General features: G+C 64.6%; 84 protein-coding genes, 1 tRNA gene and 24 pseudogenes (2 of these 109 only partly in view). 71 read left to right on the plus strand and 38 right to left on the minus strand.

Annotation, left to right across the window (positions count from 1 at the left end):
• From A2G06_04425 to A2G06_04435, 3 genes and pseudogenes are all read left to right on the plus strand, one after another.
• Window positions 1-208 (plus strand): annotated as a pseudogene (locus A2G06_04425) (8-amino-7-oxononanoate synthase) (it extends 967 nt beyond the left edge of the window).
• Between the two features lie 11 nt (window positions 209-219).
• A complete protein-coding gene (locus tag A2G06_04430; protein ANA39729.1) occupies window positions 220-1,041 on the plus strand; it encodes an O-methylpimelyl-ACP methylesterase in 822 nt (273 codons plus the stop codon).
• Entirely contained in the window at window positions 1,034-1,837 is an 804-nt protein-coding gene (locus tag A2G06_04435) for a malonyl-[acyl-carrier protein] O-methyltransferase BioC (protein ANA39730.1), read from the plus strand. Before A2G06_04430 ends, A2G06_04435 begins: the two co-directional genes overlap by 8 nt.
• Before the next feature lie 158 nt (window positions 1,838-1,995).
• Here the strand turns inward: A2G06_04435 and A2G06_04440 are convergent, their stop codons facing one another.
• The 4 genes and pseudogenes from A2G06_04440 to A2G06_04455 form a co-directional block, all read right to left on the minus strand.
• The gene (locus tag A2G06_04440) at window positions 1,996-2,280 is read right to left on the minus strand and encodes a transcriptional regulator (GenBank protein ANA39731.1); all 285 of its coding nucleotides are present in this window, start codon (window positions 2,278-2,280) and stop codon (window positions 1,996-1,998) included.
• A 108-nt stretch (window positions 2,281-2,388) separates the two neighbouring features.
• The gene (locus A2G06_04445; GenBank protein ANA39732.1) at window positions 2,389-3,387 is read right to left on the minus strand and encodes a peptide ABC transporter ATP-binding protein; all 999 of its coding nucleotides are present in this window, start codon (window positions 3,385-3,387) and stop codon (window positions 2,389-2,391) included.
• The gene (locus A2G06_04450) at window positions 3,384-4,346 is read right to left on the minus strand and encodes a dipeptide/oligopeptide/nickel ABC transporter ATP-binding protein (GenBank protein ANA39733.1); all 963 of its coding nucleotides are present in this window, start codon (window positions 4,344-4,346) and stop codon (window positions 3,384-3,386) included. Before A2G06_04450 ends, A2G06_04445 begins: the two co-directional genes overlap by 4 nt.
• Window positions 4,347-4,448: 102 nt before the next feature.
• Window positions 4,449-6,586 (minus strand): annotated as a pseudogene (locus A2G06_04455) (hypothetical protein).
• A 424-nt stretch (window positions 6,587-7,010) separates the two neighbouring features.
• Here A2G06_04455 and A2G06_04460 point away from each other — a divergent pair.
• From A2G06_04460 to A2G06_04575, 24 genes and pseudogenes are all read left to right on the plus strand, one after another.
• Complete coding sequence (locus A2G06_04460) at window positions 7,011-8,147, plus strand: cell division protein (GenBank protein ID ANA39734.1); 1,137 nt, start codon at window positions 7,011-7,013, stop codon at window positions 8,145-8,147.
• Complete coding sequence (locus tag A2G06_04465; GenBank protein ID ANA39735.1) at window positions 8,134-9,165, plus strand: S-adenosylmethionine:tRNA ribosyltransferase-isomerase; 1,032 nt, start codon at window positions 8,134-8,136, stop codon at window positions 9,163-9,165. The genes A2G06_04460 and A2G06_04465 overlap by 14 nt, the downstream gene beginning before the upstream one ends.
• Before the next feature lie 84 nt (window positions 9,166-9,249).
• Window positions 9,250-10,358, plus strand: a pseudogene (locus A2G06_04470) (tRNA-guanine(34) transglycosylase).
• Between the two features lie 64 nt (window positions 10,359-10,422).
• Complete coding sequence (locus A2G06_04475; protein ID ANA39736.1) at window positions 10,423-10,743, plus strand: preprotein translocase subunit YajC; 321 nt, start codon at window positions 10,423-10,425, stop codon at window positions 10,741-10,743.
• 25 nt (window positions 10,744-10,768) lie between these two features.
• Window positions 10,769-12,370 carry a preprotein translocase subunit SecD gene (locus A2G06_04480; GenBank protein ID ANA39737.1) on the plus strand — a complete coding sequence of 534 codons (1,602 nt, stop codon included), beginning with the start codon at window positions 10,769-10,771 and terminating at the stop codon, window positions 12,368-12,370.
• 9 nt (window positions 12,371-12,379) lie between these two features.
• Entirely contained in the window at window positions 12,380-13,288 is a 909-nt protein-coding gene (locus A2G06_04485) for a preprotein translocase subunit SecF (GenBank protein ANA39738.1), read from the plus strand.
• A 13-nt stretch (window positions 13,289-13,301) separates the two neighbouring features.
• Entirely contained in the window at window positions 13,302-13,892 is a 591-nt protein-coding gene (locus tag A2G06_04490; GenBank protein ID ANA39739.1) for a hypothetical protein, read from the plus strand.
• Window positions 13,893-13,953: 61 nt separating this feature from the next.
• Window positions 13,954-15,671: pseudogene (locus A2G06_04495) on the plus strand (single-stranded-DNA-specific exonuclease RecJ).
• Window positions 15,661-16,559, plus strand: a pseudogene (locus A2G06_04500) (cation transporter). Before A2G06_04495 ends, A2G06_04500 begins: the two co-directional pseudogenes overlap by 11 nt.
• A 58-nt stretch (window positions 16,560-16,617) precedes the next feature.
• The gene (locus tag A2G06_04505; protein ANA39740.1) at window positions 16,618-17,124 is read left to right on the plus strand and encodes a rubrerythrin; all 507 of its coding nucleotides are present in this window, start codon (window positions 16,618-16,620) and stop codon (window positions 17,122-17,124) included.
• A gap of 293 nt (window positions 17,125-17,417) precedes the next feature.
• Entirely contained in the window at window positions 17,418-18,809 is a 1,392-nt protein-coding gene (locus A2G06_04510) for a hypothetical protein (GenBank protein ANA39741.1), read from the plus strand.
• 74 nt (window positions 18,810-18,883) lie between these two features.
• Window positions 18,884-20,419, plus strand: a pseudogene (locus tag A2G06_04515) (peptidoglycan-binding protein LysM).
• Window positions 20,420-20,450: 31 nt separating this feature from the next.
• Window positions 20,451-22,388, plus strand: a complete 1,938-nt coding sequence (locus A2G06_04520; GenBank protein ANA39742.1) for a pilus assembly protein PilB — start codon at window positions 20,451-20,453, stop codon at window positions 22,386-22,388.
• Between the two features lie 103 nt (window positions 22,389-22,491).
• Window positions 22,492-23,568, plus strand: coding sequence for a prephenate dehydratase (locus A2G06_04525; protein ANA39743.1), 1,077 nt, complete (start codon window positions 22,492-22,494; stop codon window positions 23,566-23,568).
• A pseudogene (locus tag A2G06_04530) lies at window positions 23,565-24,436 on the plus strand (prephenate dehydrogenase). The gene A2G06_04525 and the pseudogene A2G06_04530 overlap by 4 nt, the downstream one beginning before the upstream one ends.
• Before the next feature lie 16 nt (window positions 24,437-24,452).
• Window positions 24,453-25,742: a 3-phosphoshikimate 1-carboxyvinyltransferase gene (locus A2G06_04535; GenBank protein ANA39744.1), complete on the plus strand. Its 1,290-nt coding sequence runs from the start codon at window positions 24,453-24,455 to the stop codon at window positions 25,740-25,742.
• Window positions 25,739-26,440 (plus strand): cytidylate kinase, encoded by a 702-nt coding sequence (locus A2G06_04540; protein ID ANA39745.1) that lies wholly within the window; start codon window positions 25,739-25,741, stop codon window positions 26,438-26,440. The genes A2G06_04535 and A2G06_04540 overlap by 4 nt, the downstream gene beginning before the upstream one ends.
• A gap of 40 nt (window positions 26,441-26,480) precedes the next feature.
• The gene (locus tag A2G06_04545; GenBank protein ID ANA39746.1) at window positions 26,481-27,329 is read left to right on the plus strand and encodes a 4-hydroxy-3-methylbut-2-enyl diphosphate reductase; all 849 of its coding nucleotides are present in this window, start codon (window positions 26,481-26,483) and stop codon (window positions 27,327-27,329) included.
• Window positions 27,330-27,395: 66 nt separating this feature from the next.
• Window positions 27,396-29,155: pseudogene (locus A2G06_04550) on the plus strand (30S ribosomal protein S1).
• 85 nt (window positions 29,156-29,240) lie between these two features.
• Window positions 29,241-29,531, plus strand: a complete 291-nt coding sequence (locus A2G06_04555) for an integration host factor subunit beta (GenBank protein ID ANA39747.1) — start codon at window positions 29,241-29,243, stop codon at window positions 29,529-29,531.
• Between the two features lie 10 nt (window positions 29,532-29,541).
• Window positions 29,542-29,628, plus strand: a tRNA-Leu gene (locus A2G06_04560).
• A 308-nt stretch (window positions 29,629-29,936) separates the two neighbouring features.
• A complete protein-coding gene (locus A2G06_04565) occupies window positions 29,937-30,185 on the plus strand; it encodes a transcriptional regulator (GenBank protein ANA39748.1) in 249 nt (82 codons plus the stop codon).
• Window positions 30,182-31,378 (plus strand): phosphatidylinositol kinase, encoded by a 1,197-nt coding sequence (locus A2G06_04570; GenBank protein ID ANA39749.1) that lies wholly within the window; start codon window positions 30,182-30,184, stop codon window positions 31,376-31,378. The genes A2G06_04565 and A2G06_04570 overlap by 4 nt, the downstream gene beginning before the upstream one ends.
• 75 nt (window positions 31,379-31,453) lie before the next feature.
• Entirely contained in the window at window positions 31,454-33,211 is a 1,758-nt protein-coding gene (locus A2G06_04575) for a hypothetical protein (GenBank protein ID ANA39750.1), read from the plus strand.
• A gap of 834 nt (window positions 33,212-34,045) precedes the next feature.
• Here the strand turns inward: A2G06_04575 and A2G06_04580 are convergent.
• Complete coding sequence (locus A2G06_04580; GenBank protein ID ANA39751.1) at window positions 34,046-35,404, minus strand: dihydrolipoamide dehydrogenase; 1,359 nt, start codon at window positions 35,402-35,404, stop codon at window positions 34,046-34,048.
• A 17-nt stretch (window positions 35,405-35,421) separates the two neighbouring features.
• Entirely contained in the window at window positions 35,422-35,850 is a 429-nt protein-coding gene (locus A2G06_04585; protein ID ANA39752.1) for a MarR family transcriptional regulator, read from the minus strand.
• 515 nt (window positions 35,851-36,365) lie between these two features.
• Here A2G06_04585 and A2G06_04590 point away from each other — a divergent pair.
• Window positions 36,366-38,112 (plus strand): annotated as a pseudogene (locus A2G06_04590) (hypothetical protein).
• Between the two features lie 277 nt (window positions 38,113-38,389).
• The gene (locus tag A2G06_04595) at window positions 38,390-39,745 is read left to right on the plus strand and encodes a flavoprotein oxidoreductase (GenBank protein ANA39753.1); all 1,356 of its coding nucleotides are present in this window, start codon (window positions 38,390-38,392) and stop codon (window positions 39,743-39,745) included.
• A 311-nt stretch (window positions 39,746-40,056) separates the two neighbouring features.
• On the opposite strand, the gene A2G06_04600 is transcribed toward A2G06_04595, so the two are convergent.
• Window positions 40,057-40,674 carry a hypothetical protein gene (locus tag A2G06_04600; GenBank protein ID ANA39754.1) on the minus strand — a complete coding sequence of 206 codons (618 nt, stop codon included), beginning with the start codon at window positions 40,672-40,674 and terminating at the stop codon, window positions 40,057-40,059.
• A 1,050-nt stretch (window positions 40,675-41,724) separates the two neighbouring features.
• Here A2G06_04600 and A2G06_04605 point away from each other — a divergent pair.
• The gene (locus tag A2G06_04605) at window positions 41,725-42,087 is read left to right on the plus strand and encodes a hypothetical protein (protein ANA39755.1); all 363 of its coding nucleotides are present in this window, start codon (window positions 41,725-41,727) and stop codon (window positions 42,085-42,087) included.
• Entirely contained in the window at window positions 42,084-42,974 is an 891-nt protein-coding gene (locus A2G06_04610; GenBank protein ANA39756.1) for an integrase, read from the plus strand. The genes A2G06_04605 and A2G06_04610 overlap by 4 nt, the downstream gene beginning before the upstream one ends.
• A gap of 307 nt (window positions 42,975-43,281) precedes the next feature.
• Here A2G06_04610 and A2G06_04615 read toward each other — a convergent pair whose 3' ends face one another.
• From A2G06_04615 to A2G06_04630, 4 genes and pseudogenes are all read right to left on the minus strand, one after another.
• Complete coding sequence (locus tag A2G06_04615) at window positions 43,282-43,740, minus strand: sulfate transporter (GenBank protein ANA39757.1); 459 nt, start codon at window positions 43,738-43,740, stop codon at window positions 43,282-43,284.
• A gap of 11 nt (window positions 43,741-43,751) precedes the next feature.
• A complete protein-coding gene (gene emrB / locus A2G06_04620; protein ANA41591.1) occupies window positions 43,752-45,305 on the minus strand; it encodes a multidrug resistance protein B in 1,554 nt (517 codons plus the stop codon).
• Between the two features lie 15 nt (window positions 45,306-45,320).
• Window positions 45,321-46,453, minus strand: a pseudogene (locus A2G06_04625) (efflux transporter periplasmic adaptor subunit).
• A gap of 19 nt (window positions 46,454-46,472) precedes the next feature.
• Window positions 46,473-47,893: pseudogene (locus A2G06_04630) on the minus strand (multidrug transporter).
• A 322-nt stretch (window positions 47,894-48,215) separates the two neighbouring features.
• Here A2G06_04630 and A2G06_04635 point away from each other — a divergent pair.
• From A2G06_04635 to A2G06_04655, 5 genes are all read left to right on the plus strand, one after another.
• Window positions 48,216-48,446: a hypothetical protein gene (locus A2G06_04635; protein ID ANA39758.1), complete on the plus strand. Its 231-nt coding sequence runs from the start codon at window positions 48,216-48,218 to the stop codon at window positions 48,444-48,446.
• Window positions 48,447-48,636: 190 nt separating this feature from the next.
• Complete coding sequence (locus tag A2G06_04640; GenBank protein ID ANA39759.1) at window positions 48,637-48,873, plus strand: hypothetical protein; 237 nt, start codon at window positions 48,637-48,639, stop codon at window positions 48,871-48,873.
• On the plus strand, window positions 48,864-50,357 hold the full coding sequence (locus A2G06_04645) for a hypothetical protein (protein ID ANA39760.1): 1,494 nt from the start codon (window positions 48,864-48,866) through the stop codon (window positions 50,355-50,357). Before A2G06_04640 ends, A2G06_04645 begins: the two co-directional genes overlap by 10 nt.
• A 126-nt stretch (window positions 50,358-50,483) precedes the next feature.
• The gene (locus A2G06_04650) at window positions 50,484-51,527 is read left to right on the plus strand and encodes an acyl-CoA thioesterase (GenBank protein ID ANA39761.1); all 1,044 of its coding nucleotides are present in this window, start codon (window positions 50,484-50,486) and stop codon (window positions 51,525-51,527) included.
• Between the two features lie 617 nt (window positions 51,528-52,144).
• Entirely contained in the window at window positions 52,145-53,308 is a 1,164-nt protein-coding gene (locus tag A2G06_04655) for a hypothetical protein (GenBank protein ANA41592.1), read from the plus strand.
• A 90-nt stretch (window positions 53,309-53,398) separates the two neighbouring features.
• Here the strand turns inward: A2G06_04655 and A2G06_04660 are convergent, their stop codons facing one another.
• From A2G06_04660 to A2G06_04730, 15 genes and pseudogenes are all read right to left on the minus strand, one after another.
• Entirely contained in the window at window positions 53,399-53,746 is a 348-nt protein-coding gene (locus tag A2G06_04660; GenBank protein ID ANA39762.1) for a hypothetical protein, read from the minus strand.
• On the minus strand, window positions 53,743-54,390 hold the full coding sequence (locus A2G06_04665) for an ATPase (GenBank protein ANA39763.1): 648 nt from the start codon (window positions 54,388-54,390) through the stop codon (window positions 53,743-53,745). The genes A2G06_04660 and A2G06_04665 overlap by 4 nt, the downstream gene beginning before the upstream one ends.
• A pseudogene (locus A2G06_04670) lies at window positions 54,387-55,707 on the minus strand (V-type ATP synthase subunit B). Before A2G06_04670 ends, A2G06_04665 begins: the two are co-directional and overlap by 4 nt.
• Before the next feature lie 37 nt (window positions 55,708-55,744).
• Window positions 55,745-57,329: pseudogene (locus A2G06_04675) on the minus strand (V-type ATP synthase subunit A).
• Window positions 57,326-57,646, minus strand: coding sequence for an ATPase (locus tag A2G06_04680; protein ID ANA39764.1), 321 nt, complete (start codon window positions 57,644-57,646; stop codon window positions 57,326-57,328). Before A2G06_04680 ends, A2G06_04675 begins: the two are co-directional and overlap by 4 nt.
• A complete protein-coding gene (locus A2G06_04685) occupies window positions 57,643-58,437 on the minus strand; it encodes a hypothetical protein (protein ID ANA39765.1) in 795 nt (264 codons plus the stop codon). Before A2G06_04685 ends, A2G06_04680 begins: the two co-directional genes overlap by 4 nt.
• A 124-nt stretch (window positions 58,438-58,561) precedes the next feature.
• The gene (locus A2G06_04690; GenBank protein ID ANA39766.1) at window positions 58,562-59,125 is read right to left on the minus strand and encodes a hypothetical protein; all 564 of its coding nucleotides are present in this window, start codon (window positions 59,123-59,125) and stop codon (window positions 58,562-58,564) included.
• Window positions 59,126-59,136: 11 nt separating this feature from the next.
• A complete protein-coding gene (locus A2G06_04695; protein ID ANA39767.1) occupies window positions 59,137-59,349 on the minus strand; it encodes an ATPase in 213 nt (70 codons plus the stop codon).
• Window positions 59,350-59,400: 51 nt separating this feature from the next.
• Window positions 59,401-61,284: an ATPase gene (locus A2G06_04700; protein ANA39768.1), complete on the minus strand. Its 1,884-nt coding sequence runs from the start codon at window positions 61,282-61,284 to the stop codon at window positions 59,401-59,403.
• A 132-nt stretch (window positions 61,285-61,416) separates the two neighbouring features.
• The gene (locus A2G06_04705) at window positions 61,417-61,632 is read right to left on the minus strand and encodes a hypothetical protein (GenBank protein ID ANA39769.1); all 216 of its coding nucleotides are present in this window, start codon (window positions 61,630-61,632) and stop codon (window positions 61,417-61,419) included.
• 15 nt (window positions 61,633-61,647) lie between these two features.
• Window positions 61,648-62,208: a hypothetical protein gene (locus A2G06_04710; GenBank protein ANA39770.1), complete on the minus strand. Its 561-nt coding sequence runs from the start codon at window positions 62,206-62,208 to the stop codon at window positions 61,648-61,650.
• A 35-nt stretch (window positions 62,209-62,243) separates the two neighbouring features.
• Window positions 62,244-63,338, minus strand: coding sequence for a hypothetical protein (locus tag A2G06_04715; GenBank protein ID ANA39771.1), 1,095 nt, complete (start codon window positions 63,336-63,338; stop codon window positions 62,244-62,246).
• Between the two features lie 158 nt (window positions 63,339-63,496).
• Window positions 63,497-64,668 (minus strand): annotated as a pseudogene (locus A2G06_04720) (iron hydrogenase).
• Entirely contained in the window at window positions 64,665-66,386 is a 1,722-nt protein-coding gene (locus tag A2G06_04725; protein ANA39772.1) for a hydrogenase, read from the minus strand. Before A2G06_04725 ends, A2G06_04720 begins: the two are co-directional and overlap by 4 nt.
• A gap of 65 nt (window positions 66,387-66,451) precedes the next feature.
• Window positions 66,452-67,590, minus strand: a pseudogene (locus tag A2G06_04730) (Ni/Fe hydrogenase).
• 357 nt (window positions 67,591-67,947) lie between these two features.
• On the opposite strand from A2G06_04730, the gene A2G06_04735 reads away from it, so the two are divergent.
• The 14 genes and pseudogenes from A2G06_04735 (at window position 67,948) to A2G06_04800 (ending at window position 82,133) form a co-directional block, all read left to right on the plus strand.
• Window positions 67,948-69,318 (plus strand): Fis family transcriptional regulator, encoded by a 1,371-nt coding sequence (locus A2G06_04735; GenBank protein ID ANA39773.1) that lies wholly within the window; start codon window positions 67,948-67,950, stop codon window positions 69,316-69,318.
• A gap of 206 nt (window positions 69,319-69,524) precedes the next feature.
• Window positions 69,525-69,773, plus strand: a complete 249-nt coding sequence (locus A2G06_04740; protein ID ANA39774.1) for a hypothetical protein — start codon at window positions 69,525-69,527, stop codon at window positions 69,771-69,773.
• 39 nt (window positions 69,774-69,812) lie between these two features.
• The gene (locus A2G06_04745) at window positions 69,813-71,444 is read left to right on the plus strand and encodes a chemotaxis protein (GenBank protein ID ANA39775.1); all 1,632 of its coding nucleotides are present in this window, start codon (window positions 69,813-69,815) and stop codon (window positions 71,442-71,444) included.
• Between the two features lie 32 nt (window positions 71,445-71,476).
• Window positions 71,477-71,983, plus strand: coding sequence for a chemotaxis protein CheW (locus A2G06_04750; GenBank protein ANA39776.1), 507 nt, complete (start codon window positions 71,477-71,479; stop codon window positions 71,981-71,983).
• A gap of 86 nt (window positions 71,984-72,069) precedes the next feature.
• Entirely contained in the window at window positions 72,070-72,405 is a 336-nt protein-coding gene (locus A2G06_04755; GenBank protein ANA39777.1) for a hypothetical protein, read from the plus strand.
• Complete coding sequence (locus A2G06_04760) at window positions 72,392-73,255, plus strand: HD family phosphohydrolase (protein ID ANA39778.1); 864 nt, start codon at window positions 72,392-72,394, stop codon at window positions 73,253-73,255. The genes A2G06_04755 and A2G06_04760 overlap by 14 nt, the downstream gene beginning before the upstream one ends.
• A complete protein-coding gene (locus A2G06_04765) occupies window positions 73,256-75,811 on the plus strand; it encodes a hybrid sensor histidine kinase/response regulator (GenBank protein ID ANA39779.1) in 2,556 nt (851 codons plus the stop codon). It abuts the gene before it with no gap.
• 3 nt (window positions 75,812-75,814) lie between these two features.
• Window positions 75,815-76,921: a two-component system response regulator gene (locus tag A2G06_04770; protein ANA39780.1), complete on the plus strand. Its 1,107-nt coding sequence runs from the start codon at window positions 75,815-75,817 to the stop codon at window positions 76,919-76,921.
• Window positions 76,922-76,948: 27 nt separating this feature from the next.
• A pseudogene (locus A2G06_04775) lies at window positions 76,949-77,301 on the plus strand (hypothetical protein).
• Window positions 77,302-77,450: 149 nt separating this feature from the next.
• The gene (locus tag A2G06_04780) at window positions 77,451-78,128 is read left to right on the plus strand and encodes a serine acetyltransferase (GenBank protein ID ANA39781.1); all 678 of its coding nucleotides are present in this window, start codon (window positions 77,451-77,453) and stop codon (window positions 78,126-78,128) included.
• A gap of 3 nt (window positions 78,129-78,131) precedes the next feature.
• Window positions 78,132-78,568, plus strand: a pseudogene (locus tag A2G06_04785) (transcriptional regulator).
• Window positions 78,565-79,748, plus strand: a pseudogene (locus tag A2G06_04790) (cysteine desulfurase NifS). The pseudogenes A2G06_04785 and A2G06_04790 overlap by 4 nt, the downstream one beginning before the upstream one ends.
• Window positions 79,732-80,829 carry a tRNA 2-thiouridine(34) synthase MnmA gene (locus A2G06_04795; protein ID ANA39782.1) on the plus strand — a complete coding sequence of 366 codons (1,098 nt, stop codon included), beginning with the start codon at window positions 79,732-79,734 and terminating at the stop codon, window positions 80,827-80,829. Before A2G06_04790 ends, A2G06_04795 begins: the two are co-directional and overlap by 17 nt.
• The gene (locus A2G06_04800; protein ID ANA39783.1) at window positions 80,829-82,133 is read left to right on the plus strand and encodes a tRNA (N(6)-L-threonylcarbamoyladenosine(37)-C(2))-methylthiotransferase MtaB; all 1,305 of its coding nucleotides are present in this window, start codon (window positions 80,829-80,831) and stop codon (window positions 82,131-82,133) included. Before A2G06_04795 ends, A2G06_04800 begins: the two co-directional genes overlap by 1 nt.
• A gap of 120 nt (window positions 82,134-82,253) precedes the next feature.
• Here the strand turns inward: A2G06_04800 and A2G06_04805 are convergent, their stop codons facing one another.
• Genes A2G06_04805 through A2G06_04820 form a run of 4 tightly spaced genes read right to left on the minus strand, consistent with a single transcriptional unit; the run spans window position 82,254 to window position 86,512 of the window.
• On the minus strand, window positions 82,254-84,062 hold the full coding sequence (locus tag A2G06_04805) for a histidine kinase (GenBank protein ANA39784.1): 1,809 nt from the start codon (window positions 84,060-84,062) through the stop codon (window positions 82,254-82,256).
• Window positions 84,063-84,096: 34 nt separating this feature from the next.
• Window positions 84,097-84,861, minus strand: coding sequence for a histidine kinase (locus A2G06_04810; GenBank protein ID ANA39785.1), 765 nt, complete (start codon window positions 84,859-84,861; stop codon window positions 84,097-84,099).
• Window positions 84,858-86,135, minus strand: a complete 1,278-nt coding sequence (locus A2G06_04815) for a hypothetical protein (GenBank protein ID ANA39786.1) — start codon at window positions 86,133-86,135, stop codon at window positions 84,858-84,860. The genes A2G06_04810 and A2G06_04815 overlap by 4 nt, the downstream gene beginning before the upstream one ends.
• A gap of 59 nt (window positions 86,136-86,194) precedes the next feature.
• On the minus strand, window positions 86,195-86,512 hold the full coding sequence (locus tag A2G06_04820; protein ANA39787.1) for a hypothetical protein: 318 nt from the start codon (window positions 86,510-86,512) through the stop codon (window positions 86,195-86,197).
• A gap of 187 nt (window positions 86,513-86,699) precedes the next feature.
• On the opposite strand from A2G06_04820, the gene A2G06_04825 reads away from it, so the two are divergent.
• From A2G06_04825 to A2G06_04845, 5 genes and pseudogenes are all read left to right on the plus strand, one after another.
• A complete protein-coding gene (locus A2G06_04825; GenBank protein ANA39788.1) occupies window positions 86,700-87,185 on the plus strand; it encodes a protein phosphatase in 486 nt (161 codons plus the stop codon).
• A 27-nt stretch (window positions 87,186-87,212) separates the two neighbouring features.
• A pseudogene (locus A2G06_04830) lies at window positions 87,213-87,736 on the plus strand (DNA-binding protein).
• A gap of 43 nt (window positions 87,737-87,779) precedes the next feature.
• Window positions 87,780-88,670: a metal-binding protein gene (locus A2G06_04835; protein ID ANA39789.1), complete on the plus strand. Its 891-nt coding sequence runs from the start codon at window positions 87,780-87,782 to the stop codon at window positions 88,668-88,670.
• Window positions 88,667-90,208 carry an exopolyphosphatase gene (locus A2G06_04840; GenBank protein ANA39790.1) on the plus strand — a complete coding sequence of 514 codons (1,542 nt, stop codon included), beginning with the start codon at window positions 88,667-88,669 and terminating at the stop codon, window positions 90,206-90,208. The genes A2G06_04835 and A2G06_04840 overlap by 4 nt, the downstream gene beginning before the upstream one ends.
• Before the next feature lie 99 nt (window positions 90,209-90,307).
• Window positions 90,308-90,493 (plus strand): hypothetical protein, encoded by a 186-nt coding sequence (locus A2G06_04845; protein ANA39791.1) that lies wholly within the window; start codon window positions 90,308-90,310, stop codon window positions 90,491-90,493.
• Here A2G06_04845 and A2G06_04850 read toward each other — a convergent pair.
• The 6 genes from A2G06_04850 to A2G06_04875 all read right to left on the minus strand — a co-directional run bounded on the left by A2G06_04850 (window position 90,490) and on the right by A2G06_04875 (window position 96,205).
• On the minus strand, window positions 90,490-91,305 hold the full coding sequence (locus tag A2G06_04850) for a hypothetical protein (GenBank protein ANA41593.1): 816 nt from the start codon (window positions 91,303-91,305) through the stop codon (window positions 90,490-90,492). The genes A2G06_04845 and A2G06_04850 overlap by 4 nt on opposite strands.
• Window positions 91,306-91,346: 41 nt before the next feature.
• Window positions 91,347-92,282 carry a polysaccharide deacetylase gene (locus A2G06_04855; GenBank protein ID ANA39792.1) on the minus strand — a complete coding sequence of 312 codons (936 nt, stop codon included), beginning with the start codon at window positions 92,280-92,282 and terminating at the stop codon, window positions 91,347-91,349.
• A 7-nt stretch (window positions 92,283-92,289) separates the two neighbouring features.
• On the minus strand, window positions 92,290-93,504 hold the full coding sequence (locus A2G06_04860; GenBank protein ANA39793.1) for a peptidase U32: 1,215 nt from the start codon (window positions 93,502-93,504) through the stop codon (window positions 92,290-92,292).
• A 98-nt stretch (window positions 93,505-93,602) separates the two neighbouring features.
• Window positions 93,603-95,222, minus strand: coding sequence for a glycosyl transferase (locus tag A2G06_04865; GenBank protein ID ANA39794.1), 1,620 nt, complete (start codon window positions 95,220-95,222; stop codon window positions 93,603-93,605).
• Window positions 95,206-95,499: a Lipid A biosynthesis, N-terminal gene (locus tag A2G06_04870; protein ID ANA39795.1), complete on the minus strand. Its 294-nt coding sequence runs from the start codon at window positions 95,497-95,499 to the stop codon at window positions 95,206-95,208. The genes A2G06_04865 and A2G06_04870 overlap by 17 nt, the downstream gene beginning before the upstream one ends.
• Complete coding sequence (locus A2G06_04875) at window positions 95,492-96,205, minus strand: glycosyl transferase (GenBank protein ID ANA39796.1); 714 nt, start codon at window positions 96,203-96,205, stop codon at window positions 95,492-95,494. The genes A2G06_04870 and A2G06_04875 overlap by 8 nt, the downstream gene beginning before the upstream one ends.
• A 196-nt stretch (window positions 96,206-96,401) precedes the next feature.
• On the opposite strand from A2G06_04875, the gene A2G06_04880 reads away from it, so the two are divergent.
• The 11 genes and pseudogenes from A2G06_04880 (at window position 96,402) to A2G06_04930 (ending at window position 106,090) form a co-directional block, all read left to right on the plus strand.
• Entirely contained in the window at window positions 96,402-97,130 is a 729-nt protein-coding gene (locus A2G06_04880) for a tol-pal system protein YbgF (GenBank protein ID ANA39797.1), read from the plus strand.
• Between the two features lie 73 nt (window positions 97,131-97,203).
• Window positions 97,204-98,205: a peptidoglycan-binding protein LysM gene (locus A2G06_04885; GenBank protein ID ANA41594.1), complete on the plus strand. Its 1,002-nt coding sequence runs from the start codon at window positions 97,204-97,206 to the stop codon at window positions 98,203-98,205.
• Between the two features lie 85 nt (window positions 98,206-98,290).
• Window positions 98,291-99,329, plus strand: a pseudogene (locus tag A2G06_04890) (DNA processing protein DprA).
• Between the two features lie 14 nt (window positions 99,330-99,343).
• The gene (locus tag A2G06_04895) at window positions 99,344-101,617 is read left to right on the plus strand and encodes a DNA topoisomerase I (GenBank protein ID ANA39798.1); all 2,274 of its coding nucleotides are present in this window, start codon (window positions 99,344-99,346) and stop codon (window positions 101,615-101,617) included.
• Between the two features lie 72 nt (window positions 101,618-101,689).
• Entirely contained in the window at window positions 101,690-102,100 is a 411-nt protein-coding gene (locus A2G06_04900) for a hypothetical protein (GenBank protein ID ANA39799.1), read from the plus strand.
• Window positions 102,097-103,401: a tRNA (uracil-5-)-methyltransferase gene (gene gid, locus A2G06_04905; protein ANA39800.1), complete on the plus strand. Its 1,305-nt coding sequence runs from the start codon at window positions 102,097-102,099 to the stop codon at window positions 103,399-103,401. Before A2G06_04900 ends, gid begins: the two co-directional genes overlap by 4 nt.
• A 79-nt stretch (window positions 103,402-103,480) precedes the next feature.
• On the plus strand, window positions 103,481-103,762 hold the full coding sequence (locus A2G06_04910) for a hypothetical protein (GenBank protein ID ANA39801.1): 282 nt from the start codon (window positions 103,481-103,483) through the stop codon (window positions 103,760-103,762).
• On the plus strand, window positions 103,749-104,324 hold the full coding sequence (locus A2G06_04915) for a septum formation protein Maf (GenBank protein ID ANA39802.1): 576 nt from the start codon (window positions 103,749-103,751) through the stop codon (window positions 104,322-104,324). The genes A2G06_04910 and A2G06_04915 overlap by 14 nt, the downstream gene beginning before the upstream one ends.
• Before the next feature lie 9 nt (window positions 104,325-104,333).
• Complete coding sequence (locus tag A2G06_04920; protein ID ANA39803.1) at window positions 104,334-105,029, plus strand: YggS family pyridoxal phosphate enzyme; 696 nt, start codon at window positions 104,334-104,336, stop codon at window positions 105,027-105,029.
• An 82-nt stretch (window positions 105,030-105,111) separates the two neighbouring features.
• Complete coding sequence (locus tag A2G06_04925) at window positions 105,112-105,915, plus strand: polysaccharide deacetylase (GenBank protein ID ANA39804.1); 804 nt, start codon at window positions 105,112-105,114, stop codon at window positions 105,913-105,915.
• Entirely contained in the window at window positions 105,902-106,090 is a 189-nt protein-coding gene (locus A2G06_04930; protein ID ANA39805.1) for a hypothetical protein, read from the plus strand. Before A2G06_04925 ends, A2G06_04930 begins: the two co-directional genes overlap by 14 nt.
• Before the next feature lie 92 nt (window positions 106,091-106,182).
• Here the strand turns inward: A2G06_04930 and A2G06_04935 are convergent, their stop codons facing one another.
• The gene (locus tag A2G06_04935; protein ID ANA39806.1) at window positions 106,183-106,995 is read right to left on the minus strand and encodes a pyrroline-5-carboxylate reductase; all 813 of its coding nucleotides are present in this window, start codon (window positions 106,993-106,995) and stop codon (window positions 106,183-106,185) included.
• Between the two features lie 288 nt (window positions 106,996-107,283).
• On the opposite strand from A2G06_04935, the gene A2G06_04940 reads away from it, so the two are divergent.
• The 5 genes and pseudogenes from A2G06_04940 (at window position 107,284) to A2G06_04960 (ending at window position 114,038) form a co-directional block, all read left to right on the plus strand.
• The gene (locus A2G06_04940; protein ANA39807.1) at window positions 107,284-107,829 is read left to right on the plus strand and encodes a Cro/Cl family transcriptional regulator; all 546 of its coding nucleotides are present in this window, start codon (window positions 107,284-107,286) and stop codon (window positions 107,827-107,829) included.
• 193 nt (window positions 107,830-108,022) lie between these two features.
• Window positions 108,023-109,219: a saccharopine dehydrogenase gene (locus A2G06_04945; protein ANA39808.1), complete on the plus strand. Its 1,197-nt coding sequence runs from the start codon at window positions 108,023-108,025 to the stop codon at window positions 109,217-109,219.
• Between the two features lie 188 nt (window positions 109,220-109,407).
• Window positions 109,408-110,539 (plus strand): annotated as a pseudogene (locus tag A2G06_04950) (carboxynorspermidine decarboxylase).
• A 200-nt stretch (window positions 110,540-110,739) separates the two neighbouring features.
• Window positions 110,740-112,646 (plus strand): annotated as a pseudogene (locus A2G06_04955) (arginine decarboxylase).
• A 316-nt stretch (window positions 112,647-112,962) separates the two neighbouring features.
• Window positions 112,963-114,038, plus strand: a pseudogene (locus A2G06_04960) (ribosome small subunit-dependent GTPase A).
• Window positions 114,039-114,047: 9 nt separating this feature from the next.
• On the opposite strand, the pseudogene fusA reads toward A2G06_04960, so the two are convergent.
• Window positions 114,048-115,343: pseudogene (gene fusA / locus A2G06_04965) on the minus strand (elongation factor G); it runs 773 nt beyond the window's last position.

The raw sequence follows: 115,343 nt of genomic DNA on the forward strand, positions 1-115,343 counted from the left end.
AGCTCTGGTAGGTGAGGCCGAACCGGTCATGGCCTTTACCCGGCGGCTTCTTGAGGAGGGATATTACGTCCAGGGCATTCGCCCCCCCACGGTGCCGGCCGGTACCTGCCGTCTCCGCTGCACCCTCATGGCCACCCACGACGAGTCCGACCTGGAGCGCGCCGTGGCCGCCATGACGCGGATCGGCAAAGAACTGGGCATCGTGTGAACCGAGGTGTCATGCCGTTTCTCCAAACAGACCACAACCTGACGATCCATTATGACGACCAGGGGGACGGCTTCCCCCTGGTGCTCGTCCACGGCTGGGCCATGGAGGGTGGCGTCTGGGCCTTCCAGCGGCCGCTGGCAGCCTCGTTCCGGCTCATCACCGTGGATCTCAGGGGCCACGGCCGGTCCACGGCGCCGGGTGACGGGTATTGTCTCGCCGATTTCGCGGCAGATATTGTGTCACTGTTTAACGGGCTTGGCCTGGAACGGGCCGCGATCGCCGGCTGGTCCCTCGGTGCCCAGGCGGCCCTGGAGGCGGCACCGCTGCTGGGAGACCGCCTTGCCGCACTCGTGCTCGTGGGGGCGACCCCCCGATTCTCGGCAGCGGATGGTTGGCCCCACGGCCTTCCCGCCACCGAATGCCGGGGGCTGGGGCTGCGCCTGCGGCGCTCGTTCGATGCCGCGCTTGACGGTTTTTTCCACAGCATGTTCGCGGAGGGGGAGCTCTCTGAGGAATCCGTACGGCTCATCGGGCAAGAGATCGCCGCACCGCACCGCCGTCCCGCCGCCACGGCCGCCCAGGCCGCCCTCGTCACCCTGGCGGAAAGCGACCAGCGCCACCTCCTGGCAAAAATACGCGTGCCCGCCCTGGTCATTCACGGCGACCGGGACGCCATCTGTCCCCCCGAGGCCGGCGTCCATTTGGCGGATCATCTTCCCCTGGGCCGGTTCCTGTTGTTCGCCGGAGCCGGTCATGCCCCCTTCCTTTCCCGCCCCCGGGAATTCAACAGCGAAGTGACACGCTTTCTGCGCGAGGTTGCCGGAGATGATTGACCGCCGCAAGGTCCGCAACGCCTTTCACCAAGGGGCCGCCGACTATGATGCCTACGCCGCCGTGCAGAAGCGGGTCATGGAGCGGATGCTTTCCCTCCTTTTTGCCGAGGGGGTCGAACCGGCCCGCATTCTCGACGTGGGAGCCGGCACCGGCGCCCTGGCCCTGCGCCTTGCCGACCGCTACCCGTCGGCCGCCATAACCTGCGTGGACCTGGCCCACGGCATGGCGCGGCAGGCCCGCGACAACCTGGGCCGGACCATGGAGCGCCTGGTCGCCGTAGCCGATGCGGAACATCTTCCCCTTCGCGATGGTGTCTTCGACCTGGTAGTCTCCACCTCCACCTTCCAGTGGCTCACCACGCTCGACCGGGCCTTTGCGGAGGCCCGCAGGGTTCTGGCCGATGACGGGCTGTTCGCCTTTGCCCTGTTTGGCGACGGCACCTTCCGGGAGCTCAAGGCATCCTACCGGGCCGCCCTCCATTCGGTGCCGCGCGGGGGGAGGGACCGGACCCACCGGTTTTTCACGCGGGACGAAGTGCGGACGGCACTGGCGCGGGCGGGATTCAGGTCGGTGGAGGTGTTCGATGAGGACGAGGTGGAATACCACCCGGACGTGCCGGCCTTTCTCCGCTCCGTGAAGCGGATCGGCGCCGGCAACGCCTCGCCGGTTCCCGGGCGGGGCCTCTCGGGGCGGCGGGTCATGGAGGCGATGATGCGGACGTATGCCGAGAGCTTCGGCGGTGCCGATGGAATTCCGGCCACCTATACGGTGGTCTATGGGGTGGGGAAGCGTTAGCTGAGGGCGTGAAGCGACGGAAAACAGGGGACCGTGCGGGCGACTCCCCCGACCGGAGATCAGACTGCCTGGGGCCTGCTCGTTCCGTTCATGCGCGCTCCAAAAAAAACCCCTCGCCGGGAGGGGATTTGGGGTGACGTCAGTACGGTGGGGAGAGACTAGCCGAGCACGTCGATGAGTTTTTTGGCCAAGGGGTGGACCACTGTGTAGTGGACCTCGACGCCCTCGCGCTTGCCTTCGATGATGCCCTTGTTCTTGAGCAGGGCCAGATGCTGGGAAACGGTGGCCTGGGGAAGACCGAGGCACTCCCAGATATGCTTTACGTTACATTCCCTCGTGCAGAGCCCCGCCACGATCTTGAGCCGGACCGGGTGGCCGAGCACCTTGAAGATTTCCGCTTCGTCGGTGAAATTTCTGCTCTTGTCGAATTCTTCCATTTTCATGAAAAATCCTTCCTGTTGCCCGCGGAAGCGTTGCCCCTCCGGAATCGGGAGAATGAGGTGGGGCCTAGGGAATATTTCATATAGTTATATGGTTCTAAACATGCCTTGTCAAGAAAAAGGTGCCGGCATACCAAACAGTTTTTTACTGAGGTGGCACGCTGCTAAGTGGCCGGGTTCCTTCTCTTCTAGGGGGGGGATTTCAGAACGGCAAATCGTTTCGACATAGGGGCATCTCGGATGGAAAGGGCAGGCAGGTGGCGGAGTTATCGGTGAAGGCGGATCGCCTGCCAGGATGATCCGTTTGCGGCTGGATCCCGCCTTTACTCGGGGGACCGCCGACAGGAGCGCCTCGGTGTAGGGGTGCTGAAACCGCGAAAACACCGCATCCCTCGTCCCGATCTCCACGATTTTACCCAGGTACATGACCGCCACCCTGTCGCTCAGATGCCTGACCACTGACAGGTCGTGGGCAATGAAGAGATACGAGAGCCCCAGATCGCGTTTCAGTTGCTGCAGAAGATTGATGATCTGGGCCTGGATGGAGAGGTCCAGGGCGGACACCGGCTCATCGGCCACGATGACGCGGGGCGAGACCGCAATGGCCCGGGCAATGCCGATCCTCTGCCGCTGGCCGCCGGAGAATTCGTGGGGATAGCGGTCCGCATGGCCCGCCTGGAGTCCCACCATGTCCAGCAGTTCCAGGGTCCGGGCCCGGCGTCCCCCGCGCGGGGCAAGGCCGTGGATGTCCAATGCCTCGCCCACGATGTCGGCCACCCGCATGCGCGGATTCAGGGAGGAGAACGGATCCTGGAAGATCATCTGCACATCTTTGCGGAACGACTGGCGCTCGTCGCGGGTCATGTGGGCCACGTCCCGGTCGTTGAAGCGGATGGTGCCGGCGTCGGGAGGGATCAGCCCCATGAGAAGCTTGCCCACCGTGGATTTGCCGCACCCGGACTCGCCGGCGAGTCCCAGGGTCTCGCCCGGAGCGATGCCGAAGGTTACGTCCGAGACGGCCCGCAGCTCCCGTCGGGGGGAAAAGGGGCCGGCACTGACGGAAAACGCCTTGGAAAGGTTCTCCGCGCTGAGGAGATGATCGTCGGTCATAGGGGATTCCAGCACCGGACCCGGTGGCCCGGCGAACGTTCGATGAGGGGAGGCGTTTCCCGGGCGCACTCCCGCACCTTGCGGGGGCAGCGGTTGCAGAAGCCGCAGCCGGTGAGCCCGCCGAGCAGGCTCGGCACCTGCCCGGCAATCGTGCGCAGCGGCTCGCCCGGAACGCTGCGCTGGGGGAGCGACGCCAGAAGCCCCTCGGTATAGGGATGCAGGGGGGTGGTCACCAGTTCGGCGGTGGGCCCCTCTTCCACGATCCGTCCCGCGTACATCACCATGGTCCGGTCGGCCCGCTCGGCAACCACCCCCAGGTCGTGGGTGATGAGGAGAAGGGCCATGCGGTGCTCTTCGCCGAGGCGGTCGAGGAGCTCCAGGATCTGCGCCTGGATGGTGACGTCCAGGGCGGTGGTCGGCTCGTCAGCGATCAGAAGCCGCGGGCCGCAGGCCAGCGCCATGGCGATCATGACGCGTTGCCGCATGCCGCCCGACAACTGGTGGGGATAAGCGTCGAGCCGGGATGCCGGCTCGGGAATCCCCACCAGGGCCAGCAGGCGCTCTGCCTCCTCCCGCGCCTCGCGGCGGCCGAGCCGGCGGTGGAGGATGAGCCCTTCGGCGATTTGGCTGCCGATCCGGAATACCGGGTTCAGGGATGTCATGGGTTCCTGGAAGATCATGCCGATGCGGTTCCCGCGGATGGAGCGCATCTCCGCCTCGCTTGCCGCCAGCAGGTCGACCCCGTCAAAGCGGATTTCACCCCCGGTTATTTCGCCGGGCGGCGGCACCAGCCGCAGGATGGATGCCGCGGTTACGCTTTTTCCGCAGCCGGATTCACCCACCAGGGCCAGGGTTTCTCCGGCGGCAATGGAGAGATCGACGCCGTCCACGGCATGGATGTCCCCTTCGGCAAGATGGAAAACGGTGGTGAGTCGCTTGATGTCGAGCAGATTTGCCACGGACGGTTCCTGTTGGGAAAAAATGGGCGCAGGATGTGATGAGTCAGTGGTGGTTATACCATGATCTCCATCGGCGGGCAAATGTCGGCTGTGTCTCGGGGCTCAGGTGGTGCGGTGGCCGTATTCGCTGATGGCGACCACCTTGCGTTCCGCACGCCGATGATCGCGGGCAGGTGAGAAGTCGTGCGGCTCTTCCCGTTGGAAAGCGATGCCCAGGATGCCCGATTCCAGGAGTTCGATGAACGCAGGCACCAGTTCCGGGTCGAATTGGGTGCCCACGTTGTCGATCAATTCCCGTACCGCCAGTTCCACCGGCAGGGCTTTGCGGTAGGGGCGGTCGGAGGTCATGGCGTCGAAGGCGTCGGCCACGGCGAGGATGCGGGATTCGAGCAACTGCTCCTCCCGGCCGAGGCGGTTCGGGTAGCCGCGACCGTCGTACCGCTCGTGGTGCTGGCCGATGCACTGGCGCACATCCTGGAGAAAATCGATGGGCTCCAGAATCTTCATGCCGATCTCCGGATGCTGCTGAAGGTCGCGGATCTCGTCCGACGAGAGTTTGCCTTCCTTGTGGAGCAGGCTCAGATCGATGCCGATCTTGCCGATGTCGTGCAGGATGGCGGCCCGCTCGATCACCTTGACGCGATCGGCGGGAAGCCGCAGCTTGCGCGCCAGTTCCGTGGAGTAGCGGGTGACCCGCTCCGAGTGGCCGCGGGTATAGCTGTCGCTCGCCTCGATGGCGGAAACCAGGGCCTGGATGGTGTGAAGGTAGGTGGCCTGCTGCTCGTCGTAGAGCTGGGCGTTCTTGATGGCGATGCTCGCCTGGGCGGCGATGGTGGAGAGCAGCTCCAGCTCTTCATTGGTGTAGGTGGAATGGTCGTCCTTGTTCACCACCGTAATGGTGCCGATGATTTCGTCCTTGACCTGGAGCGGGGCGCAGACGAGGGTCCTGCGCTCGTATCCCAGGGAACTGTACCGGTCGAACTGGGGCCATTCGTCCATGTCGGTGATGAGGAGCGGCCGCCGGTTTTCGATGACCCAGGTGGATACGCTCGACTGCTTCATGGGCAGCGTCGTCGACGAGCCTCCGGGATGGTGTGGCCCAGCAGCGTCGTCACCTGCAGGTTCCTTTCCCGGGGCGAATAGAGGATGACATAGCCGATCTGGGCGTGGAGCGTGTCGACCGTGGTCTTGACGATCAGGTTGAAGAGCCGCTCGGGCTCCATGGTCGAGTTGAGGGCGAGCCCCACCTTGTAGAGGGTCGAGAGCCTCGCAACGGCCTGTTCGAGGTTGGTGTTCTTGTCCTCCAGCTCGCTGGCCAGGTCCGCGATTTTGTAGTTCGCCTCCTCGATCTCCTCGATCCGCTCTTCCATGCCGACGTTCAGATTTTCGATCTCCCTGAGCTGTTCCTCCAGTTTCTGGTTCATGAGGTGCATTTCGTGGTGATGGGACAGCTTGGACTGGGCCCGGGCCAGCTCGCGCTCGTGGCTGATGGTGGTTTCCATGTAGTACTTGAGCTTGTTCACCATCATGTTGAAGTTGTCGGACAGCGCCATCATGTCATCGCTGCTGTAAATGTCGCTCCTCACATCGAAGTCGCCGTGCTCCACCCGCTGCATTGACGCGATGATGGCCTTCAGGGGCCGGTTCACGTAGGCGTGGAGAAAGAGCGATACGGTAATGAAGATCAGCAGGACCATGAACAGGGTCGAGGTCAGGGCAAAGCTTTTGCCCTTGTCCAGATCCGCCTGGAGGTAGTCGATGGGGAGCTCGATCTCGAGGGCGCCGAGAATGACTTGGCCGGCGTCATGGCATCCCTGGCAGGCCGGCCTGTTGTAAATGAGGGAGATGCTGTGGAACTGCTGGTGATTTCCCCTGTTGTGCAGGTGGATGGCGTTTCCCTGGCGGTAGGCTTCCAGCTCCTGCACATCCACCTGGCCACCGATCTCGCGCTTGTCGGAGGAGTTGAGGATGCGGCCGTTTTCGTCGAAGATTGTGAGGCTGTTGATGGCTTCGTGCGTCTTGAGGCGCGTCAGGATGCGGGTCACCTCGTCTGATTGCCCGCTCATCATGACGTTTTCGATACTGTTCTGGATGGTGGTGGCGAGGATCTGGGCGTTGCGTGCCGAAATGCGGGTGATGGTACGCTGCTGGTTGCGATATTCCAGATACCCGAACGTCGCAACGATCACCACGACGATCAGGGTTATCATGCCAAGTATTTTTACTCGAAGAGAATTCATGAAGGGATATCCATGTGCCACTATGGGGCGATTGTTCGTCAAATCGCAGAAAATGGCATCGAAGTCAAGTGATATGGCGGCTTCCCATTGTCAAATTGTCAGACGCCGGTGGCACGCGAGTGCTTCGGTCCTGTTTATCCGGCAAGCCGGTTCCCGGACTGCCGGCGGCCTGTGCTGCCGCTGCCCCGAAACGCTTGACAAGGCATCTGACTCCCCCTATGATTACGAACCTGCGTGAGGATTTGACTGCCCGCGCCAGGATTTAAAAGCAATTCATTTGCCAAGTGTCGGCCAATGATTTTTGCACTCCCATTAATCCGGATTTCATCCAGGAAAGCACACGCAGGCGCAGGGGCAATCCCCTCCCTCTTTTTATGCATCGGCCGGTGAAACCAAACTCAGAGCGCACCATAGGCGGACAGCAGTGGTGAGAGCGTTATTCGTCCTTCTGGCCGTTGTCTTTTCCGCAGCGACAGCCGGCGGCGGAGCCGCTCCGTTCCGCCAGGAAACCGTGCGGGTCGCCATCGTCAAGGGTGATGACGAGGTCCGCGTCGACGGCGACGGCCTCCTTGCCACGGACCAGAGCGGAGAGCCGGTGCGATTCGCGCTGCCTGCCCCCGTCCGCCGCGCCGGCGACGCCCTTTCCGTGGGCGGCAGGGTTCTGCGCCGCCTGACCGTTGCCTCCCCTTCGACCGTCACGGTCAATGGCAAGCGGTATCGGGGCGTTATCGAACTGGTCCCGGCGGACAAGGGGGTTCTCGTCATAAACGAACTTCCCCTTGAAGATTACCTGGTGGGACTCATCAACTGCGAGATATCGTCCCAGTGGCCCATGGAGTCGGTCAAGGCCCAGGCCGTGGTAGCCCGCACCTATGCAGTCTACCAGAAGAGGGCCCGTGCCGGCGCAGTTTATCACCTGGAGTCCACGGTCCTCGATCAGGTTTACGGCGGGTGCGAGATCGAAGACAGCCGGGCCGCCCGCGGGGTGCGCGAAACCGCCGGAGAGATTCTCACCTGGGGGGGGCAGCCGATCCAGGCCTTCTATCATTCCAACTGCGGCGGCCGGACCGAGGTGTCGGAGAACGTCTGGGGCTTCAGGCTTCCCTATCTCAAGAGCGTTGACTGCACCTATTGCTCGGATACACCCCCGATCCGCTGGGAACAGACCCTGTCCCTGAAGAAGCTCGAACCGCTCCTCCGGGGGGCAGGGATTGCCGTGTCCGGGCTCAGGGATATCAGGGAGGGCGCGCGTAACAACAGCGGCCGTCTCACCGAGCTGGTCCTGGTGTCGTCCCGGGGGAACACCGCTGTTCCGGCGGTCACGTTCCGCAAGATCGTCGGCTACACCGTTATCAAGAGCACCAATTTCCTGGTCCGGGTACGGGGCGACGAAGCCGTGTTCACGGGCATGGGGTACGGCCACGGGGTCGGCCTCTGCCAGTGGGGAGCCAAGCAGCGGGCCGCGAGCGGATTCAGCTACCGCGAGATCCTGTCCTACTATTTCCCGGAAGCGGTGCTCACGCGCATGGACGATGGACAGGGGAGCGATGCTCGTCACTGAGTTCGACTACCATCTCCCCCCGGAACTGATTGCCCAGGAACCCCTCGGCCAGCGGGACGCCACCCGGCTCATGACCGTTGAGCGGGACGGCGGCCGCATCGGGGAGATCCCGTTCCGCGGCATCGCGGGCCTGTTGCGGCCCGGCGATCTGCTGGTGATCAACGATACGCGCGTCATCCCGGCGCGGCTCCACGGCCGCAAGGAAAGCGGCGGCAAGACGGAGATCTTTCTCGTGCAGCGCCGGCCGGGGGACGACGAGACCTGGCACTGCCTGATCCGCTCCTCAAAACCGCCCCGGCCGGGCGTGACGGTGCTCCTCCCGGAAGGGGTCCGCGCCGTTGTCCGCGAGCCCGGAGAAGGGGAAACCTGGCTCGTGTCCTTCACTCCCGGTGAAGGGTTTCAGGAATGGCTGGATCGCAACGGCGCCATGCCCCTTCCTCCCTACATCAGGCGCGGGGCGGATGCGGCGGACCGGGACCGGTATCAGACGGTATTCGCCCGCAACCGCGGGGCGGTAGCCGCGCCCACGGCCGGCCTCCACATGACCGCCGGGCTTCTGGACGAGATCGCCGGCCGCGGAGTCCGGGTGGTGCCCGTGACGCTGCACGTGGGCCTCGGCACGTTCATGCCGATCCGGGTCGAACGGCTTGAGGACCACCGGATGCACCGGGAGCGGTATCATATTTCCCCGGCCACTGCCGAAGCGGTCAACGGGTGCCGACGGGCCGGGGGCCGGGTCATCGCCCTGGGCACCACCGTCTGCCGGACCCTGGAACAGGCCGCGGCGGCCGACGGGACCATCGCAGCCGGCGAGGGCGAGGCCGACATCTTCATCTATCCGGGCTACCGCTTCAAGGCGGTGGACGCCCTGATAACAAACTTTCACCTGCCCAAGTCGACCCTGCTCATGCTCGTGTCGGCGTTCGCCGGCAGGGACCTTCTCTTCCGGGCCTACGGCGAGGCGGTGGCCGGGCGTTTCCGTTTCTTCAGCTACGGAGACGCGATGTTCATCTTCTGAAAGGCGGGCACGAGGCCGCGCAGGGGCGGACGGGACGATTTCCCGGCCCCGGGCTGCGGTGTCCGGCCCTGCGTGCAGGCATCCTTGGCAGCTATCCAGTTCCGATTACTGAAGCAGGACGGCGCGGCCCGTCTCGGCTCTTTGACAACTCCCCACGGCTCATCGAGACCCCGATCTTCATGCCGGTGGGAACCCAGGCCACGGTCAAGGCCATGACCCCCGAGGAACTCGATGCCATCGGTGCGCGGATCATCCTCGCCAACACCTATCACCTCTATATCCGCCCGGGCCATGAACTGATCCGGCGGCTGGGGGGGCTTCACCGCTTCATGCACTGGGACCGGCCGATTCTCACCGACAGCGGCGGGTTCCAGGTGTTCAGCCTCAACGAGCTCAGAAAGATTACGGAGGAGGGGGTGCGCTTCCAGTCCCACCTGGACGGTTCGTACCACACCATCCGGCCCGAGGACGCCGTGGCCATCCAGGAGGCCCTGGGCAGCGACATCGCCATGTGCTTCGACGAGTGCACCCCCTATCCCGCGACGCACGACTATGCCCGGCGCTCCATGGAATTGACCACCCGCTGGGCCCGCCGCTGCAAGGATGCCCACAGCCGTGGGGATCAGGCCCTGTTCGGCATCGTCCAGGGGGGCATGTACCGGGACCTGCGCGAGCGGAGCGCCGCAGAGCTGGTGGAGATCGGATTCGACGGGTACGCCGTGGGCGGGCTCTCGGTGGGTGAGGAGAAGGAGCACATGTATGGCGTCATGGAGTGGACGGCGCCGCTGCTCCCTGCGGACCAGCCCCGTTACGTTATGGGGATCGGCACCCCGGAGGACCTGGTGGAGGCGGTCTGGCGCGGCTTCGACATGTTCGACTGCGTCATGCCCACCCGCAATGCCCGCAACGGCATGCTCTTCACCTCCTTCGGCCGCCTGAACATCAAGGGGGCCGCCTATGCGGAGGACCAGGGTCCCGTGGACCCCGCATGCGGCTGTTATGTCTGCCGGAACTACAGCAGGGCTTACCTGAGGCACCTCTACCGTTCCGGCGAGATCCTGGCGTCGCGCCTCAATACGTACCACAACCTTGCCTACTACCTGGATCTGATGGCGCAGATCCGGGCAGCCATTGCCGAGGGGAAGTTCGACTCCTTCCGACGGGAGTTTCACGGCCGCCGGGAAACGCAGTAGCAGTCTTTTCGCAGTTGTTTAACCAAGGGCTCTGCCCTACACAATACACGTGGAGGTACACACAATGCTCGGAATCGCGTTTGCAATGGCGGCACCCCCGGGAGGCGCCCAGACCGGCGGTGCCATGGGAGCCTTCCAGGCAATTCTCCCCCTTCTCTTCATGTTCGCCATCTTCTATTTCCTGCTGATCCGCCCCCAGCAGAAGAAGGCCAAGGAGCACCGGGCCCTGCTCGAATCCCTCAAGCGGGGCGATCAGGTGGTCACCGCCGGCGGCATGCACGGCAAGGTGAGCGGCATCGACGGCGATATCGTGAACCTTGAGATCGCACCGGGCGTCGTCATCAGGATCACCAAGGGATACGTCGCCAGCCTGAAGAAGGACTAAGGATCCATCGAAAGGAGCTTCGCTCATGTCCAAAGGGCTTTTCTGGCGTTTCAGCCTCATTGCGTTATTCATTACTCTGTCGCTTCTCTACCTGACCCCGACCCTGGTGTCGCCGCTGCCGTCCTGGTGGAAGGGACTCCTTCCCAAGGACAGGATACACCTGGGGCTCGATCTGCAGGGCGGGACGCATTTGGTCATGGAGGTGGAAACCCAGAAGGCCGTCGAGGGGACCCTGGACCTCATCGCCACCGATCTGGAGGATGCGCTCTCAGCCAAGGCGCTGCGGTACAAGCAGATCGCCCGTCAGGGTGGCGACCGGGTCGCCATGACCTTCTACGACCGCGGCACCGCTGACGAGGCCCAGAAGCTTCTCAAGGGCAAATACCCGACCATGACCCTCGTCCCCCCCTATGACGAAGGGGGCTTCGTGCACCTGCAGCTCCGGGTGAACGAGAAGGAGGCCCAGGAGCGCAAAGACCGGGCCGTGGCCCAGGCCCTGGAGACCATCCGTAACCGGATCGACCAGTTCGGGGTTTCCGAACCGGTCATCGCCCGCGAAGGACTCACCAATATCGTGGTCCAGTTGCCGGGCATCAGCGACCCGAAGCGGGCCATCGAGCTCATCGGCCGCACGGCCCGGCTCGAGTTCAAGCTGGTGGACGAGACGGTCAATCCGGCCATTGCCACGCCGGGTACCGTTCCCGAAGACACGGAAATCCTGGTGGAGAAGCGGACCGATCCCACCACCGGCGCGGTCTCCGAGACTCCCCTGGCGGTGAAGAAGAAGGCGATCATCACCGGTGACCTTCTCACCGACGCCCAGATCAGGATCGACTCCCAGTTCAACCAGCCCTACGTGGCCATCGAGTTCAACTCGACCGGGGCCCGGCTCTTCGACCAGGTGACCGCAGCCAACGTGGGCAAGCGCTTCGCCATCGTCCTCGACAACACCATCTACTCCGCCCCGGTCATCCGCGAGCGGATCTCCGGCGGGAGCGCCCAGATCTCCGGCTCGTTCACCGAGAAGGAAGCGGCCGACCTGGCCATCGTGCTCCGGGCAGGCTCCCTGCCCGCCCCGGTCAAGATCATCCAGAACATGACGGTGGGGCCGTCCCTGGGTGAGGACTCCATCCACAAGGGGCTCATGGCCGGCGCCATCGGCGTCGCGCTCGTGATCATCTTCATGGGGATCTACTACAAGCTGTCGGGCATGGTGGCCAATTTCGGGATGGTTCTCAACGTTCTCTACCTCATGGGGGCGCTGGCCGCCCTGGGGGCGACCCTCACCCTGCCCGGCATCGCCGCCATCGTGCTGCTGATCGGCATGTCGGTGGACGCCAACGTTCTGATCTTCGAACGGATACGGGAGGAACTGCGGCTCGGCAAAACGCCGCGGGCGGCCCTGGACGCAGGCTACGACAAGGCGTTCCTCACCATCATGGACTCCCACGTGACCACCCTCATCACCGCCGCGGTCCTCTTCCAGTTCGGCACCGGCCCGGTCAAGGGATTTGCCGTGTCGCTCAGCCTGGGGGTCATCATCAACCTCTTCACCGCCCTCGTCGGAACCAAGGCGATCTTCGATTTCGCCCTGAACCGTCTGCGGGTGAAGCGTCTGAGCGTCTAGGGGGCCATCATGCAAATAATCGGCAAAACAAATTTCGATTTCATGGGCAAAAAGAAGATCACGTTCGTGATCTCCGCCATTGTCGCGCTGCTCGGCTTCTTGGGCATCGGCCAGATAGCCATGGGAACCGCCAACATGGGGATCGACTTCTCCGGCGGCACCGCGGTCCAGCTCAATTTCAGCCAGCCGGTCCCCATCGACCAGGCCCGGCAGGCCCTGGCCAAGCACGGCTTCAGGGATGCCAACCTCCAGGAGATCACCGGCGGGAACAAGCTCCTCGTCAAGGTCGGCAAGGCCACCCACGTCCAGGGCCCGGTCGCTGACGCGATCCAGGATGCCTTCCACAAAGAGCTTACCGGCAACCGGTTCGTGGTGGAGAGCTCCACGGAGATCGGCCCGGCCATCGGCGACAAGCTCCGCAGGGATACGCTGGTGGCCATCGCCGTCTCCATGGTGGGAATCCTCATCTACATCGCCTGGCGCTTCGACTTCGCCTTCGGCATGGGCGCCCTGGCTGCGACCCTCCACGACGTGCTGGCCATGTTCGCCATCTTCTTCGTCATGCAGAAGGAGATCAACCTGCTCTTCATCACGGCGGTGCTCACCATTGCCGGCTACTCGCTGACCGATACGGTGGTCGTCTTCGATCGGATCAGGGAAAACCTGCACAAGAACGTCAAGGACTCCCTGACGGCCATCTGCAACTTCAGCATCAACGAGGTCCTTTCCCGGACGATCATTACCGCCCTGACCACGTTCCTGGCAACCGCAGCCCTCTTCTTTTTCGGCGGCGACGTGATCCACGACTTCGCCTTTGCGCTGCTGATGGGCATCATCGTAGGCGTGTACTCATCCGTGTTCGTGGCGAGCCCCATTGTCGTGCTCTGGGGGGAGCGGAACAAGGAAACCAAGGCCTAGGGGGAGACAGAACATGAACAAGGAAACCTTGCTTGCCGCAGTTGTGGCTCTCGTCGTGGGACTTCTGGGCGGTTACCTGGTGTTCAGCATCAGCGGGTCCAAGAATCCGGCGCCGGTTGGCGGGATGCCGGGGGGCGGCGCTCCCATGGTGAACTATGATGAGCGGATCGCCCAGGCCCTCAAGGTCGTGGCCCAGGACCCGAAAAATCTCCAGGCCTGGGTCCAGTTGGGCAATGACTACTTTGACACCAATCAGCCCCAGAAATCCATTGAGGCCTACGGCAAGGCCCTGGAGATCAAGCCGAACGACCCCAACATCCTCACCGACCAGGCAATCATGTACCGGGCCGTGGGCTGGTTCGACAAGGCGATCGCCAACCTGGAGGCATCCGTCAAGGTTGATCCGAAGCATGTCCAGAGCCTGTTCAACCTGGGCATCATCTACATGGAAGACCTGAAACAGCCCGCCAAGGCAATCCAGTACTGGACGCGCTACCTTGAGCTGGACCCCGCGAGCCCCAATGCCCAGCGGGTCAGGATGATGCTGGAACAGGCGAAACAGGTCCAGCCCAGTTCTTCGGCGCCGGGTCCCATGTTCCGGTAGGTCGCACACCTCATCCCCGCTCCGGCGGGGATTTTTTTCGCACAGCCGGTCACGAGGAGCCATGCACGCGACCAACGACAAAATCTGGACCATGCGGGAGCCCGGCCAGGAGGTGGTGGCCCGGCTCGTCCGGGATCTCTCCGTTGATCCCCTCCTGGCCCGGCTGCTGGCCAACCGGGGGGTGACCGACGGTGCCGGCGGGCGGCGCTTTGTCGGTGCCACCCTGGCCGACATCCGAGACCCGCTGCTGTTGCGCGGCATGGATGCCGCGGTGGAGCGCCTCTGCACCGCCCTGCGCAACGGTGAGCAGGTCTGCGTGTACGGCGACTACGACGTGGACGGCGTGACCGGCACCGCCCTCCTGGTGAGCTTTTTCCGTGAGGTGGGGTTTTCCTGCGGCTATCACATTCCCAAACGGCTCAGCGACGGCTACGGCCTTTCCGAAGACGGCATCCGCACCATTGCGGACAGGGGGGCGCGGGTGGTCGTCACGGTCGATTGCGGCATCGGCTCCCTGGCGGAGGCCGAGCTGTGCGCCTCCCTCGGCGTGGACCTCATCATCACCGACCACCACACCCCCGGTCCCGAGTTGCCCCGGTCCCTGGCGGTCATCAATCCCCGGCAACCCGGCTGCTCCTACCCCTTCAAGTCCCTGGCCGGCGTCGGCGTTGCCTTCAACCTCCTGATCGCCCTGCGGGGCCGGTTGCGGGAGGAGGGGCGTTTCGCCGGCGGTCCCGGCCCCAATCTCCGCCAGTATCTGGACCTGGTGGCCGTGGTGCCACTGGTGGAAGAGAACCGCATCTTTGTTACCTATGGGTTGAAGGAGATGACCGCCACGGGCCGCGTGGGGCTGAGCGCCTCAAGGAGGTGGCAGGAGTTGCCGGCCGGGTCGGCTGCGGCGCCGTGGGCTTCCGCCTGGCCCCGCGCCTGAACGCTGCCGGCCGCCTGGAGGATGCCTCCCTCGGCGTGGAACTCCTCCTCACCGGTGATCGGAGCAGGGCGGCCGTCCTTGCGGCAGAACTCGACCGGAGCAACGGGGAGCGCCAGGCCCTGGAGCGCTCCATCCTCGACGAGGCGACCGCCATGGTGCGGGCAAACCCCGCCATGCCCCGCAAGAGGAGCATCGTCCTCGCCTCGGACTCCTGGCATCCCGGGGTGGTCGGCATCGTGGCCTCCCGCCTGGTAGACAGGTTCCATCGGCCCACCATCCTCATCGCCCTGCAGGACGGGATGGGGCGGGGCTCCGGGCGGAGCGTGCCCGCGCTCCATCTCCTGGATGCCCTGTCGGCGTGCGGCGAACACCTGGAGAAGTTCGGCGGACACCGGCAGGCGGCGGGCCTCACGATTGACGAGGAAACTCTCCAGATTTTTGTGGAGCGGTTCGAGGACGTCTGTGCCGGGCTGCTGGACCCCGAGGATCTGAAACCGGTGGTGGCCGTTGACGCCGAACTCACCGCCGGCGAGGTGATCCCGGAGCTCGTGGATCTGATCGAGGACCTGGAACCCTTCGGCATGGGGAATCCGGAGCCGCTGTTCCTGCTGCGCGGCGTCACGGTCTGCGGCAGGCGGGTCGCCGGCGGGCATCACCTGCAACTGCGGCTGGACCTGGGAGGACGCCAGGTCGATGCCGTCGGCTTCAATCTCGCCGCCAGGGATGGCGCGCCCGGCGACCGGGTGGACATCCTCTTCTCGGCGGGCTGGAACAACTGGAACGGCCGGCGGAAGTTCCAGCTTACCCTGAAGGATCTGAGACGATCGGGAGACGGCCGTGCTTCGTGAGGAACGGTTCGAGCGGGCGGAACAAGTCATTCACCTGGGATTCTGGGTCAACGCCGTTCTGATGGTCGTGAAACTGGCGGCAGGACACTTCGGCGGCTCGGAAGCGGTCTTTGCCGACGGCGTGGAGAGCGGCTGCGACTTTGTGGCGCTCCTCTTCACCTTGGCGGCGCTGCGGGTGGGGCGCAAGCCCTTCGACGCCAGGCACCCCTACGGCCACGGCAGGGCGGAGAACGTGGCGGCATTCGTCATCGCGCTGGTCATCGTCGGCGCCGGCATGTTCATTCTGGTGCAGTCGGTGCGCACCATCATGTTCCGGGCCTGGCAGACCCCCGATCTCATGGCCGTGGGGGTCGCTTCCTGACCATCATCATCAAGGAAGGGCTCTACCGGTACAGCGCCGCGGCGGGACGGAAGCTCGACAGTCCGGCAGTCCAGGCCGTTGCCATGGACCATCGCAAGGACGCCCTTACCTCCATCGGGACCCTGGTGGGGGTTGCCGGCGCCTATGCCGGGTTCGGGGTCATGGACCCGCTGGCAGCGGGGCTCACGTCCCTCTTCATCTTCCGGATCGGGTACGAGACCTTCCGAACCGCCCTCCACGACCTCATGGACGGTCAGCCGCCCGATAACTTCATCCGGGCGGTCACGGAACTGGCCGAGGGGGTGGAGGGGGTGGAGCACGTCCACGAAATCCGGGGCCGCCGGTCGGGCCAGTACATCATCATTGATCTCAAGCTCGACATGGATCCGGAGATGACGGTCAAGCAGTCCCACGACATCGCCACCCGTGTCAAAAAATTGATTTTCGAGCGGTTCCCCAACGTGGGGGATGTCATGATCCACATCAACCCCCACGACGAGGAGCACGAGGACCTGATACGGCTTTAGCGGAGAGGCGTTCGGGCGCTGATGCACGCGGACCCCATACCACCACAAGGAGGCAGCCATGGCAGAGACCCCCAAGAGTATCGCTGATCTGAAGGAAGCATTCGCCGGTGAGTCCCAGGCGAACCGCAAATACCTCGCCTTTGCGAAGCAGGCGGACAAGGAAGGGTTCGCCCAGGTGGCCAAGCTCTTCCGTGCCGCTGCGGAAGCCGAAACCATCCATGCCCACAACCACCTGCGCGCCCTCGGCGCCATCGGCGGAACCCGGGAGAACCTGGTGGAGGCCGTAGCCGGCGAAACCCACGAGTTCAAGAACATGTATCCCCAGATGATCGCCGACGCGGAACTGGAGGGAGCCACCGAGGCCCGCCGTTCCTTCACCTTTGCCAATGCCGTGGAAAAAGTCCATGCCGCCCTTTACCAGAAGGCCCTCGACACCCTCGGCCAGCCGGCGGAGGAATTCGACTACTACCTCTGCCCCGTCTGCGGCCACACGGTGGAGCGCGAGGCTCCGGAAAAGTGCGAAGTCTGCGGAGCCAAGGGGAGTGTGTTCTTCAAAACAGCCTAGACACATCAATGTCCCGATCGGTTGGTTTTTGCACGTAATTCCCCCAAGGACCAACCAGTCGGGACATCAGCGTTTTCGCGCGGGTTGGCCGAAAAGTGCCGGGCAGCCCGCGCGTTGGCACACCGGCTGTACTCAACGCCTGTTCCCGGCAGATATGAGGTGTGTGGACATTACGAGGATTCTTTTATTGGATGGCCCTTATTTTGCATCCAAAGCGAGATGGCAGAACCATCAGGAAAAAGATTGACATTAAATTCCGCCTCATGTGAGTATCCGGTATCCATGGAACGATTATGAATACCATTCTTTTTATTTCAGACGACTTCAGGACAGGTGAACTGCTCGCTTCCCTTCGCTCCCACTGTAAAGGCAGGGTGAAGCTCGCCCCGGATTTCGACCAGGGGCTCAAGGACGTGTTCGACAACCGTCCCGCGGGCGTGTTCATCCAGAGCGAGATTTCCGGCATCTCGGGAGAAACGGTCGCCCGACACATCAAGACGCTCCTCCGGACCGAGGCACCCCGCATCATTCTCGTCCATACCGCTCCCCTCAAGCCCCAGGGGGGGAAGAAGTGGTTCGACGATTCCCTCGACTTCAACCAGCCGGCCCATGAGCTTGCCCGTGCGCTCAAGGAGTGCGTGCTGGCGATCTCGCCCGATCTCTGGGGCGATGATGCCGCCGAGTCTTCCGCCGTTGCTGCGGCTGTGGTCGGCCATGCTGACGCCGCTGCCTTCGATGCTGAGCAACCGGTCGGGGAAGAGGCTGCGGAGGGACCCGGCGCTTCGGGGGATGCTGCCCCGGAATTCGAGTTCAACAGTTGGGATGTGCCCGCACTGTTGACAGAGATGCCCGCTCCTGCCGGAGGGACCGGCTCCTCTCCGGGAGGCGGCGTGGCTCCGGTGGAGGAGCCGGCGCCCGTTCCCGTGGCTGCCGCACCCGGCGTTGCCGAAGTCGTGCCCGTTGCCGTGGACGTCAGTGCACCCGCTACGGCTGCCCAGGCCAAACCTGCTCCGGCGGCGGAGCCGGCCCCCATGTACCCACGGCCCGCGCCTTCTGTGGCGGATTTCAGCGCCCTGTCCGCAGCCGCGAAGCAGAAGCCGCGGTCAATGGTTTCTCCCCGTGCGGCAGCCGGGCCCTCGCCCGCCACGGCCGCACGGAGATCCCTCTGGTTGCCCCTGCTCGCGGTTCTGCTGGTGATGGCGACTGCGGCGGCAGCCTATGTCCTGCTTCATCAGGGAAAACCGTCCCAACCCGCGGCCGCTGTTGCGCCGTCCGCTCTTCCGGCCGATGCGCCGGCGTCGACTGCCGGCCCGGCCCCGGCGCGGCCCGCTCCAGCGGCGCAACTCCCCCCGTTCATTCCCGCCGGGGAGCGCGACGAGGCGTTTTCCCGCGCCAATCCCGGCTGGGAACGCTATTTGGGCAAGGGCATGGAGTTCAGGCTCTACCGGGAGTCGGGCGCGGTAAAGGCCGTCCAGGTCATCGCGGCAAGGAGGGAGGGCATTGCCGAGTCCTACGTGGCCACGGTCCTGCGTGAGCTGACGGGCAGCGAGGACCGCACCGGCCCTGTGCGCCGGAACAAGGACGGCTACCTGGTCGAGAGCGCCAGGACCTCGGGCAATGGCGAGATTGTCGTGTATCGGGACAAGGGCGGCACGATTCGGGGCATCGTCCTCTCGCTCTCCTGATGCCAGGGACCGGACCGCGGACGAAACATGATGGTTTCATGACGCGGGATATTCATGTAGTGACGGGAGAAGGAATGTCATCATTGGCACCCAGGTTGTGGGTCGGCACCGTGTTCGCAGCCGTGGCGCTTGCCGGCATGTCAGGGGGGGCACATGCCCTTGACCGCCGGTTCGAGCTCTCGCCCAGCCTGCTTTCCCAGGGGGGCGAGGCACCCGCGGCCCCCCGCAGCGAAGGGCGTTCCGTCCGCAAGAGCGAACGGGCCCCGGCAGGCCTCACCGACTATACGGTCCGTCCGGGCGACCACATCTTCAAGATCCTCATGAGGGAATACGGGCTTTCCAACCGGGAGGCCGAGGCGCTCATTCCCGAGGTCCGCCGGATCAACGGCATCGCGACATCCGCCGGCTGCGGGTGGGCCAGACCATTCGCCTCCCCCTGGGCGCTGCCGCCGGCAACGACGACCGGGGCCGCAGCCGCCCCATTGCCCGGGAAGCAACTGTTGCCCCCGGCTCCAGGGGACCCACGGCAAAGGAGACGGGCCACCTGCTCCGGATGACCGGCTACGCCGGCGAGCGCGAGACCCACGATCTCGACGCGGCCCGCCGCCTGTGGGACGGGCTCGTTGCCGCCGAGGTGCGTGATGCGCGTCCCATCAGGATCGAAGACCGGAATTTTTCCCTCTCCCTCGATCCGGAGAACTTTCCCACGTTTCCTGCCGCCGACGGCGGCCGCATCCTGGTCGATGCCGAGGGCAGGATTCCGCCCCTGGTGCGGGCGCTCATCGAGGAGAAGGAACCCTCGGTCAGGATCGTGTCGGAGAATCCCCGCAACCGGAGGCGTTTCCTGTCGTCCCTGCTGGAGGGCGCGGGGTTCTATTCGGTGGAGGAGAACGTCTCCCTGGAGTTCGGCGCCGATCCCAGGCTGACCGTCACAGCCGACTTCAAGGTGGAGAAAAGCCCTGACAGCCTGCTGCGCAACGACGTGATCCTCCTGAACGTGGACGAGTACCGGCGCGGGGTGCCCCCCGCCCTGACCGGCTTCCTGAGGCGCGAGGGATTCCAGTTGGTGGAGCCGTTCCCGGCCCGGGGCGAATCGACTCCTCCCGCGAGCCAGACCCTGTACCAGATTACTGCCAGCGAGCCGCGCGACATTGCCGACTCGATCCTCAGGCGCTCAACCTCCGCTACGACGTGGACCGCAGCGTGGAGCTCTTCGGGTCCGGCGACGGCGGGGTCACGCTGTTCGTCCGGACAGACCGCTATTTCGAGAACGGCGGCGACCGGTTCGTGGTGAGCCATTTTGACGGGGATCCGGTGAGCTACACCCTCACTCGCTTGCTGGAGACCAGGGGCTACCGGGTGATCATGCTCGGCGACCATGACGATTTCCGCGTGGTGGCGGAAAAAATCTTCGGCCGCCTGCGGATGCCGGGGGCCTTTGCCCGGTACGATCTGGTCCCTACCGGGAGGCCCCCTACGGGATCCAGATGTCGGGCTTCCGGGTCCCCCGTTCAGGCAGTGCGACCGGGGGATTTTTCACCAATGCGGCATTGAATCCCCTGTTCCGCGATCTGCTCGATTTCAACGGCTACTCGATCGTTTCCTACTGAACGGCGGCCGTTCCCGAGGTCCGTTGCCCCCATGTCCCAGAAAAAGGTTGGCGAGATACTTATCGAGCACCGGCTGATCTCCGAGGATCAGCTCCGCGAGGCCCTGGAACTGCAGAAGGTCTTCCCCGACCAGCCCGTGGGGCAGTTGCTCTGCAAGCTCGGGTTTCTGAACGAGGGCGAGCTGTCCTACATCCTGGAGCAGACCGGCAAGCGCCAGAAACTGGGCGACCTCCTCATCAGGGAGCGCTTGATCGACGAGGAGCGCCTGGGGCAGGCCCGGGCTGCCGCCAAGCGGGACGGCTCCACCCTGGAGCGCGCCCTCCGCAAACTGCGTCTCGTCGAAGAGGAGCCCCTGGCCAAGACCATTGCCACCCAGTACGACCTCTCCTTCGTCCATATCAACACCCTGGAGATCGACCCCGATCTCGTCCGCTGCATCAACCCCAACTATGCCCAGCGCCAGCGGATCGTCCCCATCTCCCGCATCGGCAACACCATAACCCTGGCCATGGCTTATCCCATCAAGCTCCATGAGCTGAAGGAGCTCGAGCAGAGCATCAAGTCCCGGATCATCCCGGTCATCGCCATGGAGAGCGAGATCATCCAGGCCCAGCAGCGCCTCTACAAGACCGCTGCAGGCTCTGCCCAGGCCTTTTCCCTCGACGAGGCCGATCTGGAGATCGCGCCGGGGAGCATCGTCGACATCCTGAGCTCCGGCGCCGTGGAGGACGAGCCGGACATCGACGACGAGGTGCGCACGATCACCGAGCGCGACAGCGTTATCGTGAAGCTCGTCAACAAGATCATCTTCGACGCCCACCAGAACCGGGCCTCTGACATCCATATCGAGCCCTATCCCGGCAAGAACGACGTGATCGTCAGGATGCGGGTCGACGGCAGTTGCAAGGTGTATCAGAGGATTCCATACAAGTACAAGTACGCCATCCCCTCGCGCCTGAAGATCATGGCCGAGCTGGACATCGCCGAGAAGCGCAAGCCCCAGGACGGCAAGATCAATTTCAAGAAATTCGGCCCCCTGGACCTGGAACTGCGGATCGCCACCATGCCCACGGCCGGCGGGCTTGAGGACGTGGTCATCCGGCTCCTGAACACGGGCCAGGCCTATTCCTTCGACAGTCTCAGCCTCACCGACCGCAACATGCGCATCTTCGGGGAATCCATAGCCAAGCCCTACGGCCTTGTCTTGGTGGTGGGCCCCACCGGAAGCGGCAAGACCACCACCCTCCACGCGGCCATCGCCCGCATCAACCGGCCGGAGGTGAAGATCTGGACCGCCGAGGACCCGGTGGAGATCACCCAGAAGGGGCTCCGGCAGGTTCAGGTCAACCAGCGCATCGGGCTCACCTTTGCCGCGGCCCTGCGCTCGTTCCTGCGGCTCGATCCTGACGTGATCATGGTGGGCGAGATGCGGGACGAGGAAACCGCCTCCATCGCGGTGGAGGCCTCCCTCACCGGGCACCTGGTCCTGTCGACCCTGCACACCAACTCGGCCCCGGAGACGGTCACCCGCCTCCTGGAAATGGGGCTCGACCCCTTCAGCTTCTCCGATTCGCTCATCTGCGTCGTGGCCCAGCGCCTGGCCCGCCGCCTCTGCGAAGATTGCCGGGAGCTCTACCGCCCGGACCGGAAGGAACTCTCCGAGATCATCGAGGAGTACGGCGAGGAGCAGTTCGCCGCCACCGGCCTGCTGGGCAACGAGGTGGTTCTGGGGCGGCCGGTGGGGTGCACCACCTGCAATCAGAGCGGCTACCGGGGGCGCCTCGGCATCCACGAGGTGCTCGAGGGCACCGACACCATGAAGAGCCTCATCAAGAAGAAGTCCGACACCGAGATCATCCGGCGGCAGGCCATGGCCGACGGCATGACCACCCTGCGGCAGGACGGCATCCTCAAGGTCTTCCAGGGGCTCACCGACATCCACGAGGTACGCAAGGTCTGCCTCAAGTAGCGATGGTGTAAACCATAAAATGTTTGCATTTTAGCCCCCTTTGCTATACAGTACCTCCCTCCGCGGAACTGCCGCACCATATTTCTCCCCCCAGGTGACCCCCTTGAGCGCGACACGCAATCTCGACGCACTTCGGCGCGAGATCGACGCCATTGACGATGCCATCCTCGATCTGCTCAACCGCCGTGCCGGACTGGTCATGGAGGTGGGACAGGTCAAGACCGCGGAGAAGCGCGATTTTCACGTGCCCAACCGGGAACGGGAGATTTACGAGCGGCTGCTCGCCCGCAACGCCGGTCCCTTCCCGGCCGAGGCGGTCAAGAGCGTGTTCCGGGAGATCATCTCCGCGTCCCTGGCCCTTGAGGCGCCCATGAAAGTGGCGTTCCTGGGGCCCCGGGCGACCTTCACCCATCTGGCCACCATGCAGCACTTCGGCCTGGCCGCGGAGCTGGTGGCCCAGAAATCGATCCCTGCCGTGTTCGAGGAGGTGGAGAAGGGGCGGGCCCTCTACGGGGTCGTGCCGGTGGAGAATTCCACCGAGGGGATGGTGTCCCACACCCTCGACATGTTCATGGAGAGCGACCTCAAGATCAACGCAGAGATCCTGCTGGAGGTGTCCCACGACCTCCTCTCCCGCACCGGGAGGCTGGACGACGTGAAAAAGGTCTACTCCCATCCCCAGGCCATTGCCCAGTGCCGCAAGTGGCTCGACAACAACCTGCCGGGGGTGCCGGTGGTGGACGTGGCGTCCACCGCCCTGGCCGCCCAGATCGTGAGCGAGGATTACGCAGCCGCGGCCATTGCCAGCGAGTTCGCCGCGGCCCAGTACGACCTGAAGGTGGTGCGCACGAGGATCGAGGACCAGGTCAACAACTTCACCCGCTTCCTCGTTGTCGGCCGAAAGATGGCGGAGCGGAGCGGCGACGACAAGACCTCGCTCATGTTTTCCGTCAAGGACGAGCCGGGCATCCTCTACCGGATGCTGGAGCCCTTCGCCTCCCGCGGCGTCAACCTGTCCAAGATCGAATCCCGCCCCCTCAAGAAGAAGGCGTGGGAATACATCTTTTTTCTGGACTTGGTTGGCCACATCACCGATCCGGTGGTTGCCGAGGCGGTTCAGGACCTGGGGCACTATTGCCAGTTCGTGAAGATTCTCGGCTCCTATCCCAGGGCGAAATGAGCGGTTCCGCCCCCCTTGTCCGGCGACTGGCCGTCATCGGTGTCGGCCTCATCGGCGGTTCCCTGGCGCGGGCCCTGCGGGCGGCAGGTGCCGTGGGCGAGGTCGTGGGTATCGACCTGGACCGGGCCAACCTGCGGCAGGCCGCCGAGCTGGGGGTTGTCGACCGGGCCGCGGCCACGGCTGCCGAAGGGGTTGCCGGCGCGACATGGTTTTCCTTGCCGTGCCGGTCCGCGCCATGGCGGGGGTAGTGAGGGAGATCGGCCCCCATCTGACCGCCGGGTGCATCGTGACCGACGGCGGCAGCGTCAAGGCAGAGGTGGTGGCCGCGTGCGATCCCCTCATGCCGGCTGGCACCTGTTTCGTGGGGGGACACCCCATTGCCGGCACCGAGCATTCGGGGGTCGGGGCGTCCTTCGCCACCCTCTACCAGGGTAAGCGCTGTATCCTGACCCCGGCCGCAACCACTGACCGCGACGCGCTCGCCACGGTGGCCCGCATGTGGGAGGCGGCCGGTTCCGAAGTGGTGCTGATGGCCCCGGAGATGCACGACCGGCTGGTTGCCGCCATCTCCCATCTCCCCCACATGGTCGCCTATGCCCTGGTGAACGCCGTGGAGGGGTACGACCGGTTCGAGGAGAGCATTCTCCGCTACTCGGCCGGCGGCTTCCGGGACTTTACCCGCATTGCCTCGTCTGACCCGGCCATGTGGCGCGACATCGCCCTCATGAACCGGGAGGGGATCCTGGAGGTGATGGATCACTTCGCCGCGTACTTCAGCCGGCTCCGCTCCCTGGTGGCCGCGGGGGACGCGGAAGGTCTCGAACGGTTCTTCCGGGATTCCAAGGAATCCCGTGACGCCATACTCTAGCTGCAAAGGAGTGTCCGTGGTACGCCTGAGTTCACACCCCGCCCGCGCGCTGCGCGGCGAGATCGCGGTACCGGGGGATAAATCCATCTCCCACCGCTCCATCATGCTCGGCTCCATCGCCCGCGGCGTGACCACGGTGAGCGGCTTTCTCCGGGGCGAAGACAATATCGCCACCCTCGACGCCTTCCGGGCCATGGGGGTGCAGATCCACGACGACGGCGAGACCCTGCGCATCGAGGGGAACGGGCTCCACGGCCTGACCGAGGCCGAGGACGTCATCGACTGCGGCAACTCCGGCACGTCCATCCGGCTTTTGACGGGCCTCATGGCTGCCCAGCGCTTCTACACGGTCCTCACCGGCGACCGCTACCTGCGGCGCAGGCCCATGCGGCGGGTGGTGGAGCCCCTTTCACGCATGGGGGCCTGCATCCACGGCCGCGACAACGGCGAAAAGGCGCCCCTGGCCATCGTGGGCCGGCCCCTGACCGGCATTACCCACGATTCGCCGGTGGCCAGCGCCCAGGTGAAGTCGGCCCTCATGCTGGCCGGTCTCTACGCCGACGGTGCCACCCGCATCACCGAGCCCCATCTCTCGCGGGATCACTCGGAGCGGATGTTCCGCCACTTCGGCGCCCGGCTGGAAACCGACGCCGCCGGGGTCACCGTGTACGGCGGTCACGAACTGGACGGCCGCGACATCGTGGTGCCGGGGGACATCTCCTCGGCGGCCTTCTTCCTGGTAGCCGCCCTGATCGTCCCCGGCTCCGAGCTGCTCATCCGGGGGGTGGGCGTAAACCCGACCCGCACGGGCATCCTCGACATCCTCGCCGCCATGGGGGGCTCGATTGAGCTGCTCGACCAGCGCGAGGTTTCCGGCGAGCCGGTGGCCGACCTGCTGGTTCGGTCGTCGGCCCTCAAGGGGATCGAGATCGGGGGCGACGTGGTCCCCCGGGCCATCGACGAATTCCCGGTCATCTGCGTGGCCGCCGCCCTGGCCGAAGGGACCACCGTCATCCGCGACGCCCGGGAACTGCGGGTCAAGGAAACGGACCGCATCGCGGCCATGGCCGCCAACCTGCGCGCAGCCGGGGCCGCTATCACCGAGACGGCGGACGGCATGATCGTCGAGGGGACCGGCCGGCTGAACGGCGTCACCGTGGAGAGCTTCGGCGACCACCGGATCGCCATGTCCATGCTCGTGGCGGGGCTTGCCGCCTCGGGGGCCGTCACCGTCAGCGACACCGAGTGCATCGCCACCTCGTTCCCCACCTTCACTACGCTCCTGGACAGGGTGGCGGTACGGTGAGCGCGGCGGGGCGCAGGGGGCTCATCGTCGCCATCGACGGACCGTCGGGCGCCGGGAAGAGCACCATAACCAAGCTGCTGGCGGACCGGCTCGGCTACATCCACATCGACACCGGCGCCATGTTCCGGACCGTGGCCCTGGCCGCCAGCCGCGCCGGCATCGCGCCCGACAACGATGCCTCCCTGGCCGGGCTCTGCGCCGGCCTGGAGATCGCCTTTGTCAGGACTAACGGCTGCTGTCGGGTGACCGCCAACGGCGAGGACGTGACCGACGCCATCCGGACCCCGGCCATCAGCACCCTCACCTCGGCCATCTCGGCACGCAAGGTGGTGCGCGACGTCCTGTTGCGCCTCCAGCGCCACATGGCCCGGGAAGGGGGGGTCATCCTGGAGGGGCGGGACATCGGCACCGTGGTCTTCCCGGACGCCGACGTGAAGTTTTTCCTCTCCGCGTCAGTGGAGGAGCGGGGCCGTCGGCGCTACCTGGAACTGAAGGCCAAGGGGCAGGAGGTGTCCCTTGAGGAGACCATCGCGGCCGTGGCCCGGCGGGACGAGCAGGACTCGGGCCGGGAGCACGCCCCCCTGCGACGGGCCGATGACGCCGTGGACATCGATTCGACCGGTCTTTCCATCGAGGAAGTCCTGGACCGCATGGAATCCATCGTGCGGGAGCGGGAACGGGCCTTTCCGGGAGGGTAACCCGGGACGGCAACAGAGCAGCAGCATCGGGAGCAACGCAATGGAGATTCTACTGGCAAAGCGGGCCGGCTTCTGCTTCGGCGTGAAGCGGGCAACCCAGATGGCCTTCGAGGCCGCCGAAAAGGACGGGGAAACCTTCACCCTCGGCCCCATCATTCATTCGCCCCAGGTCGTGCAGCGCCTGGAGGGGATGGGGGTGAAGGTGCTGAGCGACCTGGAAGGGATCGGCAACGGCACCGTCATCATCCGGTCCCACGGGGTGACCTCCGCGGAACTGGAAGACGCGGTCCGCCGGCAGTTGGAGGTGGTCGACGCCACCTGCCCCTTTGTCAAGAAGGCCCAGGAGCACGTGAAGCGCCTGTCCCACGACGGCTATACCGTGGTGGTGGTGGGCGATGCCGACCACCCGGAGGTGCAGGGCATCGTATCCTATGCCGAGGGGCCGGTCCACGTGGTCGGTTCCGGCGAGGAGGCCGCCAGGCTTCCCAACATGAAGAAGGTCGGCGTTGTGGCCCAGACCACCCAATCCTTCGAAACCCTCAAGAACGTGGTGAAGGAATGCCTCCTCAAGGGGGGGGAGATCCGGGTCTTCAAGACCATCTGCGACGCCACCGCCGTCCGCCAGGACGAAGCCAAGGCCCTGGCCCGGGAGGTGGACTGCATGATCGTCATCGGCGGCTTCAACAGCGCCAACACCAAGCGGCTCGCCGAGGTCTGCTCCGAGCTGCAGCCGCGCACTCACCACATAGAGACGGCCCAGGAGCTGGATGCATCATGGTTTCAAGGGGTTGAGCGGGTAGGGGTCACTGCGGGCGCATCCACGCCCAAGTGGCTTATCGATAAGGTAATAGAACGGATACAAGAGCTTGACAATAAGAAAAAAGGTTGAGTTTTTCGATAGATATTGCTACGTTTACTCATCCTAATCCACGACGTGTAGGGAGGCCAGCTTTAAATGAGTGATGACAAGGACTACAACAGCCGCACCGCAATGACGATCAAAAGGTTCGCCGATGCGGAGGACGAGGCGGATCAGGGGGGCTCCGGCGAGTTCGCCGAGCTTTTCCAGGAAAGTATCAGGCATCACCATGTGGGGGAAGTCGTCAAGGGCAAGGTGGTGCACATCAGCAACGAATACGTGCTGGTCGATATCGGATACAAGTCCGAGGGGAGCATCCCCGTTGAAGAGTTCCTCGACGAGGCCGGCAACCTGACCGTCCAGGTGGGCGACGAAGTAAAGGCCCTGTTCGAGCGCAAAGAGAACCAGAAGGGGTACGCGGTCCTTTCCAAGCGCAAGGCCGACCGCCTTTCCGCCTGGGATGCCATCGACGCCGCCGGCGGCGAAGGCGGCATCGTCGAGGGCAAGATCACCGGCAAGGTCAAGGGGGGCCTCACCGTCGACATCGGCGTCCAGGCGTTCCTGCCGGCCTCCCAGGTTGACCTCCGCCCCGGCGGCAACCTGGACAAGTACATCGGCGTGACTGACCGCTTCAAGGTGCTCAAGCTCAACAAGAAGCGGGGCAACATCGTTCTGTCCCGTCGCGTCCTGCTGGAAGAGGAGCGGGCCGGCGTCCGCACCGAGACCCTCGCCAACCTGGCCGAGGGCCAGATTCGCGAAGGCGTGGTCAAGAACATCACCGATTACGGCGCATTCGTCGATATCGGCGGCGTCGACGGCCTTCTGCACGTGACCGACATGTCGTGGGGCCGGCTGGGCCACCCCTCCGAGATGCTCAAGCCGGGCGACAAGCTCAGCGTAAAGGTCCTCAAGTACGACCAGGAAAAGGGCAAGATATCCCTGGGCCTCAAGCAGATCACTCCCGATCCCTGGCTCGCGGTGGAGCAGAAGTTCCAGGTGGGCGACCGGGTCAGCGGCCGCGTGGTCAGCATGACCGATTACGGCGCATTCGTGGCCCTCGACGAAGGGATCGAAGGGCTGGTGCACGTCTCCGAGATGTCGTGGACCAAGCGGCTCCGCCATCCGTCCGACCTCCTCACCGTGGGCGACGAGGTGGTGACCGTGGTGCTCGGCATCGACACGGGCAACCGCCGCATCTCCCTTGGCCTCAAGCAGGCCCAGGCCAACCCCTGGACCCAGTTGGATGAGAGATACCCCGTGGGCACCAAGCTGGAGGGGCAGATCAAGAGCATCACCGATTTCGGCGTCTTCATCGGCGTGGAAGAGGGAATCGACGGCCTCGTGCACGTCTCCGACATCTCCTGGACCAAGCGGATCAAGCACCCCGGCGAGGTCTTTGCCAAGGGGCAGACCGTCCAGGCCGTGGTCCTCAACGTGGATGCCGAGAACGAGCGCCTCTCCCTGGGGATCAAGCAGCTCACCCCCGATCCCTGGAGCGTGATCCCCGCCACCTACCGTCCCGGCACCCGCGTGCGGGGCAAGGTGACCTCCGTGACCGACTTCGGCGTCTTCCTTGAGATCGAGGAGGGGATCGAAGGGCTGGTGCACGTCTCCGAGCTTTCCCGCGAGAAGGTTGCCTCGCCCAAGGACTTCGCCTCCGTGGGCGACGAGTTGGAAGCGGTTGTCCTGAGCGTCGACGACGTGGAGAAGAAGATCGCCCTCTCTGTCAAGGCTCTCCAGGCCGCCGCCGAAAAGGCCGAGCTGGAGTCGTACATGCAGGACCGCGGTGAAGCCACATCCAACCTGGGCGCCTGCTCCGGGAAGGGATGCGCAAGAACGGCGACAACAACGACTAACATCCGTCCACCGGACGGCGCCGTCCGGTCCGCCGGGCGGCGCCGGCACCGCGGCAGAGTCAATCAAGCAGCAAGGAGTATTGTGATGACAAAAAGTGAACTGGTAGAAATGCTGGCGGAGAAAAACTCGTGGCTCACCCGCAAGGACTCGGAAATGGTTGTCAACATCGTGTTCGACAGCATCGCCGACGCCCTCAAGAGTGGTGAGAAGGTCGAGATCCGCGGCTTCGGAAGCTTCACCGTCCGTGAGCGCGGCGCCCGCGAGGCCCGCAACCCCAAGAGCGGCGCCATAGTCAAGATTCCCGCCAAGAAGACCCCCTTCTTCAAGACCGGCAAAGAACTCCGCGAACGCGTAAATCGTGAGTACGCCGATTAGACCCGGTACCGCCCGGATGGTGGAACTGGTAGACACAAGGGACTTAAAATCCCTCGGCAGCAATGCTGTGCCGGTTCGAGCCCGGCTCCGGGCACCAAAGACAGCGTGAATTAAATCAGTAGGTTGGTTTGGAGGGGCAGGTGCGATACCTGCCCCTCTTGCCGTTCCAGGCCGGCAGTTGACGCGACAATTGACGCAGCGTTATGGCAAAACAGCTTCCAGGCCGATGGTGTCGGATACAACCTCTTCTCACGTTACTCGTTGACCCACCTTAGGTATGCCGCTGCATCAACCCCGGGGCCCTCCGGCAGAAACTGGTCGTGGGAGCTTTGCAGTGATCTGTATGTTTTGTATATAAAACAAAATCACCTTGATCTCAGGTATTGTATTGCATATAATGCAAGTATGCTATTCGCCATTGGAGAAGAAATACGAAACGGGCGCAAGCGTCGCAAGATTTCCCAGGGGGCAATGGCAAAAGATCTGGGGATGAGCCGCGCTACGATCAGCCAGATCGAGTCGGGAACCGTGCAGGACGTCGGTGTCCGAAAATTGATCCGTATTTTGGATTACCTCGGCCTGGAGCTGCGAGTTCGTCCGGCGGGCCGACCCCCAACGCTTGATGAACTGAGGGAGGAGAACGACACGCCATGAGTTCGTTGGCGGTATGGGCTGCAGAGTCCCGCGCCGGTCTTCTGGATCGCTCAGCGGACCGACGGCAGTACGTCTTTGCCTACGATCCGGCGGCCGAATCGCCCGCAACCCAGGTGTCGCTTACCATGCCGGTGCGCCTGGAGAGTTGGGTGAGCCGGGATCTCCATCCGATCTTCCAGATGAATCTGCCGGAAGGGGCGCTGTTGGAGGCGATTCGTCGAGCCATCTCAAAACTTGCCGGCGAGGATGACCTTACCATCCTCCGGGTGACCGGCGGCAATCAAATCGGTCGCAACCGCTTTTCCCTTCCCGGCGCTTCCCTTCCCGGCATTGCGGAAACACGGGAATCGCTCGATGCGTTGTTGTCATACCCCGATACCGAAGAACTGTTTCACGAGTTGGTGTCGAAGTACGCTCTCCGCTCAGGGATCTCCGGCGTGCAGCCCAAAATAATGCTGGAGGCCTCGGAGCGGGGGACGGCCACGGTGGGACGTTACATCGTGAAATCCTGGGGCACGGAGTATCCGCACCTGGGGGCCAACGAGTTTTTCTGCATGACGGCCGCGCAGCGGGCCGGGTTGACGGTGCCCGAATTCCATCTGTCCGCGAATGGCGGGCTGTTCGTCATGAAGCGCTTTGATCTGGCCGCCGACGGTTCACCGCGGGGCTTCGAGGATATGTGCGCCCTCCAGGCGCTCGGCACGGCGCAGAAGTACGGCAGCAGCTACGAACGGGTGGCGCGCAGCATCAGGGACTTCGTTTCCGGGGAGTTTCTCCAGGCCGCCCGGGAGCAGTTTTTTGCCTCGCTGGTGCTCTCCTGCATGGTGCGCAACGGCGACGCCCACCTGAAGAATTTCGGAATACTCTACGACCGGCCCGGCGCGGCCGTTCACCTGGCGCCGGTCTACGACGTGGTGACGACAGTAGCGTACCTCTCCAGGGATGTGCCTGCCCTGTCACTGGCCGGAACGAAAAAATGGTGGCCGCGCAAGGTGCTGGAAAAGTTTGCCGTGGCATACCTCTCGTTGCCGGTCGGGAAGATCGAGCATATTATTGATCAGGCGGCCGGGGCCGTGACCGATACCCGGGGTGAGCTTTCAGCGTACATGAAGGACCATCCGGCGTTCCGCCCGGTCGGCGAACGAATGCTGACCGCCTGGGACGAGGGAGTTGCCTCGCTCCGAGCCCAGTAACTACACGGGACACTGGCTGAGAACAGTGGTGCCGTCCTTGCCGGGCATGTCCATGTCTTACCCAGGGGAATCGAGATGAGCAAGATCGGGCGGAATGACCCCTGCCCCTGCGGCAGCGGGAAGAAATACAAGCAGTGCTGTTTCCACCGTGCAGCGTCCGCTGCTGCGGCTCCCAATGCCGAGCTGCTCTGGCGCGCCGGCAACGCCCACCTGGCCGGGGGCGCGCTCGACATGGCACTCTCCTGCTACCGGGAGGCCGTGCGGCTCAGGCCCGGCTTCGCCCAGGCCCACTACAACCTGGGGGTCGTCTTTCAGCAGAAAGGGCTGCTCGACGAGGCCGCCGCCAGCTTTCGGAGCGCCATTTCCTTTAATCGCGACTACGCCAAGGCCTACAACAACCTGGGCTATATCCTGGCCACCCAGGGGCGGCTCGACGAGTCGGCCGACTGCTTCAACCGGGCCATCGCAATCGAGCCCGGCTTTGCCGCGGCCTACCACAACCTGGGCACCACCCTGCGCCACCAGGGGCGGGTCGACGAAACCCTGGCCGCCTTCCGCACGGCCCACGCCATCAATCCCCACGATCCCGTCTTCCACAGCGATCTGCTCATGATGCTGCACTACAGCGACATGGACGACGAAGCCCTGTTTCGGGAGCATGTCCGTTGGGGCGAGCAGCATGCCCCGGCCGCCGCGTCCGTCCCCGCCCGCCAGTGCGACCGGGACCCCGGCCGGAAGCTGCGCATCGGCTACGTCTCCGGCGACCTGGGCAAACACCCCGTGGGCTACTTCCTGCTCCCCCTCCTGGAGAGCCACGACCGCTCGCAGTTCGAGATCTGCTGCTACTCCGAGCGGGGCCAGCGCCAGGAGGACGACGTCACCGCCCGGATCAGGGGCCATGCCGATCTCTGGCGCAGAACCATGGGCCTGGGCGACGCCGCCCTGGCCGAGATGATCCGCGCCGACGGCATCGACATCCTCGTGGACCTGGCCGGCCACACGGCCCACAACCGGCTCAAGGTCTTCGCCCTGAAACCCGCGCCGGCGCAGGTGACCTGGCTCGGCTACCCCAACACCACCGGCCTGCGCGCCATGGACTACCGCATCACCGACGCCGTGGCCGACCCCCCCGGCAGTGCCGATGCCCTGCACACCGAGCAGCTGATCCGGCTCGAACAGAGCTTTCTCTGCTATACCCCGCCCGCCGGCGCGCCCCCCGTGGGCGAGGCGCCATGCCTCACGGGCGCCGGGGTCACCTTTGGCTCCTTCAACAACCTGGCAAAGGTGAGCCCGCAGGTGATCGACGCCTGGAGCGCCATCCTGGGCCGCGTGCCCGGCTCGCGTCTCATGCTCAAGTTCAAGGGCTTTGCCGACGAAACCTGCCGCAGGCGGGTCAGCGACGCCTTCGGGGCCCGGGGCGTCTCCCCGGACCGGCTGGAGCTCGTCTCCTTCGTGGAGAACTTCAACGACCACCTGGCGCTCTACAACCGGCTCGATCTGGCCCTGGACACCTTCCCCTACAACGGCACCGCCACCACCTGCGACGCCCTCTGGATGGGGGTGCCGGTGCTCACCTGCTGCGGCACCCGCCATGTCGCCCGGGTCGGGGCCAGCATCCTCACCTGCCTGGGTTTGCCCGAGCTCATCACCCACTCGCCGGAAGAATACATCGCCGCCGCGGCCGCCCTTGCCGCCGACCCCGCCCGGCTGGCCGCCCTGCGCCGGGATATGCGCCCCCGCCTGGCCGGCTCGCCCCTGTGCGACTCCGCCGGATTCGCCCGCCGTATGGAAACGGCCCTGCGGGATATCTGGCGCCGGTGGTGCAGCGCGTAAGGCCCGCCACTCCCGCGCGATTCTCCCCCTAAAATGCGAAAGGCTGTACGGTCACGTGCCGTACAGCCTTTTCTGATTCTGTGCCTGTCCCCGCCCGAGCGGGGATCGACCGGCAGGTTGCCCTGCCTCGGTGCTACTCATTTAGGTTTTCTCCCAGCTGTTACGATATCTCGCCTCCTTTCCGGCCCGCAGGGCCAACGCAATGAAGGTGTGTAATCATACCAACTGCTTCTTCTGACCTGTTGGTATTCTTATCGGCATCCCCGGCCGAAGCTTGAGAACTATTTTTGCGATCAGCGCGGATAGTGGCGCGGCCCGTTGCCGACCGTCGAACAGTGCAATAAATCAGGAATTTCCCTAATTGATTAAATGTTAATTGCATGTTACTAACCTGAATCATTCGTTTACAGCACCAGGGGTTTCCTTATGAAACGTCGTGAAAATGCTGTGTTGCGCCTTTCCGTGCCGTTCCCTCCCCAGCCCTTCGCCAAGTATTCCCCGCGATCAGTGAAATTGATGTCCTGCTCTGGGAGCACCTCGATGCGCCCTATGCCTCCGTGGTGGTGAGCCATGCGGGGCGTGTGGCCACGGGTGTTTGCTGGGGCTTCGCGGACAGAGGGGACATGCGGGCTCCGGGTGGTGCGGGGGTAGGGGGGATGCGGGTGGTGCAGGGGGGTGAGTAGGGCTTTTGATAAGTTTTGTCAAGGGGAAAGCGGAGATTTCCCTTAACTCCCCGAATTGCCGCCGGTAGCCTTGTCTTGCTCAAACGCTTGCGATCATAACTGATGTGAGGCGGGGTATTTGATGACGATCATAACGAGATCGATCGTTGAATTAATTGAAGTGCTGGACGGCTAGCAGAACATTTTTGGAATGAGTCGGATGGGCATGGACCGTTTTCCCTATCTGCTCCAGGGTCAGACGGTTTTCGACCGCCACTGCCATCTCGTGGATCATTTCTGTTGCCCCTTCTCCGATGATGATTGCCCCGGCGATCTGAGAGGTGTCCTCCTCGATAAACAGCTTCACGAAGGCCGGCGCGACTTTGTCCACCACGGCGCGGCCATTGGGGGCCTGTGGCATGGTGAAGGCTTTAATGCCGGCCCTGGCTTCATGTGTTCCTACTGCCGCCACTTCGGGGTGACAGAACACAACTCGCGGCACAGCACGATGGTCGAGGGGGTGGCGACTGCCCTGGATAAGATTCTGGGCAAGCAGGTACCCTTCTTTTTCTGCCGCATGGGCCAGGGTCATGCCACCGATCACGTCGCCCAGCGCGTAGATGTGGGGAACGGTGGTCTGCATCATTTCGTTAACCTTGACAGCGCCCTGTTCGGTCGCTACTCCGGCAGCGTCAAGGTTCAGCCCGGCAATGTTCGCTGTGCGGCCGATGCCGACCAGTACCTTGTCGAATTCTTCGGTTGCGCTGGAGCCGTCATAATGGACATGGACCGTTCCCGCCTCGACTGAAATGCTTTTGATGGCTGCGCCTGTTTTCACCGCGATGCCCTGCTGTTCAAAGGTGGACTGCAGCGTTTTCCCGGCTTCCCTGTCTTCACGTGGCAGCAGGCTATCCATGGCTTCAACCAAGGTAACTCTGCTGCCGAAGGTGTTGTACAGGGTTGCAAACTCGCAGCCTATCGCCCCGCCTCCGATAATCAGCAGCTTGTGCGGGAGCTCCGTGTTTTTCAGAATCTGGTCACTGGAGAGGATGGAGTGCCCATCAAAGGGGGCACAGGGAAGTTCGGCGGGGACCGAACCGGTCGCAATGATGATTTTTTCGCCGCGGATTTGTTCGGAACTGCCATCTGCTTGGCAGATTTCTATCTCATGTTCGGACCGGAAAGAGCCTTTGCCGCGGAAAACGGCAATGCGCGCATCGGTCAGTTTTCCCTGGACCATATGACGCAGCATGTTCAGATCTGCGTCGGCAACGGCGCGCAGGCGTGTTAAATCGACAGGGTTCACGGATAGGTCCAGGCCGTATTTCTCGCTGTTTTGGGCATCGCGATAGACCTTGGCCGCTTTTAGCATGGATTTGGTCGGCATGCAGCCACGGTTGAGGCAGACCCCGCCGAAACTGTCGTGATTTTCCTGGATGATCGCGACCGATTTGCCCGCCTGCTTCAGCATCATCCCTGCGGTCATGCCTCCGGGACCGCCGCCGATAACAACAACATCAAACGTTTGCATTCGGATTCTCCTGTTGATTACTCTGTTTCCGGGTTCTCCAAGGCCTTTGTAGCGACATCGAGCAGTCGGGTGAACGTTGCCAGGTCCTCAGGCGACATGTGCCGCACCATCGCGGCGACAACCTCGTCCCGTTTCTCCTGTAAGGCTTCGACTGTCGGGCGGGTCCGTTCGGTTATATACACCCGTGACTGCCGTTTGTCCGTGTCGCTGGCGATCCGGAAGATCAGACCGTCCCGCTCCATGCGTCGTAACGTATTGGCCATGGTTGGTTGCTCAACCTGAATATTCTTGCACAGTTCGGCTTGAGTCTGTCCTTCCGCGTCATGCAGGCAGCAAAGAACCGGAAGTTGCCCCTGCGTTACTCCGTGCGGTTTGATTTTTTCATTTACTTTGGACAGAATCAGCCGGGCCAGGTAGTTCAGCTTGTAGCACAGGTCATCATTCATTCCGGGCCTCCTGGTGATGTCCTCTTTAGATAGCCGGCTATACTTAAGCATAGTTGGCTATCCATTGTCAAACGGATACGAGACGAATTGGTTGCCGGCACGGTGTGCCGAGGGGATTCACCCGCCTCATGGCTCACACAACGCTGAGGGGCGCTCTTTTCCATGTGGCGCGAATGTTCCGGAGCGCACCCGACCCGGCGACAGGGGAGAACACGCAGTGTCAGTGGGGCCGGGGACGTTCTTGCTTTAGTGCATTAGCCAGAAGAATTGGGGGTGTCACAGTGGGCGTTGTTGAATATTCCATGGCCGCACGATTACTACCTCGTGCTGGATCCCCGGCAGGGTTTCAATCCCCCATCACAACCACCAATAATCCCTGCAATTCCATTGACGACCAAGTTTCAGGTGATAAAGTTCATGCATAGGAAACGTAAATTCCCGTCCCTCTGAATCCCTTTCCCTCCCCTTCCGTTACCTTCCTCTCTCCATCCCTCCCGCAGAAGGAGGTATGAGATATGAAAAAGATAGCGATTTCCTGTCTGGTGCTGGTCCTGTTGTTGGGTGTGGATGGGGCCGGCGTGTGGGCCATTGATGTCGGATGGATGCAGAAAGGGGTGCGTGTCTGGTATTTCGGGGCTGTTGGCAGCACAACGGCGTCGGATGCCGAAGAAGCGTATCTGCTCAGCAACGTCAACGGCACTGATGTGCAGGTGACTAAGCATTCGGGGCTGAATCATTGGGGGACCACCAATCCGGTAGACATCGGCACCTATTCCGCCCTAGACATGGGGCCGTGCTGGATCCACCCCCAGAGGCTCCAGACCCTGCAGAGCGGCGATACCTGGAAAGGCCAGGTGATCGCCACCGTGCTGCGGGAATCCCATACCTACGCTACCTTCAAGGCGCAGTTCTCTTTTCCGTACCTCCTTCTCCCGATAAAGACGCTATTCGATCTCAAAGCCCAACGGGACGTGGTTAAGATCGTCTATTACATCAATCAGTACAGTACCGGCATTGCCTACTTTGACGCCGATACCGGCCTGATGCTGCTCTATGAAACGTCCAACGGGCTGGTGACGGTGTTCTTCCTCCTGAGCGAGATCAACTACGATTTTGCCACGCAGCAAGCCTTTGCCGAGGACAACGGGCCCCATACCGGGTTCAAGTCGTCGGTCCTGGAGCAGCAGATGATGCCCTGGCCCGATACCAGGAGCGGATATCTCTTCTTCCAGTCCTCGGTGGAGTCGCGATACGGTTCGACCGTGCAGATGTGGGTCTCCATGTCTTACAGCGGGAACAAGGGGTCTGCTCTGCCGCCCAATGAAAACTTCTGTTTTTTCGGCAGCGTCCCCATTCTGCGGCACATAGCCATGTCACAGGCAGCCGGTACCCGCCCGACCAGTGGGCACCCTATGGCAGTATCTCTGGTGGTGGGTGCCGGCAGGGGCGTTGCAGGCTACGGCCATAAATGTTTTTGATGTCCCCATGACCCGGACTGCCACGAGTCCCTATACCTTTACGGCCACCCAGCAGCCGGCAAGCCTTTACTTTCCCAAGCTCTGGTTCGACAACAACGGCTACCTGACCCAGTTTTCGGCCATGGATTCCGCCACCGGACTCGATATCGATCCGGAACGAAGTGCGGCCTATTACAATAATTCCACCTCGGTCGACGGGGTAACCTACTATGTGAGCAGCATGGGGATTGCCACGCCGTCTGTCTACCATCTCAGCATGACGGTGGTGAGCGACACGCCGGACAAGGGCGGCGGCTCCGTCCACGGCGACAGCGGCATAGCCTGCGCCGGCCAGGGATCGAACCCCTCCGGAATGAGCGGTGCCTGTCAGGCGGATTTCTCCTCAGGGACCACCGTCACCCTCTACCAGACCCCCGACTCCGACTCCACATGGGCGACATGGACTGCGGCCGGCTGCGGCACAAACCAGAGCTGCCAGGTGGTAATGAGCAGCGACCGGAACCTCACGGTCACGTTCCCCTATTCTCCCATGGCAAAGGTGAATTCCAGCGGTTACCGATGCGACTCGCTGGCCGAGGCGTACGCCGCGGCCGGCCCGATAGACACCATATACGGCAGAGCCGTGACCTTTGCGGAGGACTTCACCCTGGGCGGCAACAAGACGGTTACGCTCCTCGGCGGCCGCGACGCCTGGTATCTGCCCCTGGACGCCTGGACAACCCTGCAGGGGAAACTTTCAATTCTGAGCGGCGCACTGGTCGTGGAGAGACTTGCAATCAAATAGGCGCCGTGAGTTGAGTGCAGAGGGGAGAACAACGAGTTCTCCGTGATGATGCCGGCTGCAACGAACCGGCCGGTATCTTCCCCATCCTCCCGATACCAAACAAAGACAAGGGTTCGCCGGAACGGCCGGGGAACCTTAAGGGGACGTAGTTGATTTGTTGATTAGCGCAGGCATTAGTCAACTAATCAACTACGTCCCCCTAACCGTTCCGAGGTAGACCCTTGCGAAATGATCAAACCAAGAAAAACATCTGCTAATGCCGAACGGAGGATTTATCATGCCAGTTGAGCGCCTGGTCGTAATCGGCGGTGATGCCGCAGGTATGAGTGCCGCTGCAAAGGTACGCCGAACTGATCCGCAGCGAAGCATTACGGTGTTCGAACGCAGCCCCCATACGTCCTATGCTGCCTGCGGCATGCCGTATCTTCTCGGGGGACTGATAGATCACCACGATAAACTGATTGCCCGAACGCCGGAGACGTTTCGCGAAAAATACAATATCGAAGCTCTGACCAGCCATAATGTTCTGGAAATCGACGTGCCCGGTCAGAGTGTCCTGGTGGAAGACCTGAATAAAAAGAAGACGTTCCGGGCATACTATGATCAACTTCTGATCGCCACCGGAGCAGATCCCGTCTTTCCGCAACTGCCCGCCAGTGATGCCAACGGCATATTTGCTCTGTCTACACTTGCGAGTGGTCTTCAGGTACAGCATTTTATGGAACGTAACAACCCTCGCAAGGCGGTTGTGGTGGGGGGAGGGTATATTGGACTCGAAATGGCAGAAGCCCTGATCAGAAATGGGCTTCAGGTTTCCCTGGTCGAACGTGGCGAGCAGGTAATGGGGACGCTTGATCCGGATATGGGAGCAATGGTGTCCGATGCCTTGCGAGATATCGGTGTTACCCTCTATCTACGAGAGTCCCTGATCGGTTACGAGGCTGCAAGTGGAAAGGTGACCGCGGTGGTGACCGACCAGCGCACACTGCCTGCCGACTTGGTGATTGTCGGTCTGGGGACTCGTCCAAGCACCTCCCTGGCAGCATCAGCCGGCATCGCGCTTGGGGTCAAGGGCGCTATCAGCGTTAATCCCCGCATGCAAACTTCTGCGCCTGGAGTATGGGCTGCCGGCGACTGCGCCGAGACGTTCCATCTGGTCGGCTGCAAGCCGATTCATATTGCTCTGGGGACAGTGGCAAACAAGACGGGAACTGTGGCGGGCATTAATCTCTCGGGGGGATATGCCACGTTTCCGGGAGTTGTGGGAACGGCAGTCAGCAAGATATGTAAATACGAAGTTGCCCGCACCGGGCTTACGGAACGGGAATCGGATACGTTGGGACTTTGCTATGTGACTGCGACAATCAAAAGCAGGACCAGGGCTGGCTATTACCCCGGTGCTGGCTGGATAACCGTTAAATTGGCAGCGGAAAAAGTCAGCGGGCGGTTACTGGGAGGGCAGATCATCGGTCTTGAAGGAGCGGCCAAAAGGATCGATGTGCTAGCCACAGCTCTTACCGCTCACATGACGGTACAACAGATTGTAGATCTGGATCTCAGCTATGCACCGCCGTTTTCGCCAGTATGGGACCCGCTACAGACTGCCGCCCGTCAACTATTGGCGCAGTATTGACAACTGGAACAAAAAATGCGGCTGAACAACGTAACCCGCTATAAAGGGGTACAGATGCTGTTTCCATGCCTTCACAACCGGAACCTTCAATCGGCCTTTCCCGATCCAGTGGGAAGACCATCTGCTTAATCGGGCATGAATCGGGTCGGACCAACCCAACCTGCCGATATTTCAACAATATCACCTCAATTGAGGAGGTTTTTTACCCCTAGAAGCACATTTTTAGGGCCATAAGTGAGCACTTGACTGGGATTCAAGCTAGTTAGCTTGCTCCGACTCTCAGGAGGCCGCAGGCAGGATTGTTCTGGGATTTATCGCTTGATGCAGGGGACACCGTAGGCTGCCATGAAAACGTCTATGGCACGATCGGTAACCTGTTTGATTTCCTCCTCACTGACTTCTCCCAGGAGCTGAAACAGAAAACGCTCCATCAGTTCAGACTCAAGCAGGCTGAGCAGATGGCGTGACGCGACAACCGGATCAGCCTGCCGGAGCCTGCCAAGCCCGATTGCCGTTCTGAGGAGGTCTGCAGCAAGGTCCTGCCCGCGCAGTACTCCGCGCTCATACATGAGCCGCCCAAGATCGCTCCGGCCGGACACGGAGATGGCCAAGTGCCGATTTGCCTTAACGTTTGGCGAGTAAAGAAACGTCAGCCAACGCCTGCCGAAATCACGCAGCGATGCGGCAATATCATCCGCGGCAGGGTCTGTCGACCGGAAGACGGCCTCGAATTCGGTGTTGTTGGAGAGCGTCATTACTTCAAAAAACAATTCATCCTTGGACGGAAAATAATTGTAAAGCGTCGCCTTCGAACCGCCCACCCGGGCGCAGATTTCTGACATCGAGGTCCGCTCGAACCCATACTCCTGGAAAACCTGTGCCGCCACCGAGAGAATATGCTGTCGTTTTGTGTCTGATTTTTTTGCCATGCTCGTGTGGTTTCTCCTTGCGTTTTGGGGTGAGCGACACCAGTTCCCATAACTCCGCATCAAAAGTTCATTTTCTGCGGTGCAGAAAACAAATCGCCGCAATTATGGCCCAGCAAATCATCGTTCCGAATACGACAATTTTCAACAGGATTATTGATACCATATGATAAGTCAATGCCGGAACAGCAGATGGATGATATTCGTCGGGAAATCGTGAGATGGTTCGGCAACAAGAATGAAGTAAAAGACGAGCAGGGCGACAAGGGCAATCACGCTGTACAACAATAATCTGGAAGTTTCCATATCAGCACCTCAAGACTGACGAATGCCGAATCACAGGGCACTGGCCGTATCAATTAATATTTCTATGGAGCAAAGCCGTTCAATGGCATTAGATTGGCCGGCTTTTATGATCAGTCATTGTGCAGCCGATTTAGCCTCCAATTTCTCTGCCTCAGAGTTTAAGACTACAATATCAACCCGTCTGTTTTTGGCTCGGCCTTCTGCTGTGTCGTTTGTGTCAATGGAACGGTATTCGCTGTTGCCTACAGTAGATATTCTCTCGGGTTGCAAACCGTACGATTCTGTCATAAGGTGCATTATGTTGTTTGCCCGAGCGCTCGAAAGCTCCCAGTTAGAGCGAAACAGGGAATTTCTAATGGGAACATTGTCGGTATGTCCTTCTATCCTTAATTCATTTGCATAGATGGCAAGCGATCGAGCTATGGTTGCAATGACACTTATTGACGGTTGTTTTACTTTGTCACTACCTGAATCAAAGAAACCGGCCTCTTTCAAGCTTATTACCAAGCCGCGTCTCGTAATGTCTACGATTACCTTGTCTGATTTCCCTTCTTTGATGAGATATGCCTCAATGGATGACTTGATTTGCTTAAACTCGTTTTCTGAGGCCGTAATTTTAATGCCGGCATGATTGCCGGCGCCTTTTTTCTGTTCTGAGGTCGATGAAAGTGATGGCTTTATGTATGGCGGCCCCGGTTTTCTTGGACACGAAAATGAGGTAAATCTACGTGTTCAAGGAGGTCGTCAATGGAAAAGGATGTCAGTGTCTCCGGTGCGGCGGAAGGAGAGCGTAGCTCGACTGGAGCAGCACCGGAAGTCAAACGTTGGAGCGCCAACCGCAAAAAGGAGGTTGTCCTGCGGTTGATGCGCGGTGAACCAATCGATGCCTTGTCCCGTGAGTTGGGCATCGAAATCTATCGCCTGGAAGAGTGGCATCAGAAAGCACTCCAGGGAATAGAATCTGCTCTCAAGGCTCGTGAAGGTGATCCGTTGGCGGCAGAACTCGATGCAGCCTTCAAGCGCATCGGTGAGATCACCATGGAAAACGAGCTCCTCCGGGAGAAAGCGAGGCGTGCCCACCCTTTGGCCCAGAGGAGATCGAAGAAATGAGCGCTACGATCTCCCCTGCCACCGGTAAAGCCTACGGCGTTCAGCGCGTCTGCCGTGCCTGGGAAATGCCCCGCTCGTCGTTCTATAGCCGCCAAGGCAGAAAAACCCTGCCATCGGTATTGCTCAAGCGTGGCCCGAAAACACCGCTCACTGACGACGAGGTACTTGCTCTTATCCGAACCGATCTGGAGACATCCCCCTTTATCGGCGAGGGGCACCGTAAGGTCTGGGGACGCCTACGCTTCGTCAAAGGGATCAAAGTCGGCCGCAAGCGGGTGCTGCGTCTCATGCGGGAGAACAACCTGCTCTCTCCTCACCGGGTTGTTCAGGGACAGACCAAGAAGCACGACGGCAAGATCATCACGGCGGCTCCCAACGTCATGTGGGGTACCGATGGCACCAGGATCTTCACCCTGGAAGAAGGGTGGTGCTGGTTGTTTAGCGCCGTGGAGCACTGGAACGCCGAGTGCGTCGGTTGGCATGTGACCAAGAATGGCGATCGGTTTGCCGCATTGCAGCCGCTCTTCATGGGAATCAAGGCCCGTTTCGGCTCAGTCGGAGCTGCTGCTGCCCGTGGGCTGGTACTGAGGATGGATCACGGCAGCCAATACCTTTCGGAACATTTCCAGAACCAGATCAAGTTCTGGGGAATCGCCCCAAGTTTCTCGTTTGTTGCCGAACCGCAGACCAACGGGGTGACGGAACGGTTCAATCGGACTCTCAAAGAACAGGTCATCTATGGCCGCCACTACCGCACAATTGAAGAAGTAAGGACGGCAGTAGCTGACTTCATGGATCGTTACAACCGGCTGTGGCTGGTTGAAAAACTCGGTTTCAGAAGCCCACGACAAGCTTTCGAGGAGTATCAAGTCAAGAAGGCTGCGTGACTCTTATCTTGTGTCCAGGGTACCGGGCGCGCTACAGTGATGGCTTTATGCTCGGAATGGGATTGATCTGATCTGATGGAATCACATTGGGTTTAGAGCCCGGAGATCCGGCAACTGACATGCCGAAGGCACTTTGTATTGATTGCATCACTTCTTCTGTTTTCTTTTTGTCGGCTTGCGACATGGCATACAAAACAACAAAGACTGCAAACAAAAGGGTTAACAGGTCTCCGTAGGACACGAGCCAGCGTTCGTGGCTAGGCTGTTTTTCCGGTTCCCGCTTTCTTGCCATCGTTCCGCCCGCTCCCTAGAGTGACCTGTCTGACCTGTGCACCAGAACTGGAATTGTCGAGTACGCAAGCACCTTTTGCGTCTCGCTGCCGAGCAAAAATCCGCTGACGCCGCGGCGCCCGTGTGACGCCATGAAAATCAGATCACATTGGTTCCGACTGGCCGCTTCGATGATGGCGTTGTAGGGTTCTTCACTAACCAGTGTCACCTTGCCGTACTCAACTCCCGCCTCCTCGGCGATCTTTCCGGCTGCATCCAGAATGTCATTGGCGGTGCCGAGCATCTTTTCGCGAAACGTGGCGAAGGTATGCGTATCGAAGATGGCGCCCGTACCGTAGTACATCTTGGGAGCCGGTTGTACGGCACAGAAAAAGGTTATGCGCGATCCGATTTCCCTGGCGAATGAGACGGCGCGGTTGACTGCCTCCTGGGAGAGCGGCGAACCGTCGGTTGGAACAAGGATGTGCTTGAACATGGCGATCCTCCTTAATGCCCGCCGGCTGACGGGTCAACCACCCGGCTCGGCTTTGGTGCGATCCAGATAACTGAAGCTGCGATAAAGAAGGCGATGCCGATGGCCCACATCAATTGGTTGGTGGCCAGCATGACGCTTTGGCCGGTTATGATGTAGTCGATAACCTGATTCACCGCATCGCCGGGAGCGCCCGAGTTTTCGAGCATGGTTCTCACGCTTCGGTCACTGTCGGCGAGCCCCACCAGTTCGGCATGGTTGCGCGTAATCTGGTTGGCCCAGGTCGTGGTCACAATGGAGGTGGCAAAGGCACCGGACAGGGTACGCAGGAAGTTCATCAGACCCGCGGCGGAATCCATTTCGCGCTCTTCAACGCTCGCCAGGGCCAATCCGGTCGTCGGGATGAAAAAGAACGGGAGGCCGAATCCCAGAAACACCAGAGGGACGGCAATATTCCAGAAGGTCATGTCGGTAGTGGCCACGGTGCGCCACAGGGTGTCGATACCCAGCCAGATGACGCCGCCGAACACCAGTTTTCGGGCATCGATCCGAGTCGTCAACTGGGCCACCAGCGGAGCAACGAAAAACGCGGCAAGCCCGGTGCCGGCGGTGGCCAGGCCGGCCTGCGTGGCGGTGTACCCCATGAAATTCTGCAGCCAGAGCGGCGTAAGTACGCTGACCCCGAAGAAGGCGGCAAACGCCAGGCTGATGGTCAGCACAGAGGCGGTGAACCCGCGATGGCGGAATACCTTGAGGTCGACGACGGGATGCTCCTCATAAAGCTCCCAGATAATGAAGGCGGCAAAGGCGATGGCCGCAATAATGGCCAGGGCAACGATCTTGCCGGAGGCGAACCAGTCGAGGTTTTTCCCTTCATCAAGTATGAGCTGCAGTGCCGCGACCCAGATGACGAGCAGGACCAGGCCCACCCGGTCGATGGGGTTGCGGATCAGGGGTTCGCTGTAGCGCTTCAGCAATTGCCAGGCGAAGAATCCTCCAAGAAAAGCAATCGGCAGGTTGATGTAGAAAATCCATGACCAACTGTATTCATCGCAGAAATAACCGCCCAGAATAGGGCCGAGCACCGGTGCCACGAGGGTCGTCATCGACCATAACCCCAGGGCAGCGGCTGCTTTTTCCTTGGGGAAGATCCGCATCAGCAGGGTTTGTGACAACGGCATCAGCGGTCCGCCGGAAAAGCCTTGAAAGATGCGGGCGACCACCAGCAACCCCAGCGAGTTGGCCAGACCTGATACCAGGGAGAATATGCCGAAGAAGACCATCGCCCAGACGAAGACCCGTACCGCCCCGTAACGTGCCGACAACCAGCCGGTCAGCGGGACGGTAATGGCCTCGCCTACGGCGTATGAGGTAATGACCCAGGTGCCCTGGCTGACGGTCGCCCCCAGGCTGCCGGCGATGTTCGGCACCGCAACGTTGGCGATCGTCATGTTGAGAACAGCGATGAAGTTTGCTGCCGCGAGGATGATTGCCGCAAGCCAGAGCATGCCCCCGGAAAGCGGGGCATCATTTTCAGCGGCAGTGGTAGATGGTGAGGCTTGACTCATGCTGGCGTTCTCCACTTAGTTCCTGCCGCGGGTATCGATTTCGGCAGTCATGGACAGGCCGACCTTGAGCGGGTTCTTCAGCAGTTCTGCCGGATCGAGCTTGATGCGTACCGGCAGGCGCTGGACAACCTTGATCCAGTTGCCGGTGGCGTTCTGGGCCGGAATGGCGGAGAAGGCAGAGCCTGAGCCGCCCGAAAAGCCTTCGACGGTGCCGTGGTAGGCCACCGACTTGCCGTAAATGTCGGCATGGAGTGTGACCGGTTGGCCGATACGGACCTTTTTGAGCTGCACTTCCTTGAAGTTGGCGTCGACATGCATTTCCTGCACGGGCACCACGGAGAGCAAGGGGGTGCCGGCCTGGACACGTTGGCCGACCTGTACCTGCCGCTTGGCGATGATGCCGCCCAGCGGGGCCCGTATCACGGTCCGCTCCAGATCGACTGCCGCCTGGTCGCGGCGGGCACGGGCCAGTGCACTTCGGGGTTGGTGTCCACGGTCGTGCCGTCAATGAGTACGGCGTTGGCTTCGCGAGCGCTGATGGCGGTGCTGCGGTTTGCCCTGGCCTGGGCAATGGCGGCCCGAATGGCGTCCAGATTGGCCTTGGCAGCGGCAAAGGCATTTTGGGCACGGGTGAGTTCATCTCCGGATACCGAGCCCGATGTCGATAGTGTCGCGCGGCGTTTCAGGTCAATCTGTGCCCGTTCAAAATCCGCTTCAGCCGAACGGAGTTGGGCCGCAGCCCGTTCCTCATCGGCCTCCCGGGCCGTGATCTGGGCATGCAGGCTGCCGTCATTGGCCATAAACCCCTTGACGCGGCGAATCGCTCGCCCCAGGTCGGCGTCTGCCTGGGCAAGGGCGAGCCTGGCGTCGGTCTGGTCGATTCTGACCAGAATGTCACCTTTCCTGACCGTCTGGGTGTCGGTCACCAGCACCTCGCTGATGGTCCCGCCGACCGACGGAGTCACCTGGGCAACCTCGACCGCCGTGTAGGCGTTGTCGGTAGAGACGAAGTGCGAGCCGTACAAAAGCGCGTACGCCGTGGCACTTGCCGCCGAGATGACGACAACCGCGGCTAGGGCGATGAGCAGTTTCTTGCGGCGATTTGTTGCGGATACATCGGTGGGAATCGATTCGGCAGTTTCAGACATGTCGGCATCCTTCGCAGTGTTAGATTTTAGAGTGCTGGTATCCGCCGCCAAGGGCGCGCTGCAAGGCGACATCAAGGGCCAGTGCCCTGGATTTGAGTCCGGCGAGGATCCGTTGGCTGTTCAGCAGGACATCTTCCGCGTACAGGACTTCGATAACGTTGGCGAGTCCTCCCTCGTAGCGATTGCGAGCCACCCGATGTGCCTCGGCCGCTTCCGCCACAGCTTCGTCGCCTTTTTCCAACTGCCCGGCCAGCGCCTGATGCTGAGGGCGGCATTGGCAACGTCCTCCAGGGCGTGGGTCACCGTTGCGTTGTAATTGGCAACCATCTCGTCAGAGCGGCCGGCAGTGAAAATCGGCAGGGATACGGCAGGGCCGATCCCGCCGATATCCGATCCTGCCCTGGTCAGCATGTCCAGCCCCAACGACTGCACACCGATAAAGGCAACCAGGTTTACGTTGGGATAGAACTCGGCTTTCTTCTGATCGATACGGTGCATCTGCGCTTCGGTCACAAGACGCGCCATGGTCACGTCAGGGCGGCGTCCCACGAGGTTTGCCGCAAGTTCTGCCGGTAGTCCGAAACTGCTGTTGAGATTGACCGTTGGCGGGTGTATGGAACGTGCCCGGTCCGGACCGGCACCTGCCAGGGCAGCCAGGCGGTTACAGGTCAGGCCGATCTGCTCGTCAATGGAGAGCAGATCACCCTCTGCTCCGGCCAGCCGGGCTTTGGCCTCACTGACGCTCCCCCGGGTTTCCATGCCGTTGGTGAATCTCTCCGAGAAAAGTTCAACCGTTTTTTTGCGAATCTCCACCGTACGGACGGCGGTATCCCGTAACGCATAGAGCCCCGCCAGTTCGGAGTAATTCATGGCAATGGCCGCCGCGATGTTCAGCCGCACCAGGGCTGTCTCGGCGCGGCTCGCCTCCAGTTGCGATGTGGCCGCCGCCAACCCCGCACGGTTCTTGCCCCAGAAGTCGATCTCCCATTTCAGGTCGATCGTGCCCAGCCCGTAATCCTGCCAGCCGTCGGATGCTGCGGATCGGGGAATCAGGTGGTTGTAGCTGATCTTCTGTTCAGTCACCGACGCATTGGCGCTTACCTGCGGGATCAGGGCGGATCTGGATACCGTGACGTATGCTTCGGCCCGGCGCATGCGTGCCGCTGCTGCGGCCATGTCCGGCGAATCGCGCAGTGCCTCGTCAATCAATGTGACAAGCTGAGAATCGCCATACGACTGCCACCAGCGTTCTGCCGGCCAAGTGCCGGCGGGTGCTGAAAATGATGCTGTGGTCTCATAGTCGGAAGAAGATTTCATGCTGCCGAGCCGGCCGGTTTCCGGAAGCATGGCGCAGCCACAAAGGCTGGTCGCCACGAGGGCAGCGATTGTGATAACCAGCCGTTTTGGAGACGATGTGGACGGTAGGAATTCAGGGGTCATTCAATAAGCCCTCTCATACTCTCGATTATAAACTGTACTGTACGGTACAGTATTTTGGAGGGGAATGTCAAGCGGTGTAAACCTTCAGGCCTTCCCGACGAAATAATGGGGATAGCGAACCGCCTATCCCCATTATTTACGTGTGTCTGGCACCGATCGATCATCGATTCCGTGCCTCGAAAGGACTGCAGATGTCGGGTGCTCATGCGGATGAACCGACCAGTTTGTCATTCGATATGCGTTCGGAACTGATCGGCAGTTATCGCCATGGCCGTCTTCATGGCGGGGTGATTGCCACGGCGCGGATACGGTCGCCGGTTTTGTGCCGGCGGCGATTGCCGAAAAACATCCCCATGAGACGGTGGGGCAGATCGTGACGCGGTTCGGTCGCTTTGACACCATCGATTTGCGGGTGGATTACCTGCGTCAGGGGATCGGTCGCAGCTTCGGTGCCCGCACGACAGTCGGGCGTATCGCCTCGGTACAGATGGAGTTGAAAAACGACGCTGGCCAGTCGATACCCCCCGGCACCGGTTCTTACCTCCTGACCTGAACTGACCTTGACCATGCCGGCCGGGCTGACGGCAACCGGCTGCCGTCTTGTCCCGGGGCGAAAAATTGCCCGCGTCGCTCCCCGAGTCGTTAACCGTATGATATTATTCTAACGCTTGACGAATTCGTGCACCCCCCTGTCCGCATGATCCGCCACCTCCTTCGCACACCCGCCACGAAAGGAGATGCCCATGGAGTTCTTCGTCTGCCCCTGCCCGGAAACCGGCACCGTGATCCTCGACGGCGTAGACCAGGGCCCCAACAAGGACGACGCGGGGGTGCTGCAGGCCAAGCAGTGCAACCCGGGCCGCCACACCGTGACGCTCCGGTGCCCTGCGGGCAAGACCTGTGCCCCGCCCAAGGTGACCGTGGTGATCAGAAACACCGACCCGGTGGCGCCCCTGGAGGTGGCGTTCCAATGCGTGTGACGGGCAGAGGACTGAGGCTGTTCCTGGCCGGCGCGGCGCTCGTGGCGGGGGGCTGCGCCCATTATCCGGAGAATCCCCGGCTGACGACCGTTTCACCGGCAGCGGGCTACCGCTACAGCGTGGTCAGGCCCCAGCCCACGGCGGACAAGCCCTTTGTCCTGCTGGCGTTCTCGGGCGGCGGCACCCGCGCGGCGGCCTTTTCCTTTGGCCTGATGGAGGAGTTGAACAGGGTCGAGTACGCCGGCCGGGACGGGGCCGGGCACCGGCTCCTGGACGACGTGGAGATCATCTCGTCGGTTTCCGGCGGGAGTTTTACCTCGGCCTACTACGCGCTCTACCCGGACCGGTTCTTCGACGATTTTCCGGGTAGATTCCTCTACCGCGACATTCAGGGCGGGCTCGTGCGGCGCCTGTTCAACCCCTACAACTGGTGGCGCCTGGCCTCGCCGGATTTCAGCCGGATCGACATGGCGGAGGAGTATTACAACGACACGGTCTTCGGGGGCAAGACCTTCGCCGACTTGGCCGCCGCGCCCGGGAAGAGGGCGCCCTTCCTGGTACTGAACGCCACGGACATCAGCATCGTCCACCGGTTCGAGTTCACCCAGGACCAGTTCGACCTGCTCTGCTCGGACCTGGCCGGGGTCTCGGTCGCCCGGGCCGTGGCCGCCTCGTCCAATTTCCCGGTGGCCTTTGCCCCGCTCACCCTTACCATCCACAAGGAGCCGTGCGGCCCACTCCCCGAATGGATCGGGCTGGGCCTGGACCGGGAGAGCAACCCGAAGCGCCGCGTGGCCGACGCCATGGCCGCCCGGTCGTACCGCGAGCCCGACCGGCTCTACGCCCACCTCCTGGACGGCGGTCTGTCGGACAACCTGGGGCTCAGGGGGCCGTTCCAGGCGGTCACCACCACGGACAGCGCGTGGAGCATCCTCCGCTACGCCAACCTGAACCGGCTGGGGCGGCTCATGGTGATCGCGGCCAACGCCAAGACGACCAAGCAGCGGAGCTGGGACGCCGAGAGCGCGCCGCCGGGGATCGGCGCCGTCCTCGATGTGGCCCTGAACGGCCCCATGGACGACGTCTCCTTTGACAGCGTGGAGATGGTCGACGGCCATTTTCAGCAGATGCGCCAGCTGGCCCGGACAGTGGATTCCTGCAACCGGCGGCTGGGGCAGGAGTGCCCGTCGGCCCCGCCGATCCCGAACCCGATCGTGACCGAGTTCACCTTTGCCGAGCTGACCTTCGACGATATCCCGGACCCGCGCCTGCGCCTCTGCCTGCAGGCGCTGCCCACGTCGTTCGCACTGCCGGCCAAGACCGTGGACCTGCTCCGCGCCGCGGCCGGGTACCTGCTGATGGGCTCGGCCGAATTCGTCGGCGGCATGCAACGGCTCGATCCCACCTGGCAGCCGCGCCCCGTGGCCATCGACCCGGCGCTGGTGGACGAGGTCTGCGGGCCGGTATCGGGCGGGGGGAGCTGAAAAGGAGCCGGTTCGCCCCCTTTTACCGTGTCTTTCGGCCCCGTTCTGGTACACTCCTCTCCGGGCGCGCCGTTCTCGCTCGCACGGCCTGCGCCGACCGATCCCATCGAACCCTGGAGGCATGCCATGACCACCCCCACCGAAACCTCGCTCAACCGGAAATTGCCGCTGGGCAGCGACCTGAAGCAGCGGCGGCGCTTCATGGTGGTTGACGAGGATATCCCCGGCAACTTCCGTTTCGGCCTCCTGCTGGAAGAACTGGACATCTTTGCCGAACAGACGGCCCTGGCCTATGTCCGGCGCTTCCACCCGGAGGGCCGGGTCGTGACGGCAGCCATCGACAATATCCTGCTGCGCCACGTGGTGGACGTGAACCGCGACATCGTCATGTGCGCGCGGATCAACCACGTGGGGCGCTCCTCCATGGTGGTGGGGATCCGCCTGGAGCACGCGGGCGACCCGGCCACGCACATCGCCTCCTGCTACTTCACCATGGTTGCCCGTGGCGGGGAAGAGGCGGGCGAGAGCATTGCCCTGCCCCCCCTGGAGTACCGCGACGAGCTGGAGCAGCAGCGGGCGGACAAGGCCGTTGCCGGCCGGGAGGAGTACCGCCGGCAGCAGGCGTCGCTGAAAGAGCCCCCCAGCCGGGATGAGTACGAGATGCTGGACCGGCTCCACCGGGCCCAGGAGGAGCCCGGCTTTGGCGGCCACCGGGCCGGCAGTCTGGTGGCGGATGCCTGGGAGCGGATGTATCCCGAGCAGGAGTACGTGCCCCAGCGGATCTTCGGCGGTTACCTGATCCGCCGCGCCTACGAGCTGTCGGGCATCTGCTCCGAGCTGGTGGCGCCGGACCGCTCCATCATCGCGGCCGTGAACCGGATCAACTTCTTCCACCCGGTAAGGATCGGGGACAAGCTCCACTTCACCAGCCGGGTGGTCTTCACCAACGAGAGCTTTGTCTGCGTGGAGGCAAACATCGAGCGGATCAGCCGCGACCGGACCGTCAAGGCCCTCTCCAACTCGTGCCTCTTCACCTTTGTCAACGTGGACCGCGAGTTGAACCACCGCCCGGTGCCCCCCATCTATCCGGCCACCTACCGGGAGGATGCCGGCTATCTGGAGGCCTACCGCAGCTACCAGGCCATTGCCGGCCACTACCGGATGATCTGAGCCACTGTTGGCGGGCCGCCAGCGGTCCTGACCCGGTCGGCCCAGGATTTCCCGCCCCCCCCCCCGCACAAACCCCCGCAACCCTGGTTGCACCCTGCAACCCTGGTTGCGGGGATCCGTTGCGTTCCTCTTCATGTCATGTGCGCGCCGGATGGCTCAGGTGGCATCTCTCCTGTTTTACTCTGCAACAACAGCATGTTATCCGCATTGTCCCCACGTGTTTCCTCCAGGCGTTACAGCCGCTCCCGCCGGTTTCTTTCCGGTAACTACGGCAGAACAGCCTGAAGTCATGGCAACCAGGGTTGCCTGGCTTACGACTCAAAAAAACCATATTTATCAAAAAAATACAATAATACCGATATGTTGCGAGATGCTGTCCCGTTGGTATGCCCATTGCTGAACAGGGAACGCATGATCACTGATTACAGCCGCCTGGCATCGTGAGCCGCGCCCCGGCCCGGCGCCTGCCAGAACTGGAGAAATGGGTCGCACACCGGAAAGGAGGATGGTGGAAAGGGATGTTCCCGGAAGCAGCAGGGGGGCACGATGTCCGCTTCCCCGGGGCAAAGGAGATGCAAGAGAAGCAACCTCAACCACACGAAGAAAAGGAGAACATCATGTCGAGAAGCAAAACTGCAAAGAAGCTGTCCGCACTGCTGGGAGTATCGTTGTCTGTTGCCGCTTCGGCCGCCTGGGCCGGCACCATCACCGGGTGGGACATGAGCAACGTGACGGTGGCGCCTCCCCCTTATACCGAGTATGTGACCTACACCAGCACCCTCTTCACCAGCCCGGCCAAGACCGGCACCAACGGCGTGATCACCTGGAAGGAAACCGACGTCAAGGCGCCCGGCATGAAGGTCGTCAACAAGGATGACGTGACCGGGCTCAAGTGCATCATGACCACCGGCTACAACCCCTACGACTTCTCCGACAAGATGTGCTCGGACCCGCTCCAGTCCAGCAAGCGCTGGAAGGTGAAGGGGACCAACGGCCAGCCCATCGATGTGTATTTCAACGTGGCGACCGACACCAATACCAGCATCTACAACTCCATGCAGAAGCTGACCGACGGCGACGTGAAGAAGTGGAAAGGCTTCCGGGCCGAGCTGGGCTTCATGGTGAACGGCGTGTTCACCAAGTCCAAGTCCGGTGACGGCCTCGGCTTCACTGACAAGAAAGGGAGATTCTTCACCACCACCTCGTCCGCCGTTCAGTCCGCCGAAGTACTGTCGGCCCTCTTTGCCCAGGGGCTTGCCGGCCCCGCCGACAAGAACCACCCGACCACCGGCTACTTTGATCCGAACTACCGCTTCAGCTACCTGCTCAATGCCACGGAAGACGGGCTCGACACCGGCCTGATCTCCTCCAACTACTATGCGCTGTTCGGCGACTGGAACAACCTGTCCGGCGTGCCCTGGGCCTACTACTATGACAATGACGACAACATCAACACCGACAACCTGCTGATGGCCAACTGCGACGGCAACTTCGTGGTGACCGATCCGGTCGCGGAAACGGGCTACTGCGAAGGGACCTGGGTGACCTACCGCAGCCAGGCCGGCCTGGACGCCAACGGCCTCCCCTATCCCTCGGACGGCATCAAGAAGCCGGTTCCGGCCGATGTGCTGGCGTCCTGGCAGTCCAACCGGCTGTACCTGACCGGCCCCATCGAAGACCTGGCCAACCTGGGCGTCAACTACTACATCACGGTCAACAAGCTGAACGCCTCCTGGCCGACCCCGAACCAGTTCGTGCTCCGCTTCTATCCGAAGTACTAAGAGCGGCCTGAACGGCAGGGTGCAGTAACACAACAGCGGGAGGGGCATGGGCTCCTCCCGCTTTGTGCGTTGTCGGCCGCGCAGGCTGCATCACAATTTCCCCCGCTTGTCCGCGTCGATCGCCAGCCCGCAGTGTCTGCAGTGCCTGAGGTAGAGGGGAAATGCAAACTTGATGTGGTAGTAGTTCCGGCAACGGGGGCACCTGGTAAACGCCACCAGGATCACCGTGTTCCAGAGGAACAGGAACCAGACGTAGAAGGTGATGAGCGCGGCCCTGCCGGAATGGGTCCAGGCGAGGGTGACCCATATCTCCGGCACGTAGAGGAGGATGACTGCCCAGAGCAGGCACCGTCGCCTGCGCAGGCTCCTGAGCCCGGAGCCGATGAGGAATGGGTCGGTGACCATCTCTCCGTCCCCCGCGCGCTTCACGCCGTTCACGGGGCGGTGCGGCGTCCTCCGCCTCCGCCGGTGAGCAGCTCCTTGAACCGCTTGAGCCGGTAGTGTGATTCGCGCTCACGCTCGCCGATGTAGTGGCCGATTTCCCGGATCTCCCGGCGCAGGCCGGGGAGGATCCGCTCCTCAAGTACCCTGATCCGCCGCGTAGTGCGGACGATCTCGTCGCCGAGCCGCTTCAGCCTGCTCTCGTAGGCGGCGATCTCCAGCATTTCCCCCAGGATGGTCTCGAACAGGTGCAACGCCTCCTCCAGGTGGGGGGTGGTGAGCCGGTAGTCATAGCCCCGCTCCGAGGGCGACCGGACCGCCTCGCCCCGGAATCCCACGTCCCGGTAGTGAAGCCCCATGACGCTCCGGTCCACGATCTCCACCCCCAGGTCCCGGGGGGCGATCCGTTCGAGGGATTCCGCGAACTCGTCCCCTTCGATGCCGAGGGTCAGGTGCAGTTCCCGCAGCGCCCGGGCATAGGCCGCCCTGACTTCGTCCCGGGAGCGCATGAACGGGAGGGTGGCGGCCAGGAACTCCCGGATGAGCGCCAGGCGCCGCGCCTTGAGGATGCCGATGCTGCCGCTGACGGCGCGCCCCTTGTCCTTGAGCAGGAGCAGGTTGGTGCGGGTCGGGTGGATCATTGGGCCTCCGCCGGAAAGCGCCCGAGAAGGGCGAGCCCCCCGTCCAGGCTGGCGTTGATGTCCCGCCGCACCGCGCCTGGTGGATCAGCTCCCGCTCGAAGGCGTCGGCAAAGTCGAGCATGAGCCGGTCGCTCCCCATCATCCCCTCGCGGCCCACGATGGCCTCCAGGCGGCGCAGGTCGCGCCCCTTGGCGTACTGCTTGTAGAGGAGATCGGCGATGCGGCGGTGGTCCTGCCGGGTGCGGCCGCTGCCGATGCCCCGCTGCATGAGGCGTGACAGGCTGGGGAGGACGTCCACCGGGGGGAAGACCCCCTTCTGATGCAGCTCCCGGGAGAGGACGATCTGCCTTCGGTGATGTAGCCGGTCAGGTCCGGGATCGGGTGGGTGATGTCGTCTTCGGGCATGGTCACCACCGGCAGCATGGTGACCGAGCCGGGCATCCCCCTGATTCGTCCGGCCCGTTCGTAGAGCGAGGCCAGGTCCGAGTACATGTAGCCGGGATAGCCGCGCCGGCCGGGAAGCTCCTCCCGCGCCGTGGAGACTTCGCGCAGGGCGTCGCAGTAGTTGGTCATGTCGGTGATGACCACCAGCACGTCCATGCCGCGGGCAAAGGCCAGGTGTTCGGCCACGGCGAGGCCGAAGCGGGGCGCCAGAAGGCGCTCCATGACCGGCTCGCCGGCCCGGTTGATGAAGGCCGTGAAGTCCCCTTCCATGTCGGCGAGGACCTGCATGTAGAAGGCGTACTCGTGGTGGGGGAGCCCGAGGGCCACGAAGACCACCACAAAGGCGCCTCCCCCGGCGAGGCGCGCGTTGCGCACGATGGCGGCGGTCATCTCCTTGGCCGGCAGGCCGGCGCTGGAGAAGATGGGCAGCTTCTGCCCCTTGACCAGGGTGTTGAGGGCGTCGATGGCGGTGAGGCCGGTCTCGATGAACTCCTCGGGCCGCGCCCGGGCCGTGGGGTTGATGGGGGCGCCGGTGATGGGAGTCCACTGCTCGGGCACGAACATGGGGGCGCCGTCGATGGGGATGAAGGAGCCGTTGAAGACTCTGCCGATCACGTCAGCGGACAGGGGGGCCTGCCGGATCGCGTCGGTGAAGGCAACGTCTGCGTCCAGGCCCAGGCCGCGGGTTTCGCCGAAAACCTGGATCAGCACGGTGTCCCCGTCGATCTTCAGGATCTCCCCTTCGGCCGTTTCGCCGCCGGGGCAGGCGATGCGCACCACCTCGCCCATGCGGGCCGCGAAGACCTGTTCCACGAAGAGGAGCGGCCCCCTGATGGAGGAAATGGTGCGGTAACGATGCTCGGACAGTCGCATGGCGCCTCCTGGCTGCCGTTCCGGGCCGGTGCCGGTTCTATCCCCTGGGGAGCTCGTCCGGGAGCACCCCCTGCTTCAGCTGCTCCCCGGCCCGGTCGTGGAACGCCACGATCTCCGCGATCCGTGCCAGGGTCCGGTCCGGGGCGGAAAAGGCGTCGTCCGTGTAGGCGTTCTGGGAGAGGAACTCGTGCCTGATCCGCTCCGCCACCTTCATCAGCAGACGGTCGGCATCCTGGAGCCCTTCGATGCCGACGATCTCTGCCACCTCGCGCAGGGCCTCCTCCCGCTGGAGGATTTCCCGGCAGCGCCGCCTGACCTCGCTCCAGCGGGGCGAGACCTGGCCGTCGAAGTGGGCCACCATCTCCGGCTCATAGAGGGAGTAGCTCTGGAACCAGTTGATGGCCGGGAAGTGGCGGCGGTGGGCGAGGGCGGTGTCGAGCATGAAGAAGACCCCTGCCGTGCGCAGGCACGCCTGGGTGACCGGCTCGGTGAAATCGCCCCCGGGCGGGGAAACGGAGAGGATCATGGAGAGGGAGCCGACCGTCCCGCCCAGGGTCTCCACCACCCCGGCCCGCTCGAAGAAGGCGGCCAGCCGGGACGAGAGGTAGGTGGGGTAGCCCTCTTCGCCGGGCATCTCCTCCAGGGAGGAGGAAATCTCCCGCAGCGCCTCGGCCCAGCGGGAGATGCTGTCCGCCAGGAGGAGCACGTGGCAGCCCATGTCCCGGTAGTACTCGGCCATGCTCACGGCGGTGTAGATGGATGCCTCGCGGGCCGCCACCGGCATGTTGGAGGTGTTGACCACCACGATGGTCCGCTCCATCAGGGGGCGGCCGCTCCAGGGGTCCGCCAGGGTGACGAATTCCTCCAGCAGTTCCGCCATCTCGTTTCCCCGCTCGCCGCACCCCGCGTAGACCACGATGTCCACGTCGGCGAACTTGGCGATGGACTGCTCCAGGATGGTCTTGCCGGTGCCGAAGCCGCCGGGGAAGATGGCCGTGCCGCCCCGGGCCACGGGGAAGAGGAAGTCGATGGTGCGCTGGCCGGTCACCAGCGGCAGGGAGGGGGAGAGCTTCCTGCGGTAGGGGCGCGGCCGGCGTACGGGCCAGGGGGCGATCGCGAAGATGTCCCGGCCGTCGGCCATCCGGCCGATGGGGTCGGCCAGGCGGAATTCCCCCGCGTGCAGACGTTCGATCCGTCCCCCCCGTGGTGCCGTGACGGGGTGCCGGAATGTTCCTTCGGCCACGTGGCCCAGGAGGTCGCCGGCGGCTACCTCGTCCCCCGCGTTCCCGGCCGGGGTGAAGACCCAGGTCCGCTCCCGGTCCAGGGGGAAGACCTCCCGCCCGGCCGCGACAAAGGGGCCGGCCAGTTCCTCCAGCCGCTGGAGGGGACGCTGGAGGCCGTCGAACATCCCGCCCAGGAGCCCCGGCGCCAGTTGGACCGAGAGGGTTCACGGCCAGCCCCCGGGTGTCCTCGTAGACCTGCACCACGGCGCGCCCCCGCTCCAGGCGCACCACTTCGCCGATGAGCCCGGCGGTCCCCACGCGGACCATGTCGTAGAGCCTGAGCCCGGAGATGTCCACCGTCACCGTCGGTCCCGCTATGCCCAGGATGCGTCCGGTCATGGCATGAGCCTCACATGGTAGCCGATCACCCGGCGAATGAGGCGGGCCGCGTAATCTTCCTCCTCTTTTTTCGCCGCTTCCGGGGCGGGGAGGACGATGAGCACGCCGAACCACCGCCGCTCCATCTCCTGGAAGCGCTCCTCGCCGATGCCGGGCAGGAGCCGCTCGTCGATGACGACCAGACCGCACTCCGGATCGGCCATGGCCTGCCGGACCGCGGCCTCGGCCTCGGCCGGCGCTGCCGTGAGCTGGGTCGCGCCGGCAAGGCTGAAGCCGTGCCGGGCATCGGCCGGGGTAATGAAAACGATCCTCTTCACCGGATCAGCTCCCCGCGGAGTTCGTCCTCCGCCTCCCCGAAGCGGCAGATGAGCCCCAGGTTGCGCGCCTCAACGGCGCAGCGCCAGAGATAGTCGAGGATGGGGCCCGGCCCCAGGGGGTCTCTTCCCAGGGCCCGTATTCTCCCGGTGAGCCAGCGGAGCAGGAGCGGGCCGGGAGTGGCCGTGTCCGCCGGCAGGGGGCCCATGCCCGGCAGGGAGGCCAGCAGGGCGGTGAGCCCGGCGCCGGTTCCCTTGTCGCGCGCCCGCTCAAGGCGCTCCGGCGCGATGGTTCCCCCGCGGATGAAGGACCGGGGCTCCCGCAGGTCCCAGCGGATCTGCTTGGCAAGGGTGACCAAGTTCTGCACGTCGGTCAGGGCGCGGAAGAACGCCGCCACCAGGGGGTGCAGGGGAAGCTCCCCCATCCGCTCCAGAAAGAGGGTGGCCAGCCGTTGTTCGAGCATCCGTCCCCCCTGGTCCCGGTAGAGGGTGCCCAGATCGCGGAGCCGGGCGTCGAGGTCCGTCAGGAGCGCGCCCAGGGCAGCCGCCGCTTCCGGTGGACCCTCCCCTCCGGTCAGGGCCTGCCGCACTGCCGGGGCCAGGAGGCTGGCGGAAAGGGTGGCGTTGGCCCCGTCCCGGTCGCCCCCCCGGCGGAAGCGGAGGCAGGTGAGGATGGTCCCCAGTTCGAACCAGAGGAAGAGGGGGGCAAAGACCGCCCGCATCTCCCGGTTCATCTGGCCATAGGCCCAGCGAAACTCCTGCCGCATCCTCCGCCGGGCCCGGTCCGCCGGCATGGCCGTCTCCGTCCCGGTGCGAAGAGCCCCGGCGGCGAGGCACGCGCGGCGTCCCCTGACCCGCGCCGTCAGGTACTCGGTGGGGTACCCTTCTCCGACAGGCCGGGCAAGTAGTGCGGTCAGGTCAGGCATCGGTCGCCGCCTCCGCCAGGAGGTGGGGGAGGATGTCTGGCCAGCCCCGAGCCAGTCGCTTTTCCAGGGTGTTGACGACCCGCATCCGTCCCCCCTCCGTGATCGCCTCCATGCCACCGCTGATGGCGGGGTCGGTCTCGATGCGCGCGCCGGGAAAGAGGACGACGGCCCGCTCCCCGTCGGCCGGGTTGACCCGCACCGTCTCCCACGCCAGGGGGGGAAGCTCCGCGGCCAGGCGGGCAAAGGCGGCAGGATAGTCCCCGTCCCTGAGCCGGGGCAGAAGGCGCCGCGCCAAGTCATGGAACCGGCTCGCCATCTCTTCTTCCGCGACCAGCCGCACCCGCCGTGCCGCCCGCTCCGCCTCGGCCAGGATGGCCCGTTCCTGCGCCGCAATGAGACGTTCCTGCTCCTGCAGGTGCATTTCGCGCAGGCGGGCCAGCCCCAGGGCGGCCTCCTCCCTGAGCCGGGCCGCCTCTTCCCCGGCCCGGCGCCGGATCGCCTCCTCCTTCCGCTTCCCTTCGCTGCGCAGGGCTGCCAGCAGTTCCGCCGTACCCACCGCCGTCTCCGTCACATGGTCAGGATCGTGATGGCCACCACGAACCCGAGGATCACCATGGTTTCGGGGATGGCCACCAGGATGATGACCGTGCCGCTCAGTTCGGGCTTCTCGGCGAGCGTGCCGGCGCCGGCGCTGCCGATCTTGGACTGGGCCCAGGCCGTGGCCAGGGCGGAGAGCCCCACCGCCAGGGCCGCGGCAAGAGCCAGATAGACCTTTTCCATTGCATCCTCCTTGGCACCGGGCTGCCGGGCAGGGGCGGGTGCCGCGCCTCCCTACCCCTTGCGCAGCGGTTCGAACTTCCTTCCCCCCGGCACCATGAACTTGCTGTAGAACTCCACGTAGTGCAGGCGGAGGGCGTGGATGGTGGGCGAGAAGACGCCGAGCACGATGTTGACGGCATGAAAGATGACCGCCAGCAGCACTCCGGTCACCACGTTGCCGGTCATGCCGGCAAAACGGTTCGCCACCCGGGCCAGGAGCAGGGAGGCGAGCCCGATGGCCATGATCCTGGCGTAGGACACGATATTGCCGATGCTCTTCAGCAGTTCCAGGGGGGCCAGGACCCCCCCCGAGAAGAACAGGAACGGGATGAGAAAGATCAGGATCAGGGCCAGGGGCCTGGTCAGGAGCCGGGGGACGATCTCCATCCGGCTGAGGACCAGCACCACGAGGCAGAGGATGGCGAGGATGTTCACCAGCTTGAACATGGCCTCGCGGCCGGTTTTGCGCCTGAGGGCGGTGATGAACCCCAGCAGCAGGCCGAGCAGGATGTGCGCCAGCCCCACGGACAGGGCGAAGCAGAGCATCGGCACGATGGCCTGCCGCCGCTCCACGATGAACCCTTCCTTCATCCCCAAGAGTCCGGCCCCCACCTCGCCGAAGAATTCGCCGTACAGGATGCCGAACAGGATGGTGTAGCAGGAGGAGAACAGGAGAATTCGGGCGGCGTCCCGCGCCGTTTCCCGTTGCCTGAAGACTCGCCCCAGGATCAGCGCCAGGATCAGGAGCACGAGGCCGTAGCCGGCATCGCCCAGGATCATGCCGAAGAAGAGGGGAAAGCAGACGGCGATGAAGGGGGTCGGGTCGAAGGAGGCGTAGCGGGGCAGAGGGAGGAGCCGGGCAAAGAGCTCGAAGGGGCGGAACAGGGGAGGATTGCGCAGGGTGACCGGTACCAGGTCCAGGTCCTGCTCAAGGATCTGTTTCTCCTCAACGAGCACTGCGCCGCCGAATTTCGTCCGGATCTCGCCGGTGAGGCGCGGCACATCGGCTGCCGGGGTCCAGCCGTGGATGAAGAAGCACATGCCGGTCCGGTGAAGGTGGGCCGTGTTCCCCAGCAGCGCCAGCCGCTCGTCGAGCCAGCTCCTCACCCGCGCGTAGATGGCCCCCCAGCGCCGGGCGAACCGGGCCAGCTCTTCGTCGATGGCCGCGATACCGGCGATGACTTCGGCCGTCCGGGTGCGCAGATGGCGGATCTTCTCCGGGAACGGCATCCGGGCCAGCTCCGGCGGAAAGGTCATCTCCGGCACGTGCTGCTCCCCGAGGATGCCGCGCACCTTGGCGGCCAGGTCCTTTTCCAGGGTGATCAGGCCGATCAGGGTGCCGTCCTCGGCTTTGACCGTGAGCAGTTGGAACCGGCCGCCGGTCAGCCGGGCCAGGGTCCGCATCAGTTCTGCCACGGCCGCAGGCTCCCGAATGGTCACGCCGATGAAGTCGAGGCCGCTGTCCGGCGCGATGGTTGTCACGTGGGGCTCCAGGGCGCCGAGAAAGACGCTGTAGCCGCTCAGTTCCGCCAGTTCGGTCCGGAGCTCCTCCCGCTTCCGGCACCACTCGCGGCAGAGCGCGCTGTGCCGCTGGAGGGTTTCGTTCACCGATTCGAGCACGTCGCCGGGGTCCAGGTAGCTCTGGCGCATTTCCTCCCGCGGCAGGCAGGCAAACAGTTCGTCGATCCGTGCCCGCAGGTCCTCGCAGTAGATCCGTTCGGCCATGGTCTTCTCGTCCAACAGGAGCGGACGCACCTTGTCCCGGTCTTCCGCCGCCACGAAGCCGGTGATGTCCTGCTCGATCTGGAACAGCTCCAGGTCGCGCAGCAGGGACAGGACCTCCAGGAGCAGTTCCGAGGGACCCACGATCTCGATCTTGACCATCCTGGCGATCATGGTTCCGGCTCCGGCACGATCCGGCCAAGGCCGGCGAGGACGCGCCGCTCCAGGGTTGCCTGGTCGAGATTGCTCAGCCGCTCCGTCCGGGCGGCGGCGCGGTGCACCAGCGCTGCGGCCCGGACGCGCGCTTCACCAGAGCTGCGGCCCGCACCCGCGCATCATCCCCGCTGCCGCCACGGCCCGGCCAACCTCCGCCGCCAGCCGCTCCTCTTCCCGCGCCGCCTCGTCGTCAAGCTCGCGCCGCAGCTCTGCCAGCATCTGGGCGGCCCGCCGCTCCTCCCCGGCGATCCGTTCCCGGATCTCCGTTTCGGCGTCGATGATGGTGGCGAGAAGGTCCTGTTCCATGGCGGTCGTTGCCCCTTACCTGCCGAACAGCAGTTTCAGGATGTTCGGCAGTTTCAGTTTCAGCCCCTTGACGGGCCATTGGAGCTCATGCTTCTGGCACAGCAGGTCCATCCGGTTCAACCGGAAGATATCCTCCCGGAGTGACCCGTCGATGACGTCCGCGTTTTCGATGCGCCATTCGAGCGCCACGGCCATCCGGATGTGCGCCCTGATTTCGTCCGCTTCCTCCCCGTCCAGCAGCCCGTGGGCCGCCTTCAGCTCGATGAGGCGCAGGGCGCCGTCGTAGGTGGCCCGGACGATCTCGTCCCGGCTCATCCAGGAGGTCTCGTAGTTCAACCGTTGCTTCCAGGTGGGCATGAGCATGGCCTGCCGGTGTTCCCGGAGGGTTCGGGCGAACAGCCGGTAGCCGAAGCGCTCGGCCTCCTCGAACAGCCGGCAGCCGGGATCGACGAAGGGGGCCAGGGGAGCGATCATGGGGAGCAGCGTGCCGTTTTCCCCGAACCGGCGGAGCAGTTCGCCGCCGTACTCCACCGTGTCCATGACCGAGCGGTAGTCCTGGTACGGCAGCCCCACCATGAAGAACAGGTCGAGACGGCGGCAGGTGCTGTCGATCAGGCCGCGACGGACGCCTCCAGTTCGGCGTTGCCGTAGTTCTTGCCAAAGGCCCTCCTGACCCGCGGGTCGTGGGATTCGGGTGAGATCTCCACGTTGAAGTTGATCAGGGAGTCGGAAACCAGCCGGACGAATTCGGCAGGGGGCGGGTGGAAGAACTCGATGGCGATTTCGTTTTCGATCCGGTACCGCTTCATGGCCCGCAGGAAGCGTTCGGCATAGTCGCGCCCGGCCTGGAGCAGGTCGCCCACCACCATCACGGGTGCCCCGGTGCAGGCGGCTATGGCCCGGATATCCTTTGCCAGCAGCTCCGGGGACCTGAACGCGGGGCGGTCCCGGCCGCACAGCCTGTGGAACGCCGATGCCGAGCCGCCGCAGGAGACGCAGTCGTGGAGGCAGCCACGGCAGGAAAAGACCGCCATGACCGGGTTCGACAGCCAGTTGCGGAAGGGGAGGTAACCGGATGGGTCGTGATATTTGACGGTCATCTTCAGGGGGTGGGAGTAGTCGAAGTGGACATGGTCCAGGTTCGGGGGGCGGTAGGAGATGCCGTTGTCGACCACGCCGCCCCGGCCGTCGCGCCAGACCAGGTTGGGGACGGTGGCGAAGTCGCCGCCGTTTTTGATGGCCTCCATGAGCAGGCGCAGCGGCTCCTCGGTGGAATCCCCGCACAGGATGAAGTCCACGAAGGGATAGTCGGCCATGATCTCCCGGTGGTAGTAGGTGGCGGACAGGCCGCCGAAGATGACCGGCGTGCCGGGATGGTGCTTCTTGACCAGTTCCGCCAGGGTGAGGCTGCCGTCCACGTGGGGGAGCCAGTGGAGGTCGATGCCGAAGGCGACGGGGTCGAGCCTGGCGACGAATGCCTCCGGATCGAAGGATCGGTCCCTGAGCATCTTCAGGGCGAGATTGACCACCCTGACCGAAATGCCGTTGCGGTTCAGGTGCTCGGACAGGGTGATGAAGCCGATGGGATAGTTCTCGAACAGGGAGGATGAGGGTATGACATCGCTGATGGGGCCGTAGAAGATCGGCAGCTCGCGGAAGTTGAAAATGCTCGGCGGATGAAGAAGGATCAGATCGACACGCGTCATGACAGATGCTCCCCGGGTTGGAGACGGTCATCCGTACCCTGTGCCGGACATCAACCCGAATCCGCGGGGGAAGGCACGTCCCGGCGCCGTGCGGCCGGAAGCGGCGTCGGGAGAGGGCGCACCCGCTCCGCCCGGTTCCCCGGCTCCGCGATTCGGTATCAACCATCCTCGAAGCTGGTCCCCCTGCGGCACCAGCGCCCGCCGCTGATGATGGACGAAATGGCCCCCTCGCGCTCCACCGTGTCCGCCCTGATGGCCAGATAGACGTGGATGGGGATGAAGGCCAGGAAGATCCACATCACCAGCAGGTGGGCCAGCCTCACGTACTGGACCCCCACCAGGGTGTCGAGCCGGACCAGATGGCGGAAGAGCCAGTGGTCCGGCGCGTAGAGGGCATAGAGGGCGAAGCCGGTCAGGAGCGCGAGCATGCCCACCCCGTAGATGGCGGTGTATGCCACCTGCTGGAGCGGGTTGTGGCCGATATAGTGGGGCCCCGGTCGAAGCGGCAGAAGAGGTAGTTCCGGCCCACGGTCAGGAGGTTGCGCAGGTCCCGCGGCTTCACCGGGAAGAGGGCGTCCCAGCGCTGATAGCGGTTCGAGGCGAGGAAGAGGCCGGCAATGCGGATGAGGGCCGTGGCGAGGAGGAGCCACCCGGCCGCGAAGTGGATGAACCGCAGGTAGCCGAACAGGAAGGAGCTCTCCCGGGCTCCGGCGTAGGCGGGGCGGCCGCTTCCCATGAGGATGCCGGTGACGCTGAGCACGGCGATCAGGAGCACCGCCAGCCAGTGGAGGGAGCGGAGCTGCCAGTCCCAGACCGGCACGTAGCGGAAGGCGCCGGGCTCCTCGGCCCGCCGGCTTTGCTCGCGGGTGGCCCGCAGCGGCACGAACCCCAGGAAGGTCCACTTCTCACCTCCCTCGGGCAGCGGCTCGCCATGGGCCACGGCCAGGGGCCGGAAGCCGTGGACCATCCGCTCGCCCGCCTCCATCTCGGCCCGGTAGCGGGTCGACTCGTCGGCCCGGCAGAGGTAGAGGATCGAGTTCAGTCCGCCCCGGGCGATCAGCTCCTCCCGGGCGGTGCCGGCACGGCGGACCCGGGCGATGCTGTAGTTCAGCCCCGGGTCCAGGGGGGCATACCCCGTCTGCTCGTAGTGCCGCAGGTCCTCCTTGCGTGAGGCGGCGCCGAGCAGGGCCAGGTCGGCCGGGTCCGTGGTCCCGAAGGGGGCTCCCAGGGCCGCGGCCACCAGGAGTTCGCGCTTCTTCTCCCCGGCAAAGGGTGCCGGGTCTCCCAGCTCTATGCGGATGTCGCCTTCGGGCGTCTCGTGTTCGCTCATGACACGCTCACCGTGCCGATGGTCCCGCCTGCCGGGTCGAGCAGGTGGACCGCGCAGGACTGGCAGGGATCGAAGGAGTGGATCGTTCTCAGCACCTCCAGGGGACGGCCGGGTTCCAGGAGGGGATGGTGCCCCCGGTGGGCCAGGGCGTGCTCGAAGGGGCCGGGCTGGCCGCTCGCGTCGCGGCCCGAGCTGTTCCAGGTGCTTGGCACCACGCACTGGTAGCGGGTGATCCTGCCGTTCTCGATCTCCACCCAGTGGGACAGGGTACCCCGGGCCGCCTCGGTGAAGCCGACCCCCTGGGCGCTCTTCGGCCAGGTGGCCGGGTCCCACTTGTCGGGGTTGAAGGTGGCGGTGTCGCCGGCATGGATTCTCTCCTGGAACTGCCGGAACCATTCATCCATGCGGTTGCAGAGGAGCACCGACTCGACGGCCCGGCAGAGGGTGCGGCCGAGGGTCGAATTGAGGGCCTCCCGGCCGGCTCCCAGCCCGGCCAGGGCGTCGTCCACCAGCCGTGTTGCGTCCTTGTGGCCCTGGGCGCAGGCCACGAGCATCCTGGCATTGGGGCCCACCTGCACTGCCCGGCCATCGTAGCGGGGCGCCTTGACCCAGGTGTACTTGACGTTGTCGGAGATCTGCCCGTAGGGGGGGCGTGGCCCGGTGTAGCGGGGCACGGTCTCTCCGCGCCAGGGATGCCGCCCCGCCTTGTCCCCCTCGGGATAGGCGTACCAGGAAGAGGTGACGAACTCGGCGATCTTGGCCGGTTCGAAGGGGCGGAGCTCCTCGTAGTTGCCGTCCGCCAGGACGCCGGCCCGCACCTCTCCAGCCACCGGGGTGCCCGCGCAGGAAAAGGCGCTCTCGCCCACGGCCATGAGGGTGGGGCTGGAGATGCCGATGGCCGCATACTCCCGGTAGAAGCCGGCAATGGCCAGGACATCCGGGTAGTAGACCTCTTCCACGAAGCGGCGGGCCCGGCCGATGAGCCCGGTCAGTTCGTCGAGCCGCACGGCGTTGATGCCGAGCTGGTTGTCCAGGTTGATGGAGCAGGCCATTCCCCCCACCAGGAAGTTGGGGTGCGGGTTCTTGCCGCCGAAGATGGTGTGGAGGCGGATGACCTCCCGTTGCCACTGGAGCGCCTCCAGATAGTGGGCCAGGGCGAGGAGGTTGGCTTCCGGCGGCAGGCGGTAGGCGGGGTGCCCCCAGTAGCTGCCGGCGAAGATGCCGAGCTGGCCGCCCGACACGGACGCGCCCACCCGTTGCTGCACCTCCCGGAACCAGGCGGCCGAGTTGCTGGGCCAGGGGGAGACCGAGGCGGCCAGGCGGGCCGCGGCCTGGGGATCGGCGGCCAGGGCGCTCTTCACGTCGACCCAGTCGAGGGCGTGAAGGTGGTAGAAGTGCATGACATGGTCCTGCACGATCCCCATGGCCGTGACGAGGCTGCGGATCAGCTCCGCCTGCCTGGGGATGGGGTAGTCCAGGGCATCCTCCACCGCCCGGACGGAGGCGATGGCATGGATGCCCGTGCAGACGCCGCAGATCCGCTGGGCCAGAGCCCAGGCGTCCCGGGGGTCGCGGCCCTTGAGGATGGTCTCGATCCCCCGGAACTGGGTCGCGCTGGCCCAGGCGTCGGTGATCCTGCCGCCGCTCGTTTCCAGTTCTATGCGCAGGTGTCCTTCGATCCTGGTGATGGGGTCAATGACGACTCGCTGGGTAGCCATGATCGCTCCTCATCTCCGGCGGTCCGGTGGCCGGTCCGCCGCTTCACTCAGGGCGGCCGCACCGCTTATCCGCTCTTGTCCCGCTTCTCCGTGGGGCGCTCGGCCCCGGTTTCGCCGAGCACCGCCAGGGGCAGGGATTCGGGCGTGCTCCTCCGTTTGCGCTGCCTGGCAATCACCGTGGCCGCGGCGTGGATCGCAACCCCGCCCGTCGAGGCGGCAACGGCGGCGGCGCCAAGGACGTTGGCCGAGCTCTCAACGCCGATTCCCGGCAGGGGGATGTCCGGCACCCGCTGGTAGAAGGGGGTCATCCTGTCGAAGAACTGCTCTTCGGTGCAGCCGAGGCAGGGGTGGCCCGCCTTGATGGGGAAGCTCTGGCCCAGGTTCCATTCCAGGGTGGGGCAGGGCGCGAAGGTAGCCGGTCCCTTGCACCCGAGCTGGTAGAGGCAGTATCCCTTGCGGGCTCCCTCGTCGTCGAAGCGCTCGGCGAACTGGCCCGCGTCGAAGTTTGCCCGGCGGGGGCACTTGTCGTGGATCCGCTGGCCATAGGCGAAGAGCGGCCGGCCCTCGTCGTCGAGGCGCGGGGTGTGGCCGTAGGCCAGGTAGTAGCCGATGGTGGCGGTGATTACCTCGGCGATGGGGGGGCAGCCGCCGATGTTGACGACCGGCCGGCCGGAGATGACGTCGTCAACTCCCACGCGCCGGTGGGGTTGGGGGAGGCGGCCTGGATCGAGCCGTAGGTGGCGCAGGCCCCCACCGCGATGATGGCCGTGGCGTTCTGCGCCGCCCGCTTCAGGACCGCTTCCGCTGATTCGCCGCCGATGGTGCAGTAGGCGCCGTGGCTCTTGAGGGGCACCGAGCCGTTGACGATGAGGAGGTGGGGCTTCTGCGCCGCCTCGGCCAGGAGGGAGTTCGCCTCGCTGCCGGAGGCGGTCATCAGGAGTTCGTTGTAATCCAGGGAGATGAGCTCGAGCAGGAGTTCGTCGACGGGGGTGCTGCCGGAGCGGAGCGCGCTCTCCAGGCAGCCGGTGCACTCCTGGAGCTGCAGCCACACCACGTTCGGGCGTTGTGCGCTGCCGAGCCTGCGGGCGATCTCCCGCGCGGCCGCTGCGGGAGGACCGGTTGCCGCCAGCCCGGCCCCCACGAGGACTGCAAGCCTGCCGCAGAACCCGAGGAATTCGCGCCGGCTGACGCCGCGCCGCGTCAGGTAGTCGAAAAACGATTCGGTCCCGGTCCAAGGATCATCGAGAAGAGGTGCCATTTCCGTCTCCATCCATGGCTGGCGACCCCCGGGCGCATGCCGGAGGTCCATCCGTCACACCTGTACCCTGATTCCCCCGATTGAATTGTGAACGTCGGTATATCGGCCTGTTAGCTCACAGTGTATCACCGGGTTGGGGCCTGTAAATAAGAGTCGGTTAAAAAATGTTGTCAAAATGTTTTTGCCGGGTTGCCGGTGTGCATAGGGGCTGATACTTGCGCTGTTATCACCTCAAGTCCCGGGGTGAATTGTCCGATATGCTCTATGGTATGTCCATTTTGCCGGAATGAGGATCACCAGCCCATGACCGCTCCGAACATTCTTGCCGTCGACGATGACGGGCTTTCTCTCCTGATGCTGGAGAACCTGCTGGCCGATGGGGGATTCGCCCCCCTGACCGCGGCCAGCGGCGCGCAGGCGCTGGCGCTGCTGGAGCGGGAGCATGTGGACCTGATCATCTCCGACCTGATCATGGAGGGGATGGACGGGCTGGAGCTGCTGGCCCGGGTGAAGGAACGCTACCCGAAGGTGCCGGTCATCGTGGTCACGGCCCGGGGGAGCGTGGAGAGCGCCGTGGAGGCCATGCGACGGGGCGCCTACGACTACCTGGCAAAGCCCTTCAATCCCGAGGTGCTGCGGATCACGCTCCAGCGGGCCCTGGACTATCACCACGTGGTCCGCGAGAACGAGCAGATCACGGGGCTGCTCCGCGAGCGGTTCACCTTCCAGAGCATCGTTACGGTGAATCCGGCCATGAAGAAGCTGCTGGAGCTGGCCGCCAGGGTGGCGGCGGCGCGGCAGACCACGGTGGCCGTCTACGGCGAAAGCGGCTCGGGCAAGGAGGTGCTGGCGCGGGCCATCCACTTTGCCGGCAAGGGGCTGCCCGCCGGGTTCGTGGCGGTCAACTGCGCGGCCGTGCCCGAGCACCTGCTGGAGAGCGAGCTGTTCGGCCACGTGCGGGGGGCCTTCACCGGCGCCGACCGGGACCGGGAGGGGAAGTTCAGCCTGGCCCGCGGCGGCACGCTCCTGCTGGACGAGATCGGCGACATGCCCCTGCCGCTCCAGGCCAAGCTGCTGAGGGTCCTCCAGGAGCGGGTGTTCGAAAAGATCGGCAGCAATACCTCAATCTCAACGGATTGCCGGGTCATCGTGGCCACCAACCGTAACCTGGCCGACATGGTGGCGGCCGGCCGCTTCCGCGAAGACCTCTACCACCGGATCAACGTGTTTCCCCTGGTCATCCCGCCGCTGCGGGAGCGCACGGACGACATCCCGCTCCTGTGCGAGCATGTCCTCGACCAGTTGCGGCAGCACCTGGGCAAGCCGCTGCCCGGCATCTCCCAGAAGGCCATGGACGCCATGCTGGCCCACGGCTGGCCGGGCAATGTGCGGGAGTTGCGCAACTGCCTGGAGCGCGCCGCGATCCTGACCGACGGCGAGCTGATCCGGCCCGAACACCTGGGGTTCGGCACGGCCGGAGCCCCTGCCCGGGAAGCATCTGCCGGCCCGGCGCCCGACACGGTGCAGTACGCCCTGGCGCTGCCCGTTGACCAGTTGTCGCTCCATGCCCTCACCGAGCGGATCATGGCCATCACCCTGGAGCGCTGCGGCGGCAACAAGTCCAGGGCGGCCCAGCTCCTCAGGATCGACCGCAAGGCATTCTACCGGGGCTGATCCCGCGCAGCGCTCCCCCTGCAGCACCCCCTCATCCCCCACTGTTCCATTTTGCCCCACTCTGTCCCCCAGGGGGACGCTTCTTCTGGTGTTGCTCAGTATAACATGTTGAAATTGCATGATTGTCTGAATTGGCATCCTGTCTGCTGAATAACGGGTAACAATTGTTCCACTGTCCCCGTGAGGACAGTACGAGGAGGGTGCCCGTGACGCAAGAGGCAGTTGAAAAATTCCTTGGTCGTCTGTTGACCGACGACGGGTTCCGGCAGCGGGCAATGGTTTCGCTGGCCGATGCCTGCCGGGAAGAAGGATATCGGCTCAGCAGCGAAGAACTCCGGGCCGTGAGCCAGGATTACTTTGATCTGCTCGAACAACTGGCGGGGCAACTCGACAGGAGCATCAAGCGCTTTTCCCCCGCCGAGCCGGACAGTTCCGGTTCTGGATCGAACCAGTAATCAGTATCAAGCGCCAGAACACAAAAAGGAGACATTGTTATGAAATGGTTGGCAAATATGAGGGTAGGAACCAAACTCGTAACCGCGTTCGGCGCCGTTGCCGCGATTGCCGCCGTAGTCGGTTTCATCGGCTCCGTGGAAATCCGCAAAATCCAGAACGACGACCGGAAACTGTATGAAATGATCACCATGCCCATGCACGATCTGACGGAGATGTCGGTGGCCTTCCAGCGGGTCAGGATCAACCTGCGCGACGCGGTCGAGGCAACCGACCCGGCAGCGCGGGCCGATTATCTGGAAACGATCAGGAAATTGCGGGAGGCCATCTCAGTGCATCAGGACGGTTTCGAGAAAACCATCCTGACCGAAGACGGGCGCAAACTGTTCAACGACTACAAGGAGGCCCGCAAGGTCTATGGGGGGTACATCGACAACATCATGGAACTGAACAGCGCGAAGAAGATGACCGAGGCAAAGGCGCTGCTCCACGGTGACGCCAGGAAAGCGGCACTGCATTACCAGGAACTGCTCAGCAAGCTGGTCGACGCCAAGCAGGCGCAGGCAAAGCTGACCGCCGAGAGCAACGAGCACGTTGCCGCGACCGCCTTTACGGTGATGGCGGTGCTGTCGGCGGTGGGTGTGATTCTGGCCATCGGGCTCGGCCTGCTCATTTCCCGGATGATCACCACTCCGCTGAGCCGGGCGGTGGACGTGGCCAACCGCCTGGCGGACGGCGACCTGACGGTTGACGTTGGCGCCACCTCCACGGACGAGACGGGCCGGCTGCTGACGGCCATGCAGCACATGGTGCAGAGCCTGCGGGAGATGGTGACCCAGACCGCAACCATCTCCGCCGGCATTGCGTCCGCCTCGTCCCAGCTCCACGCCACCTCCGAGCAGATCGCCACCGGCACCGAGGAAGTGGCCTCCCAGGCAGGCACCGTGGCCACCGCCAGCGAGGAGATGTCGGCCACCAGCCAGGACATCGCGACCAACTGCCATGCCGCCGCCGGCAGCGCCGAGCAGGTGGCCGCCACCACCCGCCAGGGGTTCGACGTGGTCAGGCACACCGTGGAAGGGATTCGCTCCCGCGGGGAAGGCACGCGCCAGAACGCGCAGCTCGTGGCATCGCTGGGAGAGCGCTCCGAACAGATCGGCGACATCGTGGGCACCATCGAGGACATTGCCGACCAGACCAACCTGCTGGCCCTGAACGCCGCCATCGAGGCGGCCCGGGCCGGCGAACAGGGCCGCGGCTTCGCCGTGGTGGCCGACGAGGTGAGGGCCCTGGCCGAGCGGACCACCCGGGCCACCAAGGAGATCGGCGAGATGATCCGGGCCATCCAGCAGGAAACCAAGACGGCCATCGTCTCCATGGAGGAGGGGGTGCGCGGTACGGAACAGGGCGCCCTGGAGGCGGCCCGATTGGAAACGGCGCTCCGGCAGATACTGGACCAGGTGAACGAGGTGAGCATGCAGGTGGGGCAGATCGCCACGGCCGCCGAGGAGCAGACCGCAACCACCGGCGAGGTGACCGGCAATATCCAGCAGATCACCGAGGTGGTGCACCAGACCGCCCAGGGGGCCGAAGAGACGGCCGATGCCGCCGCACAACTGGCCCGGCAGGCCCAGGACCTGCAAACCCCTATGGGACGCTTCAGGCTGGCCTGAGCGTTCCCGCCGCGAAACGCACGGAGGAAATCATGGCACACGCACTGGCAACGAATATCTCGACCGGCTCGAGAGATGAACTGATCCAGTTGGTCAGCTTCACGGTCGATCGCGAGGAGTATGGAGTGGACGTCCTCAAGGTCCGCGAGATCATCCGGATGAGCAGCATAACCCAGGTGCCCGAGGCCCCGCCTTACGTGGACGGGATCATCAACCTGCGGGGGCGGGTGATCCCGATCATCTCCCTGCGCGACAAGTTCGGCCTGGCGGATGCGGAGAGCGACAACCGGACCCGGATCGTGGTCATGGGAGTGGGGGATGCCCTGCTGGGATTCCGGGTGGATGCCGTGTCGGAAGTGATCCGGATCGCCGGCAGCCGGATTCAGCCGTCGCCCGCGTTGCTCAGCTCAGGCGGCGAGCAGGAGTACATCGTCGGCGTAATCGACCAGGGGGAGAAACTGCTGGTGATGCTGGACCCGGAGAAGATGCTGACGCCCCGCGAGCTGGGGCAGCTCGGCGACACTTCCCGCCTGTGCTGATCAGGCCAAGCCGTGGTATGCTACGGACGGAACGCATCAATTCGCGGGCGCCGGAGAGGGGATGCCGGTGCCGGGGAGCCTGAACCGTGGGAATAGTGCCGACTGACAACCTGGAAGAGGGAATGGTCCTAGCCGCGGACGTCCACGACCGCACCGGGAGGCTGCTGCTGGGGGCGGGGGTGGAGCTGGACCGCAAGCGTATCGTCATCCTGATGACCTGGGGCGTGACCGAAGCCGACATCCTGGGGGGGGAAAGCGACAGCTTGAGCTCCACCCTGCCATCCGAGTTCCCGCCGGCTCTGATGGAGGCCGCCGAGGCAGAGCTCAGGCCCCTGTTCGGGGAAAACGACATGGAGCATCCGGTGATGCGCGAGCTGCTGCGCCTTGCCGCCCTGAGAAAGGTCATCCATGGCAACCCATGACCGCGACATAACCGTGGAGCGGCTGGTGGACCGGACGCGGACGGTCTACTCGCTCCCCTATTTCTACGAGCGGCTCAACGAGACGATCAGCCACCCCCGCAGCTCCATCGACGATGTGGCCCGGATCATCATCGACGATCAGGGGCTGACCGCGCGCATCCTGAAACTCGCCAACAGTCCCATGTTCGGCTTTTTCTCCAAGGTCGACTCCATCTCGAAGGCGGTGACGATCATCGGCACCCAGCAACTGCGGGACCTGGCCCTGGCGGCCTCGGTGATGGACGTCTTCAAGGATATCCCCCGGGAGCTGATGGACATGGTGCTGTTCTGGCGGCACAGCATCGCCTGCGGCATCGTGGCCCGCAACCTGGCGATCTACCTCCGCGAAAGCAACGTGGAGCGGTTCTTCGTGGCGGGCATCCTCCACGACGTGGGCCAGTTGGTCATGTGCACCGCCATCCCCGGGACGGTCAGTGACGTGCTGGCCCGGAACCGGTCCGAGTCCCGGTTCCTGGATGCCACCGAACGGGACGCGCTCGGCTTCGACCACGCCGCCCTGGGCGGTGCGCTGCTGCGCGCGTGGAAGATTCCGGCCACCATCAACGAGCCGGTTTCCTATCACCACGAGCCCCGCAAGGCGGAGCACTTCTCGCTGGAGGTGTCGATCATCCACCTGGCCGACATCATCTGCCAGGCCCTCGGGTACGGGGCCAGCGGCGAGGGGGGGGTGCCTCTCCTGGATCCTTCGGCCTGGGACCGCCTCGGCGTGCCGGTGTCGATCCTGCCGACAATCGTGAAGCAGTCCGAGCCCCAGGTAGAGGAAACGTTCGCCATCCTCGTGGAGGGATAAATGAGATCGAAGGCCGCCGCCCCATCCCGCGCCTTCCTGCTGGAGCGCGTCAATTACCTGGAAGAAGCCAACCATCGCTACTTGTCGATCCTCGACATGCTGGCCTCCAGCAGCATGTTCCACAGCGACCTGGGCCGCGCAAGGGACTCCCAGGAAATCTTCCGGGCCACCCTGACCCAGCTCCGCCGGGTCCTCGACTGCCGCATGACCGGATTTCTCATCTCGGGCGACGACGGCAGCTTCGAGCTTGCCTCCTGGGAGCCGGACGGGGGGCGTGACGAAATCCAGCGCATCATCGACGCCAAGATCGTGGACGGCACCTTTGCCTGGGCCCTGAACCGGAACCAGGCCATCCTCGTCCCCCTGGCCGACGACCGGTCCCTGCTGCTGCACGTGGTCGCCACCCGCTCCCGGATCCGCGGCATGTTCGCAGGCATTCTCCCGGGCAGTTCCCATTCGCCCGATGCGGCAACCCTCAACGCCGTGTCGGTCATCATGCACACCTGCGCCCACTCCCTGGAGAGCACGGAGCTGTATTCCATGGTGCGGGACACCCTGGCCTCGCTGGAGCAGCGGGTGCAGGAGCGGACCCGCGACCTGGCCGCGGCCCGGGAGCAGGCGGAAGGCGCCAGCCGTGCCAAGAGCGATTTCCTCGCCAACATGAGCCACGAGATCAGGACCCCCCTGAACGGCATCATGGGGATGACCGACCTCCTGCTCGGCGGCGGGCTGAGTCCCTCGCAGCAGCACCAGTACCTCGGCGCGATCAAGGGGTCCGCCGACTGCCTCATGGGGGTCATCGGGGATATCCTCGATTTCTCCAAGATAGAGGCGGGGAAGGTGGAACTGGACCCGGCGCCCTTTTACCTGCGCACCGTCATGGGCCAGGCGGTGCGGTCCCTGTCCGCCCGGGCGGCCGAGAAGGGGGTGGAACTCGTCTGCGACCCCCGGGAAGATGTGATTGACCCCCTCATCGGCGATTGCGGGAAGCTGCGCCAGGTCCTGGTGAACCTGGTGGGCAACGCCATCAAGTTCTCCGATGGCGGCGAGGTCGTGGTGGCGGTGGAAACGGCGGCAGCCGAGGGGGACGAAGTGCTCCTCCGGTTTTCGGTTTCGGACCAGGGGTGCGGGATCGCGCCGGAGGCGCTGGACCGGATCTTCAACGTGTTCGAGCAGGCCGATTCATCCACTGCCAAGCGCTTCGGCGGCACCGGCCTCGGCCTGGCCATCTCCCGCAGGATCGTACAGCTCATGGGGGGAGATGTCCGGGTCGAGAGCGCCCCGGGGCAGGGGAGCACGTTTTTCTTCACCTGCCGGTTCCAACTCCGGCCGCCCGAACCGGATCGCCTTGCCGATCAGGGGCTTGCCGGGCGGCCCGTGCTGGTGGTCGAGGCGCCCACGCGCAGCCGCCGGGTACTCCTCTCCTACCTGACCGGCTGGGGCATGGAGCCCCGGGTGGCGGCCACCGTGGACGAGGCCCGGGAGATCGCCGCCGGCATGCCGGCCGCTGCCGGTGAGCCCCTGGTGGCCCTGGTGGACAAGAAGTCCCTGGGCGCCGGCTGGCAGGAGGCGGTCGGTCGCCTGACCGAAGGCGTCGGCACGGAGTTGAGGCTGATTCTGATGACCGAGGTGGGCGACATGGTCGAGAAGGAGAGCCGCCTCTGGCCGGGGAGGGCGAGATGCCTGCTCAAGCCGCTCGTGCACGGCGACGTCGGGGAGGCGGTCGTCTCGGCACTGGCCGGGGAGGAACCGTCCGAGGCGCACGACCCGCCGGCGCAGCCCGGCAGCGGCCCCGGCCTCAGCATCCTGGTGGCCGACGACGTGGAGGTCAACCGGATGCTCGTCAGCGCCATTCTCGGCCGGATGGGGCACCGGGTGACGCAGGCCGCCGACGGCGAGGAGGCCCTGAGGGCCCTTGACGCCTCCCAGTTCGACCTCGTGCTGATGGACGTGCAGATGCCGGTCATGGACGGGTTCGAAACCGTTCGCCGGATTCGGGGCCGGGAGCGGGACACCGGCCGACGGACCCCCATCCTGGCGCTGACCGCCTATGCCGGGCAACAGGACCGGGAGCAGTGCCTGTCCGCCGGCATGGACGGCTATGTGACAAAGCCCTTCACGGCCGAAGAACTGGTCCGGGCGGTTCACTCCTGCTGCGGGGTCGAGGGCGCGTTCGAGACCGCGGGCGAAGGGCAGAGCCCCGCTCCAGAGAAATCCGGGGAGGATGCCACGCCGGTGTTCGACCGGCAGGGTTTGCTGGCGCGGCTCCGGGGCAAGGGCGAGCTGGTCCCGAAATTCGTGGGGATGTTCCGGGAGGGGACGGAAAAGAATCTCGGCAAGCTGCGGGATGCCGTGGAGAAACGGGATGCCGCGGGGGTCCGGCTGGGTGCCCACGCCATTGTCGGAGCTGCCGGCAATATCGGCGCGCAGCGCGTGCTCGCCCTGGCCCGGCTCATTGAGGACGCTGCCATCAACGGACGGCTGGACGAGGCGGTTGCCCTGCTTCAGCCCCTTGCCGTCGAATACGACGCGTTTGTACGCGAAGCGGAGATATAGATCATGCTGGATTCAATCTCGGTCCTTGTGGTAGATGATGAAGAGATAAACCGGGAGATGCTTTCGGTCATGCTCGACGGGCTGGCAACGTCCGTCCCGGCGCGGAACGGCCTGGAAGCTCTCCGGGTGCTGGAGGCGAACTCCGCCATCGACCTCATTCTGCTCGATCTGGAAATGCCCGAGCTGAACGGGTTCGCGACGCTCGCCACCCTCAAGAAGCACCCTCTGTGGTGCGACATCCCCGTCATCGTGCTCACGGCCAGCAAGGACGAAGTGACCCGGACCCTGCGGCTGGGGGCCAACGATTTTCTCGCCAAGCCCTACGACATGGAGGAGTTGCGCCTGCGGGTGATGAACCACGTCCGCACCAAGAAGCTGGTGGACCTGTCCCAGGACGTGAACGGCATCCTGGAGCGGGAGGTGGCCCGCAAGACCGCCGAGGTCAGGAACGCCCTGGCAATGGCCCGGGAGGCAGAGTACGAGATAACGCTGCGCCTCGGCCGGGCCGCCGAATTCCGCGACGTGGAAACCGGCATGCACACGCGCCGGATCAGCGAGATGGCCCGGGAGCTCGGCCGCTTGAGCGGGTTGCCCGCTGACCAGTGCGAGGTGCTCCGCTACGCTGCCCCCCTCCACGACGTGGGCAAGCTCGGCATCCCGGACCGGATCCTCCTCAAGCCCGGCCGGCTCACGGACGAGGAGATGGAGATCATGCGCCTCCACACGGTCATAGGCGGCAAGATCCTTGCCAACGCCGAGCGGTACTCATCCCTGGAGATGGGACGGACCGTGGCCCTCCAGCACCACGAAAAGTGGGACGGCACCGGCTACCCCAGCGGCCTGGCCGGGGAAGATATCCACATCTTCGGCCGCATCGTCATGATCGTCGATGTGTTCGACGCCCTCTGCTCGGAGCGCCCCTACAAGCCGGCACTGCCCTTCGATGAGGTCCTCTCTGTCATGGGGGACGGGCGGGCGTCGTTTTTCGACCCCCGTCTGCTGGACGTCTTCCTGGCCAACGTGGAGGCCTTTGCCGCGATCCGGACCTCGCTCATGGACCGGCCCGTGGAGGAAAAGACGGCCCTGGAGCAGGTGCTGTCCCTGGCATGACCGCGCTCTGAGCGGGAAAGGATGAGAATGGAAGAGCAGCGCCTGTCACTACTGATCCGCCGTTTTACCGCGGCGGCCACCGCCCACGGGGAGGCCCTGGAGGCCATGGACGCGGCGCGGACGGACCGCCACGCGGCGATGCTGGCCCGTCTCTACCGGGAGATTGCCGCCTTCGGCGCGGCGGGGCGCGCCGGGCTGCTGGACGCCGCAGAGCGCGGCACCGGTGCCGCGGCGGGCATGGCCGCGGTCTATTCGCTCTCCCACGATGCACCCCGCTCCCTGGCGATCCTGCGGCGGCTGGCCCGGGAGCCGGGGCTCCTGGGTTTCAGGGCGTCCGTGGCCATTGAGCGCTGGGAAAGGGAGAGTTGACCCTTTCGTGATGGGGAGGAGGAATTCGCTAGAAGTTGACAAAAATTGTAGGGTATGTTACTGGTCAAATATCCGTAATGTAAGGATGCCTGTTGCGCCGTGTCGGGCATCCTTTTTTTCCAATCCGCGTGGGGACCATGATCCCCGGAAGGAACTGCCGATGTTTGCACGACTGCGCGAGGATATTCAATCGGTGCTCGACCGCGACCCTGCCGCCCGCAGCACGCTGGAAGTGCTCTGTTGCTATGCGGGGCTGCACGCCATCTGGTTCCACCGGCTGGCGAACTGGCTCTGGCGGAGCGATTTTCATTTCCTGGGACGCCTCATTTCCCACCTGGGACGGTTTCTCACCGGCATCGAGATTCATCCGGGAGCGACCATCGGCCGGCGCCTCTTCATCGACCACGGCATGGGGGTGGTGATCGGCGAGACAGCCGAGATCGGCGACGACGTGACCATCTATCACGGGGTGACCCTCGGCGGGGTCAGCCTGGAAAAGAAGAAGCGGCACCCCACCGTGGAGAGCAACGCGGTCATCGGTTCCGGCGCCAAGGTCCTGGGTCCGTTCACCGTGGGCGAGGGGGCCAAGATCGGCTCCAATTCGGTGGTGGTGAAGGAGGTCCCGGCCAATGCCACCGTGGTGGGCATCCCCGGCCGGGTGGTCATGGCCGCGGAGAAGCCGAAGGACAAGTCCGATTTCGAGCACGGCAAGCTGCCCGACCCGGAAGCCAAGGCCATTTCCTGTCTTTTCGAACAGATCCGGGAACTGGAGCGCAAGTACGGCGAGCTGGCCGCCGAGCACGAGGCGCTGAAGCGTCGCCTGGATGGGGGGAATTAGTCCATGAGACTGTCGACGCGCGCCCAGTACGCGGTGCGGGCCATGGTCGATCTGTCGCTCCACTCGGAGGGGAAGCCCGTGGCCCTGCGGGATATCGCCCAGCGGGAGGACATTCCGCTCAACTATCTGGAGCAACTCTTCAACCGCCTGCGCCGCGGCAGCATCGTGGAGAGCGTGCGCGGGCCGGCGGGGGCTACCTGCTGGCCCGCGAGAGCTCGGCCATCCTGGTGGGCGAAATCGTGGCCACGGTGGAAGAGCCGCTGACGCCGGTCTCCTGCATGGACAAGGGGAAGGGGCGCTGTACCCGCACTGCGGCATGCACCACCCATTCGGTCTGGGAGATGCTCGGCGAGCGGATCAGGACGTTCCTGGACTCCATCACCCTGGAGGACCTGGTGCGCGACGCCCGCCGGCGATCCGGCGAGAGTGGGGATCAATGAGTGAAGCCCCTGCGGGCAGCGTCCCGCTGATCTATCTGGACCACAACGCCACGACGCCGACGCACCCCTTGGTGGTTGAGGCGTTGTTGCCGTTTCTGGGGGAGCGGTTCGGCAATCCGTCCAGCATCCACTGGGCCGGCCGGGCCGTGAAGGGGGCCGTGGAAGAGGCCCGGGAGGCGGTGGCCGAGCTGGCGGGCTGCGAGCCGGGTGAGGTGGTTTTCACCGGGTCGGGCTCCGAGGCCGACAACATGGCCGTGAAAGGGGTGGCCTCGTCCCTCCGGAAGCGGGGCAACCACATCATCGCCACCCGGGTGGAGCATCCGGCCGTGGCCAATTCCTGCCGCTACCTGGAGCACGACGGATACGAGGTGACCTGGCTCGACGTGGACCGGGACGCCTCCTGGACCCGGCGCGGGTGGAGGAGGCCATCACGGAGCGGACCATTCTCGTCACGGCCATGTACGCCAACAACGAGACCGGCGTACTGCTGCCGGTGGCGGAAATCGGCGAGATCGCCCGGCGGCACCGGATTCCCTTCCACTGCGACGCGGTCCAGGCCGCGGGCAAGGTTCCCCTGGAGTTCCGCACCACGGGCGCGTCGCTCATGGCGCTCTCGGCCCACAAGGTTTACGGCCCCAAGGGGGTGGGGGCGCTGGTGATCCGGCGCGGCACAACCTGCCATCCGCTGGTGCACGGCGGCTCCCAGGAGCGCAATCGCCGCGCCGGCACCGAGAACGTGGCCGGCATCGTGGGCTTTGGCCACGCGTGCCGGCTGGCGCGGAAATCCCTGGCCGACGGGACCGTGCGGGTCCGCCGCCTGCGGGACCGGCTGGAGGAGGGAATCCTCGGCCGGGTGCCCGGCGCGCGGGTGAACGGCCATCGACAGTTCCGGCTGCCCAATACCAGCAACATCACCTTTGAAGGTGTGACCGCGGACACGCTGCTCATGGCCCTGGACCTGGCCGGGATCGCCGTGTCGTCAGGGGCCGCGTGCAGTTCCGGCACCCTGCGGCATTCGCCGGTGCTGGCCGCCATGGGGCTGTCTCCGCAGGAGGCCGGCGGGGCCGTGCGCTTTTCATTGGGGCAGGGAAATACGGACCAGGAGATCGACCGGGTGCTGGCGGTGCTGCCGGAGATCGTCGAACGGGTGAAGCGGGGTGGAGATGGCAGAGAAGCATAGGCAGCGCATCGTCATCGCCATGAGCGGCGGGGTCGACTCGTCGGTGGCGGCGGCGCTTCTGAAGGAAGAGGGGCACGAGGTCATCGGCATCTCCATGCAGGTCTGGGACTATGCGAATTTCACCGCCGCCGAGGGGGAGAAGTTCGACACCTGCTGCTCCCTGGACGACATCCACGACGCCCGCCGGGTGGCGGAGCAGATCGGCATCCCCTTCTATGTGGTGAATTTCGAGGAGGAGTTCCGGCGGCTGGTGATCGACGATTTCGTGGACGAGTATTTCCGGGGGCGGACGCCGAACCCCTGCGTCCGGTGCAACCAGCGGGTCAAGTTCGAGCTCCTGCTCCACAAGGCCCGGGAACTGGACGCCGACTTCCTGGCCACGGGCCACTACGCCCGCCGGGTCCGGGGAGAGGACGGCCTCTACCACCTGTTGCGGGGAGTGGACCCGGCCAAGGACCAGAGCTATTTCCTCTTTACCCTGACCCAGGACCAGCTTGCCCGGACCCTGTTCCCCCTGGGGGAGATGACCAAGGAGCAGGTACGGCGCCTGGCGGCGGAGCGGGGGCTGCGGGTGGCCGAGAAGGGGGAGAGCCAGGAGATCTGCTTCGTCCCGGACGACGACTACGTCCGGTTCCTGGAGGATGAGCGGGGAGCGGGGCTCATGGCCGGCGAGATCGTGGACCGCGACGGGAATGTCCTGGGCCGCCACGGGGGAACCTACCGCTACACGGTGGGGCAGCGCCGGGGGCTGGGCATCGCCCACCCGACTCCCCTCTACGTGGTGGGGGTCGATGCGGAGCGGCGGCAGGTGATCGTCGGCCCGGCCGAAGAGCTTCTGGCCACGGGGCTCACGGCAACCGGGGTGACCTGGGTCGTGCCCCCCCAAGGTCAGACCGTGGAGGCCTCGTGCAAGATCCGCTACCGCCACCAGCCGGTGCCGTGCACGGTTGCCGTGCGTGCCGACGGCAGTGCCGACGTCCGGTTCCGGCAGCCCGAGAAGTCGGTGACCCCGGGACAGGCGGTGGTCTTTTACCTCGACGACGAGGTCCTGGGCGGCGGCTGGATCGAGGGGCGGCTGTGATGCAGCGGGTTGCCATCACCACCCTCGGTTGCAAGATCAACCAGTTCGAATCGGCTGCCATGACCGAAAGCCTCGATCGGGAGGGGTTTCAACTGGTTCCCTTCGAGGACGAGGCGGACATCTACGTCATCAACACCTGCACGGTCACGGCCCGGACCGACGCGGAGTCGCGGCGGCTCATCCGCCGGGCCATGCGCAGGAACCCGGCTGCCCGGGTGGTGGTGACCGGCTGCTATGCCCAGGTGGCGCCCGACGCGGTGGGTGAGCTGCCCGGCGTGTCGCTGGTGGTGGGGAACAGCGAGAAGAAGGGGATCGCCGGGCTGCTGCGGGATGCGGTGCCGGCGGAAAAGATCCTGGTGTCGGACATCTCCCGGCAGCGGACCGCTGAGGCCCTGGGGCTGGAGAGCTTTGCGGAGCATACCCGGGCGTTCCTCCAGGTGCAGAACGGCTGCGACGCCTTCTGCTCCTACTGCATCGTGCCCCATGCCCGGGGGCGGAGCCGCAGCGTCCCCTTCCGGGACGTGCTGGAGGGGATCGGCACCTTTGCCGGCCAGGGATTCCGTGAGGTGGTGCTGACCGGCATCCACCTGGGGGCCTACGGCGCCGACCTGGAGCCCCCCGCGAGCCTTCTCGACCTGCTGGCTGCCGCCGACGCCGAGGCGCTGGTGCCGCGTCTGCGCGTCGGGTCGGTGGAACCCCACGAGATCTCCGACGGTCTCATCGGCCTCATGGCCCGGTCGCCCGTCATCTGCCCCCATCTGCACATTCCGCTCCAGAGCGGCTCTGACAGCGTGCTGGAGCGGATGAACCGCCGCTACACGGCCGCGTTTTTCCGGGAGCGGGTGGAACGGCTGGCTGCGGCGGTGCCGGACATCTGCATTGGCTGCGACGTGATTGCCGGCTTCCCCGGCGAGACGGACGAGGAGTTCGCCGCCACCCTGGCCCTGCTGGAGGGGCTCCCCATCGCCCATCTCCACGTCTTTCCCTTTTCGCGGCGCCAGGGAACACCCGCGGCCCGCATGCCCGGCCAGGTGGACGGCAAAATTGTGCGGGAGCGTGCCGAGGTCCTGCGGGCGCTGTCCGACCGGAAGCGGGAGGCCTTTCACCGGTGCTTCATGGGGCGGGACCTGCCGGTGCTGGTGCTGAACGGCCGGGGGAAAGAGGTGACGGGGCTGTCGCGCAACTACATCACGGTGCGGATCGAGACGGCGACGCCCCCCCCTGCGGGCGAGGTCATGGTGCGGGTGACCGGCGTGGAGGCCGACGGGGTGCGGGGAGTCATCCCAGAACCTGCCCGTAACTGATCGTTCCGGTTTCGCATCCCGCCTTCACGCCGTGTTTGCCGGTCTTCAATCGTACCGTTCTCCACGGAGCCCGGCGCTACCCTCGCCATAACTCCCGATCTGCTGAAACATCAGTTACGGTCAGGTCCCCAAGGTAAAGAAGAAGGTTGCCCCTTCGCCGGGGGTTGCCTCGGCCCACACCCTCCCGCCGTGCCGGTGGACGATCCGCTGGACCGTGGCGAGCCCCACGCCGGTCCCCTCGAATTCCTCTTCCCGGTGCAACCGCTGGAAGGGGGCGAAAAGCCGGTCCGCGTAAGTCATGTCGAACCCGACGCCATTGTCGCGCACGTAGTGGACGGGCCCTTCCTCCTCCCGCCGGGTGCCGACCTCGATCAGGGCCTCATCCCGCCGCGTGCGGCTGTACTTCCAGGCGTTGCCCACCAGATTCTCCATCACCACCCGCACCAGCCGCGCATCCCCCTCAGCCTTCATCGCGTCGTGAATCTTCACCGTCACCCGCCGCTGCGGCTCGGCACCGCGCAACTCGTCCAGGATGTCGCGGGCCATGGCGCCCAGGTCGATCCGCTCCCGCTGTACCTGGCCCCTGCTGAGGCGCGAGAGTTCCAGCATGGCGTCGATCATCTGCGAGAGGCGCCGGCTGGCCCCGTTGATCCGCTCCAGGCAGTGCCGGCCGTTCCCGTCGAGCCGGTCCGCGTAGTCTTCGAGCAGGGCTTCGCTGAATCCCGCCAGATGGCGCAGGGGGGCCCGCAGGTCATGGGAAACCGAATAGCTGAACGATTCCAGTTCCCGGTTCATGACCTCCAGGTCGGCGGTGCGCTGGTGAACCCGCTCTTCCAGGTCGGCGTTGAGGGCCGTGAGGGTCTCTTCGCTGGCCCTCAGCCGCCGGGCCATGGCGTTGAACGATGAGGCGATGGTTTCCAGTTCGTCCCGGGCTGAAAAATGGAGTTTGTAGGTCAGGTTGCCCCGTTCGACCTCGCCCATGGCGGCGACCAGCTCCCGCAGGCTGCCGAGGATGGACCTGACGAGCCTGACGGCCGGAAACATGGCGATGATTCCCGCGATCAGGGCTGCGGACAGGGCCTTGCGGCTCACCAGGAGCGCGAAGCTGCGGGCCTCGGAAAGAGGCATGGAAACCAGGGCGTGCCAGCCGTGGCTTCCCACGTTGGCCACGCTGATGATCCGCTCGATTCCGTCGCTGCCCCGGCAGACCGTGGTGAAGCCGGAGGTGAGCGCCTCCTCGGGGCACTTGAGGGCGGTTTCGGCGATGTTGCGTCCGATCCGCTCCGGTGAGCGGGTGTCTATCAGGATGCCCCCCCTGCGGTCCAGCACCAGGATGTCGCTGTTGTCGGCAAGGCGGCGGGTCGAAGTGCCCAGGTAGGTCGAAATGGCGTTCAGGTCGATGGGGATGCCCACGACCCCCACCTGGCGGGAGCGATCGTCAAAGACGGGACCGGCTATCATCACTGTCGGCCGCTTGAAGAGCTTGGACGTGTGGAGGTCGCCGACGATGTACGCTCCCTCGCGCGCCCGCCGGTACCATTCCTTGTCGTTGTAGCTCAGGGCGTGCACGGTGGGGGAGAAGACAGCCGAGCCCACGTTGTTGCCGGCCATGTCTGCGGCCAGGATGTTGAGCCTCATGGGATAGGAGGGGAGCAGTTCAGCGAAGAGCCGGTCCATGGCCGCCGGCTCGTGGGCGGCGACCACGGGGTGGCGTGAAAGGACCCGCAGGACGCCGGTGGTTTCGGTGATCAGCCGGTCCACTTCCACGGCCACGTGCGTGGCAGCCGAGAAGTTGCGGCCTTTCAGGTCATCGATTTCCCGCTCGAGGATTTCGTAGTGGTTGTAGATGGAGAGGACGGCCATCGGCACCAGGAAGAACCCAATGATGAAGATGAGCTTGATCCTGATGGTGAAGAAGGGAAGGGTCATGGGGGCTGCCTCTCGCCGATGTGTCCTGAAATCCCTAATTCAGTGTGAAGTAAAACGTCGCTCCCGCGCCGGGTGCCGCCTCGGCCCATATTCTGCCGCCGTGGCGCCGGATGATCTGGTGGGCCGTGGCAAGGCCGATGCCCGTCCCTTCGAATTCTTTGCCCTGGTGCATCCGCTGGAAGGGGATGAACAGGCGGTCGGCAAAGGCCATGTCGAAGCCGGCACCATCGTCTTTCACGAAATATACCGTTTTCCCCTCCTGGGCGCAGGCACCGAAGGTGATGTGGGCGGGATCGCGGGCGACCGAGAATTTCCAGGCATTGCGCAGCAGGTTGTCCATCACCGCCCGGAGCATCCGGCGGTCTCCCTGCGCCGTAACCCCGTCCTCGATGGTGAACAGAACGTTGCGCTCGGGGTACAGGTACCTGAGTTCCATCTCGATGGTCCGCACCATCTCGCTCAGGTTGGCGGTATCGGGGCAGAGCGGTTCGCGGGCGATGCGGGAAAGGTTCAGCAGCCCGTTGATGAGGTTGCCCATCCGCTGGCTGGCGATCCGGATCCGCCTGAGATAGTCCTGCCCTTGGGAATCGAGTTGTTCGGCGCAGTCCTCCATGAGTGCCCGGGCAAAGCCGTCGATGATGGTCAGGGGGGCGCGCAGATCGTGGGAGACCGAGTAGCTGAAGGTCTGCAGTTCGCGGTTTGACGCGTCAAGGGCCTCGGTGAGCTCGGCAACCCGGTGCTCCAGTTCCTGCACGCGGCAGCGCAGGTCCTCTTCGCCGGTGTGGCTCGGACCGCTCATGCCGGGTCCCCATGGCGGGCCAGCAGTTCGTCGATCCGGCGGATGTCGTCGACTCCCCGGAATTCCCGGAAGCCGTCGATGCCGTCCGGGTCCAGGGCCCGGTAGAAGCGGGGCGGCGTGGACCGGAGCCCCTCCAGCACCCTGCCGGTGGCGTAATCGCCGACCGCCAGCGACTCGTGGCGCTTGCGCAGCTCCATGACCATGCCGAAGCCGAGCCGGAAGAGGCGGGAGAGGTATTCCCGGCCAATGATCGCGGCGGCCCGCTCCACGTCGCCCTCTGACAGGTATTCCAGGGCGATGGAGAGGTAGCCGTGAACCCGCCGGAAGATCGCCTCCATTCCCTCGCGGGAGCGGAGGGCGGTGCCGTCGGCCACCAGGGCGCTGTTGACGAGGGCGGTGAGCTCCTGGTCCACCGGACTCTCCACCAGGGCCAGGGCGCGGTTGAGGAACGACTCCTCGTATCCCGCCGGCATGGGAAGGCCGGTTATGCCCGGGGCCAGGTCCAGCCGCTTTTCGGCAGAGGGGATGAAATTGTCGGGAGAGAGCCGGGCATAGATGGTAAGGGCATCCTCCAGCTCGGGGAACCCCAGGTCGGCGAGCCGGCCCGAGCGGAAGCGGTAGGCGAGCTCTTCCAGCTCACTCTCCAGCTCCCCCTTGATCCCCTCCATGAGCCCCAGGTAGAGCTCCCGGTCGTTGCGGAAGACGATGTCGATGAAGCTTCCCACGGCGCGGGCCCGTTCGGCGTTGCGGAAGGTTATGAAGTAGACGTTGTCGAAGCTGTGGTCCCAGTCGGCCACCCGTTCTTCGTCGGACACCAGGTCGCCGATGCCGCCGCCGACGATGATCTCCTTCTTGAACATGAGAATGAGGAGTTCCGTGTCCATGTGGGGCAGTTGCTCCAGTACGGCCTCTTCGCCCGCTTCCAGCAGGTGGTTGAGCCACTGGTGCGATTTCTCCTCGGAAAAATTCCACGAGTCCCAGAGCTCCATGTCCAGGATGAACATCCGCTGCTGCGGCGACGCCAGTTCCCAGAACTCCACGGCGTCGGTCATCCCCACCTCGGTCAGTATCCGGTAAAACTGCTGCTCAGGCAACGCGCGCACCACCTCCCGGGCGCGGGGGTCGGCGAGGAGGGCGTTCATCTGCTTCCAGGCGGTGGCACCGCCGGGGACTCCAGGCGTTGCCACCGCATCGGGGCCCGTCGCTTTCCCGGCCATGGCGCGGCGGGTGCGCTCATCCTCCAGACTAACTACCTTGCTGCCGTCACGTCCCATTGCTTGAAAACTCCCTTCCCTGTTCGTTCCAACGTGCGTTGTGCGGGCGCGCCTCCGGCTCAGCCCCTGTTCCCCTTGTTCCGTCCGTTCATTCTGACCTTTGACAGCCGCACCCCCAGCGCCTTGCGGTAGGCGCAGCCGTCATGGAGCCAGGGGAGCGTCCTCACCAGCTCCTCGGTCAGCTTGACGCACTCGGGATTGATGTCGAACCGTTTGTCGTAGATGACGCACTGGCGGGTGGTCACGTCCAGATAGCGGCAAGGGGTTGCGGTGAAGAAGACGGTGCCGTTCTCATCCTCGATTTTTTCGAAGCAGCAGAGACCGCACCGCGCACAGAGGGATTCCCACCCATTGCTGGATTCGTCGCGATTTTCCATGGCATGAGGATACCTATCGGCGCGGAGTGTGTCAATGACCAAGGCTGCCGGTCCGTTGCCCCCGATTGTTACAAGCGCGTAAAATTTTTGCCTGTTCGTTGCTTTGTGCGGAAGTTCTCATTGAAAACGCTGCATGCTGTGCTTTACTCTTTTGCGGAGCCGGACTGCTCGCTGTGCCGGAGGTGATATGAAACTGCTCGTGGTGCGCCATGCCGAGGCCGTGGAACGCGCTCCGGCGATCGCCGAGGAGGACCGCTGGCTCACGCCGCGGGGCCGGGCTTCCTTTGCCGCCAGCGTCCGGGTCATTGCCCGGCGGCGCACGTCTCCCGACCTGATCGTCACCAGTCCCCTGGTCCGTGCCGTGCAGACGGCGGAACTACTCGCCGCCGGCCTGGACTACGGCGGGGAACTGGCGGTTTCCCGGGAGCTCGCCCCCGGTTTCGACCGGGAGGGGCTTGCCCGGCTGCTGGCCGACCGGCCCGGAGCCCGCCATGTGGCCATCGTGGGGCACGAGCCCGACGTGGGCCGGGTGGTGGCCGATTTGCTGGGACAGCCCGAGGCGGTGCCGCTGCGCAAGGGTATGGTCGTGGCCCTGGAACTGGATCCGGCCACGGGGACTGCGCGATTGCGCTGGGTAGTCCACAAGGGAGAGAAGACGCGCACGCTGCCCTGACAGCATGTCTTGAGGAAGGAGAGAGGAATGACGGACATCCAGAAGGAACTGCAGAAAATTCGCGGCATCGGCGAGGTGCTGGCCAAGCGGTTGGCCGAGGCGGGGCATGACACCTTCGAGAAGATCGCCGCGGCCGGCGAGGAGGGGCTCAGGGCCATCAAGGGGATGAATCCCCGTTCGGTCGCCGCCATTGTTGCCCAGGCCGCCGAACTGGCCAAGGGAAGGGCGGAGGACCGGGACCGGCGCGTGGAAGAGCTGAAGGCTGCGGCACTGACCTGCGGGATCAGGTGGAGGGAATCGCCCGCTCGGTGCGGGAGCGCTTTGCCGATGAACTGGAAAAGAAGACGGCCCGCCGGGTGGAAAAGGAGTTCCTCAAGGTGGTGACGACCCTGGAAAAAGTGGAAGGGAAGATCGGTCGCCGGGTGAAGCGGGCCGGCAAGGGGCTCGCCAAGGCCGAAAAACGCCTGGCCGGCCTGGCCGATACGGGGCTCAAAGGGGTCGAGCGGGGGCTGCGGCGGACGCGCAAGGCCCTCAAGCGGGTGCTTGCCTGACGGCGTTGCCGCGCCGTCAGGGCGCCCGAAGGTGAGCGGTCTCATGCGGATCAGCGGTCACACTCCACTCTGGATAGCGGCTCGGGCCCTTCTGGCCGGCCGGGTTGACGATTTCTTCGACCGGTGGCGCAGGGCGGCGGAAACGTTCGACCCGGAGGACATCCATGACCTTCGGGTCTCCTCGCGGCGGCTCCGGGAGGGATTCCTCCTGTTCGCCGCCGCCTACCGCCCCGAATCCGTCCGGCGCGCGGCCCGGGGCGTCAGGAAGGTTACCCGGCTCCTGGGCGCCCTGCGCAACACCGACGAGGCCCTCGTTTTTTTCCGGCGCATGGCGGTGGCGGCTGCCGGGAGCGCCGGCCGCCACCTGGCGCGGATCATCGCGCGGCACGAGGATCTGCGCCGGGAGCAACGGCGGCAGCTCCGGCGGGGACTCCGGGAGTTGGACCCCCGCCGCACCCGCGAGGCCCTGGCCCGTATTGTTGCGAGCCCGGCCCTCTTCTCGCCGCCCCCTTCGGGCATCGACCCCTTCACGACCATTGCCGCTTTTGCCGCCGATCGCCTTCGGGAGCGCCTGGACCACGTGCTTGCCCTGGTGCCCGATGCCTGCCGCGAGGCTGACGTGGAGGCCCAGCACCGCTTGAGGATTGCGGTGAAGCACTACCGCTACCGCCTGGAAATCCTCTCCTTTTTGCCGGGAGACGCTTTCGCCGCCCTCCATGCCGCGATCAAGGCCTACCAGGACGTTCTCGGCACCATGCACGACCTGGACGTCTTTGCCGGCATCGTCCGGCACGAGGGATTGCCATCGGCGGATGAGTGTGTCATCCTGACCCATATCGCGGGGGAACGGCACCGGCAGTTCGCGCTGTTTGCCGGGCTCCTGGCCGAGACCCCCTTCGAAGCCATCGGCGAACAGGTGAGGAGAGCGCTGTGACCCACAACCGGCTGGCCGCCATCGATATCGGGACCAACTCCATCCGCTGCATCGTGGTGGAGGTGACCAGGAACGGAAAATTCCGCGTTCTGGACGACGAGAAAGCCACCGTGCGCCTGGGCGAGGGGATGGCCGCCAGCGGCACCATCTCGCCGGCTGCCTGGGAGCGTGCCGTGACGGCGCTCGGCCGGATGAAGAAGATCGTGGACGGCTACGGGGTCAAGGTGGTGGAGGCGGTTGCCACCAGCGCCGTGCGCCGTGCCGCCAACGGCGAGGAGTTCATCCGGACCGTGGGGGAGGCGGTCGGGGTCAGGGTGGCGGTGATCAGCGGCGAGGAGGAGGCGGAACTGGCCGCCCTCTCGGTGCGGAACCATTTCGATATGGAAGGGGTCCGCTACGCCATGGTGGACATTGGCGGCGGCAGCCTGGAAATCGTCACGGCGCTCGGGACCCACATCGAGGATATCCACTCCCTGGAGCTGGGGGCCGTGGTCCTGACCGAGCGCTTCGTCCGGAGCGATCCCCTGCGCCAGGCTGACCTGGACAGGCTGCGCAAACACGTGCGCGCGGCGCTGAAGGAGTCGCTGGGCGCCGAGCGGGGACACCTCCAGAGCCTGGTGGGCTCCGGCGGCACCATCACGTCCATCGCCGCCATGGTCATGGCCATGCGGGGGGAGGGCTACGGATCGGTCCACCGTTACGAGGTGCTCCGGTCGGAGGTGGTGCACCTGCTGGCCATGCTCTCCCGCAAGGACCTCAAGGCCCGCCGGGAGGTGCCGGGGCTCAACCCTGACCGGGCCGACATCATCACTGCCGGCGTCACGGTGGTGGACGAGCTCATGAGGTTCTTCGACGTGAACCTCTTGCGGGTGAACGAGCGGGGAATCCGGGAGGGGCTCATCATCAGGGCCCTGCGGACCCATGGCCTGATTCCCGGCATGGAAACTACCCTCACCTGGCGCGAGTCGGTGCTGGAGTTCGCCCGCTCCTGCCACACGGACGAAGAGCATGCCCTCCAGGTGGCGCGGCTTTCCCTGGAGATATTCGATTCCCTGGAGCCGGTCTACGGCATGGGCGAGGGGGCCCGCCGGATCCTGGAAGCGGCGGCCATCCTCCACGACGTGGGCTACTTCATCAACTACTCAAGCCACCACAAGCATTCATACCATTTGATCCGCCACGCGGACCTCTTCGGCTTCACCCCCCGGGAGCGGGAACTGATCGCCTCAGCGGCCCGCTACCACCGCAAGGCCCTTCCCAAGAAGAAGCACGAGTCGTACATGCGCCTGGCGGAGCCGGACCGGCTCCTGGTGGCGCGCCTGGGCGGCATCCTGCGGCTCGCCGACGGCCTCGACCGTCGCCGCAACAGCCTGGTCTCCGGCCTTACCTGTTCCCTTTCCGACGGCACCTTCATCCTTACCCTTGCCAGCCGCGAGGAAATCTCCGTGGAGCTCTTCGGCGGCAAGATCAAGGGAGACCTCTTCGAGGAGGCCTTCAGGAAGCGCCTCCTGCTGGTGGCCGAAAGCGCCCTCGCCTGACCCTCTCCCCTCCGTATTTTCGTAATTGTGTGCGCATCGTAACGAAATCGCAGTGTTGAACGTCTATAGTGGGATCATGACACGTCAGGAGGTTCAACGATGAACATTATTCCACTCGGCGATTACTATGCCTGGTACTGCGACTGGTGCGACACCAGGAACCAGACGCTCCAGCAGAAATTCACGACGGGCACCGTCACCTGCGGTGCATGCCACAAGCCGTTTTCCCTGCCGGCCGCGGCCGGGTGCCCGCCGGAGCGGCATGCCCTGTCGGGCGGCTTTTAGCGGGCCAGCTCGAAGAGGTAGATGACGATCTCGATGAAGATCAGGATGATGATGGTCCATTCGAGGCGGGAGGCGCGGCGGGCGTGGGCGAGGCTCGTGAAGACCCCGGTGATGTCCAGGAGCGTTTCTCCCTTGTGCTTGATCTCGTTGTAGCGCTGGTTCAGTTCGAAGACGTTGGCCATGGTCAGGTAGAGGCGGTCCGCCTCGGGGTTCTCCCAGGTGAATTCCGGCTTTTCCAGGACCATGACGTGGGCGATGGACTGGTACTTGTAGGTCAGGACGTTGGCCGCCAGCTTTGCCAGGCGCCGGTCCGAGATTCCCAGCTTGCCCCGGTCGAGCATGCCGATGACGGTTTCCATTTCATCCAGGACCTGGTCGACCCGCTCCTCGATCCGCTCCAGGGCCACAGACTTGGCGATGACGAAGCAGATGGTGTCCACGTAGGCCGGGTCATACACGGGCATGGTCGCCAGGTCGTTGGTCACGGCAGGTCCGCTGCTCTCCCCCAGGGCCAGGGCGTAGTCGTCCCGGTACTTCTCGTCCGGCACGCTCTTGAACGGCTCCGCGTAGTGCGCCATACTCCAGAAAAAGGCCCTTGCCTCCTCCTCCGTGCAGTTGACGAAGACCACCCCGCCGAAGAAATAGAGGTAAACCCTCTTGGTCGTGCCCTGGTCCCCCGACAGGGGCTTGAGGCTCGCCTGGTCGAGCACCATGGGCTCTTCCCACCGGTAGCGCCGGGGGAAGCCCAGGCCGGCGGCCAGCCGGTTCAGGTCCAGTTCGCCCGGCAGCGCGAAGGCGGTAAATGACGTCATGGCTCCCTCCCCAATGCTCCTCTGGTGATCAACGCCGGAAATCACGGTTCTCCGGCCGCCGGCCCCGGTTCGCTCCATTCCTCGCCCTGAACCGCCACCCGCCCGGGACGGCCCGGGATCTCCTCCATGGTGAGCCGGCAGACGGGCACGGTTGCCCGCTTGGCCTCGTCCGCGGCTTCGCCCAGGGTGACGAAGCGGGCGCCGGTTCCCGTGAGCCGGTCCAGCAGCGACGCCAGGTGCGGCGCATAGCGCTTCCCTTCGATTTCGGCCTGCACCGTGTGGACGTTGAGCCCCGGCCCCACCAGGCCCATGAGCCGGTCCACGGCCTCCCGCTCCGCAACGATCCCCCCGCCCAGCAGTTCGTCAAGGGTCGGCAGGGTGGTGGGCACCTGGAGGGTGCCGAACCGCCGTCCGTCAACAACCGGGTAGAAGGGGGTCCGTCCCCGGCAATCGCTGCAGAAGGACAGGAGCATGGAGTCCTGGATTTCAAGGGAGTCGGCGCTCACGGTCCAGCCGGGCGCCGCGGCGGTCCGGGCCCGCCGTCCCATCACCTCCTCGAAGAGGGCGCAGGCGCGGCCCAGTTCCAGGGCGATCATTTTTTTCGGGATCCAGGGAAGAAGGTCGTGCCACTTCACATGGTCCCAGCCGTGGATGCCCACCTCATGGCCGAGGCGGGCAGTGAGCCGGATGGTGTCGGCGAGCCGGTTGCCGATGATGGGGGGCGGGATCAGCAGTCCCGAGAGAAGGGTCCGCGGCCCCAGCAGGGCCGGTGCGTTGAGCCGGAGGCTGGTCCGGAGGAATCCCCGCCGGGTGATGATGCGGCGCACCGCCTTGCCGGTGTTGTCGGGACCCAGGGAAAAGTAGAATGTCGCCTTGACCCCGAAGCGGCCGAGGATGTCGAGGATGCGCGGGATGCCGTCCCGGGTCCCCACGAAGGTGTCGGCATCGACCTTGATGGCGATGGTGGGCCGTTCCATGGCGACCTCAGTCGTCCCGTTCCCGCCGCAGCAGATCCCAGGGGGCGGCCGCACCGGGGAGTGTCGCCCGGATCCGCTGGTTCGGGTGGGCTTCGGCCAGGGGAGCCCCGTTCTGGTCGGTGAAGGTGTCGAGCGTGAAGGTGTCCGAGCGCATGCCCGGCCCCATCAGCTCCATGGTCCAGCCGGGCCGGATGCGGTTGCGGACGGCGAGGACGGCGGTGCCGTCGGTAAGGATCTCGTCCACCACGGCGAGAAAGTCATGGCTGCGCAGGTAGCGGGAGTCGTACTCCAGGTCCGCCGCCTCGGGGCGGCCCAGGAGGAAGCCGGTGGTGTATCCCCGGTGGCTCACCTTGGACAGCTCCTCCAGCCACTCGGGGCGGAACGCGTACCCGGCGGGGTCGGCGGCATAGCGGTCCAGCGCCTCCCGATAGACCCGCACCACCGACGCCACGTAGTGAATTCCCTTCATCCTCCCCTCGATCTTGAGGGAGTCGGCTCCCGCCTCCACCAGCTCGGGAATGTGGCGGATGAGGCAGAGGTCCCGGGAGTTGAAGATGAAGGTGCCGTTTTCATCCTCCGTGACCGGGTAATACTCGCCGGGTCGGCGTTCCTCCACCAGGGCGTAGCTCCAGCGGCAGGGATGGGTGCACTCCCCCCGGTTGGCATGGCGGCCGGTCATGACGGCGGAGAGGAGGCAGCGTCCCGAATAGGCCACGCAGAGGGCGCCGTGGGCAAAGACCTCCAGTTCGGCCGACACGTGGCGGCGGGTTTCGCGGATCGCCTCCAGGGACATCTCCCGGGCCAGGTTGATGCGGCTGATGCCCTGCTGCTGCCAGAAGAGAGCGCTGCGCCAGGTGGTGGTATTGGCCTGGGTCGAGAGATGGATGGTGCATTCCGGGACGATGCGGCGGATGGTGGCGATGACCCCGGGATCGGCGGCGATGAAGGCGTCGAAGGGGATCGGCGCCACCTCTTCCAGGTAGCTGTCCAGCTCCTCCAGTTCGTCGGTGTCGGGATAGCTGTTGACCGTGAGGTAGACCTTCACCCCCCGGTCGTGGGCATAGGCCACGGCCTCGGCCATGGTGGCGGGAGTGAAGTTGTCGGCCTGGCTCCGCAGGCCGAAGCGGGCACCGCCCAGGTAGACGGCGTCGGCGCCGTAGTGGATGGCCACCTTGAGTTTTTCGAGGTTCCCGGCCGGGGCCAGGAGTTCGGGGATCTGCATGACTGCTCCGCGCTGAAGGTTCGTGTGGCCGGGATGATATCACAGTCATCGTCCCCGGCAGAACACTTTGATGGAAGAACGAGAACAAAGAGGGCGGATCAGGGCACCGGTGGCGGGGGAGGCTCCCTTCGGCAGAGATAGGCCGTGTGCTTGCGCTGGACAAAGACCGGCGTGACGGAGCAGGCGTGCTTCAGCCGGAACTGATCCATCTGGCCCTGGTCGGTCACCACGAAGATTTCGCCCCGTGCGGCCAGAAACCGCTCCACGTCGGCATCGGTGGGAAGGTAGATGTCCCGGCGGGAGCCGTCCTCCTCGAAGCGGAGATCCCGGTCGGTCACGAGCCCCATGGCGGCGATCCGGTTCCGGTAGAAGGAGAGCGAGGGGATGAACGTGCCGTACATCAGGATGTCGCGCTTGTGCTCCGGGTCGATGCGGTCGATGGCGGCGACCATGTCGCCGTATCCCTTAAGGTGTGGGCCCAGATGCGTCATGGCGCTGTAGACCGTCACCGACAGGCAGAGGGTATAGAGGGCCGTGTTCCTGACGAACTGGGGCGAGAGGCGGCTCTTCCAGAGGTAGGCGCACAGGACGAGGAGCGCTGCGCCGTACAGGAGGAGCTGGAGCTTCAGGGGGGCGGCCGGCTTGTAGAAAAAGCCGGTCCCGCCGGCCGCAATGGCGGCCAGAGTGAGGATGACCAGGGTGGCGGCGCGCAGCCGGGCCGTCTCGAACCGGGCCAGCGCGTACGCCGTTATGATCGAGGCCGTGCCGTAAAAGGGGAGGATGTAGGCGGACAGCTTGCTCTTGGCCAGGGAGAACACCACCAGCGGCGCCACGATATAGACGAAGAGCGTCCTGATCCGTCCGTCGAGCTGCTTCCATCCGGCGACGCCCCGGGCCAGGAACAGCGTGTAGGGGAAAAAGGTGGCGCTGAAGATGACGAAAAAGTACCAGAACGGCTTGTCCCGGCCGAAGCGGTTGGTGGCCACCCGGTCCACGGTCTGGACTTTGAGGAAGTAGTCGGGAAGCTCCGGATTGCTGATGCTCACCGCCAGATACCAGGGGAGCGCTACCGCTGCAAAGGCGCCGGCTGCCCCGGCCACCTCGCGCCAGGTGAAAACGTTGCGGTGATCGCGGTCAAAGGTCTTGGCCACCAGAAAGGGGAGCAGGGTGAAGAGCAGGATGATCGGCCCCTTGGTGAGGAACCCGAGGCCCAGGAACAGCCCGTACAGGGGGGCGTTCCAGAAGCTGCGCTCGCCGTACATCTGGCGGAAGAGCATGAGTTGGGCCAGGGCCGTGAAGCAGGCCAGGTAGATGTCGGTGGAAACCACCCGCGACGAGGAGAGAAAGAGGAGCGATGTGCCGCAGATGAGCATGGCATTGATCGCCTCGTCCCCGTTGCCGAGGAAGATGCGGGCCGTCCCGAGCAGGGCGGCCAGGGCCGCCGTTGCGGCAACGATGCCGAAGAAGCGGACCCCGAAGCCGTTGATGCCGAAGATCTCCATGCCGGCGGCCATTCCCCACATGGACAGGGGGGGCTTGTGGAAGTGCTTGATGCCGTTCAGGTGCGGCTCGAGCCAGTTCCCGGTCACTACCATCTCCCGGGCGATTTCGCCGTAGCGGGCCTCGGTGGACTCTCTCAGGTGGAGGGCCGACCCGGGGTAGAGGAGGATCAGGAAGTAGATGGCCAGGAAGGGGAGCGCCCTACGACTCAAGCGCATCGATCACGTCCTTCCTCTTGTTCTTGCGGATGAAGTAGAGGTTGCGCAGGTAGATGACCGTGCCGGTGGATTGTCCCACGATGAAGACCGGGTCCTGTTTTATGACGGCGTAGACCAGCAGGAACAACCCGCCGATGATGCTGAAGTACCAGAACGCCTCGGGAATGACGCTTTCCTTCCGGCGTTCGGTATGGATCCACTGGACGAAAAAGCGCATGAAGAACAGGGCCTGTCCGGCGAAACCGATTCCCATGGTAAGCATCGCCGCCTTAGACATGTCTTTCTCCTATGGTTGCCGGTTGATACCGCCGTTGCATCCAGCGCACCGCCAGCAGGTCGAAGAACCCCTCCCTGGCCCGCCGCCAGTTGGTGTAGTTGGACGTGCCGTGGCGCCGGGGGCGGTGGTTCACCTCCATCTCAACGACGCGGGCCCCCTCCAGCCTCATGAGGGTCGGCAGGAAGCGGTGCATCCCCTTGAACATCTTGATCCGCTTCACCATGTCCGCCCGCATGACCTTCAGGGAGCAACCGGTGTCGTGAATGCTCTCCCCGGTGAGGCGATTGCGGATGCCGTTGCCGATCCTGCTCCCCAGCCGTTTGGACAGGGTATCGCGCCTGTTGCGGCGCCAGCCGGTCACCATGTCGCAGCCTTCGCCGTAACGGGCCATCATGGCCGGCACATCGGCCGGGTCGTTCTGCCCGTCGGCGTCCATGGTGATGATGACATCCCCGGCGGCATGGGCGAAGCCCACCCCCAGGGCCGCGGACTGGCCCCGGTTGGCTGCCAGCGATAGGTAGCGGGCGGCCGGGTACTCCCGCGCCAGGGCCTTGAGTACCCCGAGACTGCCGTCGCGGCTGCCGTCGTCGACGAAGATTACCTCGTATTCGTACCGTTCGGCATCTGCCATCCGGGTGATCTCGTCGAAAAGGGGGAGGAGATTGTCCTGCTCGTTATGCACCGGAATGACAAAGGAAATCTTCATGTGCGGTCCTGTGGGCGCTCACTCTGCCGGATGCTGTCTCGCTGATCGATGGTTATAGCACATTCAACGCGAACGTAATCAACAAAATTACGTGAATATATCCATAGGTAACGCATGCGTCCGGTCACGGCTTTGACCTTGACAAACAAGGGGAAATGTCATTAACTCTCCGGAGAGTTCACCGGGGAGAGGGTCCATGAACCTGCTCAGACACGCTGTTGCCGGATTCTGTCTTGTGACGGCCGCCGGTTGCGCCGGCCAGGATGTGATGGTGCGGAAACAGTCGGAGATGGAGACGCGCCTGGAGCACCTGCATCAGGCCAGCACCACCTCCGGCGTGCGCCTCGCCGAACTTTCGGCCGAGGTGACCGCGCTCCGCGAGCGCCTGGCCGCCCAGGGCGCCGAGCTCGAGCAGCTCAGGGCCGGACAGCGGGAACTGCAGGCGAACATCAGCGAGCGCCTCGTCCAGGTCGCCCCCGCGGCCGGTATCCCATCCCGCATCGAGGTGGTGAGCCGCGACGGCGCGCCCCGTGAAAAGGACGGCCCCCCCGAAGCCTACCTGAAGGCCTTCGGCCTCTACAGCGCCAACAATTTCACCGCCGCCGTGGAGGCGTTTCGGGCATTCCTCGCGGAACATCCCGACAGCGAGTACGCGGGCAATGCCCTCTACTGGATCGGCGAATGCCACTATTCGCGCTCCGATCTGCCCCAAGCGCTGGATGCCTTCAGATTGGTGGCCGAACGCTACCCCGCGAGCAACAAGGTTCCCGACGCCCTCCTCAAGAGCGGTTACACGCTCTATGCCCTGAAGGAGCCGGAACGGGCCCGGGAGATCCTCGAATCGCTCGCCGCCAGGTATCCCCGGAGCCCCGCCGCGGCCAAGGCCCGCGAACGGCTTGCTGCTGCGGCTTCGAAAAAACAGTGATTCCGTACCCATGCCGGCGTTCGCCCTGCCGGCGCATCAGGTGCCCCTTCACGGACGGGGCCGCGAGGTGACCATGAAACGGATGCTGGCTGCTTCCCTGCTTCTCGCCCTATCTCTTGTCGCTCCCCTTGGGGTGCTGGCTGCCGCCGAGGAGCCGACGGTCTACGTCATCCAGAAGGGTGACACCCTCTGGGGACTGTCCGAGCGCTTTCTCAAGGACCCCTACTACTGGCCGAACCTCTGGGCCAGGAACCCTGCCATCGGCAACCCCCACTTCATCTATCCGGGCCAGCGGGTCCGGGTCTATCCCGACCGGATCGAGATCGAGCCGCGCATGCCCGCCACGCCCGAGGCGGCGCCGTCGCCCCGCCCCTCCGAGGAGCCGGTGGCGGAGCGGAGCTTCCTGGTGAGCGGCAGCGAAGGCTATCTGGTGGAAAAAGGGTTCAAGCCCGCCGGCAGGATCATCACCACCAGCCAGAACCGCGTGATCGTGGGCGAGGACGACATCGTCTACGTGGACATCGGCGCGGATCAGGGCGCCAGGGTGGGGGACCGGTTTTCCGTCTACAAGAAGCTCGATGCCGTGAGCCACCCGGTCACGAACGTGATCCTGGGTGAGAAGATGATCCCCCTCGGCACCCTCCAGCTCACCGAGGTGGAAGGAAAGGCCTCCAAGGCAATCGTGACCAAGTCCTACCAGGAGATCGGGCCGGGCTCCCTCATCCTCCCCTGGCGGGACAAGCGGCGCCTGGTTCCCCTGAAGGCGGCCCAGCAGGATATGGACGGCTTCATCGTGGACTCCCAGGGGGGCAACAAGGCCATCAGCGAAGGCGATCTCGTCTTCATAGACCTGGGGAAAAGCCAGGGCGCCCAGCCGGGATACCTGTTCTACGTGCTGCGCGACGTGGTGCCCGACCAGCAGTATGCCGACATCTCCGTGAAAAAGCTGCCGCCCGAGGTGATCGGCGCCCTGGTGGTGGTGGCCAGCGGCGAGACCACGTCGACGGCCCTGGTGGTGAAGAGCATCGATACCATTTACCGGGGCGACCGGGTCGAGGTCCGGGCCGCCAGGTAGGCAGCATTGCGGGGACCGGCACGGCCGGTCCCCGTTTCGCATCCCCCGTCTCCGGCATGAAAGGGCCTGCCGCCTTCCCACTCCCATGTATCACTGGTTCGCACTCAGATCGGTCCCCCTGGTGGGGAATGTCCTCTATCGACGGCTGCTGGAGCGGTTCGGCTCTCCCGAGGCGGTTTTCAGGGCCTCCGACGCGGAGCTTGCGTCCGTGCGCGGCGTGAGCCCAGCGGTCGCGGCCTCCATCCGGGGGCATGATCCCCGCTCCTTTGCCGAGTCGGAGTGCGAGCGGGTCAGGCGCGCCGGCGTCCGCATCGTCACCATCCGGGACCCGGACTATCCGCCGCTTCTCCTCCAGATTGCCGACCCGCCCCCCTATCTCTACGTGAAGGGCGACCCGACGGGGCTGGAGCCCGCCGTGGCCGTGGTGGGGTCGCGCCGGGCCACCGTCTACGGTCGGACCGTCACGGCCCGGCTGGCCGAGGACCTTGCCCGCCGCGGGGTGGCGGTGGTTTCGGGCATGGCCCGGGGCATCGATACCGCGGCACACCAGGGCGCCTGGCCGGGGAGGGGAAGACCGTCGGCGTGCTGGGGTGCGGCATCGACTTCGCCCGGGTGGCCGACCGGGGAGCCCTGGTGTCCGAGTTCCCCCTGGGCACGGCCCCCTGGCCGAGAATTTCCCCCGCCGCAACCGGATCATCAGCGGCATGTGCCGCGGTGTCCTGGTGGTGGAGGCGGCCGAGCGGAGCGGTTCGCTCATCACGGCGCAGATGGCCCTGGACCAGGGGCGGGACGTCTTCGCCATTCCGGGGAACATCACGAGCAGCGGCAGCAGCGGCACCAACCGGCTCATCCGGGAAGGTGCCAAGCTCGTGGCCGGGATCGGGGATATCCTGGAAGAGCTTGCCCCCCGCGCTGCGGCCGCGGTCGCGGCTGCGCCGTTCTTGCCGCCGCTTCCCGCCGGCGAGGCTGCCCTGATGGCGATGTTCGGCGCCGATCCCCTCCACATTGACGAGATCATTGCCAAAAGCGCGTTGACAGTGGGGGAGGTTTCGGCTATGTTACTGCGCCTGGAACTGAAGGGAGTCGTAACTCAGCTTCCCGGCAAGTTTTTTCACGCTAACTGACAACGGTACCGTCTATGTCCCAACATCTCGTCATAGTAGAATCTCCTGCCAAGGCTAAGACCATAGAGAAGTTCCTCGGCCCGGATTACAAGGTGCTCGCATCCTACGGCCACGTGCGCGCCCTGCCCAGCAAGCAGGGCTCCGTGGACGTGGAACACGATTTCGAGCCCCGCTACGCCGTCCTGCCCGAGAGCAAGCGGCACATCGACGCCATCAAGAAGGAGTTGAAGGCGAGCGATTCGCTCCTGCTGGCCACTGACCCCGACCGGGAAGGGGAGGCCATCTCCTGGCACCTGCTGGCGGCCCTGGGCGTGAAGCCCGAGAAGCCGCCGGTGCCGGTCAGGCGGGTGGTGTTCCACGAGATCACCAAGGACGCCATCGTCCACGCCGTGGAGAATCCCCGCACCATCTCCCAGGATCTGGTGGACGCCCAGCAGGCCCGCTCCATCCTCGACTATCTCGTGGGCTTCAACCTCTCCCCCTTCCTCTGGAAGAAGATCCGCTACGGCCTTTCCGCCGGCCGGGTCCAGTCGGTGGCCCTGCGGCTCATCTGCGAGCGGGAGAAGGAGATCCAGGCGTTCCAGTCCCGGGAATACTGGACCATCGGCGCGGAGCTGGCCAAGGAAAAGGGGCAGAAGTGCACCGCCAACCTGGTCGAAGCCGAGGGGAAGAAGCTCGACAAGTTCGACATCCCCGACCAGGCGGCCGCCGACCGGCTCGTGACGGCCCTGGAGAACGCCACCTACACCGTGGACAAGGTGACCAAGAGCGAGCGCAAGCGGACGCCGGCGCCGCCGTTCACCACCTCCACCCTCCAGCAGGAGGCGGCCCGCAAGCTGGGGTTCTCGGCCAAGAAGACCATGTCCACGGCCCAGAAGCTCTACGAAGGGGTCGCCATCGACGAGGGGCTCGTGGGTCTCATCACCTACATGCGTACCGACAGCGTGGTGCTGTCGAACCAGGCCCTGCAGGAGGCCCACCAGGTCATCACCTCCCTGTATGGTCCCGAATACGCCCTGGCCAAGCCCCGCTTCTACAAGAACAAGGCGAAGAACGCCCAGGAGGCCCACGAGGCGGTCCGTCCCACCTCCATCGCCCGTACTCCCGCGGAGCTGAAGAAGTACCTCTCCTCGGACCAGTTCAAGCTGTACGACCTGATCTGGAAGCGGACCGTGGCCTGCCAGATGGCCGAGGCGCTCCTGGACCAGACCTCCGTCGATATCGGCGCGGGCAAGGGCTACCGCTTCCGGGCCGCCGGCACGGTGATCCGCTTCCCCGGCTTCATGAAGCTGTACATCGAAGGGGTGGACGATCAGGCCGAAGAGAAGGAGGGGACCCTTCCTCCCCTCACGGAGGGGGAGCTCCTTAAGCTCCTGAAGCTCCTGCCGGAGCAGCACTTCACCCAGCCGCCCCCCCGGTACACCGAGGCGAGCCTGGTGAAGACGCTGGAGGAATACGGCATCGGGCGCCCCTCCACCTACGCCTCCATCATGAACACGCTCCTGGAGCGCAAGTACGCCCGCCTCGACAGCAAGCGCTTCATCCCCGAGGATGTGGGGATGGTGGTTAATGATCTTCTGACCAACCATTTCACCACGTACGTGGACTACAACTTCACCGCCACTCTTGAGGAAGAGCTCGACCAGGTCTCCCGGGGGGAAAAACAGTGGAAGCCGCTGCTGCGCGAGTTCTGGGAGCCCTTCCAGGGGCTGCTCAGGCAGAAGGAGGGCGAGGTCAGCAAGGCGGACCTCACCACCGAGGCCACGGACGAGGCATGCCCCGATTGTGGAAAACCTCTGGTGGTGAAGCTCGGCAAGCGCGGCAAGTTCATCGCCTGCTCCGGCTACAAGGAGGGGTGCACTTATACCCGCAACATCGACCAGGGGGAAGGGAAGGAGAAGGCTGAGCCGGTCCTGTCCGAGGAAACGTGCGACAAGTGCGGCAGCCCCATGCTCATCAAGGACGGGCGCTTCGGCAAGTACCTGGCCTGCTCGGCCTATCCCGCCTGCAAGAACATCCAGCCCCTGGTAAAGCCCAAGGGGACCGGCCTTACCTGCCCCGAGTGCAAGGAAGGGGAGCTGACCGAGAAAAAGTCCCGCTACGGCAAGATGTTCTACTCCTGCAACCGCTACCCCCAGTGCAAGTTCGCCCTCTGGGATCCGCCCCAGCCGGGGCCGTGCCCCACGTGCGGCTTCCCGCTGCTGGTGAAGAAGGTCTACAAGCGGGAAGGGGAGTTCCTCAAGTGTCCCAAGGAAGGATGCGACTACCGGACCGAAGGGAAAAAGTAATCACGTGGCCGACCGGGCGGGGAGCGATCCCCGCCTTTTTCTCGCACGGAACGTGGTCGATAAGGGGATCCCATGATGCTTGCCGATATGCATGAAGCCTGTGAACAGTGCCGCTTCGCCTATGCCCGGATCGATACCGAGTGCTGGGGCGAGGCGAGCTCCCGGCGGGTCATGTGCCCCATCTGCGGCTGGACCAAGTACGAGGAGCAGATCTGGACCTTCGCCCTGCCCACCATCGTCAAGCGGAGCGTCGTGCGGGGATGCGGCGCCTACCGGCTCATTCCGCCCGGCGGCTTCTCGGGGTACAACGCCTTTCACGTGCCACCCTCCCGGGAGGTTGTGGCCCACATCCGCCAGTTGCTCGACAGCGGCTGGAAGGGGTATCTGACCCTCTGGGACGAGGAGAAGGGAAAGGCCCGGCTCCTGGCCGGCCACCCCCTCCAGAAGTTCGAGATTCCCGCCGGCGGGGACCCGTCCCCGTGACCGGTGCCGTCACCATCATCGGCGGCGGCCTGGCGGGATGCGAGGCCGCCTGGCAGATCGCCGGGCGCGGCGTGCGGGTCGTCCTGCGGGAGATGAAGCCCCAGCGCTACTCGCCGGCCCACCACCTGTCCGGGCTGGCGGAGCTGGTCTGCTCAAACTCGCTCCGGGGGGAGTCCCTGGAGAACGCCGTGGGGCTCCTCAAGGAAGAGTTGCGGCGGGCCGGCTCCCTCGTCATGGCCGCTGCCGACGCCACCCGGGTGCCGGCAGGCGGCGCCCTGGCCGTGGACCGGGAGCTGTTTTCCTCCTACGTGACCGAGCGGATCGAAGGGCATCCCCTGATCGAGCTGGTGCGGGAGGAGGTGACGGAGCTTCCCGCCGAGGGGATCCTGGTGATCGCCTCGGGCCCCCTGACCAGCGACGCCCTGGCCGAGCGGCTGAAGCAGATCACCGGCGACAGCCTCTACTTCTACGATGCCATCGCTCCCATCGTTGCGGCCGATTCCCTCGATGCGGGCAAGGTTTTCCGGGCCTCCCGCTACGGCAAGGGGGACGGCGACGACTACCTGAACTGCCCCCTGTCCGAAGAGGAGTACGAGCGGTTCGTTGATGCCGTTCTTGCCGCGGAAAAGGTGCCGGCCAGGGACTTTGAAAAGGTGGTACACTTTGAGGGGTGCATGCCCATCGAAGAGATGGCGGAACGGGGGCGGGAAACCCTCCGCTTCGGCCCCCTGAAGCCGGTGGGGCTCACGGACCCGCGCACCGGCCGGGAGCCCCACGCGGTGGTGCAGTTGCGGGCCGAGAACCGGGAGGGGACCCTGTTCAACCTGGTGGGCTTCCAGACCAAGCTCACCTGGCCCGAGCAGCGGCGGGTCTTCCGGATGATCCCCGGACTGGAGAACGCCGAGTTCGTCCGGCTCGGCTCCATGCACCGCAACACGTTCATCAATGCGCCGACCCTGCTGGAGCCCACCTTCCGGCTCAAGGGCGATCCCCGCACCTTCTTCGCCGGCCAGATCACCGGGGTGGAGGGATACGTGGAATCGGCGGGCAGCGGTTTCCTGGCCGGCATCAACAGTGCCCGGCTCGTGCGGGGCGAGGAACCGGCAGTCCCGCCACCGACCACCGCCCTGGGCGCGCTGGTGGCCCATATCACCACGGCGCCGGCCAGGCACTTTCAGCCCATGAACGTAAACTACGGGCTGTTCCCGCCCCTCGAGGGGAAAGTGAAGAAGAAGGAGCGCCGGGGAAGGCTTGCGGAACGGGCCCTGGCGGAACTGGATCATTGGCTCGCAACAGTGTAGGGGCGAACCTCGCGTTCGCCCTTGACGTCGCGTGACACCAGAAGCGGACGATCGCAAGGATCGCTCCTACGGGGTATCTATGGACGACAAGGAAAAACAGGAAATATCCCTCATCGGCAGGCTCCTCTCCCTGGAGGCGCTCCTGATCCTCATGGGGATCGTCTCCCTGGGCTACGGCATTGCGCGGTCCCAGGTCATGAACATCTTCTGGGGCGTGGTGATCCTGGTGGGGGCCGTGGTCCTTTCCTTTGTCAGGAAAAAGGACTGGAAGAAGCACTGGGAGGAGCTGGAGATCGAGAAACGCCGCCACGAGGAACGGATCAAGGCGCGGAACGAGGGAGAAAAGGATGGAAAAGGGTAGGATCGTCCTGGCGTCCGCCTCGCCCCGTCGGCTGGAGCTGCTGGCATCGGCCGGGGTGGAGTTCGACGTCTTCGCGAGCGATATCCCCGAGGAGCCCATCCCCGGCGAGGCCCCGGCGGATTTCGCCGTGCGCCTGGCCCGGGACAAGGCCGTGGCCACGGCGGCCCGGACCGAGGGGCGCTGGTTCGTGGGTGCCGACACCATCGTGGTCTGCGCCGGCGAGATCATGGGCAAGCCCGTGGATGAGGCCGATGCCGTGCGGATGCTCAGGAAACTGTCCGGCGTTTCCCACGAGGTGATCACCGGCTATGCCGTTTACGACCGGGAGCGCGACGGTCTGCTCTGCAAGGCGGTGGTGACCAGGGTCGTGTTCAAGCCCTTGCGGGACGAGGAAATCAGCGCCTACGTGGCCACCGGCTGCCCCATGGACAAGGCCGGAGCCTATGCCATCCAGGGGGGCGCTGCCTATATGGTTGAGCGGATCGACGGCTCCTATACCAATGTGGTTGGCCTGCCGCTCTGCGAAGTGGTGGAGGATCTGCGCCGCATCGGCGCCCTGTGAGTTCCGGCCATGGCAATCGCCGACAATCTGACCCATATCCTGGCAAAGATCGCGGACGCGGCCCGGCGGGCCGGGCGTGATCCGGCGCCGGTGCGCCTCGTGGCGGTCTCCAAGACCATGCCGGCCGAGGCGGTTGAGGAAGCGGCCCGGGCAGGGCAGCGGCTCTTCGGCGAGAACTACGTGCAGGAATTCACGGCCAAGGCCCGTGAGGTGCGCGAGCCGGTGGAGTGGCATTTCATCGGCCATCTCCAGTCCAACAAGGTCAAGTATCTGGCCGGGCTCGTGACCTGCATCCACTCGGTTGACCGCCTGTCCCTGGCCGAGGAGATCGACCGCCAGTGGGCAAAGCTCGACGCGGTCTGCGACATCCTCGTGCAGGTGAACATAGCCGGCGAGGAGACCAAGAGCGGCACCTCCGCGGCCGAACTCACGGACCTGGTGGCGGCCATGGCGACCCTGCCCCACGTGCGGGTCCGGGGTCTCATGACCATGCCTCCCTTCTTCGACGACCCCGAGGAGGCCCGTCCCTACTTCCGGGAGCTCAGGCGCCTGGCCGACGCAGTGGCTGCCGAGAATATCCCCGGCGTGTCCATGGCGGAACTCTCCATGGGGATGTCCGGCGACTACGAAGCCGCCGTGGAGGAGGGAGCCACGCTGGTCCGCATCGGAACGGCCCTGTTCGGCGAGCGGGTGTACCGCCCCTGACCAGCTCTCCCGTCACTATCCCCGTGGCGGCCTTTGGGCCGCAATTCCCGTAGTCATTCCCTTTGTGGAGGTTGTAGCGCCCATGCTGTTCCGCCTGATTGTCGCGGTTATGTTCCTGGCGTCCTTCCCGTCCACCGCCCGGGCCGTGCCCCGGCCGGTTTCGGCCGCGGATTTCTCGGTCCCCATCCTCCTCTACCACCGCTTCGGCCCCACCGTTGCCGACGGCATGACCATCAAGACCCCGGTCTTCGAGGAGCACCTGAAGTACCTGAGGGACAACGGCTACCGGGTGATCCCCCTGCGGCAGGTGGTGGACTTCTATCTGAAAAAGGGACCGGCGCCGCCCCCCAAGTCGGTGGTGATCGTGGAGGACGACGCCCACAAGTCGGTCTACACCGACATGCTGCCGCTGGTGAAGAAGTACCGGGTGCCGGTGACGGTCTTCATCTACCCCTCGGCCGTCTCGAACGCGAAGTATGCCATGACCTGGGACCAGCTCCGGGAGCTGAAAAAAACGGGGCTCTTCGATTTCCAGTCCCATACCTACTGGCATCCCAACTTCAAGAAGGAGCGGAAGAAGCTCCCCCCGGCGGAGTTCGACCGGCTGGTGGAGTCGCAGTTGAAAAAATCGAGGGAAAAGATCGAGAAGGAGCTGGGGGTGACGGTGGACATGCTCGCCTGGCCCTTCGGCATCTATGACGACGACCTGATCCGCCGGGCCGGGGTGCTGGGGTACCGGGCCACCTTCACCATCGACCGCCGCCACGTGACCCCGGCCGAGAGCGTCATGAAGCTGCCCCGTTATCTCATGATCAACGCCGACCAGGGGAAGGTCTTCGCCCAGATCCTGGCCGGGAGCGGCCCCAAGAGAAATGTCGTCTACTGATCCGCCGAAAAAGCATCCCTGCCCCGACTGCCGGTTCTGCCAGTGGTGCGGTGATGACCGCTGTTCCCTCTGCCTGCGGGGGTGCGCAAAGGGCAAAAAGCTCTCCCTGGCGGAGCAGATCGAGCTCTTTGAGAAGGTGAACCGAAAGGCTGCGGCCACAGAGGACACAGAGTAGCACCGGATTTCCGCCGTCTCCGCCCTGATCGATACGGGATTCGTGGCAGCCGCCGTTGCACGTTGAGAGTTCTCCTCTGCGGCGAAGAAGCGTTATTTTTTCCCCAGCTCCGCCGAGCGGGCGGTTGCGGCGTCCACGGCGGCCATGACCGCGCCGCGGAAGGCATCCCGCTCCAGGGAGGCGATGCCGGCGATGGTGCTGCCGCCGGGGGAGGTGACCTTTTCCTTGAGGATGCCCGGGTGATCGCCGGTCTCCAGAAGGAGCCTCGCGGCTCCCAGCACCGTCTGGGCCGCCAGCCGGGTGGCCACGTCCCGGGGCAGGCCGTTTTTCACGCCCGCGTCGGACAGGGCCTCCATGAAGAGGAAGACGTAGGCCGGGCCGCAGCCGGAGACGCCGGTGACGGCGTCCATGAGCTTTTCCTCCACCACGCAGGTGGTCCCCACCAGGTCGAAGATTCCCGCGGCAAAGAACAGATCGTCATCAGTGGCATTCCTGCCGCGGCAGAGGGCGGATGCCCCTTCCAGCACCAGGGCCGGGGTGTTCGGCATCACCCGGATCACCCGGGCCGCGCTGCCGCAGACCTCTTCCATGTCCGCGGTGGTGATCCCCGCCATGATGGAGATGAGCAGCTTGCCGTCGAGCCCTGCCGGCCCCAGGGCCGCAGCCATGCCCCGGAACACCTGGGGCTTCACGGCCATGACCAGGGCGCCGGCAGCGGCAACCACCCGGCCGTTGTCGGCGCAGACGTCGATGCCGTAGGTGCCGTGCAGGTATTCCCGCCGCGCGGCCACCGGTTCAGCCACCATCACGTCCGCCGCCGCGACCCCGCCGGCCAGCAGCCCTTTGATGATCGCCTCAGCCATGTTCCCGCCGCCGATGAAGCCGAGAGTGCTTCCCTTCAGCATCTTCGTTCCTCCTCGAAAATAGTATACTTTCTCCTACGGCATACGTTGAAAAATGTCAAGCCGGTGATCGGCCGAACGTGACGGAATGGTGCGGGGTTCTGAATATGTTTGGCCGGGTCAAAAAATCGTTGACACCCTGTTTTCTTTGTATTATATACCTCCCCTCGTGTCGATTGGTTTAAACGAAAAGTTTAGAAATGCTAAACCGGCTGCTTGACAGAAAGTTTAGAAATGCTAAACAGCGTGTGTAAACAAAGAGTTTAGTATTTCTGAACCAGGAGAAACCACGTGAAGATCGGCGAGCGGTTGAAGCGGCTCAGGATGATCAACTCCCTCACCCAGGAGGAACTGGCCAATCGGGCCGACCTGACCAAGGGATACATCTCCCAGCTTGAGAACGACGCCACCTCCCCGTCCATCGCCACCCTGAAGGACATCCTCGACGTCTTCGGCGTCAGCATGCAGGAGTTCTTCAGCGACCCCATCGGCGAGGACGTGGTCTACGGCAAGGATGCCCGGGTTCAGACCTCGGCCGACGATGCGGCCGTGACGGTGGAACTCCTCGTCCCCGGCGCCCAGAACCGGGAGATGGACCCGGCCCTGGTGACCCTGGCCCCGGGCGAGGAGATGGACGAGCAGAACTTCCACGAGGGGGAGGAGTTCGGCTTCGTCCTTCTGGGCCGGATCCAGCTCCGGCTGGACGACAAGATCTACACGGTGAAAAAGGACGAGTGCTTCTACTTCACCTCGGACAAGCGGCATACGGTGAAGAACATCGGCAAGGGGCCGGCGAAGATACTCTGGGTCGTGACCCCGCCGACCTTTGATTATTAACGAACGCGCTCTTTCCGAAATATCGCGTTCTCAAGAATTGTTACACGGATTTCAGCCCATATCATTAGTTCAAGCGGCGTCAGATTCGTGATGATAACGGCGGATGAGAGGAGAGGGGCCCGCAGGCGTAGCAGCGCTACGTCGACGAGCAGACGTCGTTAGCGCGCGAATATGGCGGCGCCCAGGAGGAATCATGAGCAAGGTACTGATAATCGGAGCCGGCGGCGTCGGCCAGGTCGTTGCCCACAAGTGCGCCCAGCGCAGGGACATCTTCAGCGGGATCACCCTGGCCTCCCGGACCAAGGCCAAGTGCGACGCCATCGCCGCCCAGTTGAACAACAGCATCGCCACTGCCCAAGTGGACGCGGACAATGTCCCCGAGTTGGTGGCGCTCATCAGGAAAGAGCAGCCGAAGCTCGTCATCAACGTGGCCCTGCCGTACCAGGACCTGACCATCATGGACGCCTGCCTGGAGACCGGGGTCGACTATCTCGACACCGCCAACTACGAGCCCCTGGACACCGCCAAGTTCGAGTACTCCTGGCAGTGGGCCTACCAGGACCGCTTCAAGAGCGCGGGGATCATGGCGCTGCTCGGTTCCGGCTTCGACCCCGGCGTGACCAACGTCTACACCGCCCTGGCCGCCAAGAAGTACCTGGACGAGGTGCAGGAGATCGACATCATCGATGCCAACGCCGGGAGCCACGGCCAGCCCTTTGCCACCAACTTCAACCCCGAGATCAACATCCGCGAGGTGACCGCCCCGTGCCGCCACTGGGAGAACGGCGAGTTCGTCGAGACGCCCCCCCTCTCCACCAAGCGGGTTTTCGACTTTCCCGAGGGTATCGGCCCCATGAACATCTATCGCCTCTATCACGAGGAGATGGAGTCCATTGTCAAGCATATCCCGACCATCAAGAAGGCCCAGTTCTGGATGACCTTCTCCGACAACTACCTGAAGCACCTGGAGGTGCTCCAGAACGTGGGCATGACGCGCATCGACGAGGTGGAGTTCCAGGGGCAGAAGATCGTGCCGATCCAGTTCCTGAAGGCGCTCCTCCCTGACCCCGGTTCCCTCGGCCCCCTCACCAAGGGGAAGACCTGCATCGGCGTCATCGCCCGCGGCCTCAAGGACGGCAAGCGGAAACAGGTCTACATCTACAACATCTGCGACCACGAGGCCTGCTACAAAGAGGTCGGCTCCCAGGCCATCAGCTACACCACCGGCGTACCGGCGGTGGTGGGCGGGATCATGATGCTGACCGGTAAATGGCACGCCCCGGGCGTCTGGAACATGGAGCAGTTCGATCCCGAGCCGTTCCTGGCGGAGCTTGGGCCCATGGGGCTGCCGACGGTGGTGGTGGACGGCGGCGAATGGCCGGAGCTGTAGGAGGAGCGCACTCTTCCGACCATCTCCCCGCCGTTCTCGGAATGCCCGTTGTGCGGCGTAGCGCTGCTACGCCTCCGCCGGCATCCCTGCGGGTGCGAGGATCCGGCCGAAATCTTGCGCTCCGGCGGTTAAGACGTTTGATCACTGTCTCTCTGCGGCGCCGTCCGCGGTAAATAAGGTTCTTGACTTTGACTGGTATCGACATCGAAAAAATCCTGAAGCTTGCCCCGTCTCCCGCCTACGTGGTGGACCTGGGGCGGCTGCGCCACAACCTGGCCATCCTGGACCAGGTGCACGCGGGGCCGTGGAGGCCTTCGCCATGTGGAGCGTCTTTCCGATCATCCGGGAGACGCTCCACGGGGTCTGCGCCAGTTCGCCGTGGGAGGCCCGGCTGGGGCGCGAGGAGTTCGGCCGGGAGGTCCACAGCTTCGCGGCCGCCTTCAAGGAGAGCGACGTGGTGGAGCTGCTTGCCACCTCCAACCACCTGGTTTTCAACTCCTTCAACCAGTTGGAGCGGTTCCGGCCCCTGTGGGAGAAGGAGCGGGGACGGGTCTCGGTGGGGCTGCGGGTGAACCCGGAGCATTCCGAGGGGCATACCCCCATCTACGATCCGTGCGCGCCCGCGTCGCGGCTCGGCATTCCCCGGCGGGAGTTCGACGGCAGATCCCTCCAGGGGGTGGAGGGGCTCCACTTCCATACCCTCTGCGAGCAGCTCTTCGAGCCCCTGGCGCGGACCGCCACGGTATTCGAGGAAAAGTTCGGCCCGTTTCTCCACGGCATGAAGTGGCTGAATCTGGGGGGCGGCCACCACATCACCCGTGAGGGGTACGACATCGACGCCTGGTGGAGCTCATCACGTACTTCAAGGGAAAGTACGGCGTGGAGGTCTACCTGGAGCCGGGGGAGGCCATTGCCATCGGCACCGGCATCTTGGTGGGGGAGGTGCTGGACGTGGTGCACAACGAGATGGACATCGCCATCCTCGACGTCTCCGCCACCTGCCACATGCCCGACGTGCTGGAGATGCCGTATCGTCCCGGCATTACCGGCGGCTTCGACCCCGGCGAGAAGGCCCACACCTACCGCCTCGGCGGGCCGTCGTGCCTGGCCGGGGACGTCATCGGCGACTGGTCCTTTGAGAAGCCCCTGAAGCCGGGCGACCGGCTCTCTTTCGAGGACATGTCCCACTACACCATGGTGAAGACCACCACGTTCAACGGCATCCAGCATCCGGCCATCTGCACCTTCGAGCCGGAGACCGGGGAGTTGCGGGTGGTGAGGACGTTCGGATACGAGGATTTCAAGAGCAGATTGTCTTAAGGAGGGGCGATATCTTCCGACCATCTCGACGCCGCGTCCTCGAAACCCTGCCTCAACGTAGCGCTGCTACGCCTCGGCACGGTTTCTGCGGGCCGGCACCGATCTGGCCGAAATCTCTCGCCCCTTGGGAAAACCGTAAACTGAAAACGATTACCTAACAGCGGCGTTAGTGCGCGAATATGGCGTCGCCAGGAGAGCATATGGAACGTTGGTCGATTAACGAATCTGCGAAGATCTACAACCTCCCCAACTGGGGCGCCGACCTCTTCTCCATCAACAAGAAGGGGAACGTCTGCGTGCACCCGTCACCCACGTCCAAGCATTCCATCGACCTACGTGCCTGGTGGACGATCTGATCAAGCGCAAGATCAAGCCCCCTATCCTGCTCCGGTTCATGGACGTGCTCCAGGGGCGGATCGCATCCATCAACCGGGTGTTCAAGAACGCCATCGACGAGAACGACTACCCGGCCACCTACCAGACCTTCTACCCCATCAAGGTGAACCAGCAGCGCCAGGTGGTGGAGGCCATCGCCAAGTTCGGCAAGCGCTACAACATCGGCCTTGAGGTGGGCTCCAAGCCGGAGCTGGTGATCGGCATCTCCTTTGCCACCGGCAACGGCATCCCCATCATCTGCAACGGCTACAAGGACACCGAGTATATCGAGACGGTCCTCTACGCCACCAAGATCGGCTACGACATCACCATCGTGGTGGAGAAGATGTTCGAGCTGGAGAAGATCATTGCCCTGTCGAAAAAGACCGGCATCAAGCCCAAGCTGGGCATCCGGGTGAAGCTCTCCTCCAAGGGGACCGGCAAGTGGGCCACCTCCGGCGGGGAGGACGCCAAGTTCGGCCTCCGGATGTCCGAGATCATCGCCGCCATCGGGCTTTTGGAGCAGAACGACCTCCTGGACCGGGTGAATCTCCTCCACTTCCACATCGGCAGCCAGATCACCAAGATCGACAAGATCAAGAGCGCCCTGATCGAGGGGACCCGCATCTATGCCGAGATGCGCAAGCTGGGGGTCGGCATCCGGTACGTGGACATCGGCGGCGGCCTGGGGGTCGACTACGACGGGTCCAAGTCCAGCTACTTCTCCAGCGTCAACTACTCCATCGAGGAGTACGCCAACGACGTCATCTACCAGATCAAGAACATCTGCGAAGATGCCGGCGTCGAATGCCCCAACATCATCTCCGAATCGGGGCGGGCCACGGCGGCCCACTACTCGGTGCTCGTGACCAACCTCCTCAACACCAACACGTCCAATGCCATGCCCGACTTCGAGGAAACCCTCAAGGGGGCGGAGAAACTGGCTCCCACGGTCAAGAAGCTGGTGGACATCTACAAGAGCATCGACCGCTACTCGCTGCGGGAGGACTACCATGACACGGTCCAGCTCATCCAGGAGGCGGTGAGCCTCTTCAACCTGGGCTACCTGACCCTCAACGAGCGGGCCATGGCCGAGTGGCTCCACGGCAAGATCCTGCGCAAGATCAACAGCATCGTGGAAAAGATCAAGCCGATCCCCGAGGAGCTCCAGAATTTCCAACTGAGCCTGCGGCAGACCCATTTCGCCAACTTCTCGCTGTTCCAGTCGATTCCCGACTCCTGGGCCATTGACCAGCTCTTCCCCATCGTGCCGATCCAGCGGCTCAACCAGAAGCCCGACGTGATGGCCACCATCGCCGACATCACCTGCGATTCGGACGGGGAGATCACCAGCTTCGTGGGAGAGAACGGCCGGACCAAGTTTCTGCCGCTCCACAAGATGCGCAAGGATGAGGCCTATTTCGTGGGCTTTTTCCTGATCGGCGCCTATCAGGAGATCCTGGGGGACATGCACAACCTGTTCGGCGACACCAATGCCGTGCACGTCACCTTCAACAAGAAGACCGGCTACAAGATCGACACGGTCATCCATGGCGACGCCACCTGGGAGAGCCTCAAGTACGTCCAGTACAAGGGGCCGGAGATCCTGAAGCACGTCCGCGACACCCTGGAGAAGGACGTGGCCCTGCGCAAGGTTACCATCGAGGAGAGCAGCCATTTCCTGGAACTGCTGGACCGGACGCTCCTGGGGTACACCTACCTGGGGGAGTGACGGGGCCCCGTCTGCCCCTTTCCGGCCGCCCGCAGCGGCAGCCGGCAGCCCCACCGCTTCGCCCCGGGAGAGGTCAGGGAACACCGGCCTGGACCTCTCCCTCCGAAAAAACTCCAAGCGACGCCCTTGTCCCCCGATTCGCCTTGCCAGCCATGGAGCCGATTTCCTGTCGCACCGGCATCCTGCTGTTTTGCGGGACTTTTTTCTCCGGGAGAGCCCCCGGCCCCCTTGCGGGACGTTCAGAGAAAATGTGACACAGTAGACGCAGGACCCTCAACGGAATGTCCGCGCATGAAGCCACCCACGAGGGAGCCAGATGGAACTGCTTGAAAAAATGGGATGGGATGACTGGTTCGCCGCCCATGCCGGGGCGTCCTCCGACGCGGCCGGCCGGGGCGGGTCGTTGCCGAGCAGCGCGGCGAATACCGGGTGCGCACGGCAGACGGCGAGGTGGCGGCCATCCTTACCGGGCGGGCCATGCGGGAGACGGCCGGCGACCGGCTCGAACGGCCGGTGGTGGGCGACTGGGTGATCGTGGAGCCCGTTGCCGGCGACAGCACCGTCCTGGTGCGGGCCGTTCTGCCCCGCCGCACCATCCTGGCCCGCCGCGAGTCGGGCCGTGCGGCCGAGGTCCAGCCGGTGGCCGCCAACGTGGACATCGTCTTCATCGTGGCCGGACTGGACGGCGCCCTCAACCTCCGCCGGCTCGAGCGGTTCCTGGCCGCGGCCCGCGAGAGCGGCGCCGAACCGGTGGTGCTGCTCACCAAGAGCGATCTGTCCGGCGATCCGGCCGCACCGGCGGAGGAGGCCGCAACGGTCGCTCCCGGCATCCGGGTCATGACCGTCAGCTCCCTGGACGGCGCCGGGGTCGACGAAGTCGGGGCCCTTCTCGCCCCCGGCGTGACCGCCTGCTTCATCGGGCCGTCCGGCGTGGGCAAGTCGAGCCTGGTCAACCGCCTGGCAGGGGATCCGGTCATGGCCACCGGAGCCGTGCGCGAGCGGGACGCCAAGGGGCGCCATACCACCACCCATCGCCAGCTCATCCTCCTGCCGGGCGGGGGGATCGTCATCGACACGCCGGGGATGCGGGAGTTCGGCCTCTGGCAGGTGGACGAGGGGATCGACGCGGCGTTTCCCGAGATCGCGAAGCTGGCTGCCGGCTGCCGTTTCCACGACTGTTCCCACCGGCACGAGCCCGGTTGCGCCGTCCGCACCGCCCTGGCCGGCGGCGGGCTGGATCCGGGCCGCTACGGCAGCTATCTTAAGCTTCGGCTGGAAGAAGAAACCATGGCTACCCTGGCCGATGCCGAGGGGCGGCGGGAGCGCAAAAAGGGGGAGCGCCGCATGGCCAAGGGGCTGCGGACGGTGCTGCGCACAAAGGAAAAGAAGTAGCCGTCCGGTTCACGCCTCCAGGCCGAAGCGCCGCAGCACCTCGGCCGGTGCCCGGTCGTGGTGGGAGAATTCCATGGTATAGGTGCCGCGCCCCTTGGTGGCGCTGCGCAGTTCGGTCATGTAGCCGAACAGTTCCGCCAGGGGGACCAGGGCCCGGATGGTTTCCGTGTCGCCCTGGCTGCTGATCCCCTCGATCCGTCCCCGCTTCTGCTGGACCGAACCGAGGACCTTGCCGGCATAGTCGGCCGGGATGACGATCTCCAGGTTCATGACCGGCTCCAGGAGCGTGAGCCCCGCGTCCCGGGCCGCCAGCATGAGCCCCCTGCCTGCCGCCGCACGCACTCCCGCCTCGGTGGTCACTCCCGGCTCCACCGGAACCGCCGCCACCCGCACCTCCAGATCAGTGAGGGGATAGCCGGTGCGGGACCCGGCAGAGCAGGCCCGGCCGATGCTGTCGGCTGCCGCGTCCCGCAACTCCTTGCCGATGCCCGGTTCCGCGGCGTCCGGCACGCTCACCCGCACCCCGGCCCCCCGCGGCAGGGGCGAAAGCTGCAGCAGGACCTCTCCCCCCTGGACCTTCCCCTCGTGCTCGGCCCGGAAGACCTCCCGCCGCTCCACCGGCCGGGTGATGGTTTCCCGATAGACCACCTGGGGCCGCCCGGTCTTCACCCCCACGCCGAATTCCCTCTGCAACCGGTCCACAACCACTTCCAGGTGGAGCTCACCCATGCCGGTGAGAATGGTCTGGCCCGTTTCCTCGTCCTCGTGGACCCGGAAGGTGGGGTCTTCCCACTGGAGCTTCTCCAGGGCCGGCAGGAGCTTGTCCCGGTCGTCCACCCCGCGGGCCTCCACCGCCAGCGACACCACCGGCTCCGGCACGGCCAGTCCCTCCAGCACGATCCGGTGGGCCGGGTCGCAGAGGGTGTCGCCGGTCAGCACCTCCTTGAGCCCTGCCGCCGCCACGATGTCGCCGGCGGCCGCCTCCTCGATCTGTTCCCGCTTGTGGGCATGCATCCGGAAGAGCCGGGCGAGCTTCTCGAAGCACCCCCGGGAGCTGTTCCAGACCGCGCCGCCCGCCTTGATGGTGCCCGAATAGACCCGGAGGTAGGTGAGCTTGCGCCCCTCTTCCGACTGTACCTTGAAGGCCAGGGCGCAGAAGGGGCCGCGCGGGTCGCAGGGGAGTTCGTCAACGGTTTCGCTGCCGGGGCGTTGGCCTTTGGCAGGGGGGACGTCAAGGGGAGAGGGGAGAAAGTCGACCACGGCATCCAGCAGCGGCTGGATCCCCTTGTTCCGGAGGGCCGAGCC

This window comes from Geobacter anodireducens, assembly GCA_001628815.1.
Classification (GTDB): domain Bacteria; phylum Desulfobacterota; class Desulfuromonadia; order Geobacterales; family Geobacteraceae; genus Geobacter; species Geobacter anodireducens.

Bases quoted from the DNA above. Each gene is read 5' to 3' on its own strand.
- A2G06_04805 (ANA39784.1), bottom strand. From the start codon at position 84,062: ATGACCCTTCCCTTCTTCACCATCAGGATCAAGCTCATCTTCATCATT.
- A2G06_04655 (ANA41592.1), top strand. From the start codon at position 52,145: ATGTCGAGAAGCAAAACTGCAAAGAAGCTGTCCGCACTGCTGGGAGTA.
- A2G06_04485 (ANA39738.1), top strand. From the start codon at position 12,380: ATGCAAATAATCGGCAAAACAAATTTCGATTTCATGGGCAAAAAGAAG.
- emrB (ANA41591.1), bottom strand. From the start codon at position 45,305: ATGAGTCAAGCCTCACCATCTACCACTGCCGCTGAAAATGATGCCCCG.
- A2G06_04475 (ANA39736.1), top strand. From the start codon at position 10,423: ATGCTCGGAATCGCGTTTGCAATGGCGGCACCCCCGGGAGGCGCCCAG.
- A2G06_04770 (ANA39780.1), top strand. From the start codon at position 75,815: ATGCTGGATTCAATCTCGGTCCTTGTGGTAGATGATGAAGAGATAAAC.
- A2G06_04945 (ANA39808.1), top strand. From the start codon at position 108,023: ATGAGCAAGGTACTGATAATCGGAGCCGGCGGCGTCGGCCAGGTCGTT.
- A2G06_04820 (ANA39787.1), bottom strand. From the start codon at position 86,512: ATGGAAAATCGCGACGAATCCAGCAATGGGTGGGAATCCCTCTGTGCG.
- A2G06_04665 (ANA39763.1), bottom strand. From the start codon at position 54,390: ATGATCCACCCGACCCGCACCAACCTGCTCCTGCTCAAGGACAAGGGG.
- A2G06_04570 (ANA39749.1), top strand. From the start codon at position 30,182: ATGAGTTCGTTGGCGGTATGGGCTGCAGAGTCCCGCGCCGGTCTTCTG.
- A2G06_04800 (ANA39783.1), top strand. From the start codon at position 80,829: ATGCAGCGGGTTGCCATCACCACCCTCGGTTGCAAGATCAACCAGTTC.
- A2G06_04860 (ANA39793.1), bottom strand. From the start codon at position 93,504: ATGCAGATCCCCGAACTCCTGGCCCCGGCCGGGAACCTCGAAAAACTC.
- A2G06_04585 (ANA39752.1), bottom strand. From the start codon at position 35,850: ATGAATGATGACCTGTGCTACAAGCTGAACTACCTGGCCCGGCTGATT.
- A2G06_04845 (ANA39791.1), top strand. From the start codon at position 90,308: ATGAACATTATTCCACTCGGCGATTACTATGCCTGGTACTGCGACTGG.
- A2G06_04925 (ANA39804.1), top strand. From the start codon at position 105,112: ATGCTGTTCCGCCTGATTGTCGCGGTTATGTTCCTGGCGTCCTTCCCG.
- A2G06_04715 (ANA39771.1), bottom strand. From the start codon at position 63,338: ATGACGCGTGTCGATCTGATCCTTCTTCATCCGCCGAGCATTTTCAAC.
- A2G06_04735 (ANA39773.1), top strand. From the start codon at position 67,948: ATGACCGCTCCGAACATTCTTGCCGTCGACGATGACGGGCTTTCTCTC.
- A2G06_04645 (ANA39760.1), top strand. From the start codon at position 48,864: ATGCGTGTGACGGGCAGAGGACTGAGGCTGTTCCTGGCCGGCGCGGCG.
- A2G06_04765 (ANA39779.1), top strand. From the start codon at position 73,256: ATGAGATCGAAGGCCGCCGCCCCATCCCGCGCCTTCCTGCTGGAGCGC.
- A2G06_04920 (ANA39803.1), top strand. From the start codon at position 104,334: ATGGCAATCGCCGACAATCTGACCCATATCCTGGCAAAGATCGCGGAC.
- A2G06_04430 (ANA39729.1), top strand. From the start codon at position 220: ATGCCGTTTCTCCAAACAGACCACAACCTGACGATCCATTATGACGAC.
- A2G06_04600 (ANA39754.1), bottom strand. From the start codon at position 40,674: ATGGCAAAAAAATCAGACACAAAACGACAGCATATTCTCTCGGTGGCG.
- A2G06_04545 (ANA39746.1), top strand. From the start codon at position 26,481: ATGGAGATTCTACTGGCAAAGCGGGCCGGCTTCTGCTTCGGCGTGAAG.
- A2G06_04520 (ANA39742.1), top strand. From the start codon at position 20,451: ATGTCCCAGAAAAAGGTTGGCGAGATACTTATCGAGCACCGGCTGATC.
- A2G06_04610 (ANA39756.1), top strand. From the start codon at position 42,084: ATGAGCGCTACGATCTCCCCTGCCACCGGTAAAGCCTACGGCGTTCAG.
- A2G06_04510 (ANA39741.1), top strand. From the start codon at position 17,418: ATGAATACCATTCTTTTTATTTCAGACGACTTCAGGACAGGTGAACTG.
- A2G06_04760 (ANA39778.1), top strand. From the start codon at position 72,392: ATGGCAACCCATGACCGCGACATAACCGTGGAGCGGCTGGTGGACCGG.
- A2G06_04795 (ANA39782.1), top strand. From the start codon at position 79,732: ATGGCAGAGAAGCATAGGCAGCGCATCGTCATCGCCATGAGCGGCGGG.
- A2G06_04595 (ANA39753.1), top strand. From the start codon at position 38,390: ATGCCAGTTGAGCGCCTGGTCGTAATCGGCGGTGATGCCGCAGGTATG.
- A2G06_04935 (ANA39806.1), bottom strand. From the start codon at position 106,995: ATGCTGAAGGGAAGCACTCTCGGCTTCATCGGCGGCGGGAACATGGCT.
- A2G06_04835 (ANA39789.1), top strand. From the start codon at position 87,780: ATGCGGATCAGCGGTCACACTCCACTCTGGATAGCGGCTCGGGCCCTT.
- A2G06_04555 (ANA39747.1), top strand. From the start codon at position 29,241: ATGACAAAAAGTGAACTGGTAGAAATGCTGGCGGAGAAAAACTCGTGG.
- A2G06_04685 (ANA39765.1), bottom strand. From the start codon at position 58,437: ATGCCGGCGGACCGGGCCCGGCGGAGGATGCGGCAGGAGTTTCGCTGG.
- A2G06_04565 (ANA39748.1), top strand. From the start codon at position 29,937: ATGCTATTCGCCATTGGAGAAGAAATACGAAACGGGCGCAAGCGTCGC.
- A2G06_04700 (ANA39768.1), bottom strand. From the start codon at position 61,284: ATGATCGCCAGGATGGTCAAGATCGAGATCGTGGGTCCCTCGGAACTG.
- A2G06_04930 (ANA39805.1), top strand. From the start codon at position 105,902: ATGTCGTCTACTGATCCGCCGAAAAAGCATCCCTGCCCCGACTGCCGG.
- A2G06_04695 (ANA39767.1), bottom strand. From the start codon at position 59,349: ATGGAAAAGGTCTATCTGGCTCTTGCCGCGGCCCTGGCGGTGGGGCTC.
- A2G06_04445 (ANA39732.1), bottom strand. From the start codon at position 3,387: ATGACCGACGATCATCTCCTCAGCGCGGAGAACCTTTCCAAGGCGTTT.
- A2G06_04900 (ANA39799.1), top strand. From the start codon at position 101,690: ATGATGCTTGCCGATATGCATGAAGCCTGTGAACAGTGCCGCTTCGCC.
- A2G06_04895 (ANA39798.1), top strand. From the start codon at position 99,344: ATGTCCCAACATCTCGTCATAGTAGAATCTCCTGCCAAGGCTAAGACC.
- A2G06_04910 (ANA39801.1), top strand. From the start codon at position 103,481: ATGGACGACAAGGAAAAACAGGAAATATCCCTCATCGGCAGGCTCCTC.
- A2G06_04480 (ANA39737.1), top strand. From the start codon at position 10,769: ATGTCCAAAGGGCTTTTCTGGCGTTTCAGCCTCATTGCGTTATTCATT.
- A2G06_04780 (ANA39781.1), top strand. From the start codon at position 77,451: ATGTTTGCACGACTGCGCGAGGATATTCAATCGGTGCTCGACCGCGAC.
- A2G06_04490 (ANA39739.1), top strand. From the start codon at position 13,302: ATGAACAAGGAAACCTTGCTTGCCGCAGTTGTGGCTCTCGTCGTGGGA.
- A2G06_04640 (ANA39759.1), top strand. From the start codon at position 48,637: ATGGAGTTCTTCGTCTGCCCCTGCCCGGAAACCGGCACCGTGATCCTC.
- A2G06_04865 (ANA39794.1), bottom strand. From the start codon at position 95,222: ATGCGCTTGAGTCGTAGGGCGCTCCCCTTCCTGGCCATCTACTTCCTG.
- A2G06_04650 (ANA39761.1), top strand. From the start codon at position 50,484: ATGACCACCCCCACCGAAACCTCGCTCAACCGGAAATTGCCGCTGGGC.
- A2G06_04885 (ANA41594.1), top strand. From the start codon at position 97,204: ATGAAACGGATGCTGGCTGCTTCCCTGCTTCTCGCCCTATCTCTTGTC.
- A2G06_04580 (ANA39751.1), bottom strand. From the start codon at position 35,404: ATGCAAACGTTTGATGTTGTTGTTATCGGCGGCGGTCCCGGAGGCATG.
- A2G06_04850 (ANA41593.1), bottom strand. From the start codon at position 91,305: ATGACGTCATTTACCGCCTTCGCGCTGCCGGGCGAACTGGACCTGAAC.
- A2G06_04825 (ANA39788.1), top strand. From the start codon at position 86,700: ATGAAACTGCTCGTGGTGCGCCATGCCGAGGCCGTGGAACGCGCTCCG.
- A2G06_04880 (ANA39797.1), top strand. From the start codon at position 96,402: ATGAACCTGCTCAGACACGCTGTTGCCGGATTCTGTCTTGTGACGGCC.
- A2G06_04705 (ANA39769.1), bottom strand. From the start codon at position 61,632: ATGGAACAGGACCTTCTCGCCACCATCATCGACGCCGAAACGGAGATC.
- A2G06_04575 (ANA39750.1), top strand. From the start codon at position 31,454: ATGAGCAAGATCGGGCGGAATGACCCCTGCCCCTGCGGCAGCGGGAAG.
- A2G06_04915 (ANA39802.1), top strand. From the start codon at position 103,749: ATGGAAAAGGGTAGGATCGTCCTGGCGTCCGCCTCGCCCCGTCGGCTG.
- A2G06_04465 (ANA39735.1), top strand. From the start codon at position 8,134: ATGCTCGTCACTGAGTTCGACTACCATCTCCCCCCGGAACTGATTGCC.
- A2G06_04605 (ANA39755.1), top strand. From the start codon at position 41,725: ATGGAAAAGGATGTCAGTGTCTCCGGTGCGGCGGAAGGAGAGCGTAGC.
- A2G06_04750 (ANA39776.1), top strand. From the start codon at position 71,477: ATGGCACACGCACTGGCAACGAATATCTCGACCGGCTCGAGAGATGAA.
- A2G06_04505 (ANA39740.1), top strand. From the start codon at position 16,618: ATGGCAGAGACCCCCAAGAGTATCGCTGATCTGAAGGAAGCATTCGCC.
- A2G06_04810 (ANA39785.1), bottom strand. From the start codon at position 84,861: ATGAGCGGTCCGAGCCACACCGGCGAAGAGGACCTGCGCTGCCGCGTG.
- A2G06_04435 (ANA39730.1), top strand. From the start codon at position 1,034: ATGATTGACCGCCGCAAGGTCCGCAACGCCTTTCACCAAGGGGCCGCC.
- A2G06_04815 (ANA39786.1), bottom strand. From the start codon at position 86,135: ATGGGACGTGACGGCAGCAAGGTAGTTAGTCTGGAGGATGAGCGCACC.
- A2G06_04615 (ANA39757.1), bottom strand. From the start codon at position 43,740: ATGTTCAAGCACATCCTTGTTCCAACCGACGGTTCGCCGCTCTCCCAG.
- A2G06_04875 (ANA39796.1), bottom strand. From the start codon at position 96,205: ATGAAGATTTCCTTTGTCATTCCGGTGCATAACGAGCAGGACAATCTC.
- A2G06_04870 (ANA39795.1), bottom strand. From the start codon at position 95,499: ATGTCTAAGGCGGCGATGCTTACCATGGGAATCGGTTTCGCCGGACAG.
- A2G06_04855 (ANA39792.1), bottom strand. From the start codon at position 92,282: ATGGAACGGCCCACCATCGCCATCAAGGTCGATGCCGACACCTTCGTG.
- A2G06_04725 (ANA39772.1), bottom strand. From the start codon at position 66,386: ATGGCTACCCAGCGAGTCGTCATTGACCCCATCACCAGGATCGAAGGA.
- A2G06_04710 (ANA39770.1), bottom strand. From the start codon at position 62,208: ATGGTGGGGCTGCCGTACCAGGACTACCGCTCGGTCATGGACACGGTG.
- A2G06_04745 (ANA39775.1), top strand. From the start codon at position 69,813: ATGAAATGGTTGGCAAATATGAGGGTAGGAACCAAACTCGTAACCGCG.
- A2G06_04440 (ANA39731.1), bottom strand. From the start codon at position 2,280: ATGAAAATGGAAGAATTCGACAAGAGCAGAAATTTCACCGACGAAGCG.